The organism is Paenibacillus graminis (assembly GCF_000758705.1).
Lineage (GTDB): Bacteria > Bacillota > Bacilli > Paenibacillales > Paenibacillaceae > Paenibacillus_AQ > Paenibacillus_AQ graminis.
On sequence record NZ_CP009287.1, the window covers coordinates 5,412,727 to 5,528,069 of the forward strand.

Here is a 115,343-nt window from a genome sequence, read left to right on the forward strand (position 1 = left end):
TCCCGGTTAGCTTAAGCTTGCTTAAGCCCTCTTCAATGTTATCCTCTGATATACCGAAGTGGCGGGCAACCGCCAGCGCTGCCAGAGCATTCACCACGTTATGCTGCCCGGGAAGCGGCAAGGTGAGGGCATGCTCCGCATGAAGATGGGAAGTAAAGGTCATCCCCCCCATATGCGTCATCATCCCTGTCGGGAAGTCGGCATTGTCAGGAGACAAGCCAAAGCGGAAGGTTCTCATCCCCTCCGGGGCACGGAACGCAGGCTCTGCAATAACTTCAGCAAGCAGCGGTTCGTCACCGTTATAAATCAGGAGGCCTCCCGGCTTCAGCCCTTCGGCGATTTCCAGCTTGGCCCGGGCAATTTCCTTGCGGGAACCGAGCTGCAGCAAATGGGACTCGCCTACATTGGTAATGACAGCCACATCAGGCGGCGCCAGGGAAGCCAGCAGCGCAATCTCTCCGCGCGAGCTCATCCCCATTTCCAGTACAGCGATCTGAACCTCCTCGCTCATGGAGAGAATCGTCAGCGGCAAACCGATATGGTTATTGAAATTGCCTTGGGTCTTGTGAACTTTGTATTGTCTCTCCAGCAAGGCTGTGATGATATCCTTCGTGGTTGTCTTCCCGTTGCTGCCGGTAACAGCGACCACCTGGGGAGCGATTTGGCTTAAATAAGCGGAGGACAGCTTCTGCAGGGCAGTGAGCGTGTCATCCACCAGGATCACACTGCCATTCTCAGGAGCTGCACCTTTATCCCGCTGCCATAAGGTGGCGGCGGCGCCTGCCGCCAAGGAGGCGGCACTATAGTCATGCCCGTCAAAATGATCCCCAATCAGCGGGATGAACAGACAGGCAGGCGTAATTTTGCGGGAGTCGGTAACGACTCCCGCAATTCTCTTATCCATATCATAAGCGGAGGACAGCTCTCCTCCGCACATGGCAGCGATGTTTCGCAGCGTTCTTGTAATCAATAGCTTCGGCCCCTTATAACTTCTTTGGCGACGACGCGGTCATCGAAATCATGAACCACCCCGCCGATCAGCTGATAGGTCTCGTGACCTTTCCCCGCAATCAATACTACATCGCTGGGGCTTGCCATTTCAATAGCTTTTCTAATGGCTTCCCGGCGGTCTACAATCATGTCGTAGCGGTCCTGGGCCACTCCATCTTCCTGCAGGCCTGCTTCAATATCTTTCAGGATCCGCTGCGGATCCTCGGTGCGCGGATTGTCTGAAGTCACGAAGACATGATCACTGTATTTTGCAGCAATTTTGCCCATCAGCGGACGTTTGGTCGTATCTCTGTCCCCGCCGCAGCCGAAGACGGTAAGCACCTTGCCGGCGGCAAACTCGCAAACCGCCCGCAGCACATTTTCCAGTCCATCCGGGGTATGGGCATAGTCTACAATCACTGCGAAGTCCTGGCCTTCGTCCACTGACTCCACACGTCCGGCCACTCCGGCTACCGACTCAAGGCTGGCCTTGATCTCCAATAGCGGCACATCCTCCAGCAAAGCGGCGGTAATTGCCGCCAGTGCATTATACACATTGAATTTGCCGACCATCCGCAGTGAAATGTCAGCCTCTCCCTTAAACGTATCCACGTGGAAATAAGTTCCTTTGGAGGTGATGGAAATTTGCGAAGCCCGGACATTCGCCGGACTGTCGATGCCGTATGTAATGATCTCTGCGGCAGTTTGTGCGGCAAAATAGGCGCTTGCCTCGTCGTCCGCGTTCAGCACGGCATATTTGCGCTCCTCTTTCCAGGGAGAAATTATGTTCCCGAGCCGGGAAAAAAACAGCCCTTTGGCCGCGCAGTACTCCTCCATCGTATGATGGTAATCCAGATGGTCCTGGGTCAAATTGGTAAATATAGCGGTGCGGTAATCTGTCCCCTTCACCCGCCCCTGCTGGAGCGCATGAGAGGAGACCTCCATCACACAGCACTGTACGCCTTTTTGGACCATATCGCTTAGCGTACGCTGCAGCTCAAGTGATTCCTGTGTGGTTCCTGAGGCAGGAAAGGTCTGTCCGTCATAGCGCATCTGTATCGTTCCAATCAGACCCGTCTTGATGTTCTGATCCTGCATAATGCGCTCAATCAGATAGGTAGTTGTCGTCTTGCCGTTCGTGCCGGTTACGCCGATCATTCTCATCCGGCTGCTCGGTGAGCCAAAAAAAGCATTCGACAATACAGCCATCGCAAACCGGCAGTCATCCACCACAATCTGCGGCAGATCGATTTCAAGCCTGCGCTCACAGACAAGGGCAGAAGCGCCATTCGCGGCAGCCTGCGGGGCAAAATCATGCCCATCCACCGTAAAGCCCGGCAGGCAAATAAACAAATCACCGGGCTTGACCCGGCGTGAATCCGCCTGAAGGCCCGTAATCTCCGTTTCTCCATTCCCGTATAGACGCGAAGCCGCAAGACAAGAAGAAAATTCATTTACTTTCATAGCCATCCCTCACTCTTCAAAGAAGATATCCAACATTATTTCCCATCTTCAGCACCCATATAAATCCGGATGGTCGAACCCCGTTCGACTCTGGCACCCGCTTTTGGCGCCTGGTTGATTACTGTATTGCCTGTTCCGGATCGTGCGAGTGTAAAGTTCATATTCAAATCCTCATAAATATCCTGGACGGTGGCCCCTGTAAGATCGGGAACCGTCACAATCGGAGTTTCACCGTATTTATAGGTTTTGGGAAGCTGGTCTTTACGTTCCGGAACCTTCATGTAATGCAGGGAATCCTCTAAGATATTTTGCACGATTGGAGCTGCCACAACGCCCCCGAACTGAATCCCCTTCGGATTATCCACTGCTGTATACACTACGATCTGCGGGTCATCCGCTGGTGCAAAGCCGATAAACGATACAATATGTTCGGTAGGAGAATACCGGCCGTTAATTACCTTTTGTGCCGTCCCTGTCTTGCCCCCTACACGATAGCCGTCAATAAAAGCCGGCCGGCCTGTGCCTTTGGCAACCACGCTCTCAAGGGCAGCACGCACCTTCTTCGAGGTTTCCTCCGAGATGACCTGACGCACCATCTCCGGCTCCACCTCCGATACCGTCTCCCCGGTATCCGGATTGATCCAGGCCTTGGCGACATGCGGCGTGTAGAGCTTCCCGCCGTTAATGGCCGCTGAAACCGCGGCTATCTGCTGAATCGGTGTGACGGACACCCCCTGCCCAAATGCAGTAGTCGCCAGCTCAACCGGCCCCACCTGCGCAGGCTTGAACAGGATTCCGCTTGCTTCCCCGTTCAGATCAATGCCGGTCTTGGCGCCAAAGCCGAAATCACGGATATATTTGAACAGGCTATCTTTGCCCAGCCGTTGTCCCAGCGCCACAAAACCCGGATTGCAGGAGTTCTCCACCACTTCCAGGAAGGTCTGGCTGCCATGCCCGCCCTTTTTCCAGCAGCGCAGTTTGGCTCCGCCGACCTCAATATAGCCGGGATCAAAAAAGTGCTCATTCTGCAAATCCACCTTGCTCTCCTGGAGCGCAGCGGCCAAAGTAATAATTTTGAAGGTGGACCCTGGTTCGTAAGTCATCCAGATGGGCAGGTTGCGGTTGTAGACCCCGGCGTCATATTCCTTGTACGATCCAGGTTCATATCCCGGTCTGCTGGCCATCGCCAGAATCTCGCCATTCTTCGGATTCATCGCAATCGCCCAGCTGCCCTGAGCCTGATATTTCACCATCGCCTGATCCAGCTCGCGTTCCATAATGGACTGAATCTGCTTGTCTATCGTCAGTTGGAGATTAAGACCGTCCTGGGGAGCTGAATACTTTTCCGAGGAACCCGGCATCAGCCTGCCCCCGGCATCGGACAGATATGAGATATCGCCGGCGCTGCCTTGCAGCAGCTTGTCATATATGCTCTCTACCCCGGTAATACCCTGATTGTCGATACCGGTGAAGCCAAGAATATGCGCCGCCAGATCGCCGTAGGGATAAAACCGCTTGTTGTCCTCAGCCACAACGATGCCCGGCAGCTGCAAATCACGGATGCTCGCAGCCAGCTCCATCGTAATTTTGCGGCCCCCGGGCTGTAGCTTCACCGATGACTGGCTTTTGGACAGCAATGTCACCAGCTTCATCTCGCTCATTCCGAGAAGTGGAGCCAGAGTCTGTGCTGTCTTTTCTTTTTCCTTTACTTGTACGGGAACTGCATAAACCGTCGGGGAGCTGACATTATAAGCCAGCGCAATCCCTTCCCGGTCCAATATTTCACCGCGTTTGGCGGTAAAGGGAATATTGCGGCGCCATTGGCTTTCTGCCTTGGCACTCAGTTTTTTGCCTTCGGACAGCTGCACGTATGCCAACCGCACGGCCAGAGAGCCAAACAACACGGCCAGTCCCAGCAGCGTCCACAGCATTCTCCGGCGAGTGACGACTTTTGAAACCTTCATTCCGTTCCCCCTCTTTCGCTGCTCTAGACATGAGCTCTTATCTTCATGACTATTCAGGACAAACAGGGGTTAGAACAAGCCTATGAGGCAGGCTCTATTCTTCCGGCTTTTCTTCCTCCACAGGAGGAACAGGAATGTTCTCGCCGTATTCATTTATCGGATTGAGCTTAAGTGTAACCAGGGTCTTGCCGTTCTTGATTCCTTGGGTCTGCTCGGACACATAACCTTCGCCCTCCACGGCAATCCCCACTTTGAGCAGGCTGAGAACTTCCAGAGCGTCCCGCAGCGACTGCCCTTTCAAATCGGGGATCACGGGCTTGTCCCCCTGCTGGCTCAGCAAATAAATGCGCTGTCCTGATGCCAGGATCGTCCCTTTCTCAGGATATTGGCTCACAACCGAAGCACCCTCGCCCACCGATTCAAAGTCAAAACCCTGATCAATCAGCAGCTGTCTGGCCGCCTGCATCGTTTTGCCCGTCAGATCGGGTGCGGAACGCTGGGCGGGAGCGGCAGCAGCCTTAACTGTTTTGGACGTGCTGTCCGCAGTCCCCGTACTCGCCTTGGGCACTCCCATATAAGGCAGCGCCTGCGACACAATTTCCTGGAATACCGGAGCAGCAACCGCTCCCCCGCCTTCCCCGTCCTGCGGCTCATCGATAATAACGATCACCGCAATCTTCGGATCATTTACCGGCGCATAGCCGATAAAGGAAGACAGCACCTTGTTCCGGTCATAATCCGTACCGTTGACCTTAATCGCTGTACCGGTCTTACCCGCTACACGGTAGCCCTCAATGTAGGCATGGCGTCCGGTTCCTTTGACTTGGTCCGCAACCACCTGTTCCAGGTAGCTCCCTGTTTCCCGGGCGCTTTCCTTCGAAAGGACCTGGCGCACCACTTCAGGCTGGGTAACAGTTTTCTTCCCCGTATTTGAGTCGGTAATCTCCTTGACAACATGCGGTACCATCAGCTTGCCGCCGTTGGCGATGGCCGCCACAGCCGTGAGCTGCTGAATGGGTGTAACCAGCACCTTGCCGTGGCCGTAGGCCAAGGTTGCATTTTCGACAGATTTATTCGGGTCAGGGTTAACAATACCAATAGTTTCTCCCGGCAGGTCAATCCCGGTTTTTTCATTGAAGCCAAAATCATCGATATACTGCAGCAGCCGTTCCGGACCAAGCATCTCAAATCCGAGCTTAACGAAGGCTACGTTACTGGAGCGTTTGACACCATCAAGGAACGTAATATTACCCCAGCCTACATGGTTAATATCATGCAGTGCTTTACTGTAGCCTTTGATGCGAATTGAACCGGATTGGAACTTGGCGTTGGGGTTAAAAAGCTTCTCCTCCACCGCTCCAGCCAAGGTAACAATCTTGAAGGTGGAACCCGGTTCATACCTGGATTTGACGGCATGGTTATAGAACCCCCCCGCATCTTTGGTATCCCAGAATTCATTCGGGTTGAAGGTAGGCATATTCGCCAAACCGAGGATTTCCATCGTATTCGGATCGGCGGCTATGACACTAATCGTCTTGGGTCTATATTTGTTATACGCCTTTTGCATTGCTTCTTGAATATAGTGTTGAATCGTGCTGTCTATCGTCAGCTTGAAATTGCTCCCGTTCACCACAGGCTTGTAGGTATCCTGGGAATTGGGAAGCTTGATCCCCTTGCCGTCACTTTGATAGGAAAGACTGCCGTCATTACCTTTGAGCTGCTTGTCAAAATATTTCTCCAGCCCCATAATCGCCTTACCGTCTCTGTCTGTATAGCCCAGGATATGTGCGGCTAGCGTATCTTTGGGATAGTAGCGCTTCTGCTCCGTGACGTAACCGACTCCGGTCTCCCGGATATCATGTTTCTTGCCCAATTCCTCATAAAAGGCAACGACCTTATCCTTAAGCTCCTTGTTGATCTTCCAGCCTTCATTGCGGATCTCGCGGTTTTTGAGATATTTGCCGGTCTTCTCATCTTTGGCTTCAACTAATTTCTTGAGCTCGTCCACCGGCTTGCCCAGCAGCTCATGCAGCCCATCGATCACTTCCTGGCCGATTCCCTGCTCCGCAATAACCTCAGGGTTAACGACAACGGTATACGCCGGGACATTGCTGGCCAGCACATTACCGTTGCGGTCCTCAATCTCACCGCGAACCGCCTTGATCGTCGCGGAATGGGCCCACTGCTTGGCAGCCTTCTCCTGCCAGTACTCGCCGTTTAGCACCTGAACCCAAAACACCCGGGCAACTAAAACAAGAAAAAAGAGGGTAATACACCCTCCTATAAACAGCGTGCGAAGTTTTATTCTTTTTACCATAAACCAACCTCACAACCTCTATTATTGCGATTGCCGCCAATCGCTGATTAATGGTCTCCGTCAGTGGCTGTACTGCTCAGGGGAATATAAATGGTTGAATCCTCGGAAGGCATGGTATATCCAAGCTCTGCCGCCCTCTGGGCCACCGACTGTTCAAGTGTCTGCTTCTCCATCTGAAAGGTTGCAATTTCCTTTTTGGTTGAGGCAATCTGGGCATCCAGCTTCTGCGCCTGCAGATTCAAATCGTAAATATGCACATAACGCCAAATCAGGGTGGCAGCCACCAGTACGAACACACCCAGTGTCAGCATGTACAGCAGCTTCTCCTGCAGCGGAAGGACCATCCGTCTTGTGACTACTTTCGTCTTCTCGCGGTAAAGCCTGTCTGCCTCTTCTTTTCTTTTGGGTTGAACTGCTAAGTTGCCGCGGGTATAGGCCATCTCTGACTCTCCTTTATCGTAATTTACAATTTCTCTGCAATCCGCAGCTTGGCCGAACGGGCGCGCGGGTTCAGCTCCAGCTCTTCCTCTGAAGGCACGAGCGGCTTGCGGTTAATCAGCTTCAGGGTGCCTTCCGCACCGCATACGCAAAACGGAAAATCAGGCGGACATGTGCATCTGCTTAAATAACTGCTGAAAATCTGCTTGCAGATCCGGTCCTCCAGCGAGTGAAAGGTGATGACCGATACTCTTCCTCCGGGTGCCAGGCAGCGCACTGCTGCATGAAGCCCTTCCTCAAAAGCACCAAGCTCATCATTCACCGCAATCCGCAGACCTTGAAAGCTCCGTTTGGCAGGATGTCCTCCCGTTCTGCGCGCAGCTGCCGGAATGCCTTCCTTGATCAGCTCCGCCAATTCTCCCGTGCTCTCCACGGGGTGTTCTTCTCTCCGCTCTACAATCTTGCGGGCAATCCGCCGGGAGAACTTCTCTTCCCCATACTGGAACAGCACACGGGCAATCTCCTGTTCAGGCCAGGTATTGACTATTTCGGCTGCAGTCAGCTGAGCGGACTGATCCATCCGCATATCAAGCGGAGCATCGTGATTATAGCTGAATCCCCGTTCCCCTTCGTCAAACTGGGGCGAGGATACACCAAGATCGTACAGAATGCCATCTACCTGGGGAACACCGTCCTTTTGGGGAACAAAAGGGAGTTCCTTCAGCACTTGCTCCAGATCGCGGAAGTTGGTTTTCACCAAAACCACCTTCTCCCCGTATCCGGCGAGCCGCTCCCTGGCATTCTCCAGCGCCCAGTCATCCTGATCCAGACAGATCAGCCGGCCCTCGCCGCTGAGCCTCCCGGCAATCAGAGAGCTGTGACCGGCTCCGCCGAGCGTACAGTCTACGTAAATGCCATCCTTCTTGATGTGCAGCCCTTCTGTCGCTTCTTCCTTAAGCACCGTGATGTGGTGAAACAAGCTGCATCCCTCCAGGGCAGTATTCGAATATTGTATGTGTTATAGATCGAAGTTGAAATCCACCAGTTTCTCGGCAATTTCGTTGAACGTTTCCTCTGACTGTTCGAAGTACTGCTCCCATAGCTCCTTGTTCCAGATCTCCACCCGGTTCGAAACGCCCAGAATTACACAGTCCTTGTCCAGCTTGGCATATTGCCGCAAATTCACCGGCAGATTAACTCTGCCTTGCTTGTCCCATACACATTCGGTCGCTCCCGAGAAAAAAAAGCGGCTGAAGGCACGGGCATCCGATTTCATCAGTGAGAGGCTTTTGAGCTTTTGCTCCATGATTCCCCATTCTTCCATGGGATAAACAAAAAGACAAGTGTCGAGGCCGCGGGTCGCTACGAAGGAGGTCCCGAGCATGTCACGGAACTTGGCCGGAATAATGATGCGGCCTTTGTCATCAATGCTATGCTGGTATTCCCCCATAAACATGATTATTCCCCACCCCTAATTACCGATTCCCCACTTTGCCCCACTTTACACCACCTAAGCATAATAGATTCGCCATTAAAAATCAAAAACCTTTTTCCGGGCAGAGGTAATTTTTTCTTGTTTGTCAAGTCGGCCAAAAAATATACTCTCTGAAATGGCAAAAAAGATGCCCGAACCATTCACATGGCCCGGGCACCTTGCTGTAAGTTCAATAAGTTACGCGTTAAGGTTCCAGCTGTCGAGATACTCGACCTGTGCGGGAGTCAGGCTGTCAATGGAAATCCCCAGGCTCTCCAGCTTGTAGCGGGCAACCTGCTCATCCAGATCATAAGGCACATTTTCCACCTTGACGCCGATGGTCTTGTAATTGTCATTCACATATTTAAGCGAAAGGGCCTGCAGCGCAAAGGTCGTATCCATAATTTCAGCCGGATGGCCGTCAGCAGCCCCCAGGTTCACAAGACGGCCTTCCGCGAGCAGATACAGCTTGCGTCCGTCCTTCAACTGGTATTCTTCGATGTTCTTGCGCACGGTACGCTGGGATACCGATCTGTCGGACAGTTCAGGTTTATTCACTTCAACGTCAAAATGGCCGGCGTTGCACATAATTGCGCCATCCTTCATCACATCATAATGCTCCCCGCGGATGACGTAACGGTTGCCTGTCACCGTTACGAAGAAATCGCCGCGTTTTGCAGCCTCCAGCATCGGCATCACATGGAAACCATCCATATGGGCTTCCACTGCTTTAATCGCGTCCACTTCGGTGACGATCACATTGGCGCCAAGACCTTTGGCCCGCATCGCTACACCTTTGCCGCACCAGCCGTAACCAACCACAACGACTGTTTTACCCGCCACAATCAGGTTAGTGGTACGGACAATACCGTCCCATGCGGACTGGCCTGTTCCGTAACGGTTGTCGAACAGATACTTGCAGTAGGCATCATTGACGGCTACCATCGGGAACTTCAGGATGCCCTGCTTCTGCAATGCCTTCAGCCGGATAATTCCGGTAGTGGTCTCTTCCGCCCCGCCGCGGATATTCTCCATCAGGTCCGGACGCTCGGAATGCAGCAGCGTCGCGAAATCACCGCCATCATCAATAATCAGGTCCGGTTTACTTTCCAGAGCCTTGATATTCAGTGCCTTGAACTCTTCCGGTGACGGATTGTATTTGGCGAACACTGTAATGCCGTCTTCAACCAGCGCTGCACATACATCATCCTGGGTGGACAATGGATTGGAGCCGGTAATCGTAACCTCGGCACCACCTGCCTGAACAACCTTTGCCAGATAAGCTGTTTTCGCTTCCAGATGAAGGGTGATCGACACTTTCAAGCCTTTGAACGGCTGCTCCGCTTCGAACTGTTCACGGATGCGGTTCAGCACCGGCATATGCTGGCGAACCCAGTCGATTTTCAGATGCCCTTCCGGGGCCAGCGACATATCCGCTACAATACTGTTTTCCTTCGACAATGAACTCATGATGATACCTCCTGAATGTTTTATGAGCCTAAGCTTTAATTATTACATATAGATCATGCGGTGGGTTCCGCTGTAATCCGCAGGGATCGACAGCAACTCATCCAGCCAAGCAGGGCCGTAACGGTTCAGATAGTACATTACATTGTACACTCTTTCCTGCAGCTTACCCAGCGGCATCAGCGACAGCTCAATCCGCTCCCACTGCCGGAGCGCAGCTTCATTCTGCTTCTCCATCGCATCCCGGGCTTTGGCTTGAAGGAATGAGATCTGGTCCAGAATCTTGTCTTTGTTGTTTGCTCCCAGTTTAAGCAGTCCAGCCTGAATGGAACCCAGCTGTTCAATCAAAGGTTCATACATGGCTGAGAACGCAGCTTTTGTGTCTTCAAAACGCCGTTCAAGCCCCAGCTCATCCTGGGCGGCCAGCCATTCTTTTCTTTTGCCGTCCAAGCCCTGAAGAACATCGCCAAAGCCAAGCTGATACTTGTCCATATGCTTATGCAGTGTGCCTTCCACGACAGTGAAAGACATACGAGGTATAATCAGCGGCATCTGCTCCCCCACCACTTTGAACGCCAGCCGCGGAATAGCCCAATAGGCGAGTTCACCTTGTCCAAGCACCGTTGCCAGTACCGGCAGCACATAATCCTGCATGAGCGGTCTGGTCAGCACATTGTTGCTGAACTGTTCAGGACGGGCTTCAAGCTGCTCCAGCAGTTCCTCCCGGGAGAAGGATACCGTACCCTTGCGGTCTGTGAAACGCCCCTCCTCTTTATGAAGCAGAAGGCGTGTTCCTTCATGGATATAAAATAGATTGGCCCCCCCGGCAACAACCGCAGCCTGAAGCTCATAACCGCTGTCTGTAATCTCCCCTGCCGCAGTTTGATAGGCCGCTTCCAACTCATCGTTCTGTTCAATCAACGCTTGGAACATGGGGACTTCCAGCCTGCGCAGCGCAGGATCTGCCGAATCCAGCAGAATAAGCCCAAATCTGCCGAACAGCGAGCCCATCAATTTGGCAAAAGCTTCGCTCAAGCTGCCTGCAGCCGCTGAAGATTCGCGGATAACTTCCATAATTTGCGGTTTGAATTCACTGTCCTGCAGTAATTCATCCAACTGCCCAATGATTTGCTGCCAGCTCTCTTCTCCCACCTTAATGCTGCTGACGGATGAACGGATGTCCTCAGCTTTGTCCAGCTTAAGCTTCATAACCTCTCCTGCGCGGTTCAGGACAAAGGTATGGTTGACCTCATCCCAGTCATGATCCTCCCCGGCAATCCAGAAGAGGGGAACGACAGGCCGTCCGAGCTGCGCAGCCGCTTCCTTTGCTGCCTGAATGGTTGTGATAGCCTTGTATATGACAAAAAGCGGACCCGTGAACAAACCGCTCTGCTGGCCGCCGGTAACAACCAGCGTTCCCCGCTGCTCCAGAAGGGCCAGAGAATCCATCACTGCCGGATGGGGATTCCACTTCAAATTATATTGCCGTAAACAATCAGCAATCCCGGCACGGTCAGCCCGCAGCTCTTCCGTGCTGTCCAGCCATGCCGCACGTTCCGCTCTGCTCTCCGCACTGCGGAAGTCCCCGCCGTACAAATGTCCTACCTTTTCATAATGATGTATATAGTCGCGGGCGAGTGCTGATCCGCCCGGGAGAGGTTCGGGTATTACATTCATGTGCAATTGCCTCCTGTTCTATGTACTGCTCTATGTAATCATTAAGCCGGATAAACTCCTTATGATTGTATCCAAAGTTAGGGGCGGCGTCAAAGAGTGCCTCAATATCCCAAAGTGCATTCATCCTTATATTTAAAGGCGAGAGCTGAACGCTCCCGCCTTAGATGATGCTTGCGCTAAAATATATTCCCGCAGACCTGAACGGTCTGCTTATGCATATTGCTTGGCAACGAAGTGGCCTTTCGAAACTTCGACCAATTCAAACTCGCTGTCATTGGTTTTTTCGCCTGCAGCATAAATGGGAGTACCCAGTTCATCATGCAGATGAATGCGTTTTTTGTTCGCTTCAACTTCCGGATCCGGAACCGGAATCGCCGACAACAGCGACTTCGTATACGGATGAATCGGGTTGGCGTACAATTCTTCGCTCTCGGCAAGCTCAACCATTTTACCAAGGTACATTACGGCCACACGGTCACTGATATGCTTAACCATGGACAGGTCATGTGCAATAAAAAGATATGTCAGTCCAAGACGGTCCTGCAACTCCTTCAGCAGATTGACCACCTGCGCCTGAATCGATACGTCCAGTGCGGAGATCGGCTCATCGCAGACGATGAATTTGGGATTCACCGCAAGCGAACGGGCAATCCCGATACGCTGGCGTTGTCCGCCCGAGAATTCATGCGGATAACGAGTGGCATGGTCATGGTTGAGCCCTACCATATCCAGCAGCTCTTCAATCCGTTTTTTGCGTTCTGCACGGCTTCCGGCCATTCCGTGAATGTCCAGCGCCTCGCCAATGATATCCGAAACCGTAAACCGCGGATTCAGCGATGCGTACGGGTCCTGGAAAATCATTTGCATATCGCGGCGCATAGCCTTCATTTTGCCAGAAGACAATTTGTAAATATCCGTACCATTATATTTCACGCTTCCGGCAGTAGGTTCGTAAAGACGAAGCACTGTCCGGCCGGCAGTGGTTTTACCGCAACCGGACTCCCCTACCATCCCGAGGGTTTCGCCTTCGCGAATCGTGAAATTAATATTATCAACAGCCTTAAGAACTTTTCCCTTGCCGACATTAAAATACTTCTTAAGGCCTTCAACTTCAATCAGGTTCTTACTCAAACGAACTGCACCTCCTTGGCCATCGAATGCAGATTCCAGCAGCGCGCCATATGCGTTTCGCTGAATTCTGTTGCACCGGGATCGATTTGTTCGCACACATGCATCGCTTCACTGCAGCGAGCCGTGAACGGACAGCCGACCGGCGGTTTGATCAGATCCGGGGGAGTACCGATGATCGGGATCAGCGGCTCGCCCTTCTTTTGGTCCAGACGCGGCATCGACCGCAGCAATCCTTTGGTATACGGATGCTGCGGATTCTTAAAGATTTCCCATCTGGTACCCGTTTCCACCACTTCACCAGCATACATGACGATGACCCGGTCACACATTCCGGCAACGACGCCGAGATCATGTGTAATCAGAATGATGGAGGTCCCCAGCTTTTGCTGCATATCTTGCATAACTTCCATGATCTGCGCCTGAATCGTTACGTCAAGCGCTGTTGTCGGCTCATCTGCGATCAGCAGTGCCGGGCGGCAGGCCAGGGCAATGGCGATCATTACACGCTGGCGCATCCCGCCGGAGAATTCGTGGGGATATTGGTTAAAGCGAGCCTCCGCATTTTTGATGCCAACTAGCTTAAGCATCTCAACACCACGCTCTTTCGCTTCGGCCGCTGACATTTTCTGATGTTTGATCAAAACTTCGGTTATCTGTTTGCCCACCTTGATCGTTGGGTTCAAAGAAGTCATCGGGTCTTGAAAGATCATGCCAATATCTTTGCCGCGAATACTTTCCATTTGCTTCATGCTTTTGTCCAGCAGATTCTGTCCCTGAAAAATAATCTCGCCTTTTTTCACTTTGGAAGGAGGCGTAGGAATTAGCCGCATAATTGATTGTGCGGTCACACTTTTGCCGCTGCCGGATTCCCCGACGATGGCTACTGTTTCACCTTTGCCTACTTCAAAATTCATGCCACGGACAGCTTGTACTTCTCCGCCTTTTACAAAAAAGGAAACATGCAGATCCTTGACTTGCAGAATGGGTTCCATCATTATTCACCTCCTATTTCTTCAGCTTAGGATCCAGTGCATCACGTAGACCGTCACCAAAAATATTAAAGGAAAGCATGGTCAAGCTTATCAGGATAGCCGGGAACAGGAAGCGCCACGGATAATAAAGCCAGCCAGTCAGTGAATCATTGATCATCGAACCCAGTGAAGCGATTGGAGCCTGTACCCCAAGACCAAGGAAGCTCAGGAACGCTTCGGCAAAAATGGCATTTGGTACGGACAGAGTAATGGTAACGATAATAGGTCCTACCGCATTTGGCAGCAGGTGGCGGAACAAGAGTCTTTTGGAGCCTGCACCCATGGAACGCGAGGCCAGAACAAACTCACGGTTCTTGAGCTGCATAATCTCACCGCGGACAATCCAGGACATGGTAATCCAGCCTGTAATGGTCAGCGCCAGAATGATCGTCCCTAAACTTGGTTCCATAACAACCAGCAGCAGGATAACCACCAGCAGATAAGGAATGGAATACAAAATTTCCGATATTTTATTCATAACATTATCTACACGGCCGCCAAAGAAGCCCATAATACCGCCATAGATAACGCCAATGAACAAGTCGATGGCCGCTGCCGCCAAACCAACAATCAGCGAGATGCGTGCTCCATACCATGTACGGACAAAGATATCACGTCCCAGATCATCGGTGCCAAACCAATGGTCGGATGAAGGCGGTTTATTGGTGCTGAGCAAATCGTTAGAGTAGTAATTATATTTTGAGAACAACGGACCAATCAGCGAAGCCAGAACGATCAATCCAAGAACAATCAGTGCGGTCATTGCCATTTTATTTTGGCGCAGGCGCTCCCAGGAATCCCTCCAAGCTGAAAGACTTTCCCGCTGAATAACCTCTGCCTGCTTCTCATCAATACCGATTTTCTGAAAATCTTCCGGTTTCAGGTTCGCATCCAGCGAACCCATATTTTTGTCAGATGCCAATCTTTAGCCCTCCTTTCCTCCAGTTAGTTTGATCCGCGGATCTATAAGTACATAAGCTATGTCAGTAATAAAACGGGCCAACATGAGCAGAATACCATAGAAAATAGTAATCCCCATTATCACGGTATAATCACGGACACCGATGGCTTCCACAAACTGCTTACCGATACCACCGATACCAAAAATCTGCTCAATAACTACAGAACCGGTTACAATGTTAGCAGTCATAGGTCCCATGTAAGTAACAATCGGCAAAATCCCATTACGCAGAACATGACGGCTCAAAATGGCAAACCAGCTTAGACCTTTGGCCTTAGCCGTCTTAATATAATCTGCGTGCAGCACCTCAAGCATGCTGGAGCGGGTCAGACGCGCAATAAAGGCTATCGGCTGTGCCGAGAGTGCTGCTACCGGAAGGAAATAATACATGGGGCCCTTAAACCCTGAAACCGGAAACATATGAAACTTATAAGCGAATACATACTGCAGCAATGACGCGACAACAAAGCTCGGAACCGCAATCCCCAACACCGCAAGCACCATCGCAGCGCTATCAATAAATTTGCGGTGATAAAGTGCCGCCAGCATGCCGAGAATAACACCGACAATAACCGACACGATAATTGCGACAACTCCCAGCTTCAAGGACGCTGAAAAAGTCTGTCCGATCAAATGGGTTACATCCTGATTCAGCCGTTTCATGGATACACCCAGATCTCCTTGGGCAATCTCACCTAAATACTTAAAATACTGATGATAGAGCGGCTTGTCCAAACCATATTGCTCGTATAAACGCGCTTTAATTTCCGGCGGAACTTTTTTCTCGGAAGTAAACGGGTCCCCTGGAATAGCTTTCATCAGAAAAAAAGTCGCTGAAACAAGCACAAACAGCGATACAAGCATATAGAAAAACTTATTGGCAACATAACGAACCATCCCCATCAACACCTCCCCTGACAATTTTTTGTAGACACATAATAGAATTTTATTCAAAAAACGACGATTTGTCTATTTTCTAATTTTGTAAACTTGTGAAAACATTAACAAAAAGCCGCAAATACAAAAAAAAGGGATATATATGGAATTCCACATATATATCCCGAAGTGTACAGCTACCTTCAGATGACTAACTATTTAATTTGGATGCTTAAGTCTGATTCTTAGTGCTCGAGCAGATAGCCGCGAGTGAAGTCAACAGCACCACTGAAGTCAAGAGTTACACCTTTGAGGTATTCTTTAGTCAGGGAGTTGTTAGTGTAGTAGTAAATCGGCATGATAACCATATCATCCTGAATCAGCATTTTTTCAGCTGCTGCAAAGTCTTCTTGGCGTTTCGCCAGGTCAGAGTTTGTTTTCGCATCAGTGATCAGTTTGTCATACTCAGGGTTGGCGTAGCCGGCATCATTGTTACCGCCGCCTGTTACAAACATATCCAGGAAGGTCATTGGATCATTGTAATCCGCTGTCCAGCCGGCACGAGCGATCTGGTAGTTCTGGCTTTGACGGTTATCGATAAATACAGCCCACTCTTGGTTCACAGTGTTTACAGTAATGCCAAGATTATTTTTCCACATATCAGCAATTGCCAGAGCAATTTTCTTATGGTTTTCACTTGTGTTGTAAGACAGATCAACTGGAGGCAGTGCAGTCAGACCTTCTTCTTTCAGGCCTTCGGCAAGCAAGGTTTTAGCTTGTTCCACATCTTCAGTGAAGTAGCTGTCTTTAACAGTATTGCGGTATTCACCGTCAACACCAGCAATCCCCGGTGGCACTAAACCAAAGGCAGGAAGCTGTCCGCCCAAAGTAATGTTATCGATCAGGGCCTGACGGTTGATTGCCATAGTTAGTGCTTTACGAATCTTAACGTTGCTGAAAGGTTTTTCGGTAGTGTTGAAATAGTAGTAATAAGTCGCTGCAATACCTTTGGAAACAAACTCATTAGGGAGCTCTTTTTTGACAATAGGAAGTTGCTCTGATGGAATTTCACCATTAGGGTTACCGGCACGGTCAAGCTCGCCGTTTTTATAGCTCAGCAATTCAGTTGCGCCACTGTTAACAATGGAGAAGTCAATTTTGCTAAGTTTAATGGAAGCTGCGTCCCAATATTTTTCGTTTTTAGTCACTTGAATGGCTTGACCAGTAGTCCATTCAGTCAGTGTGAATGCACCGTTGGTGATCATTGTGTCTTTGTTGGTTGCCCACTTCGGATTACCCTCAACGGATTTGTGCACAGGGTAATAAGTGTAGAAAGACAGCAATCCAAGGAAGTAAGGTGTTGGAGATTTCAGCGTAACTTCAAGAGTTTTCGCATCAACGGCTTTTACGCCCACTTGGCTAAAATCTGTAACTTTTTTAGTGTAGTATTCTTCAGCATTTTTCAGGTAGTACAACTGATAAGCGTAAGGTGCAGTAGGATTTGTGTTAGGGTCGAGTACGATTTTCCATCCGCGAACGAAGTCTGCTGCTTCTACAGGATCGCCATTGCTCCATTGAGCATCACGGAGGTGAAAGGTATATACCAGACCGTCAGCGGAAATGTCCCACTTCTCAGCAATGCCCGGCTCAGCTTGACCAGTTTCGTCATTCATGCGGGTCAAACCTTCATACATCGTTTTCAAAACAGTATTTGCTTGGCTGTCTTGAGCTTGCGCCGGATCAAATGTAGGTGGTTCTGAAGTCAGGTTGACTCTAAGTGTTTGGTCAGCAGCCAATTTCTCGTCACCGGTTGCGGTGCCTGTGTTCGTGCTGCCTTCATTGCCTGGCGCGTTAGTCGCCGCAGCGTTGCCGTTGTTTGCCTTGTTTCCGCCGCAGCCAGCAAGCACTGTGCCGATCACGAGAACCAATGCAATCATGAGCAATAGACTTTTACTCTTCTTCATCTAGCAGTTCCCCCTAAATAGAATGTGGTATATGGTTTATGATTATACAACCAGTGGTCAAAAAAATCTAGAGCAATATTTTCTGAAAACACTTTTTTTTAAAAAGTTAAAAATTTTGTGACATTGACGCTTCACCGGAGCAATGGAACATTACATGGCTTGTGATATGTAATGGACAAGGCCTACGACCATAAACAGCACGTACATCGTTCCCATAAAAAAGAATGACAGCCTCCACACAGCCCGGAATAACCGTTTTCCGTCCACATTGCCTTTGAGGCGATTCTGGGCGCCTCCAATCAGTCCAGCGGATATTAATACAATAAGTAGTATAAGATAAAACCCGAAATGCGATTCAAAAATGGTATTAAACAAAGCCGACACAGAAAAAAATAAAAATAAAGTCGTAATATCCATAGCGAGTAAAAAGGTATTTCTCTTTTCTTTTCGGAGACCTACCCCTATGAAATATACAATTAAAAAAGGAACAACCGGAATAACGCTTAATGAAATGAACGAATTCCGCAGCAATTCCAAACAGCCTCACCTCTCCTTCACATTCATGCCTTCTACCAACCGGCAAATCCAGCGGTGTAAAGGGACCGCGATACCAGCTCTATCCGCCATCTCTACAATACTCCCGTTAATCCAGCGAATTTCCGTTGCTCTTGAAGCCAGAACATCGGCCAGCATCGATGAAGTGTTGCCAGAGGTCGCCCGGCAAACCTCCAGTATGCCTTCCCACGCATGAACGTCATAAGTGATGCCGCAGGCATCATATACGCTTGCAGCCTCGCGGTACAGTTCTTTCATTAACTGTACACGTTCTGCGGAGGCCGTCAGCTCACCGTTCTGGATACGCCAGATTGCTGTAAGCGGGTTAATCACAGCATTGAACAGCAGCTTCCGGTAAATCATGGTATCCACTTCTTTCGACATCCAGGCGCGGAATCCTGCTGCAACAAGCGCCTTAGTTAAACTAATTGCCGCTGAATCCTCCTCCGATCCTCCTTTTTCCACATTTATGTTTATGTTTCTTCTTTTCCCTATAATTGTTTCCCCGGTCCCCGCATGAATAATCTCTGTTAATGTTTTCCTCTTGGCCGCTTCCGTGGTCACTGCTGCCCAGACTGAAGCCTGAGGCAAGAGCTCCTGAAGCAGCTCCAGGTGGCCATTGCCATTCTGAAAACAAACCGCATGGAGTCTGGTATCCCGAAGAGGGGCAAGAATCTCAGGCAATGTATCGTGAAAAACATTCTGTTTAAGCATAATCGCCGTCCAGTCCCCCGGCACCCGGCTTACTGTTTCTGCAAATTTGTCTATAACCCCTGCCCGCAAGCTGCTGCCCGCAAGATGAAGAGGAAGACTTCCGTCCTCATAGCTTATGGTAATGCCATGCCGGGATAATTCCCCCGCCTGTTCATCACTCCGGCACCACAGTCTGACCTCTGCTCCAGCGTGAATAAGCTTCCCGGCCAGCAGAAGCCCAAGTGAGCCTGCGCCAATAATATCGATTTTCATGCTGACACCTGCCGTCTTTAAGCAATTTTCCTAATTATATCCTTCGTTCTCCCGTAAAAGCAAAACTGGTCTTGTAAGTACAAAAAACCCGCAAACGCGGGCCGTAAGCCACTGCATGCGGGTTTTGACGGGACATGTGAGTTTATTCAATCCGTTCCAGATTGCCGTTTGCATCCATTTTGAAGCGGGTCTTCATTTCCTCTTCTTCTTCATTAAGAAAAGCGAGCCTCCGCGCCCGGTCCATGATTTGGATAAGCGCCTTGTAATCATCGTTGACTACACGGTAATCACTTTGGGCCAGATTAACCTCTTTGGATAACCTTTCATTTTCCAGCCTAAGCTCAGTTAATTCATCTTCCTTCTCCCGCAAATCCCTTTCGAGCATTTTGAGCTGGCGGCCTGCTTCCTGAAAGCTGCCCTTCCACTGTCTCAGGAACCGGATTACGGCATCAATGGACAATGAATTTTCACCCAGCTCCTCGCTGCGGCTGTATTCCTCTTCAATGTCTCCGAGAATGAGACCTGCAACCTGTGCGCCTCTGGCGGAAGGCTGCTTTTTCAAGTAACTCCGCTTCTGGCGTTGGCTTTTGGCAATACCAATTGCATCTTCATAGCTTTTGCGAACACAGCTGTTCCAGCGAAATCCGCATGCCGCCGAGGTTCTGCCGATTTTTTCACCCACCTCTTCAAAAGCAGCAAGCTGTGTGCTGCCTTCCCGGATATGACGCAGCGTTATTTCGGCCAATATCAAATCATCTTCTGCGCTCCAAGCGTCCTGTCTAACGGCTGTCATAAAGCCTAACCCTCCTAACAACATCATGAAATAACCATCTTCATAACCGGCAGCTCCGCCGGATAGTGAATAGGATAAAAGCTGCTTACTCCATTTCTATGCCTCTATTAGAGTTCATAGAATCTATTTGATACTAAATTGTATTTCCATTTTGGCGGAACATCATACTTGTTATGCTATAAATTCTCTATTTTAATTCCCGAGCATGAAGTCTATAACAAAAGTCATATTTATCCTGTTATCACAACTTTTTTTCAATGAATTCGTTTACACCGTTTGTTTAAGCAGTTATAATAAGCTCAAATAAGGATTGCCGGATACTACAGGAGGGGGATGTTCTCTTGGACCGCATGTTTCGTGTCTTGGGTTTTTTCACGCTCGTTATTGGACTCATGGCTTTTGCCGGGGATTTGAAGGAAATGGCCCTGCTTTTCTTTTTGCAAACCGCTTTTTTCGTCATCCTGGGATATATGAAATTTACGGAGAAGACCTACATCCTGCTTTTCTGGGGATATATGATTTTGACATTCACCGGCTTCAGCTACTGGACCATTTTTGAAATGGGCCTGCCGTTGTAAGCTCTTTTAATGCAAAACAGGAAACGGAGGCTGTTCCTTACATAAGGAACGCTTCCGTTTTTTTGTGCGAATACACTAGGACCCGGATAGAAAAGAGGGTATGATATTTTAACAGGGCTAATCATATAATTAGTAACATGCATATTTTGATCCCTATAAGGTGGTGGAGTGGTGCTATCCCGCAATATTCGAAGCCGTTATACTGTTATGCTGCTGATCCTGCTCTGCTTCACAGTGCTGCCGCTGACGCCTCCTGCCTTTTTGTCCGCTGATCCCGGTACGGGCCTGACGGCTGCGCCTCCTGTCGTGCCTGATAATCAAGAAACCCGCAGGCTGCTGGAACAAACCTTATCCTCCGCAGAAATTGAACAGGAGATTACCCGGATCAACGCTGAGCAAAGTGCCCTAGAACAACAAGCAGGTCTGCTGGAAAAAAAGGCCTCTGCTCAAAAAAATGCAATTACAGACCAGCAGGAACGGGCCGGTGCCATCATACGGTCTTATTATATGGGGGAAAGAGATGGACTCCTGGCAGCCGTGCTCTCGGCCAAAAGCATTAGCAGACTGCTGGCCTTGTATGATTATTATGAGATCGTGATCGGACGGGACCAAGATATTCTGTCTCAATATGAAAAAGAGTACAAAAAGCTGAAAGCGACCCTTGCTGCAGCACAGCGCAGCTCCCAAGAGCTTGCAGAGCTTAAAACCCTGTTGGAGGAGCAGAAGGCCCGTGTGGCCATTCTGAATGAAAATATTGAAAGCGGCATTCAATCCAGCAGTGATCCGGCAAGAATGAGCGCCTTATTAGAGGAGTTCACGAAGTATTGGGAAAATATCGGGATTCACGAAGTCAAAACTTATTTCAAAGCCCTGTCGTCCGCCATGAAGCACCTGCCGCAGTTCGTGCAAAGCCGTGACGGTCTCCTGACCCGTAAAGGCATGACCTTTAATCTGGCCTTAAAGGAAGAGGATTTGAACGGGTTCCTGGTGTCGCAAAACCCTTTGTTTCAGGATTTCGCCTTTCACTTCAACAACAATGAAGTCACTGCCTCCGGCAAAAGCGGAGGATTATCGATGACGCTGACCGGACATTATACAATCCAGGAGGAGCCGGTCAACGGGCTGATGTTCCATGTAGATCATGTGTTGTTCAACGGTCTGGAGCTCCCGGATACTACCCGCAAAGCGCTGGAGGAAGAATTCGACCTTGGTTTTTACCCGGAAAAAATCGTCTCCTTCCTTCGTGCTACCGAGGTAAGCAGTGCGGATGGCGTGCTGCATGTAAAGCTCTCACTTTCATTCTAAGGCTTCAGCCACCGCAGCGGTGTAACCTGCCGGGTCAAGCTTGCCTGTCAGCAGCTGTGTCACTGCCGCCGAGAGTTCCGTCCAGCCGCCTGCCGATTCATGCTCAAGGTCAGCTTCGTCAGTAAAGAGCAGCGCGGTGTCAAAAGGCAGCTTCACATTCTCCGGCAGCCCGGAACGGTACAGCTCGTCCAGCGCGGGAAGCCGCCCCGTATTCTTCAGCCATTCCAGCTGCGCAGAGCTTGAAGTGACATAAGCAAGCCATTGGACAGCGGCCTCCGGATTGCCGGACTGGGCCGGAAGAGCAAAGAAACGGCTGTGAATGGCCTCATACCTTAGCCCGCTGCTGTCAGTAAGCGGTGCTTCGGCAGCGAGTGATGAATTCCCGTGCAGCTGCCATTCGGACAATGGAAGAGCAGCAACTGCTATTTTGCCATCCTGCAGCATATCCCAGATATCTGAATTCGTATTGCTGGTGAGATAGAAATAGCTGCCCGCGTACTGCGTCCATTCCAGCAGAGCCGGATTAACAGACTGCAGGCTGCCGCCCATGCTCTCCAGAACAGCGGAATATCCATATGGATTGCGGGAATCCATCGCCAATAAATATTGCCGCTTATCGGGATGCTCCCGAATAACCTTAAGCAGCGCATTCCACTGCTCCAGGCTTCTGGGCAAGCCTGAGATTCCCAGTTCGGAGAGACGTTGTGGCGAATATACTAGCACATAGGGATCAATATCAAGAGGAACTCCCCAATCATAACCATTCCACTGCATTTGCGGGATCAGTGTGGTTAGCGGAGCACTTCCAGGAACACTCTGGTAAATATCAACCGGAAGCAAGTAACCTTGCGTAGCCAAATCCGTGATGCTCCGGCCATCCGTCATTACAATATCCGGACTTTGGCCAATCGTCAGATCTTGTTTCAGAACCCCATCTGCCTCACCATTGCCCACATTACTTAGGATGACTTGGATTCCGCTGGACAAGCTGTAATTGTTACTGATCCGCTGCAGTTCATTAAATTCTTCATCGCTTAGGGACACCCGGATATTCAGACTTTGAATCCTGGCTTTATCACCGGAAGCGGGACGCTCCGATTGATTCAGCTGCTGCTTCAGCGGATGGGTATCTTCCCCGGTATCCAGCTCCATGCTGGGGGACAGGCTTGTCAGCGACAGCAATAGAATAGCAAACAGCAGCCAGTAGTTTCTCCTTCTCAGCACGTTCCTTCTCCTCCCGCCTCTGACTCGTCTTCCCCATTTTACCAGAAGCCTGACTGCTTGTCTGCCAGTCTGAAAACGTTCTCTTCTATTATATAGGTGTGAACGGCGATGGCTTCAAAGTTTACGGCATTGGGCCATTCCAAGAAAGCTTTGGACTTCGCTGTTATCCTCAGATTTCCTGATATGAATTACCGCCGCCGCGGTAGAAATCCGAGGATAGCATATGCTTTCGAGGCGAGCTTTCCTACGGAAAGCTTTCAGGCGAACGCTGCGCTTCTCCAGTTCCAAACTTTCTTTCCATTCTTTTGCCGCAAAAAAATCCATCCCTCCCCGTTCCTTGGGGGCGGCAAAAGAAACAGCCGGGAATGAGATCTCCCGGCTGTTTTCTGTTTGCGGTAAACCAGATCGCTTGTAAGCTCGCGTTAACCCCTAAGCTTACAACAGCCTCCCAACCAGCATCACTTAGATACTGGCATACGCTATTAACACTCTATTGCACTTCTTACACTTTCTTAAAATCAATTGTATAAAATACAACCGGCCACTACAGCAGATCGGCGGCCAGCTGGGCCAGGTGCGAACGCTCGCCCTTTTCAAGGGTGATATGGCCGCTGATGCCCTGCTGCTTGAACTTCTCCACGATGTAGCTGAGCCCATTGCTTGCAGCATCGAGATAAGGATGGTCAATTTGCTCCGGGTCGCCCATGAGGATTACTTTACTGCCTTCCCCGGCCCGGGAGACAATGGTCTTTACCTCATGGCGGGAAAGGTTCTGCGCCTCATCGATGATGATGAATTGAGACGGGATCGAACGTCCGCGGATATAGGTGAGGGCCTCCACTTGGATGCTGCCCAGCCCCATCAAGATTTTATCAATATCGCCGGACTTTTTCGTATCGAACAGAAATTCAAGATTATCATAAATCGGCTGCATCCAGGGACGAAGCTTCTCGTCCTTCTCGCCCGGCAGGTACCCAATATCCTTCCCCATCGGAACGACCGGACGGGCGATCAGCAGCTTCTTGTACTTATGCTCGTCTTCCACTTTGAACAGTCCGGCAGCCAGGGCCAGCAAAGTTTTGCCAGTTCCCGCTTTACCGGTTATGGTCACAAGCGGAATATCATCATTCAGCAGCAGTTCCAGCGCCATCCGCTGCTGGGCGTTGCGGGCACTGATTCCCCATACCGCATCATTCCCGAGGTATAGCGGCTCCAGGCGGGATGCGTCGCTGTTGACTTTGAGCAGAGCCGACTTGCCGGTGCCAATCTCATCCTTCATGATAACGAACTCATGCGGATACAGCGGGTAAGATAGGGCCAACTGTTTGACGGATAAAGAACGGTGGCTGTAATATTCATCAATCAGCGAAGGATGAACCATCAAAGACTGATAACCTGCGTAGAGCTCATTTAGGTCACCGGTTCGGTCGGACAGATAATCCTCCGGTGTAATGCCAAGCACATCCGCCTTGATGCGGACGAGCACATCTTTACTCACGAGTACCACAGGACTCGGTTCAGCCTTTTCATTCTCCTCATGGAGATAATTGAGCGCGACAGCCAATATCCGGTTGTCATTGGACACTTCACCGAACATTTCCTGTACCTTAACGAAGCTGCGGTGGTTAAGCTCTACCTTCAGCGTGCCTCCATGCTCGAGTACCACACCGCTGTGCAGGTGGCCCAGTTCACGAAGTCCGTCTAATAAGCGCGACACGGTGCGGGCGTTGCGGCCGATTTCATCGGCATTACGCTTCTTGGAGTCGATTTCTTCCAGGACTACAGCCGGAATAACAACTTCATGCTCCTTGAAAGCAAAAATCGAATTGGGGTCGTGCAGAAGCACGTTGGTGTCTAGTACAAATATCTTTTTCATGTTATCCCCTCCACAGCGCCTGGTTTGATTGATCATACATAACTCCATTCAGTAAGGGCAAGCTAAGATAAAAACCTGATCTTTTGGCTGAAAGGAGTACGCACATATGAGAAAATCAATGTGTCTGTTGCTGGTACTGCTGCTGCTGACAAGCTGCGGTATCGCTAATAAAGAGTCATCACCCTCTCCTCAGAATAAACAATCGGCAAAAGCTTTGAACAGCCAGGGGAACCGCGAAGTGCGGAATTTGGCTGGAAGTGATGCAGGCCTTATGCCTCAATCACAGCCCGGACAACCTTCTGGCGCTGGAGATGAAAGCGATGTTGCACTCAAAGACCATTTTGAGCAGTTGGCCAGTAGAGTTCCTGGTGTAAAAGGCGCCCACTGTGTGGTCATGAACAACGTCGCCGTAGTAGGTATTGATGTTGACGGAACACTTACCCGGTCACGGGTAGGAAACATCAAATATTCCGTGGCTGAAGCCATCCGCAAGGACCCGAGAAGTGTAAAAGCACTTGTCACTGCCGATATGGATGTCTCCAGCAGAATTGCTGAAATGGGACGGCATATCAGCAAAGGACACCCGGTATCGGGATTCGCCTCCGAGATGGCTGACATTATCGGCCGCATTATGCCGCAGCTTCCGGAAGATACCAAACCTCGCGGCAACCAGTAGCCGACTCGAACCTTTGGGTATACAGAAACGGCTAGGCCCTTCTATAAGGACATCTGTTATTGCGCATAAGGATGATTAATGGAGGAACGCACCTCCGTATAGTTCAAAAAAAGCCTAGTGAGATCATCACTGGGCTTTTTGCATGGCAGCAAACACCTGTCCGTCCAGCTTCTCAGCCGCACGTGCATCGTATACCTTGGCATATTTTGGGGCGGTCTCCAACTGAGCGCCATAAAACAGCGCATTGCGGACCGCTTCAATTTCAACATCAAAACAGCACATTTTGAATGGAACACCGGGCAGCGGGTCCTGCCTCACCAAAGCGCGCCCGTTAATTGCGTGCACGGTTCCCTCGCCGAAAACCGTTATGGTCACGAGCGGATTAACCTTCATATTGTTCACAAGTCTGGAGCGGTGGTCTACTGCGAGACGCACTATAGAAGGGCTCACTGCATAGATCCAGGAAATAGCGGTAGACGTAGGCCCGCCGGATTCCGCATCCACAGTATTCAGCAGAACAAAAGTCTCTGACTGCAGCATGGTTAGCAGGGTTTCATTGAGCTGTGCAACGGCTTCGGACATAAGTATAGGCCCCCCTGTAATGCTTGAATGCATTCAATTTATTATATTATAGCACATGCCCGAACTTGCATTCAATTTTGGGAAGCAGCCGTACCGCCGGGTGCAGCACCCGCAATCCGGTCCTGAAGGCTTTGCTTCGCAGCCTCAAGCTCTTTATCGTTAATATATACATATGGACTGCGCCAGGTTCCGGTCACCGGTTTGAATTCAATATTCTCTTTCGATATTTTCCAATAGGCAGAAATTATATTTTTGATCTGCGCATTTTCGATATCCGTCTTCATGTTGTCATCCACCGCATCCAGCACTTTGCCGATCTTCAGAACGCCGCCCAGGGACTGCATCTGTCCGACTAATGAATTCAGCACTTCATTCTGGCGTTTGTTGCGGTCAAAGTCATCGGATGCCTTCGTCTTAGGCTTGCAGTTCGACTTGCGGTAGCGCACATAATCGAGTGCATCATCGCCATTCAGCCGGGCCGGACCCTTGGTCAGGTTGATATCCGTACCATCCACACTATCGGTATAGCACATATTCTCACTGATATTAACATCTACACCGCCCAGTTCATCCACAACATCACGGAAGCCCTGAAAATCAAGCACTGTCGCATAATCTACGTCGATATCCAGATACTTGCCCATCATCGTCTTCATTTCGTCTTCAGCAAGAATGCCTGAAGTCTTCTCCTTGCTCTTGAAGCGGGCGTAAAATTCATTGATTTTGGTCCGCTTATATCCGCTAAGCTCAACATAAGTGTCACGGGGAAGAGAAACCACTGTAGCAGACTGGGTTTTGGGATTAAGGGCCACAACCATAATGACATCCGTCAGATTGGAAGGATGTTTGGGCCGGTTGTCCGTCCCCAGCAGCAGCATGGTGATGGGCTTCTCTGAAGCGGAATGGCCCACCTGAACCGGCTTATCCACGCCAAAGCTTCCATGATCAAACTTCCAATACAGATACCCTGCATATCCCAGCACGGCGAGAATGACGATAATCAGAAGGGTTAATACCATTTTCCCCATTCTCGCCAATGCTCCGCGTTTCTTAACTTTTTTCTTCTTCTGCACGGTTTTGGCCGTGCTGTTTGGCTGCGGTCTGCCATTTCTCTGGTTCCCGCCGGATCTTGGAGGCAAACTGCCTTTACTTGTACTCATAATGGAATAAGGTCCTTTTCATTTTAACTGGTATTAAATGGCTTGCTCTCTCTATTAGACGAAACCAAGCTGCAAAAGTTGCGTTTACTGCCGTTTGCCCGCTGCCGCCGCTTTGCGTTTCTGCCGGGCTTTCACCATATAGCGGACTCTTACCAGCAGCATTAGTCCTACAGCCACCAGCAGGCACTGAATGATCGGCAGCTTGTCATGCTGGAAGATGAGCAGCATTCCAGAGCCGAGCGCCATCATTACATAGAGAACAATCTCCTTGCCGATCGGCAGCTTCTGATTCACACGGAAAACACGGTTGTACACATAAGTCAGTAAAATAAAAATGACAATATAAGCCACAATAGGATGCGCTGCGAACCAGCTCTGCAAAGCTCGTCACTCCCTCCGGGAATAAGTTCGCTTACATTATATCATCCGCCGGGACATTATACCGCAATTAATCCTAAGAATTTGATATATCCATCCCAGGCAAAAAGAACAGCCGCCGGATATCATCCGGCGGCTTATACGAGCAAAGAATCGGATTATGTTCCAAAAGGAACCATCCCTACTCCCCAAAACTTAGGCTTGGCTGGCTTGTGCCGCTTTGCGCTGCTTTTCTACACGTTCGCGTTCGCCCTTATTCAGGATTTTTTTACGCAAGCGGACAGATTTAGGCGTGATTTCGCAATATTCATCATCGTTCAGGTACTCAAGCGCACCTTCCAGTGAGAACAGACGAGGCGTCTTCATCTTTACGGTTTCATCCTTCGTCGCCGAACGGACGTTAGTCAGCTGTTTTTCTTTGCAGATATTTACAATGATGTCATTATCCCGGGTATGTTCACCCACGATCATGCCTTCATAAATTTCAGTTCCCGGCTCCAGGAAGAGGATACCACGGTCCTCTACGCCCATCATGCCATATAGAGTCGTATTTCCGGTTTCGCTGGATACGAGTACGCCTTGGTGACGTCCGCCAACCTGTCCGCCGATCAGTGGAGCATAGCTGTCAAACGCATGGTTCATCACACCATAACCGCGGGTCAGGGTCAGGAAGTATGTGTTGTAACCGATCAGACCACGTGCAGGAATCAGGAATTCCAGACGAACCTGGCCAGTACCATGATTGATCATGTTGACCATCTCTGCTTTGCGTGTTCCCAGACTTTCCATTACGGCGCCCATGCTTTCTTCGGGAATATCAATCATCAGACGCTCAAGCGGCTCCATTTTGGCTCCGTCGATTTCCTTAACGATAACCTCAGGCTTGGATACCTGCATTTCGTAGCCTTCACGGCGCATATTCTCAATCAGAATCCCCAAGTGAAGCTCACCGCGTCCGGACACGATGAAGGCGTCAGGGCTGTCAGTTTCCTGCACACGCAGGCTGACATCGGTTTCCAGCTCTTTGAAGAGACGTTCACGCAGCTTACGGGAAGTTACCCATTTACCTTCTCTGCCGGCAAAAGGACTGTTGTTCACGAGGAACGTCATTTGCATCGTCGGCTCATCAATCTTCAGAACAGGCAGCGCTTCAGGATTCTGCGGATCAGCAATCGTTTCGCCGATGTTGATATCCTTGATCCCGGCGATCGCCACGATGTCCCCTGCGCCCGCTTCATCGGTTTCCACCCGCTTCAGGCCCTGGAAGCCAAAGAGCTTCTCAATGCGGGCTGTTTTGCTTTTGCCGTCACGCATGATGACTGTAACGGATTGGCCTTGCTTGATTACGCCGCGGTTCACGCGTCCGATCGCGATACGTCCCAGATATTCGTTGTAGTCCATCAAAGTAACAAGGAACTGCAAAGGCTCTTCAACCTTTTCGGTTGGAGCCGGGATATGTTCAACGATTGTTTCGTACAGGGCAAGCATCGTGTCATCCTGTTTCTCAGCGTCCATACTCGATGTGCCGTTAAGCGCGGAAGCATAAACAACCGGGAATTCCAATTGGTCATCACTGGCTTCCAGTTCAATGAACAAGTCAAGTACTTCATCGATAACTTCCTTCGGACGGGCCGCAGGACGGTCAATCTTATTCACCACAACGATAGGTGTCAGGTGCTGCTCCAGCGCTTTGCGCAAAACGAACTTCGTTTGCGGCATGCAGCCTTCATAAGCATCTACAACCAGCAGTACACCGTCAACCATCTTCATGATACGTTCCACTTCACCGCCGAAGTCGGCGTGTCCCGGGGTATCTACAATGTTAATCAGGAACTCTTTATAGGTAATTGCTGTATTTTTGGCTAGGATGGTAATTCCGCGTTCCCGCTCCAGATCATTCGAGTCCATGGCCCGTTCTTGAAGGTGCTCGTGCGCACTGAAAATCCCGGACTGCTGCAGAAGCTGATCGACGAGTGTTGTCTTGCCATGGTCAACGTGGGCAATGATCGCAATATTGCGAATATCTTTTCTTGAATGCATGATTTGTATCCAAATCCTCTCATTTATCAAATTAAATGTTTAAATTTATAGCTTGTCGCGGCAGTCTCACAAAAGAAGCGCCAGGCAGAAAGCCGACGCTTCAACATATCCTTAATATTATAGTGAAAGCACTATGAAAAGCAAGTCTTTTTATGAAAAAACGCTTTCCAGCTCCGTTTAATTTTGCTAAAGTTGCATTCGGGCAAATTTCCGTCCTGTCCTTTTGTTAAGTTGCATACGAATGGCCGGCTCACCAGCCTCCGTTCCACTTTTTGCGGCCTCCCGGTTTGCCGCGTCCGAAGATCAGCCAAGCTCCTGCTGCAATCAGTATGGCCCCCAGTAAATAGAGCGCCCCCGTTCCAAGCATGCTGAAGACCAGCAGCACAACGCTAAGCAGGCCCAGAATGACGGCTGTAGTGGTAAGTCCGCCGTTTCGCCCGGGGGAATAAAGTGAATATTCGTATAGTCCGACGGCGATGCCGAGCAGCAGCAGCGGCCACAGATGAGACATCAGTGCCCAGCCCCAGGTATTGCACAAGCCCAGAAGCAGTCCGTATACGGTCAGAATCCCAGCGGGCAGCAGCACCGATGCCGGAGCCCGGCGGCTGAAGAAAAGCACATGCAGGAACAGGCCGGGTACCAGAATCACAAGCGGCCACAGCGCCCGCCCGAGAAATCCGAACACCCCCAGCTTTCCGAACAGAATCACTATGCCGGCAGCGAGGATAAATATACCCAGTTTCGCATCGTTTTTGGAAGACATATTTCACTCATCCCTTCAGAAATTCGCGTCTTTTCTCTCAGCCCGCCCCTAAAGCACATAAGTAAGTGACAGGATTCTCCTTATATTTTATCTGAAAAATAAATAAAACACCATCATTCTTCTTTATTTTGGGCAACCATGCCAAAGAGGCTGGGCCAAAGCTGTTGCAGCTCTGGTTCAGCCTCCATTTTTTTCCGGATTTTACTTTGCCGATAAAGGCCTGCGCTTGAATACCCCCGACAGAACCACAATGATTCCAAGCAGCAGCGGCAGCAGCGAATGAAGGGACGGCAGCAGGAAGGAAATCACCGCACCCAACTTGGCATCCTGAAGCAGCATATCTCCCGCCGTGTAGGCGAGGATATAGGCGCCAATGTAAGTCAGGACGGGAAGCCGGTGCAGCCAGCTCACAATGATTCCGCTGCCCCACACCACAATCGGAATGCTTAGAGCAATACCGATGACAACCAGAGCGAGATCCCCCTTAGCGACACCTGCGATGGCCAACACATTATCCAGGCTCATAATAAAGTCCGCCAGCAGAATGGTGCGCACGGATTTCCACACAGTGGAGCTCTCTTCCACCCGGATGTCCTCTTCTTCCTCCAGCAGCAGCTTGAACGCGATCCATAGCAGCAGTATTCCCCCGCCGGCTTCAATATAAGGGACCTTAAGCAGCAGCACTGCGGCAAAGGTCAGCAGGCAGCGCAGACCGACAGCACCGGCGGCTCCCCACCAGACCGCCAATTTACGGTGGTGCTCCGGCAAATTTTTACTGGCCATTGCGATGACCATTGCGTTATCTCCGCTCAGCACAAGATTGATCATCAGGATCTCACCAAGCAGCAATAAAGAATCCATTGAATTCAGCCTCCCCGAACTGCATGTATTTACATGTATGTCCAAGCAGGGCAAGCTATGCTACAGTCTGAGGTTTTTTCCAAGGGGGGAATGTCCGGCGCTTTTTTAGCGTATACAACACTATACAGTTCAGAAAACTCTAATAGGAGTGACCCGCTCTTGAATACATCCGTTCTGGATTTCATATTGCCGCTGCTGAATATTATCTTTCTGGATCTGATTCTGGCTGGTGACAATGCCATTGTCATCGGCCTGGCTGCGCGGAATTTACAAGGCCGGACACAGAAAAAAGCAATCCTGCTGGGCACAGGCGGAGCTGTGGTCCTGCGGATTATTGCCACTATTCTGGTAGTTTGGCTGTTGAAGATTCCCTGGCTGCTGCTGTTCGGCGGCCTGCTGCTTATTCTAATCGCCTACAAACTGCTGGCCGGAGACAACGGAGGGCCCGATGTCCAGGCAGGCGGGACGCTTTGGTCGGCGGTGCGGACAATTATCATCGCTGACGCAGCCATGGGGCTGGATAATGTGATCGCGATTGCCGGGGCTGCCAACCACAATATTGTACTGGTTGTGCTGGGACTGCTGATCAGCGTGCCGATCGTAGTCTGGGGCAGCACCCTGTTCATCAAGCTGATGGGCCGGTATCCCTGGATCATCTATATCGGCTCCGCTGTGCTTGGGCTGACCGCTTCCAGTATGATTACAGAAGAAAAGCGGATTGCCCCTTTTGTGGAGGAGCATCCGCTGCTGCGCATTCTTTTTATTCTTCTGGTGATTGGCGGAATCCTGGCGTCAGGCCACTGGAAGCGAGTCCTGGACCACCGCAAAGCGGTACCTAGCGGCGGAGCGTCGGACGATTGAAAAAAGGTCCCGCATGGGGATTGCATTTGGTGCAAGAGATTAGTTCCTTTGCAGTTTGCAGCCACTCCTGCCGATCCGATCGGCCTCATTATGTGATTGCACTTTGTACAACAGATTAGTTCCACTAACTCCGATAAAAGGTATTCTGTTGTATTTCATATTTCATACAATTTAATTTCAAGAATTGAGATCCTAAGGGCCAATTTTCAGAAATCTGCTGCACAGAATACAATAGACCTTGTTAAAAGCCTATCCAAAGAGTAATTCGCTGTAAAAAGTGAAATAGATTGGTTTTAATTCCGCGTTCACCAGTTGTTTGGTTCCCCAGAACAGACCACCCTTCGGCTTCTCAACAACGGCATTTCTGCCGTTGTTCACGGCAAACCAGCCTTCGCTGCTTCAACAACGGCATTTTTGCCGTTGTTTTCGGGCAAACCCGCCTTCGCTGCTTCAACAACGGCATTTCTGCCGTTGTTTCCGGGCAGACCCGCCTTCGGCTCCTCAACAACGGCATTTCTGCCGTTGTTTCCGGGCAAACCAGCCTTCGCTGCTTCAACAACGGCATTTCTGCCGTTGTTTCCGGGCAGACCCGCCTTCGGCTTCTCAACAACGGCATTTCTGCCGTTGTTTCCGGGCAGACTCGCCTTCGGCTCTTTCAATAACGGCACTTCTGCCGTTGTTTCCTGTCCATATTCGTAATTTAGACGCATCAAACAAAAAAACCATAATTTACCAAACTATAAAACAAGGGGTGCTCCAATGACCGCCACGGTCTGGAGCATCCTTCTGCTTCAAGTTAGAACCATTCTTCCTGCAGCCCGGCTTGCGCCTGAACCACATCGCTGGGCTTTTCATCCCCGTATGGGGTTATAGTGACCGTCTCCGTACCGGCGACCGCCGCATCCAGCAGAGCACCGTAACCGGGAAGGGTCGCTTCAATCTTGTCCACGATCCGCAGGTTAGGATTCGTTGTTGGTGATTTCGGGACAAACAGCGTACAGCAATCCTCGTAAGGGAGGATGGAAAGGTTGTAGGTGCCGACCGTTTTGGAGAGTTCCACGATTTCGCTCTTGTCCATCATCACGAGAGGCCGCAGCAGCGGAAGCGGGGTCGCACGGCCTATAACGTTCATGCTGGACAGCGTCTGGCTGGCAACCTGCCCCAGACTTTCACCCGTAACGAGGGCCAGTGCCCCTTCCCGCTCAGCCAGGCGCGTGGCAATCTTCAGCATGGCCCGGCGCATCAGGGTAATAATCAGGTTATCCTGCCCAATGCCTGTGAAGGAGGTCTGCACCTCAGTAAACGGAACAAGATGCAGTTTGATGACGCCAGCATATTGGGACAATACCCGGGTCAGATCGACGACTTTTTGCCTGGCCAGCTCGCTGGTATAGGGAAAGCTGTAGAAGTGGACACATTCCACCTCAAGTCCCCGGCGCATGGACGACCAGCCTGCGACCGGGCTGTCAATGCCTCCGGACAGCAGCAGCATGGCTTTGCCGTTGGTGCCCAGTGGAAAACCTCCGACACCGGCAATATTTTCACAGAAGATGTACGTATGCCCCTCACGGATTTCAATCCTAAGTTCCATCTGCGGCGACTTCACATCCACAAGCAGCCCCGGATAGCTCTGAAGCAGCGGTGTAGAGATCAGCTTGTTCATTTCAATCGAGCCAAAAGAAAAACCCTTCCACACGCGGCGGACATTCACCTTGAAGGTCGTACCGGCCGGCGGAGCAGCAATCCGGAGAACATTCTGGCTGACAGATAAAATGTCATCAAAGTCCGAAAGCGAAACCTTAACGGGACTTATCGAAGCAATGCCGAAAACATTGCGCAGCACATCGATCAGTTCTACTGCAGGCTCACCGTTCAATTGCACGTAAATGCGGCCGAATTCCTTGCTTAAAGTCACCTTGGGAAAAGGCTTAATCATTTCTTTCACATGGCGCAGCACTGTTTTCTCAAACCGGGAACGGTTTTTCCCCTTTAAAGTAAACTCTCCGAACCGCAGCAGCAGCATGTCTGCATATTCGATACTTCTTGTGATGCCTGGCCCAGATTCGGCCACGAACCCGTTCTCTATGTCTTTCATTCGTTATTTCAGGCCTCCTTCAGCTTTCTTCAATGACTGTACAGCAGCCAGCAGGGCTTGTTCAAGCAGAGCTACATCAGCTTCTGTATGAATGTCCCCCAGGCTGATCCGGATACCTCCCAGAGCCGCAGGGACGTCTCTGCCGATCGACAGCAGGATCCGGCTCGGTTCAGCAAGCCGCGAAGAACACGCGGAACGGGTCGAAACCGTCATCCCCAGCTCCTCCAGCTTGCGCGCAAGCACTTCCCCTTTCATGCCCGGGTAGGAGAAATGGACAATATGAGGTGCGCCGTCCTCCCCGCTGTTCAGGATAAGCTCAGGCATGCCCGCAATAAAATGCAGCAGCCGGTTGCGGAGCGGAATCAGCCGTCTCCCCAGTTCTTCCCGCCGCTCACCGCTCATCCGCACGGCCTTGGCGGAAGCGACAATTCCCGCTACATTTTCGGTTCCGGCACGGTTTCCATTTTCATGGGAGCCTCCCGTCAGCAGCGGGAACAATGCAGTTCCTTCCCGGACCACCAGTATCCCTGTGCCGCGCGGACCACGGATTTTGTGCGGCGACAGGCTGTACAGCTCGGCCTGCCACTCCTTCAGCCGTGTCTCCAGTTTGCCATAACCCTGCACTCCATCGACATGAAACAGCGTCCGGCGGTTCACCGCTTTGATTGCTTGGCCGATCTCCCGCAGGGGCTGTACTGTTCCAATCTCATTGTTGACATGCATGACACTCACAAGTACTGTATCCGGCCGGATGGCAGCAGCTATATCCGCCGGGTCCACTATCCCTGTGCTTGCAGGCGCGACAAAAGTTACCTCCCAGCCCAGCTCCCGCAGCTGCCGGCAGCTCTCATACACTGAAGGATGCTCCAACTGTGTTGTCACGATATGCCTTCCTCTTGCCTTATACTGCAGGGCAGCGCCTTTGATAGCCAGGTTGTTGCTCTCGGTGGCTCCCGAGGTAAACAAAATTTCGTGAGGCTGTACAGCAAGTGCGGCTGCGCATACTTCCCGCGCACGCGTGATAAGCCGTTCCGCTTCCACCCCGGCGCGGTGCAGGGAGGAAGGGTTGGCATAATGCAGCCTCATAATTTGTTCCACTGTCTGCACGACCTCATCATACGGCGGGGCAGCAGCAGCGTAATCCCAGTAAAGCATATATCGGAAGTCTCCTTTGCGTCTTCTGCTTGTTCATTTCTGCGGTATCTCCCGCTTCATCCCAAATGGCGAAAAAGGATCAAACGGTCCTTGACCACTTCTGTGGCTTAAGGTTCTACCGTTTGATCCTTTTTATTATACCGCGTATTTGGCGCGGGCGCGTTCTATTTTGCTGATGTAGGCCTGCGTTTCTTTCGGTAGCTGCGACAGATTGGCCAACAGCTCCAGATCAGTGCTTACTCCAAGCTTGTTCACCCGTCCCGGTCCGGCATTGTATGCGGCAAGCGCCATGTTCTCCTGCCCATTATACCGTTTCAGTTGGTAGGACAGATAACGCACTCCGCCGTCGATACTCTGTGCCGGGTCAAAGGGGTCGGATACGCCCAGCCCATTCGCTGTGCCATCCATCAGCTGCATGAGCCCTTTGGCTCCGGCTGAAGAAACAACATTAGGATTGAAGGACGATTCCGTGTCGATAACGGCTTTGATCAAGTCAACGGGAACTCCGTATTTCACGCTGGCACTTTGAATCAGATCTTCATAATCCGTAGGTTTAGTATCCGTTATTTCCCCGGAAATGGCGTTGTAGGCTTCATCCATCCCTCCAAGCTGCTGCCACAGCATTCCGCTTAAGGCAGAGCTGTCAAGCGAAGCTCCCGGGCTGCCCGAGTTTCCGCCGGCATTCTGGAGCGCCAGCTCCTGCAGGAGTGCGGCAAATTCTGCCGATGAGCTTCCTGTTACTTCCGGTTTTGCGTTATCCGTCCCGTTGTTAACCCGGGAGGAACTTCGCAGATTGATCCATTTCAGCTGCCCGGTTCCGGTTCCAGCTGCAGGGTTGATCGCCATGCTGAGCATTCCTTCTTTCAGGGGTTGTTTTTGTATGATTATAGTGAACTGAACTTGATATATGATATTGGAGTCTAATCGTGAAAAATTTAAAATGCGCCTTTATTTTACAATTTTTTCAGAGCAATTGCTATACACGGACAGGCAAAAACAGACTTCAGACCTGCATAGATAGGTCTGAAAGCCTGTTTTGAATCTGGATTTACAGCTGCCTTAGGCGTCTAACGGGCAAAAGGAATCATGACAAAGTAGCTGAGTGTGGATACAATCCCCAGTCCCATGGCCCAGGCGCCGGCTGTCTTTTGCCCTCTGGCATATGCATAATAGCCAAGGACTGCAGCAATGGGTCCCAAAATAATCGACCATATAAACAAAGAAACTACTCCAAAGCCTAAGCCTATATAACCGATAGAGCGGCTTTCACTGCTGGACCCTGTTTCCGTTTTGGCTTCTGTCCCATTGATTTGTCCTCTGTGCACATGGTTTGGCAGCGGGGTAATTTCAGCGGCGTATTCCTCATTATGCGCTTTGTCACGCCGGGGGTAATCTACACGACGCGGACGCAGGACAATTTTTCTGCGCTGATAGCGGTCCAGATTGGAGTCATCACTTTGCTTGTCCATGGCGCGTCCTCCTAAGCGTTAGGCTTGAACGTCAGACAACAGGTAGCAGAAGAATTACCGGCATAATCGTGATGGCCCTGCTCCGTCATTTCCTCGGCATATTCTTCCTTGAAGGCGTTGCCTGCATGCTTGTCGATTTCGATGAGTATTTCGTCTGCACGGCACAAGTTTTGTTCTCCCCAATAATGACAGTTGCTCACACTGCATTTTACAAGCGTTTTTGCGTTTGCCATAGTTATCACCTCGGCTTCATTATGTCCGCAGTAAGCCTCCCCTATGCTGTACAAGGGTTTCCAATTCGCCACAGCTCCCTTAGCGGAGAAAAGCACAAAAAACCGCATCCGCCATATCGCAATGGCAAATGCGGTCTTCTGGAACCAGAGCAGCTTAACTACAGGCTATACCTGGTTCTGCATGCGTTTTTCGGTCAGATAATCATTTTCATAATAACTGAGGTCATCCCGCAGTTCTTCATAGACCTTGGTAATATCCATAATAATGTCCCGTGCCGGGCGGACCGGCTTTTTGCGGAAACGGATCGCATCCTGGCCCGTGTAGGCATAACGCCCGTCTTCGGAATAACTTTCATTTTTGGGATAAAAGAAGTTGTTTACACCAAAGTGGTATACATTATAAAGGGCTTTTTGTGCAAACGCATCATCAAAAGTGGCACGGCGCAGGGCAACCCCAAGTTTCTCATATGACATTTCCGAGAACACCAGCAAATGGCGGAGATCGGACAAAAAGCCCTGATAAAAGAGCAGCGTTTCCTCATCATCCTCCGTGACCAGTTGCGGCAGCGCATGCTGATTCAGGAATATTTCCATTTTTCCGATTACGGATTTAAGCTTTTCTCTCGTCGTTTCACACAATTTCTGCACATTGGCTGCTGACATGGCGATTGCTCCCCCTTATTAGTCCTAGCTCTTGTAGTTGTAATCCATACAATCACAGCGAGGCATTTCCAAGTGCTTTTACATCTTAAGCACTTACTTTCTGATATTAACATAAAACCTTGGACGACGGTATCCTTTTCTGTAATGCATAAAACCTGCGTGCTCTCCTAAACCTACAGCTATACAATGCCATGAAGGAGCGGAAAATATGTCACGCAAAAACGCAATGATAGCCGGTTTGGTCACCGCTGCTTTTACTATAGCCGTGTTCACGTACACCCTTCGGCCGGATGGGGGCTCTACGCTGAGGAAAACCTCCGTACCGAACCCGCCACAGGAAAAAACAATTAAAAAAACAGCCCTTACCCAGGATGTCAGCTCCACCGACCGTCTGAACAGAACAGATGTCAGCAAGCATTTGCGGACCATGTTATCCGAGACGGATGGCAAAACGCCCGAGGATATTTCAGCATATGCCAAACAGCTGCAGCAGGGACACGGACATATTGCCATGCTGATGTGGATTGATTTCCGCACGAAGCAGTCCAGCACGTTCAAATCCGCTCTTCCCGAAGGAAGCGACCAGGAAAATAAACAGCTGCTGAAGTATCTGAACACCGCAAAAACGGCAATCCAGAGGCATCAAAGCTATGAATCCCCTTCCTTTATCATCGGCAATAAAAAATATTATTTCACAGCCCAGCGCGACCGGGAGGGACATTATGGTGTCATCGCCCTGATTAATCAGAAAATTCTCGACCGTGTGGCTGAGCATCAGCTCAAAAATCTGCGGCTGATCCCCTACCCAAAGGAAGGAAAATACCGGGTGGAATCCGTTCATGCCGATACCCTGAAGGAGCTCACCGTCAAGACCGGCCACGATAATGAAAATGCCAGCCATTATTACGAAAATGAGATTGTCGTCCGCTTCAAAAACGGCCACCCCACCACAGGACAGCTGCAGACCATTGCCGCCGATATCCGCTCCAAGGAGCCGCGCAAGCTGGGCTATGCCTACATTTTCCGCTCCGGGAAGATGAATTACAGTCAGCTAAAGGCTTATTTTGACCATAAGTGGCATCCGCAATATACAGAACCCCACTATATGTATTTAACCAATGATACCGTGGGCGAAAATACCGGAGCTGCAGTCATTACGCCAAATGATCTGCTGTTCTCCACTTACCAGTGGAATTTGCCGGCTATCGAAACCGAACAGGGCTGGAATCTCTCCAAAGGCAGCAAAGAGGTCATTGTAGCGGTGGTGGATACCGGTGTGCAGGCCAACCATCCTGACCTCAAAGGCCAGCTGCTTGCCGGATATAATGCCATCACGAACACCTCGCCGCCTGATGATGACGTGGGCCATGGCACTCATGTTGCCGGAATTATCGGTGCACTGACCAATAATGAAGAAGGTGTGGCGGGTATCAGCTGGTATAACAAGATCCTTCCGGTAAAAGCGCTCGACAACTCTGGGGCGGGAACCACTTATTCCGTTGCCGAAGGGATTATCTGGGCGGCCGACAAAGGCGCCAAGGTCATTAACCTCAGTCTGGGCAATTATGCCGATTCCCAGTTCCTTCATGATGCGATTAAATACGCCTACGACCGCGATGTTGTGGTTGTATCCGCTGCCGGGAATGATAACACCGAGCGTCCGGGGTACCCTGCCGCCTATCCGGAGGTGCTTGCAGTCGCAGCGACCAGCGCCAATGGCGAAAAAGCCTCCTTTTCCAATTACGGCGATTATATTGATGTCGCCGCTCCCGGAGAGAGCATTGCCAGTACCTACCCTGATAACCAGTATGCCGCGCTGTCCGGCACCTCTATGGCCAGTCCGCATGTAGCGGCACTGGCGGGATTGGTGCGTTCCCTGAACCCTGCTCTGACGAATAAAGAAGTCATGGCGCTGATGACTTCCAATGCCGTGGACCTCGGGGAGCCCGGCCAGGATAAATATTACGGCTGGGGCCAGGTGGATATTTACAAAACGCTGCAGGCTGCAGGCGGAGGCGGGGTGCCGCTTCAGCTGTACCCGCAGCATGTCGGCCGCCAGCTCAAAACCCTCCGGCAGAGCCTGGAGCACGGTTATTGATTCAATGAGCGGAGATGCTTGTCCAGGAGGATCAGGAACAGCTTCAGTCCCCGCTCCATGTCGGCTTCCGTCATCTGCGAATAGCACAGGCGGATAAACCTGGAGGGAAGATCCCCGGCGTAGCACACATCGCCGGGCAGAAAAGAAATGCCCTCCTCCTCGGCCAGCTCTCGCAGTCTTTCAATCCCGGAGGCGGAAGGAAGCTGCAGCCAAAGGTTCAGTCCCCCTTCGGGCAGAACCCATGTCACGCCCGGCGGGGCGTACTGCTTCAGGAGCCTGGCCGCCTTTTCCATTCGCCTCCGCAGCGCAGCCCGGAGCGTACGGGCATAGTCCTCGTACCTGCGGGCAATGAACGGAAGCACCGCACCTTGCGTCAGCAGCGGACTGCCCAGATCACTGGCCGACTTGGCGGCAATCAGTCTGGACAGGATATTGCCCTCGGCTGCAACACAGGCAATCCGGCAGCCCGGGGCGATAACTTTGCTGAAGCTTTTCATATATACCACATGCCCGTCCTCATCCATCGATTTGATCGGAGAAGGTGGGGGCGTGCGGAAATACAGGTCACTGAACGGATCATCCTCTACAATGAGACAGCGGTAGCTGCGGGCAAGCTCCAGCAGCCGCTGTCTTCTTGCCATGCTCATCGTGACGCCGCTCGGATTCTGAAACGTTGGGTTCGTATAGATCAGTTTGGGCGGCCTGGCATCACATTGCCTGGTCAGCACATCCACACGCATGCCTTCATGATCCATCGGCACGAAAATCATCTCCGCCCCTCTTCCAGCAAATACGTCAATCGCGCCGGTATAGCTCGGAGCTTCCAGGTAGACAGTATCTCCAGGCCCCACAAACGTCCGGGCCACCAGATCGATCCCCTGTTGTGTTCCGCTGGTAATCATCAGATCAGAAGTAGCGAGGTGGATTCCGCGCAGCTGCAAATGCCTGCGCATGATCTCCCGCAGCTCCGGATCGCCCTGGAAATTGCCGTAGGAGGCCATCAGTTCAGGCTGGCCGGTTACGAGGGCCGCCATGGTTGTACTGATCGGCCCCAGCGGCAGCAGTTCTTCATGGATTGCTGCAAGATGGAACGGGTACTTCACCTCGGAGTAGCCGAAATTGCGCCAGAGCTGGGCGCGCGGTAAATAATCATCGTAACCGTCCCGCCAGTCTGCGCCGTTCCCGGGCCCGCTCTGCTCATGCTCCGCTACAAAGCAGCCTTTGCCCTGGCTGCATATAAGATGTCCCTTCTTCTCCAGGTCGGCGTAGGCCTTGCTCACGGTGACCTGGCTTACCTTCAGCGTAGCTGCCAGACCTCTGACAGAAGGCAGGCGGAAACCCGGCTGCAGCAGCCCGGAAGTAATCCGCTGGGCCAGCGTGTCGCTGATCTGCTGCGGCAGAGGTTTGCTGCCGCTGCGAAGCAAATCGATATGCATTTTTCCGTCCTCCCAACTGTTATATTCACCGCTTTACTGTTATACCGCTATGCCGTTATGATACAACAAAAACCAAGGCGGGGAGTACTTTTTATGAAGATAAGTTTTTCTACAGCAGCGGATCATCTGGGATCTTCGGCAGTCCGTGAAATTCTGAAGGTTACCCAGGGCAAAGACATCATCTCTCTGGCCGGCGGGCTTCCCGGTGAAGACCTGTTTCCAATGCAGGCTGTCCGCGATGCCTATAACAAGGCACTCTCCGCTGACACTTCGGCCCTTCAATACGGCTTGACTGAAGGCTACCTGCCGCTGCGGGAACAGCTCGCCGCCAGGCTGACCGGGCAGGGAATTTCAGTATCCGCTTCCGATATGATTCTGACAACGGGCTCCCAGCAGGCGCTGGACCTGCTGTGCAGAATTCTGCTCAACCCCGGCGATGCCGTGCTTGTTGAAGCCCCTACCTATCTGGCCGCGCTTCAAGTGCTCGGCTCTTACCGCGCAGATATTCACACGGTCCGGAGCGATGAGCACGGCATGCTGCCGGATCATTTAGAAGTGCAGCTGCGCATACGGCGCCCCAAGCTGCTGTATGCTGTACCTACCTTCAACAATCCATCCGGAGCCACCTGGAGCAGAGAACGCCGTGAACAGATTGTAGATTTATGCCGGCGCTATGGTGTGCTCATTCTCGAAGATAATCCGTATGGCGAGATTACCTTCGATGATTCCCCAGGCGCTTATCCCCCTACACTGGCAGCTATTGACCGAAGCGGCGAAGGCGAATCCTGTGTTATCTACACAGGAACCTTCTCCAAGATCGTTGCTCCGGGAGTGCGCACAGGCTGGATCATCGGGCCCCCTGAATTGATCCGGGTAATCACCAAAGCGAAGCAGGCTGCTGATTTGCATTCCAGCACCATCGACCAGCGTGCACTCTCAGAACTCCTGCAGACCTTTGACCTTGAGGGGCATATCCGCCTGATCTCCTACGAATACCACTCGCGGATGAAACTGCTCTCCGGCGAGCTGGCGTACTGCAACTGGGAAGGCACACATTTTCTTGAGCCGCGCGGCGGCATGTTCCTGTGGCTGACACTGGCAGAACCTGTTAACACCGCACAGCTGCTTCCTTATGCTGTAGAGCAAGGGGTAGCCTTTGTACCTGGCGGGGTATTCTATTCCGAGCAGCCGCGGAAAAATACGATGCGGCTTAATTTCACGCATACTCCTCCTGAGCTGATGCAGACTGCCGTGCAGCGGCTGGACAAAGCCCTGAAGATTTACTCGCAGAGCGAAGAGATTCCGCAGCAGATTCAAGCAAATTAAAGAATTCAAAAAGCGGCCCTCCGAGGAGGGCCGCTGTCTTATGATTACATCAGTTGAAATTACCATGAACAAGTTGTCAGTTAGGAAAGTTTGCCGTAAGCCGGGTTCTGTGCTCGTCGTGGTTCGAACGGGAACTACCCTCCCACCATAAGCGACAATCATCTATCTAGGCCGTACATTACTGCACAGCTCCAGCGACCAACCTAGACGCGCCTCAGGCGAAGGCTGCTTCTTCCGGTTAAGGAGAAGCTGCGTCTCATTAGGTCTTGCTCCAGATGGGGTTTACCAGGAACGAAGTCACCAGCGTTCCTCGGGGTCTCTTACACCTCGGTTCCATCCTTGCCTGTGCCGCCCGAAAGCGGCCATCGGCGGTCCATTTCTGTGGCACTATCCTTCGGCTCGCGCCGACTGGACGTTATCCAGCACCCTGCCTTGTGGAGCCCGGACTTTCCTCCCGCGGCGTCTTCACGCGCGCCGGCGATTGTCTGTCAAACTTTCCGATCAACATTGTATATTATACAGACTTGCATCCTGCGGTACAAGTGGTAAATAAGAGGAAATTAAAGAAAAGCAAACGGCTCCGTGTTCACCTTCGAAGCATGCACAGCGGTACCGTACTTATGCTCAGCCAGCTTGCCCGCGATCCACTCGGCTACTTTCACCTTCATAATCTTCTCTGCATTGTGTCCCGGATCAATCAGCGTAATGCCCGCTAGAAATGCATCCTGTGCCGTGTGATAGTCAATGTCCCCGGTCACGAGCACGTCCGCTCCTTTGAAGATGGCGCTGTTGTAATACTTAGCCCCGGAACCTCCCATTACAGCTGCTTTGCGGATAGGTCGGTTCAAATCCCCAACGACACGAACCTGGTCAACCTGAAGCCCGCTTTTAACCGTCTCAACGAATTGCCCCAAAGTCACCGGCTCCTTAAGCTTCCCTACCCGGCCCAGCCCGAAACTGCGGCCCTTCAAGTCCATAGAATAGAGATCATAAGCCACTTCTTCGTAAGGATGGGCCTTCAGCATGGCCTGCACGACTTTATTCCGGATCGGCTGAGGCACAATCGTTTCAATGCGGATTTCCTCAGCACGCTCCAGCTTGCCCTTCTCACCAAGGTAAGGGTCCGATCCCTCTCTCGGGATGAAGGTTCCATAGCCTTCAATATTGAAGCTGCAGTGGCTGTAATTGCCGATCCAGCCCGCACCCGCGTTCAGGATGGCATCCAGCACCTTCTGGTGATGGTCCTTCGGCACAAATACCACCAGCTTGGAGAGCTGCTCGGTATGGATGTCCTTAATCGGCGCCCCCTCCAGGATGCCCAGAGCTTCCGCCATCCAATCGTTCATGCCGCCTTCGGCCACATCCAGATTCGTATGGCTGATATAGACGGCAATATCATTTTTAATCAGCTTCTCATAGAGCTTGCCCATAGGCGTATCGGTCTGGATTCCCTTGATCGGCCGAAAAATAATCGCATGATGGGCGATAATCAGATTGCAGCCTTGTGCTATGGCTTCATCCACGACCGCGTCATTGACATCGAGCGCTACAAGAACACCGGTGATCTCTTTCTGCAGAGAACCAAGCTGCAGTCCGACGTTGTCCCATTCCTCCGCCAAATGTTTGGGAGCAAGCTGCTCCATATAACCGATTACAGTTTGTCCTTTGGCAAACATGCCAGCACCTCCACAATCTGGTTGATCTGCGCCGCAATCTGATTGCGTCTCTCCTCAGCCGAGACCTGTTCGGAGCGAGTCAGCGAAGTCAGAATCCCCTGCAGTTTGGCAATCTCTCCTTGCCATTTGGCGAAGAACGCAGCATTAGGCGCTTGCAGCAGCCATGGTCCCATCTCCAGCAGCAGCTCACGGTCACACACCGTTCCTCCGGCCAGCTGAAAATCACGGTACAACTGCTCATTTGTGATTCCTTCAGCGTCTTCTTCCCTGACTGCGGTCAGAATTTCATAGATCTTGCCGTCTTCCTCCAGAATATGCTCGGCGGTAAGCACCCAGCCATGGTTCAACAGCCAGCGGCGCAGAATATCCTCACCTACATTCGGCTGGAGCGCCAGTGTCTTCACGCCTTCAAGCTTGCCGAGGCTTAAGCCCCGGTCCAGAATCGAGGCAATCAGCGCGCCTCCCATCCCGGCGATGGTAATGCAATCGGCTTCTCCGGGCTCCAGGACTTCCAGCCCGTCTCCGCGGCGGACGGCAATCACCTTCCCCAGTCCAGCCTCTGCTACCCCCCTGCGGGCGGCTTCGAACGGCCCCGGGTTTACTTCTCCGGCAACGGCAGAAGGCACCCGTCCGCTTGCTACAGCAGCTACAGGCAGCAGGGCATGGTCTGAGCCGATATCAGCGACAGTGCTCCCCTGCGGAATCTGCTCCAGCACAAGCTGAAGCCGGTTTGATAATTTATTGTTATTCATGAGGTCACCCACGTTATCCATTTTTTGCGGAAAATAAACAGCAGGGCAAGACCTGCCGCAATCTTCAATATCAGTATTAACGAAACCCACTGGGGAAAATCCTGTCTCAGCAGCAAAGCGTCAATTTCAGGCATTATCCAGAGTGCGGTACCTACTCCCAGGTAGACTCCGGAAACGCTATTCACCCGGTGATGCAGCAGCCAGCTCAGCCATACCATCAGCACGCAGAGCGGCAGATACAGCAGCTCCAATTCAAGAATCGAGGCATCCGGCCGCTGCTGCCCGAAGAACCCTGCATACAGCAATGCCCAAAAGGCAAAACCGCAGAAATGCAATAGGCTGATCCGCAGCAAAAATCCGAGAATGACCCACAGCAATCCGCAGCCTGCTATCAGCAGAGGCCGCCAGAAACCGGGATCAAGATCATGCAGTGCAATAAGCCATAATCCGAACCCCAGTGTCAGCACGCTTCCGGCCCCTGCCAGCACGAGGCTGATCATGTTGTTCCGGTCCCGGTAAACGGCGGAGTAGCCATAACAAACAATTAGGACACAGAGTGCGGTAGCAAGTTGCAATGGCCAGGGAAAAACGCTAAAATAAAGACTAATCAAGAAAATCAAGGAAATAATTCCAAAACCAAACAGCCATATTTTGATGCTTCCCTGCTGAAGATTACGGAGTGAAATCGGATTGCTGTCCTTCACCTCAGTCTCATCATTATAGAGGTTGGTCAGGAAATCGCAATATTGCTCCGGTAAAACCTTGCTTCTTCTCCAGTACTGAATTTCTCTTAAAATAATTTCACGTTTTTCCAAATTCAACGGCTCATCCCTCTTTCGGACCTTGACTCCGGCCTAAGCTAAAAGGACCTCCTGCCACCGTGCAGCAGAAGGTCCGGTTTATGACACTATTCGAGGAAATCCTTAAGACGTTTGCTGCGGCTTGGATGCCGAAGCTTGCGCAACGCCTTGGCTTCAATCTGGCGGATCCGCTCACGGGTAACACCGAACACTTTGCCGACTTCCTCAAGCGTTCTCGTCCGTCCGTCATCCAGACCGAAGCGCAGGCGAAGCACATTCTCCTCACGCTCTGTGAGCGTGTCCAGCACATCCTCCAGCTGTTCCTTCAGCAGCTCATAAGCAGCTGCGTCTGCAGGCGCAAGCGCCTCCTGATCCTCAATGAAATCACCCAAATGCGAATCATCTTCTTCACCGATCGGTGTTTCCAGCGATACCGGCTCCTGGGCAATCTTCATAATTTCTCTGACCTTCTCAACCGTCAGCTCCATCTCGGCGGCAATTTCCTCCGGCGAAGGCTCACGTCCAAGCTCCTGCAGCAGCTGGCGGGATACCCGGATCAGCTTGTTGATGGTTTCCACCATGTGTACCGGAATCCGGATCGTCCGGGCCTGGTCCGCAATCGCCCGTGTGATGGCCTGGCGAATCCACCAAGTCGCATACGTACTGAATTTGAAACCTTTGTTGTGGTCAAACTTCTCAACCGCTTTGATCAGACCCATGTTGCCTTCCTGAATCAGGTCGAGGAACAGCATGCCGCGCCCAACATAACGTTTGGCGATACTTACGACGAGCCGCAGGTTTGCTTCAGCAAGCCGGCGTTTTGCTTCCTCATCGCCGTTCTTGATTCTCATCGCCAGTTCTACCTCGTCATCAGCCGACAGCAGCGGCACGCGACCGATCTCCTTCAGATACATCCGGACAGGGTCATTGATCTTGATTCCGGGCGGGAGTGACAAATCATCGTCAAAGCTGAAGTCATCATTGTCGCTGCCTTCATTATCCTCGCTTGGCCGAAGGGTATTGACCTCTTCGTCATTCTCATTCACAACCTCAATACCCAAATCGCTCAGCTGCTCGTAGAATTCCTCCATTTGCTCGGGGTCCTGATCAAACGGCGACAATTTCTCCATAATATCTTTGTAGTTCAATGATGATCTTTTCTTGCCCTGCTCAATAAGCTGATCCTTAACCTGATCCAGAGTAAATTCCGCTTCCAGTTCAGTGTGCTGATCGTTCGCCATAATTCGACTCCCTCCTCCCTAGGTACATCCTGTCAACAGCTCATTGTCTCTCTAGGGCTATAATCTCACTTGCTATTTGTGCCGCACGCAAAAAGTCACCCGACTTCTCAGCCTGAATCATCTCTTCGCGTTTTTGTTCCATCCCGCGTTGCACGGGGTATTTCCGCACTTCACGGATACAATCATCCAGAACCTGTGTACTCCAGTCCGGAGGAGTGTCCATCATGGAAATCGCGGTTGCTGTTTTTTCCAGACGGTCATCCTGAAGCGATGATAGAAACCGGCTGATGCCGGGGGGTTTGCCTTGCGCGTAATAGGCATATAGATAAGCGGCAATTGCCGCATGATCATCGATGTTGAACTCTTCTCCGAGGCGTTCGCCAACATATGCGGCGGCATCCGGGTCCTGTATCATCCAGGACAGCAGCCGCCGTTCGGCTACATGATAAGCCGGCAGCAAAGTCGGCGTCTGCACCTGCCCTTTTTTATGCCTACCATTATTCCACCTTTTGTCGTTATTATCCCCTTCGGGAAGGTTTTTTTGCATCGACGCCCGAAGTAAATTGCAGTCCTGCTTCAAGCTATCATATGACAGCTCCAGCTCGGAGGCGATTTCGCGCAGGTAGACCTCGCGCTCTGTAGAGGAATGCAGGGAGGCAATAATCTCCAGGGCCTCCTTGACATAGGCTATTTTGCCGTCTTCCTCTAGGAGTATATGGTTTTTTTTCAGATATATAAGCTTAAATTTAATGGATGAAACTGCTGAATCAATGACTTGCTCTTTGAACCGCTCCCCCCCATGGCGGGAGATGAATTCATCGGGATCGAGTCCGCTGGGAAGCACAGCCACCTTAACCCGCAGGCCATTGTCCTCCAGCATCGGGATCGCCTTCATTGCAGCGGCTTGTCCGGCCTTGTCGCCGTCATAAGCCAGAACGATCTCATCACCCAAACTCTTCATTAGAGCCACATGCCCCTCAGTCAGTGAGGTTCCCATGGTAGCCACTCCGTTATGCACACCTGCTTCCCAAGCCGAAATGACATCACCGTAGCCTTCAAAAAGGACGATTTGCCGCGTTTTGCGGATGGATGCTTTGGATTGGTGCAAATTGTACAGAATCCGGCTTTTGTTAAACAGTCTGCTCTCCGGGGAATTCAAGTATTTCGGCTGACCGTCTCCAAGAATTCTTCCGGCAAAAGCAATCACCTTCCCTGTGCGGTTCGCAATCGGAAAAATGACACGTCCGCGAAAGCGGTCAATATACCCTTTGCCCTCGCCTCTGGCCGACAGCAGTCCGCCCTTCTCCATCTCGGCGAGATTGAAGTTCCTTTTGTCCAGGAACTGGAGCAGGGTATCCCAGCGGTCCGGCGCGTAGCCGATCTGGAACTGGTCGATCATCTTGCCGCTGAAGCCCCGGGATCTCAAATAATCCATCGCGGCAGTGCCGTATTCCGTATTCTTCAGCAGAAAATGATAAAATTTAGCCGACAGCTCATACGCTTGAATTAACCGGTCACGCTCAGGATCAGGAGGGGAGAGGATGCCTCCGTTTCCCTCGGGAACAGGGATATCACTTTCTTCCGCCATTATTCTGACTGCTTCGGGGAAGGATAACCCTTCGATTTCCATCCTGAATTTGATGGCATTGCCCCCCATGCCGCAGCCAAAGCAATGAAAGACGCCCCGTTCGGGGGTTACAGTGAAGGAAGGGGTTTTCTCCGAATGAAACGGGCAGAGGCCCCATAAATATTTCCCCTGCTTGGACAGATGGACAACCTTACCGACAGTATCGACAATGTCATGCCGTGCGAGGACACTCTCGATGACTTCTTCCGGAATATTACCTTGTCCGCTAGCCACTTCAACCACCTTCATCTCTTAACAAATAAATATAATTCGCTATAGCTGGACATTCTCCTGCAAAATCGTTAAAAGTTTTGTCAGTTTATGTTGAAAATAAATTTTTTCTTCCGCGGTGATCGCTTTCGGCCCCTTGGAATAATGGCCGCGTCTGCGCTCCACGGCTCTGGCATGCCTGCTTTCCAGCATAAAGTCCATGCCCAAATCATCATATTCCTGTCCGCGGTTAGACAAAACCCTGCAGCGTTTGCCCAGCGCCAGCGCAGCCAGGCCGTAATCCTGCGTGACGACAATATCACCTGCAGTAATGTGATTGGCAATGTACAGGTCGGCACTGTCAGCCCCACGATCCACTTGAACGATCGAGACGCCTTCCTCACCCCTCAACACATGATCGTATGAAGAGACCATAATTACCGGGATGCCGAAGCTCCGGGCCGCAGCAATAATTTCTTGCTTCACCGGACAAGCATCCCCGTCGACCACGATCTTCCTTGCCTGCGGCCTTTCCATGCTCATCACCAAATTCCCGTGTAATATATATACGCTTTGCCAAACTGAAATCCTTCTTTACAAAGCATAAATACGGAACGAATGTCAACATACGCATTGGCACCGTTCCGTATATTTATACCCTAAACCATCGATCTATACCATAAACTTCACAAAGTCTTGCACCTTTAGGGGATACAGATATCAGGATCTCCTAAAGAGACTACCACACCAGCTTGCCAAAATCGGCAAACGCTTTGGAATCAGCATCGATCCCGGCCAGCAGCGCCAGGCGGTTCGCACGGATCTGCTCATCATCGGCCATAACCATTACGGAATCGAAAAATCCGGTAACCGCATCCTTCAGACCGGACAGGATCCGCAGAGCTTCCTCTGCATTTCTGGAACGGAGTGCTTCCTGGTACGGTGTGTGTATAGCCTGCCAAGTCTCATATAGCTTGCGCTCCGCTTCTTCCTTCAGCAAAGAAGGCGCTACAGCCGATCCTTCTGCGGCTTTGGCCGCCAAATTGCTGACCCGTGTCAGTGAATCCACGGTGATCTTGAAATCAGTCTGACCGTTCACAGTGTCCATAAGCGCACGGCTTCTGCCCACTACTGCCACGATGTCATCGAACCCTGCAGCAATTACCGCATCCACAACATCATAACGGACATTGTCGGATAACAGGCGTTTTACGCGCAGACCGAAGAACTCGTACAGATTTATACGCAGATCAGGAGCAAAAGGTTTCTCTGTGCGTAAATTTTCATGCACCTCCAGGGCAGCATCAAAAATTTCCTGCAAAGAGATCGTCAGCTTATGCTCAAGGACCATCTGCACAATGCCTGCCGCCTGCCGGCGGAGGGCGTAAGGGTCCTGCGAACCGGTCGGGATAATGCCAATGGAAAAACATCCGACAATCGTGTCGATTTTATCCGCTAGGCTGACTACAAGGCCCACTTCCGAGGCAGGAACAGCGTCTCCGGCGAACCGTGGCTGATAGTGCTCGAAAATTCCTCTTGCAACTGCTTCGGATTCACCGGCTTTGCGGGCATAATCCTCGCCCATGGTACCCTGCAGCTCGGAAAATTCATTTACCATTTGCGTCACCAGATCGAATTTGCAGATATCAGCCGTCCGGCTGACTTCAGCAACTGCCTTTGCGGACAGTCCCAGCTTCGCCGCCAGCCGGTCAGCTACCGCACGAATCCTGCGGACCTTGTCCCCGACGCTGCCCAGTTCCTCGTGATATACAATGTTCTCTAGCTTGGCCAGCGCATCGCTGATCTGCAGTTTCTGATCCTCTTCATAAAAGAACTTCGCGTCCGACAAGCGGGCACGCAGCACCTTCTCATTCCCCTTGGCGATGACATCCAGCGACTCCGCATTGCCGTTGCGGACGGTGACGAAGAAAGGCAGCAGCGCACCCGCTGCGTCAAAGACCGGGAAGTAGCGCTGATGCTCGCGCATCGAGGTAATCAGCACATCCTGCGGAATGTTGAGAAACGATGCATCAAACGTACCGAACAGCACCGTCGGCGTTTCTACGAGGAACAAGACTTCCTCCAGCAAATCCTCTTTGATGGCAATGGTCCAGCCTTTCTCTTCGGCCAGCTTATTGATCTGGTTAAGAATCAGCTCTTCGCGTTCCTTCACATCGACCAGCACATGCTGGCTGCGCATCGTTTCCACGTATTGTGCAGGCTCGGCAATTACCGCTTCAGTTCCCAGAAAACGATGACCCCGGCTTACATTTCCGGCCTTAACGCCGGTGATTTCCAGATCAATAACCTCCTGCCCGAACAGGGCCACTAGCCAGCGGATCGGGCGGACGAATTTGAAATCATAGGCTCCCCAACGCATGTTCTTGGGGAAGGTCATTGCGCTGACAATGCCGCTCAGTCCTTCGGACAACAGCGAAGAGGTGTTTACACCGTCGCTGTTTTTGGTGGCATAGATATACTCCACACCTGCCAGCTCTTTAAAGGTAAACTGCTCCGGCGATACCCCCTGGCTGCGGGCAAATCCAAGAGCAGCCTTGCTCCATTCGCCGCTGGCATCCAGTGCGATTTTGCGTGAAGGGCCCTTCACTTCTTCGCTGATGTCTTCTTGTTTTTCGGCGGCATCCTTCACCAGAACGGTAAGGCGGCGCGGTGTGGCATAGGCGCTGACTCCGCTATGGGAAATGCGGGATGCTTCCAGCCATTTGACGGTTCTGTCCTTAAGCTGCTCCATCGCAGCCCGGATGAAGCGGGCCGGAACCTCTTCGAGACCGATCTCAAACAATATATCTTTAGACAAGGTCAGCACCTTCTTTCTTCAGCAGCGGGAAGCCGAGCTTCTCGCGTTCCTCTAGGTATGTCGCCGCTACGGTGCGGGCTAGGTTGCGGACTCGGGTAATAAAGCCCGTTCGTTCGGTCACACTAATGGCTCCGCGCGCGTCCAGGAGGTTGAAGGTGTGTGAACATTTCAGCACATAATCGTAAGCCGGGAACACCAGATGCTGCTCCATCGCTCTGCGTGCCTCTTCTTCATAGGTGTTGAAGAGGGTGAACAGCATTTTGACATCGGAGACTTCGAATGTATAGGTGGAGTGCTCTACTTCCGGCTGATGGAACACGTCCCCGTAGGTCATGCCCTCCACCCATTCCAGGTCGAACACATTTTCCTTCTCCTGAATGTAGGAGGCCAGACGCTCCATCCCGTAAGTGATTTCGACAGCCACCGGACTGGTCTCAATGCCGCCGACCTGCTGGAAATACGTAAATTGTGTGATTTCCATTCCATCCAGCCATACTTCCCAACCTAGGCCCGCGCAGCCCAGCGAAGGGTTCTCCCAGTTGTCTTCAACAAAACGGATGTCATGCAAGAGCGGATCTACGCCAAGCGCCTTCAGACTATCCAGATACAGCTCCTGAATGTTGTCCGGCGACGGCTTAATAATCACCTGGAACTGGTGATGCTGATACAGACGGTTCGGGTTCTCTCCGTAACGGCCGTCTGACGGGCGGCGTGAAGGCTCCACATAAGCCACCTTCCACGGCTCCGGGCCGAGCGAACGCAGGAAGGTCATGGGGTTCATGGTTCCTGCACCTTTTTCCGTGTCATACGGCTGGACTAAAATACAGTTCTGGGCAGACCAGAACTGCTGCAGCGTCAAAATCATCTGCTGAAAATTCATACTACCGACTCCTTCGCTTCACAAGTTTAACTGCGCCTCTTGCCATGGTTCATCTTGCCTGTTGTGCGATGGAGGCAGCACTCTTCTATCCTTGCGGTATCACAAGGCAAAAAAGCTCCCGCCCCCATGCCTGATGTACAGACATAGGGACGAGAGCCTGAAATATACTCCCGCGGTTCCACCCTACTTGATCTCATCGATAAATGACGAAATCCACTTTCATTCACCGCTTTCGCACTCCCGGGTGCCATGTTCATGAACGTTGTCCTGCCAGGCTTCCACTCTCCCCGGCTCGCTTAAACGACAATGTTGTTCATTACTTTCCCGATCACTGCACGTTTCTCCATCACAGGAGCTATAACGGCATAATTATAAAAAGAAACTGAACCTATAGTAACGGATTTTTTGCTTTTCGTCAAATATTGTATTTATCAAGCTGGTCGAGGAAATTCTGCGACTTCAGCTTCAGCCCCAGCTGATGGTCCATAAAGGCCCGCATGATCTTTTTAAGTTCAGCACGGGTGCCCTCCTTCACATCCACATTGCCTAGCCTTGTGAGATCAAGCGCAGCGAACAAGCGCAGCAGCTTAAGCGCGCGAGGAGAGATCTCCATGGCAGGAGGATCATTATGCCTGCAGCTGCGGCAGAGCACGCCCCCAAGGCGGGGACTTACCCGCAGTTCCTCATCCGGCTTGTCCAGACCGCAAACTATACAGTTGTCCAGCTGCGGCCCGTACCCTGCCGCCTGAAGAATTTTCATCTCAAAGACATTTATAATGATGCCGGGCTCCTTATCTTCCTCTAGCGCATTTAGACAGGCTGTGAGCTGGCGGAACCAAAAACTGCCGGTCTCCTCATCATGAAGTACACGGTCAAGCAGCTCGCAGGCATATGAAGCATAAGCGGCCTTGACCAGATCCTCCCGCAGCGGATGATGGGACTTCGTAATTTCACCGGCATTCAGTGTTCCGAGTCCCCCATTGTTGCGGAAAAAAACAAATTCCCCGGTAGTGAACAGCTGGATCAGGGCAGCATGGCGGCTTTTAACTTTTTTGGCCCCGCGTACGAGGACGCCTACTTTGCCGGCGTTCTCGGTGCAAAGCGTAATAATCGCGTTCCCCTCGCCGTAGTCCATGCTGCGGATGACGATCCCTTCCACCCTGTATAGCATGCCTCTTCCCCCAACCACTCGGCAAGCAACCAGTCCTTATTGCGCTTCTTCATCCAGGACCTTCTCTTCCTCCGCAGGCAGCTCCAGGCTGCCTTCCAGCGGATCTGCAGCTTGTTTGTACAGCAGATATGCATCGACATCCCCAGTTATTGCAAAATACTTCCACGAAAAGTCTCGCATTCGTATTCATCCTTTCTTCGGAAACACGATGTCTCTTCAGAGATAGGATGTGCGATAGGCCAGGATCTATCCTTGCAATTCCTGCCAGCATAGCCGCAGATCGGATCTTAGAGGTCTTTGTGGAAGCCCAAATCACGCAGGACGCGTTCCTGGTTGCGCCAGTCTTTTTTCACTTTTACCCACAGCTCCAGAAAAATCTTCGAACCCAGCAGGTTCTCGATATCGGTACGGGCCCGTCTCCCGACTTCCTTCAGCATTGCCCCCTGCTTGCCGATAATAATCCCCTTCTGGGAATCGCGTTCGACAAAAATAACGGCCGACACATGCACAACTCCGTTGGATTCAACGCGCATGTCCTCGATGGCTACCGCAATGGAATGCGGTACCTCCTCGCGGGTCAAATGCAGGATTTTCTCACGGATCAGCTCCGCACAGACGAACTGCTCCGGATGGTCGGTAATCTGATCCTCAGGATAATACTGCGGGCCTTCGGGCAGGTATTTCACTACCTGATCCAGCAGTGTATTTACGTTGCTGCCGAGCTTGGCGGAAATCGGTACGATTTCGGCGAACTCATGCAGCTTATTGTATTCGGTAATCAGCGGAAGCAGCGCTTCCGGCTCGATTTTGTCAATCTTGTTCATTACGAGGATGACCGGCGTTTTGACGTCCTTGAGCTGCTCGGCAATATAGCGGTCACCTCCGCCCATGCCTTCAGAAGCGTCCACCAGAAACAGTACAGCTTCCACCTCATGCAATGTGCTCATCGCCGTCTGGTTCATATAATCGCCCAGCTTGGACTGTCTTTTATGGATACCAGGCGTATCCAGGAATACAATCTGCGAATTATTCGCGGTGTATACCCCGTGGATTTTATTTCTGGTGGTCTGCGGCTTATCCGACATGATGGCGATCTTCTGTCCGATCACCTGGTTCATGAGTGTCGATTTGCCTACGTTCGGTCTGCCGATAATGGCGACAAACCCTGATTTGAATTTCATATGATCTTCCTTCCCGCTTCCTTCTTGGAACTTTTTAATTGTATTTTGTACAGTTATTTCAGCGTAAATCTACATTTTTGCTGTTTCAGCTGTATTTCGCGCAATTACTTTTTGGCAAAACGGGCTGGATTTCCTACATTTAGCGAATTTAACTGCACTAACTGCAATAAATAAAGCGATCACTGGTCTACCTCACAGCACTACTCGGGAGCTTGTCCCTGCTCCAGATCTGAAGGCCCAAACGCCCCCGGCAAAAGATCACGCACCGTAGTTTCCTGAATATCGCCCTTCAGGTTGCCGAGCACCACCTTCATATCCGGTGCACACAGCTCCACCATCACTTGGCGGCACACTCCGCAAGGGGACACCGGCCCGTCCGTATCGGCAATGACCGCAATTGCCTTGAACGTTCCAGCCTTATGGCCGTCTGCGATGGCGCGGAACAGTGCGGTCCGCTCTGCACAGTTTGTCGGGCCAAAGGCGGCATTTTCAATATTGCAGCCGTGATGAACATGACCATCCTGGTCCAGCAGTGCTGCGCCGACACCGAAACGGGAATATGGGATATAGGCATTCGCCCGTGCTTTGATCGCTTCCTGTAAAAGAAGAGCAGATTCCATTGTTGTCCTCCTAAGAGTTTGGTGAGCCTATACATCATCCGAATCGCTTCTTACAAAACTCATTTCGGAAGCATAGGCTTAAGTTTTATGAAGCTATGCTTCATGTTCTTACTACGCAATAAAACTCGCTTTGGAAGCATAAGCTTTCCGCAATTGAAGACAATGAAAGACGGAGCGCAAAACGCGGGTCCGCCTCTCCCATAAGCTGAAGTTGTAAACTGATTATGACATAAGTCCGGTGATCCAGTCCATCACAGGATGATAAAATACGTAGATTCCCACGATGACGGCAAAGACCGCCGTGAGCAGCACAGCCCCTGCGGCGGTGTCTTTCGCTTTTTTGGCCAAGGGATGAATCTCCGGAGAGACCAGATCGATCGTCGCTTCAATAGCTGTGTTCAGCAGCTCGGCGGCCAGAACGAGCGTAATTGCGAGCAGCAGCAGCATCCAGCTTGACGGAGGGAGTCTGAGGATGACGGCGGCGGCAAGCACAAGTATAGCCAAAGTGCTGTGCACCTTCATATTCAGCTCGGACTTGAACGCAGAGGCAATGCCGTGCGCCGCAAACCGAAAAGAGTGCCAGAATTTTTTATGGCCTACCGCCGTATTCTTGGCCATTAGCGTGTCAACCCAACCTGAGCCAGCACCTTTTCCTGTTTGGACATCATTTCGGCTTCCGAAACCGCATCCTGATGATCATATCCCAGCAGATGCAGGAAGCCGTGGACGAACAGGAAACCCAGTTCACGTTCCAGTGAATGGCCATATTCCAGCGCCTGCTCCTGCGCCCGGGTTACGGAGATGATGATGTCGCCCAAGACATTTGGAACATCCTCTCCTTCTTCACCTTCCTCATGGGCATATACAATTTCAAGCTCGTCTTCTCCGGTTTCGTTCATGGCAAAAGAAAGCACATCCGTTGGACGGTCAATTCCACGGTATTCCAGATTCAATTCGTGAATGCGTTCGTTATTGACAAAAGTAAGATCCACTTCGCCTTCGTCAATCCCTTCCGCTTCTCCAGCTTTTTGCAAAATACTCTCCAGCAGGGCGATCAGCTCATCGCTTATTGGGTGTTCTTCCTGTTCGTTATTCCAGACGATTGCAAGGCTCATGTTGTTACGGCCCCTTCCTCTTTTTTCGGTTTTTTCACATCCTCGGGATATTCGATCCGTGAATGAAAAATCCCCATTACCGTTTCTTTCAGCGTCCGCGCAATGGTATCCAGCTCCTTGATCGTCAGATCGCATTCATCGAACTGATGATCATCCAGACGGCTCTTGATGATTTTCTCAATCATCGTCTCCACCTGTACGACTGTAGGCTTGCGGAGCGAACGGACGGCTGCTTCCACACTGTCGGCGATTCCGACTACGGCCGATTCCTTGGACTGCGCCTTCGGTCCCGGATATCTGAAGTCCTCTTCGGTGAAATCGGGCTCGACACCTTTTTCCTCAGCCAGCTTCAGGGCTTTATGATAAAAATAATGCAGGAATGTTGTACCGTGATGCTGTTCGGCAATATCCCGGATCGGCTTCGGCAGCTTGTACTCCTTGAGCATCTCCACCCCGTCCCGGGCATGCGCCACAATGATCGACTTACTGAGCATCGGCTCAATCGAATCATGCGGATTCTCCATGTTGTTCTGATTCTCTATGAAATAAAACGGCCGCTTGGTCTTTCCGATATCGTGATAATAAGAGCCTACCCGGCAGAGCAATCCGTCTGCGCCAATCGCCTCCGCCGCCGCCTCCGACAGGTTGCCGACCATCACGCTGTGATGATAGGTTCCCGGCGTTTCCGTAAGCAGCTTGCGCAGCAGGGGATGGTTCGGATTCGACAGTTCCACCAGCTTCAGCGCCGACAAAATACCAAAGGTGGCTTCGAAGAATGGCATCAGACCGATGACCAGCACTGCAGTCAGCAGACCGCTGGCAAAGGAGAAGCCAATCGCATATAAAGCCTGCGTCTGGTTCCAGACACCCCCGCCCAGCACATTCAGCATAAATACAGTCACGCAGCCAATCAGGGATACCATGATCCCGCCTTTCAGGAGCGTGGAGCGCTGTCCTGCACGGTGAGTGGCAAAAATGGCGACATAGCTAACAATAAGCGCAAAGAACCCGAAGGTAAAATCAAAAACGGTGTTCTGCTGCACATTCAGAATAATACTGGCAACAATGCTGAATAGAATGGAACAGAAGTAGGCCAGCGTCATATCCAGCAGCATGGTGATCAGCATCGCGCCAATCGCAACCGGGGCCAGGAAACCGACATATGCACGTACATCTGTCTGCAGAAACGCAGCGAGCTTGACCGTAATAATCGTAATTACAAATACCAGCACGAGCATAAGCAGCTGGGAGTTATTATACTTGAAGCCAGAAGCTCCACCAGAATACCGGATGAAAGTATACAGGCCAAAGGATAACAAAGCAGAGAGAATCAGCAGGCCAAATTGCGGCCAATAGTTGACTTCGTTGCTCAGCAGGCCATTGTCATCCAGAAGTGTATATAGCTCAGGAGTAATTAGCTCCCCTTTCGCTACAAGCACATCCCCCTGCTCAATGAACACATCGGGTGTATTCTCGCGGGCCTGCACTTTCGCTTCCTTGGTTGCTTCCTCGTCATAGAACTTGTTGCTCGTAATCACCAGCCGCACCAGTTCCTGCACCACCTCACGGGCCGTGCGCTGGCTCAGCGAACTGACGCTTACCTGCTCGGCCACCTTAGCGCGCGCGGACTGGGCATCGGTAATCTGGTCATTCATCAGCTTAGTGACAATATCCCGGGCCACCGGCTTCATCTCGATAATGTCCTGGGAGGTCAGCCGCGGAATTTTGATATAAGTCTCTTCCGGAATGACATAAGTCTGATCTTTGATCACGGATTGCATCTCATCCAGCAGCGTATCGGAATAGGTGCCTGCATTCCGGCTGGAGGCTACAAAATTCAGAATAAAATCACTGGCCCGCTGCGGGATCTCCTCACGGTAAATCGCCGTTTTGTCACTTTGCGAGATCAGGTCATCCTGATTAAGGCGGTCGATCCGGTCCAGCAGGGAAGTTACAAGATTGTCCGCTCTCATAGGAATAATCGCATAGCGGTTGGTCACATTCTCAGCTGCCTCTTCCTGGGCCTTAAGCTTGGCTTTGGTGTCAAGGATTTGCTTGGGTGCGGTGATCTCCTTGGCGCTGTGGGTTCCCTCTTTGATGTCATACTTCTTGGGTACCAGGTCTGAGGACAAGCTGAAGTAGAAAACAAGCCCCAATAACAGGAAAAGAGCATAGCGCGTCACCGCGCTATACTTCCATCCGTTGTTGCTGTATACAAATCCGCTTAATTTCGATGGTTGCTTTGAGGCCATGAAGACAGTCCCCTTTTTATTCGAGGTTTTCGGCAGAGCGTTCATAGGCGACGATAATCTTCTGCACCAGGGAATGCCGTACTACATCCTGTTCTGCAAAATAGACAAAGCCCAGCTCATCAATACCGGATAAAATCGTTTTGGCTTCAATCAATCCCGATTTCTTGCCACGGGGCAGGTCGATTTGGGTCACATCCCCCGTAATCACCATCTTGGAGCCGAACCCAAGACGGGTCAGAAACATTTTCATTTGTTCCGGAGTCGTATTCTGGGCCTCATCGAGAATGATAAAAGAATCATCCAGCGTGCGCCCGCGCATGTATGCAAGCGGAGCAATCTCAATCAGCCCGCGCTCCAGCGCTTTGGCGACCTGATCGGGGCCCATAACGTCGTATAAGGCGTCGTAGAGCGGACGGAGATATGGATCTACCTTTTCCTGCAAATCCCCTGGAAGGAAGCCCAGGCTCTCTCCAGCTTCCACTGCCGGACGGGTAAGCACTATTCGTTTCACAGAGCCTTCCTTCAGCGCAGTAACGGCCAGCACCACTGCAAGATAGGTTTTGCCGGTACCGGCAGGCCCGATGCCGAAGACGATGTCCCGCTTTTTGATCGTGGTCACATAATGCTTCTGGCCAATCGTTTTGACGCGGATGGGCTTGCCGCGGAAGGTTGTCGTAATTTCACCCTTGAATAAATCAAGCAGCTGGTCGGCCCGGAAATCCTTCGCCAGCTCCACCGCATACTGAATATCCCGCTCACTGAGTATGTAGCCGCTGCGGATCAGGGAGAGCAGCACACCCAGCAGCTGTCCCAGCATGTCCACTTCCCGCTCCGCACCGCGAATCGTAATTTCAGCTTCACGCGAGTCAATTACGGCAGGAATTTCACTTTCGATTATTTTTAGAAAACCATCCTGCGGGCCGAACAGGGATTGCGCTTCTCCCGCATTTTGCAAAGATATACGAATGCTTGCAGTCTGTTCTGACAAGTAGCCTCATTCTCCTCAGTTGTTTACTATTGGAAGTTCTTGCGTAATTCTCTCTTCCACTTCAAAGAGCACTTTCATATAAACTTTACCATTCTCTTTCTTCTCATGCAAAATTTTTTGACTTTTAATGGTGCTGTCTGTGCCGTAACGGGCCAAAATATCATTCTTCGCCTGCGTAACCCCTTCCTCGCGCGCAGCCTCTGGCGTCAATGTTTCGGCAGTATCCAGCACCTCCATTTCCTTCTCGGTCAGCAGCCCCAGCGGCAGCTCAAAAGAACGCCAGGTCAGCGGATCATGCTCCGCAAGTGTACGCGATTCCGCAAAGTCTGATTTGCCGTAGCCCCACAACTGGACCGCCCATTTGCCCAGCACCAGATAGGTGCGGTCCTTCCGCTCTCCTGTGTATGAGCTTCTCGTCCGCTTCAGCGGCACCTCTATATTGTATTCATGCCAGACCAGGCCTTTCACCTCGCCTTTGGCAACGACATATTCCATATTTTCTTCATCCCCAAGCGCACCGGAAATCAGGATTTGCCCTTTTTTGACCCGGGTATTGCGGCTTACCACCGGCCTGCCCTGTTCCGCGTAGATTTCGGTCACCACCGCATCAGTCCTGCTGACCAGGTGACGCTGGGTGAGCAGCGGCTTATTCTCCGGCTGGTCGGATTCAACGATCTGGATCTTAACGCTCGTCCCCGTCCGCTGCACTCCTACCCAGGAAACACCTGAAAGCGTTGAGGTCAGCTTTTTGGAGAGCTTGTCCGGATCATCCATACGCCAAATCCACTGGAAAGGATATACGCCCTCATGGCGTGCAGCTTGCAGAATATCCTCGGAGGCAATCCGGTTGTTCCCTTCAATCTTGACCGTCCATATCATCGAAGACAGAAGGACCAGTCCAATGCCGAACAACAGCAATCCCGCGGCAAAAAACTTCCGTTTCCACAGCTTGGCCGCATTGAACGGCAGGCCCTTCCTGGCCGTGACACGCGTACGGCAGCCTGTCTTCTTCAAGAGCGGCCGAAGGGCAAAAAAGTCATCCAGCAGCAGGTTCAGGGAAGCGCCGTTCCCGGCAGGCCTCACATCCCAGATGACGATGTCCGCTTCAGTAACAGCATTGATAAACTTTTCCACCTGCGGTCCCGTCACATGCAGTGTAACGAACCCCCGCAGTGATGCCAAAGGCGGCTGCTTCATGAGTTCTCCTCGCTTCCCTTATATCTGATCTCCCCGATAATCCCCTCTACGGCCAGCTCCTGGCCCAGAATATTCCGGATCACCAGCCCCTCGCCGGAGATTTCCAGCGAGCCGTTCACTAACGCAAGCCTCAGCTGCTCGGAAGAAAAATGCAGCACGCCGCGGTGGTTCTCAATATACAGCTCTTTATTGCCGATCAGGGTGATTCGGGGCAGCTCCTGCAGCACATCCTGCGGAAGATCCAGTACCCCGTTTGTCCATCCCCGCAGCCTGCGGCCAATACGGGTCATAAGTAGACTTCTCCCCCTTCCTGCCTTCTGTACACCTTATGCGGGAACGCTATTGTTTATGAATTAGACGAGAGCACTCGTGACTTTAAACGCAGTTTTGTTCAAAAAAACAAGGGTATCCCAAAGCAGCAGGCATGTAACGGCTGCTTGGGATACCCTTGTAGTAAAATCATATTCCCGGAATCAACCGGGTCTTACTGCTAAACTCTCATCAGATCGGTTCAGATCTGCCTGCGGTGAGAATGGGGCTGCCTCGAACGCGGCGGACCCAGTATTTCCGCCCATATCAGCCCTTCCCGCAGCGCCTTGCGGTCAGCGGCAAATTCACGGCTGCCGCTAGGGCCGGAATCAGGCCGGGCCCCCTTTTTTCCTGTGCCCGCACCGGCTGCAGACCCGTCAAATTGCAGCTGCAGCCGTTCCAGCTCCCGCTGCATCCGCTCGGCACGGGCCTGCACCCCATCCTCTTCCCCTGCTTGCTCCAACGAAAGACCTTCGCCGGTATCATAATCGGGAGAGGGGGACTCCGCAGACTCCGGCCAAGCCGGAGAAGCGTCATACTCCGCCCCGGCTCTGGACGCGGCTGGCTGGCCCGGATAAGCGGTACTGTCTCCGGGGACAGGGAATCCGCTGCGCTCTTTGGTGCCGTCCCCGTATGCCGGCCTGCTCTTCGCACGCCGGCCGGGGTTTAAGGGATGTCCGTCCCCTCCGCCGAAGGTTGGCATTCCGCCAAGCGGGGCAGAGCCCCTATTTTTACCCGCCTTGTTCAAGCCGGAAATGATTGCGATGATGATAATCGCGGCTACGTAGATCAAGCTGCCCATGGGAACTCACATCCCCTTATTTATTGGTCGGACGGTTACTGTCGTCACCATCATTTAATTTGCCGAGCGAACCGCGCATTTGGGTGTCGGCTTCAATATTTTTGAGGTTCATGTAATCCATGACCCCAAGCTTGCCGGAACGCAGCGCTTCCGCCATAGCCAGCGGCACCTGTGACTCGGACTCGACGACAAGCGCCTTCATCTCAACGACACGGGCTTTCATCTCCTGTTCATGCGCAACCGCCATCGCTCTGCGCTCTTCAGCTTTAGCCTGGGCAATGCGTTTGTCCGCCTCAGCCTGTTCAGTCTGCAGGTAGGCCCCGATGTTCTTGCCCACATCAACGTCAGCTATATCGATGGAGAGAATTTCAAAAGCGGTACCGGAATCAAGCCCTTTGGACAAAACAGTCCGCGAGATGGAATCGGGATTCTCCAGTACGTCTTTATGGGTGCTGCTAGAACCTACGGTTGTTACAATCCCTTCGCCGACACGGGCGATAATCGTTTCTTCACCGGCACCGCCGACGAGACGGTCTATATTGGCCCGTACAGTCACTCTGGCCTTCACCTTAACCTCGATGCCGTTCTTGGCTACAGCAGCTACTATCGGCGTCTCAATGACCCGTGGATTAACACTCATCTGCACAGCCAGCAGTACATCACGTCCGGCCAGATCAATTGCTGCAGCCCGCGTGAATTCCAGGGGAATATCGGCACGCTGCGCAGCGATCAGCGCATTGACGACCCGGTCGACATTCCCGCCCGCCAGATAATGGCTCTCTAGCTGATTGATGTTCACACCCAGCCCCGCCTTAGTAGCCTTGATCAGCGGATTGACGATCCGGCTTGGCGTAACCCGCCGCAGTCTCATCGCGACCAGGGTTATGATACTGATTCTTACACCCGCAGCCCAAGCTGAAACCCATAGCATAACCGGGAAAAAGCTGAAAAACACACTCAGCACGATGATCACAACAACTGCGATCAGCAAAATAGTAATTGTAGACGCTTCAACCATACCTCTTCCGACCCCCGTAATAAATTTGTATTCTGTTCTCCTTACTCCGCAGTTTCTTTCACGACCACACGTCCGCCTTCGACCTTGATCACTGAAATGGAAACCCCTGCGGCAATAAAAGAACCCTCAGTAACCACATCCACCCGCTCACCATTCAGGCTGGCCGTTCCGGCCGGGCGGAGCGGCGTGATGCTGATGCCTGAGGCTCCGACTAGACTTAGCTTCTCCAACACAGGAACAAATCCCTGCTCCTTGGTAAGACTGTCCTGTAAAATAAACCTGTTCCAGATCCCCCGCTCCTTAAAAGTGACCGCTACGATCGCAATAACCACTGCCGCTGCGGCAAAAGCAATGCCCAGGCTGAATAACGCATGCGTATAGCTGTAAGCAGCCCTTACCACACCTGCAACGAGGAGTACTGAACCAAGCAGTCCAAGTATGCCAAAGCTCGGGACAAACAGTTCCAGAACCAGCATGACAAGTCCCAGGATGAACAGCAGCCAGGTCTCGGAACCGGCAAATCCTGCCACATAGTTGCCGAAGAAATACAGCGCGAAAGCCAATGTGCCAATGATCCCCGGTACACCGAAGCCCGGCACCAGCATTTCGATGACAATTCCCGCTATACCTATGAAGAGCAGAATCGTCATCACAATCGGATTCGTCAGAAAATGCGACATTTTTTCCGCACCGGTGTGCTCTACTCGAAAAATGTCGTCTGTAGCATACCCCAGCGAGGCGATGGCCTCCTCAGGTGTACCGGCAATGCTGTCCGCGTAACCGGCTTTGAGCGCTTCATCGCTGCTAAGCGCGATGATCTGGCCCTGTGCCTTATTCACACCAAGTTCAGGCTTGTTCACCACAATATTTTTGTCCATCATTCCGGCGGCTATTTCCGGGTCACGCCCGTTCAGCTCAGCGGCACCGACCATTTTTGATTTCCAGTAGGATACCAGCTTGGCATCGTCCACGCTGTCGCCTTTGCCGTCCACCAGGGAAGCCGCGCCGATCATGCTGCCCGGCTTCATGATGATGCTGCCCGCATTCAGCGCAATGTAACTGCCTGCAGAAGCCGCATCGCCTTTAATGTAGGCAGCGGTCGGAATTGTACTGTCGCGCACCATCATGCCGATCTGCTCGGCGGAGCTTACAAGACCCCCTGGGGTATCAATTTCCAGCAGAATCAGAACGGCTCCGTAGTTCGCCGCCTCCTGAAACCCGCGCGTAAGAAAGCTCTGCAGCCCCCTCTCGATCTCCTGGTCAACAGGTATGATGAATACAGGACCGCTTTTAGGCACTGCCGAAGCCGTTCCCGCTGCACGCGGTGCAGTTTGGTCTGCGCTTGCCGCACCCGCGAAAGGCAGCAAAAACAGCACCAGTAAAAGTATGGAAATACCCGCTGCAGCCATTTTACGAATTTTTTTCAAGGCCTTCCCTCCCTTCCTCATCTATTTCCAGCCCGTAATGCTTAGTACGCCCTCTAGGCATATGCGTTTCATAATTTGACCAGATAGAACAGCCGAAAAAGGGACACAGTATTTAACTATCTTATACTGTATCCTCAAAATAATCCGATAAACATATCCATATTTATCTTTGGGTAAACGAGTACAATCGGTGGCGCCGTGTTCCAAAAAGGAGGTCTTTCCACCGCCATTCGCCTGCCAGCAATTCGGACAGGAGACCCCCTTATTGGGGCAGATGAAGCGATTTCGCAGGTCAAATAAGGTGTTTATACCTCTCATTTGGCCCCGCAGGCCGGTTGCCGCGAGATCAGAGGTATTTATACCTCTCTTTTGGCTCCGCAGGCTGTTCGCCGCGAGATCAGAGGTATTTATACCTCTCTTTTGGCTCCGCAGGCTGTTCGCCGCGAGATCAGAGGTATTTATACCTCTCTTTTGGCTCCGCAGGCTGTTCGCCGCGAGATCAGAGGTATTTATACCTCTCTTTTGGCCCCGCAGGCTGTTCGCCGCGAGATCAGAGGTATTTATACCTCTCTTTTGGCTCCGCAGGCCGATTGCCGTGAGATCAGAGGTATTTATACCTCTCTTTTGGCTCCGCAGGCCGATTGCCGTGAGATCAGAGGTATTTATACCTCTCTTTGGCCCCGCAGGCTGTTCGCCGCGAGATCAGAGGTATAAATACCTCTCATTCCGACTCGCTGTGTCGGGATCCTTTCGAAAAAGCATACTCTTCATAAAATAGCGTCTTCTCTGTCCGCTCCACTTTGCAGAAGAATCCTATTTGTCCCAGACCGCCTACGCTTATGGCCTGAGGCTTAGTAACAAGCCGATTGTACAATAAAACGAAAAACACCCCTTATCAAAGGGGTGCTAGCGTTATATTATTGCAGAAATTGCAGAACCGCCTGGTTCACGAGTTTACCATCGGCGCGACCTTTTACCTTAGGCATCAGTGCGCTCATCACCTTACCCATTTCACTTTTCGAAGAAGCACCGGTTTCCTGGATGGTCTGCTGTACAATTACTTTAATTTCTTCTTCGGAAAGCTGATCTGGAAGGTATTTCATGATAATCTCGATTTCTGCCTTCGTACTCGCGGCAAGCTCGTCGCGACCCGCTGATTCAAATTCTTGGAGGGCATCTTTGCGCTGTTTGATTTCACGACTAAGGATATCAAGCACTTCGTTGTCGTCTAATGTTCTCTTCAAATCTATTTCAAGATACTTTATTGTAGAACGAACCATTCGAATCGTGGAGAGTGTGAACTTGTCCTTACTCTTCATCGCTTGCTTCATATCTTCGTTTAATCGTTCGCTAAGATTCATGCGTGGGTAATCCTCCTAAAACTTTCTCTTACGAGCAGCCTCAGACTTCTTCTTGCGCTTTACGCTTGGCTTTTCATAATGCTTGCGTTTCTTCACCTCAGCCAAGACACCATCCTTAGCAATGGAACGTTTAAAGCGACGAAGTGCAGCATCAATTGTCTCGTTTTTGCGAACTTTCGTTTCAGACACCAGTTTTCCCTCCCTCCGACCAGACCGTCCAAGAGCATAACAACACGGTTCATCAAATTTCATTATAGGTCAAAGCGAAATAAGGTGTCAACCTTCGTGTTATTCTTTTTTTGGGCCGGGTGCTTCCATATTTGATTTCTGTCAGGCGTGGGATGTCGAGTTACCGACAAGTGCGCCTAATTTGGCACCGCCAAGCAAGTGATAATGGAGATGAGGCACGGCTTGTCCGCTGTCCGGTCCACAATTATTGATCAGCCGGTACCCGCTGTCCGCAATCCCGAGCTCTACGGCAATTTGCTGTGCCACAGCGTGAATCTCGCCGATCAGCGGCAGGTCCTCTGGTGCAACATCATTCATGGAAGCAATGAACTTCTTGGGAATGATCAGCACATGAACCGGGGCTGCAGGTTCTATATCATAGAAAGCCAGAATCCGTTCATTCTCGAAGACCTTCTTGGAAGGGATTGAACCCTCAATAATTTTGCTAAACACGGTTTCCATGGAAATGCTTCCTCCTATTAGTTTTGGTGAGAGTACAGCAAGTTCATTCAGCTTGTGCAAGCCATGCTTGGGAATGACTTTTCTTCGCGGCATCATAATTTATGTCTATAATCATACAGGATAATTCCGGATTGGGAAAGGCGTCAGGGAATATGCGCATTGTATAAGTCACTTTGGGACGATAATTCGTCCGGATTTTTATTGCAAGCCTCGCAAAAAACCATAATATGTTTTTTATTACATTTGTTATTTAAAAATAAAACTATTGATTTTACTTTTTATGGTAATAAAATAAAGAAGCATTCTTTTCTGTAAATACATGAAAATGAAGAAGAAATGTAAATCCCAGAAAAAGAAGGGAGTCGTTATGAAATGAGTACAAGAATAGAGGATGCTGCTGTTAAAACAATTCCTAAAGGGGCTGATGTAGTTGTCGATAGTTTAATCTCTCAGGGGGTTTCGTACGTATTCGGAATTCCTGGAGCCAAAATCGACTCCGTATTTGATGTGCTGCAGGATAGAGGCCCCAAGCTCATAGTATGCCGTCATGAGCAGAATGCCGCCTTTATGGCAGCTGCGGTAGGACGATTAACCGGCAACCCCGGTGTATGTCTGGTAACCTCGGGTCCCGGAGCCTCCAACCTGGTGACAGGACTCGCAACGGCTAACGCAGAGAGCGACCCTGTCGTGGCCCTGGCAGGGGCTGTGCCCAGAAGCGAACGGTTAAAGCATACGCATCAGTCTATGGACGCCACCAGTTTATTCGAACCCGTCACCAAATTCAGTGCAGAGGTAGAGCATCCAGACAATATAGCCGAAGTTATGGCCAATGCCTTCCGGGATGCCAGCGGCTCGCCGCCAGGGGCAGCATTCATCAGTTTGCCCATGGATGTGCTGACAGGCGCGGCGAAGAAGTATGATCTGCACGGATTCAGTACTCCGCAGCTCGGCGCTGCTCCCTCCCATCTTATCGAAAGAACTGCAGCAGCCATTTGTAAAGCCAGGCTGCCTGTCATTTTGCTGGGCATGAAGGCTAGTTCTGCGGCAGTCACACACGCAATCCGCAATATGATCCGGGAGAATGATCTCCCGGTTGTTGAGACTTTTCAAGCAGCCGGAGCCATCTCGCGCGGTTTGGAGAATCATTTCATGGGCCGTGTGGGACTGTTCTCCAACCAGCCGGGCGATCTGCTTCTTCAAGAGGCCGATCTGGTGCTCACGATTGGCTATGATCCGGTTGAATATGACCCTCGTCTGTGGAATGGAAAAGGCAGCCGGCAGATCTGTCATTTGGATGACCGCAGGGCAGAAATCGATAATGACTACCAGCCACAGATTGAATTGATCGGCAATATTGCCCTTAACGTAGAAGCTTTATCCTTATCTTTACAGGGCATAAGACTGCCGGAGGAATCAATGGCTACTCTGAGACAGTTACGGAACAAGCTTGAACAAGACGGAAACACTTTTCATTCCTCCAGTCCTCATCTCGTGCACCCTTTGAACTTCATCCGCACGCTGCGCCAATTAATCAGTGACCAGGTGACGGTAACTTGCGATGTGGGGTCGCACTATATCTGGATGGCACGTTACTTCCGTTCCTATGAGCCGCGGCGGCTGCTGTTCAGCAATGGCATGCAGACCCTTGGTGTAGCTTTGCCCTGGGCGATTGCCGCTTCACTGGTGCGTCCGAACGAGAAAGTAATCTCTATCTCAGGGGATGGGGGATTTCTCTTTTCCTCGATGGAACTGGAGACGGCTGTTCGGCTGCATCTGCCGGTTATCCATGTGGTATGGCGTGACGGCTCTTATGATATGGTCGCTTTTCAACAAAGGATGAAATACGGAAGAACCTCAGGAGTACAGTTCGGAGATGTGGATATTGTGAAATATGCGGAAAGCTTCGGAGCTGTCGGGTTAAGGGTAAACCGCCCAGAAGAACTGAAAGAGGTGCTGCAGAATGCGCTTGAACAACCGGGTCCCGTGGTAATTGATATCCCGATTGATTATTCGGATAATATCAAGCTCGGTGAAAAGCTGCTGCCTCATTCCATGAACTGATTTCATCATCCAAAAAGGAGTTCTTCACTCATGAAAAATCATGTGATTTATCAGGCTTCTACAATGATTGCCCTGCTTAGCGGCCAGTATGACGGATCAGTCAGTTTCGGCAAGCTGAAAGAATATGGAGATTTCGGCATCGGGACATTCCATCAGCTGGACGGTGAGATGATTGCCTTCGACGGAGGCTTCTATCATTTGTACCCGGACGGCAGCGCCAGACAGGTAAGTATGGAGGAGAGCACTCCCTTCTCTACCGTGACCTTCTTTGAACCGGATCAGACCCTGCGGGTGCACACTCCTTTGACCCGAAGCGAACTTGAACAGGTGATAAATACGCTGCTGCCGAGCCAAAATATATTTTATGCGGTCCGTATCGACGGGCATTTCCGCGAGGTGCACACACGCACTGTTCCGCATCAAGACAAACCTTACAAGCCCTTTGTTGAAGTGACGGAGAACCAGCCGTCGTTCCGTTTCTCTGATGAAGACGGAGTGATCGCCGGCTTCTGGATGCCAGCGTTTGTCCAGGGGATCGGAGTATCGGGATATCATCTGCATTATATTAACGATGCCCGCAGCGGAGGAGGACATGTTCTAGACTTTATAGTGGAGCACTGCACGATATCGATTTGCAGCAGTGAGGATTTCCGGTTGAAGCTTCCGCACAATGATGGTTATTTAAAAGCCGATTTATCTACTGCTTCACTCAATGAAGACATAGCAGCCGCCGAAGGTTCCTGCTAAGCGGCTAATGGCTTAACCAGAAGTTTATTTGCACAAAAAAAAGAAACACCCTGCTCAGCTTAGAAAGCTGATTCGGCGGCGGACGTATGAAAAGGAGAAAGCTCCCGGTCATACGTCCGCCGAGGTGTTTCAAATGATGTCGGCTTAGCTGTATTATAACAAGGGGATGATGCTGTATCTGTGACAGTTATCACATTAACTGCCGGGCATCACATTTTCTCCAGAATAATCCGTGAGCCCCCGCCTCCCTGCTCTGCCGGGATGACAACCAGCTTGCGGGGCAGACGTGCTCTGAGTTCGGGAACGTGGCTGATGATACCCACTGAGAGCTGATCGTTATGCAATCTTTCGAGCGAAGTGATGACTGTATCAAGCAGATCGGGGTCCAGTGTGCCGAAGCCTTCATCCAGAAAAAAGAATTGCAGCGGATACTGCCCGCGAAGCTGGATCTGCGCCGAAAGCGCCAGCGCCAGGGACAAAGAGGTCAGGAAGGTCTCCCCGCCGGACAGGGTGGATACAGGACGCCGCACACCGCCATTCCCGTCATCCCGGATCACAAACCCTCCGCCGGAATCGACCTCAAGCGCATAACGCTGCTTGCTCAGGAAACGCAGCCGCTGTGAGGCGGCCTGGCATACCTGCATCAGCTGCTCCTCGGCAATATATTCCACAAAAGCATTTCCGCGCAGCACCGTTTGCAGCTTGGACAGCCGGTCCTGAAGGGCTGCATGCTCCGAACGTTTGCCTTCCAGCTCCATCCAGCGGATATGACGGTGCTGCAGATCTTCCAGATCACGTTCAGCGCGGGCCCGGCCCTGCAGTGCAGTCTCATCGTCTTCCTTGCACTTACGCAGTGTCTCCTGACTTTCCTGCCAGTCTTCTGCGCTCAACACAGCCCCTTCCAGCTTCTCTTCAATATTCCGCAGTTGGAGCAATGCTTCAGCTTCACCGTCACGGTGGGCCCGCACACGGGCAGCAGCCTCTGCCCGTTCCTCCGGCGCAAGTGCAGCGCCTTCCACCTCCGAGGCGGAAGCAAATGCTGAGGCCTGGAGGCAATCCTCCCAAACCGAGACTGCAGCCTCAGAATGCTCACGGGCGGACTCCGCCGCCTGACGGCTGATAGCGGCTTCCTTCACCGCATGCTGTGCTTGTTCTGCTGCCGACCGGTGAACCTGTCTGCTGCTCTCCAGTCCTGTCTGCAGCTCCTGCAGGCGCTGCTCACACTCTGCCAGCAAGGCAGCGGCTGCACGGCCGCCGGTCCACTGGAGCAGGCGCTGCTCTTTCTCCCGCTCCAGCGCTTCTTTGCCTTCAAGCTGTGCGTTCCACTGGGCCAAGTCTTTGTCCAAAGCTGCAATCTCCTCCTGCAGCGCCTGCACGGAAGTGCTCTTGTCATCCAGAAACTTGACACTGATCTCCAGCCGTCCTCTGATCTCCTCAGCCTGCTCATCCTTCTTCAGCATTTCACGGTAGGCATGTTCGGCTTCGTCCGGTGCCAGCTCCGGAAATAACTGTGACCATTCCTCCCGTAGCTGTCCCATCTGCCGGTCCAGCTCTCCGGCCTTGGCTGTCAGGCCTTGCAGCCACACAGCTTCGGCTTCCACCGCCGCAGCTTCCTTGTGCCCCAGCTGCTGCTGCTCCTGCAAGGAACGCTGCCACTCTGCTGCAACCCGGCGCAATTCACCGGAACGGGCCTTAAGCGCAGAGAATTCAGCTTCCAAGCGGGACAAGGCCTGCTCCTCAGGAACTGTGGCGGAGCTTGATGGAACAGGGCCTCCCGGGGAGACGGAAGCTGCACCAGGACCTGAAGAAGCCGAACCCGGTGATGAATCAATGGAGCTCAGGGCTGCTTCAGGGCTGGAAGAGCCCAAAGGCCGCGATAGATCAAAAGAGTCCAAGCCTGCTGCAAGGCTGGAAGAGCCCGAAGGCCGTGATAGATCAAGAGAGTCCAAGCCTGCTGCAAGGCTGGAAGGTCCGGCAGAAAGCGTAGCACCGCCGCGGTGCTCCATTCCTGCAGCCGCAGGTGCTGCGAAGGATTCTGCCGCACCTTCGCCGTATACCTGCTCCAGCCAGGCTAAGTCTTGCTCCAGCAGGCTGCGGAACCAATGCCGCGTTTCAGTCGCCCGTCTGCCCAGGGTCCGGGACTGTTCGAGCCGGCGTTCCAGCTCTTCCCGCCCGCCGCTGTCCTCTGCCAGCGCGGGCGTGGGGTGGTGGAGGCTGCCGCAGACCGGGCACGGCTGCCCATCCTGCAGTTCACTGGCGAGCGAAAGAGAGAGCCGGTGCAGCTCTTGGCCCTTGAGCGCCGCCGCAAGCGTGCTTCCATGAAGCTCCAGCTGACCGGCGGCTGCCTCTGCTGCGGCCTCCCCGGCCCGCAGCTGTTCCAGGTGCAGCGCGGCGGCGGCGATTCCCCCGCCGCGCTGCGCCTCCAGCGACCGCTGCCGTTCCCCGGCAGCGGCCAGCCGCGCCTCCGCCGCTGCGAGCACCGCGGCGCGCTCGGCGCGTTCACGTTCCGCCGTCTCCCGCTGGGAGGAGGCGGAACGCAGGCCTTGCAGCCGCTGCATGGCTTCCTGCAGCGACTGCCGCTCCTGGGAGCGGACCGCTAACGGCTGCAGGCTCTGCTGCAGCTCGTGCTGGCGCTTTTGGCCCTTGGCCAAAAGCTCACGCTCCCGGGCCATGCTCTCCCGCCGGGCAGCCAGCCCGCGGGAGGCCTCGTCGCGGCGCTCCAGCACCGCTGCGCGCTCGTGCCGCAACCCGCCGAGCTCGGCTTCCAGCTCGAGCGCGCGGCGGTACGTATCCGCCCCCTGCCGGAGGGCGGGCTCCTCCGCAGCCAGCGCAGCCTGCGCAGCCGCTTCAGCTGCGGCCAGCTCCGCCGCCTTCCGCTCGGCGGCGGCAGCCTGCACCTCCTGGCCCTCCGCGCGGGCCAAGCGGCTCTTCCAAGCTTCTTCCGCACTGCGCCAGGCCTTCAGCGCAGGCAGCATCTTCCCCGCTTCATCAGACTTGCTGAGCTTCTGTTCCAGCAGGAGGATGTCCGCCTCCTGCGCAAGCAAAGCCTGAAGCTGCTCCTCGCGCCGGGCGCGCTCGTCCTGCAGCTCGCGGATGCGGGCATAACGTTCCGCCCGCTGCACCGCCTCATCCAGCCGCTTGCGGCAGTCTGCCGCCTGCCGGACCGCTTCCTGCAGCCGTTCGGCGGCGGCCTCAACATCCGCCTTGCCTGCACTGCCCAGCCCCTGCTGCTCAGCCTCCAGGGCCCGCAGGGCCGCCTCGTTCTCCTTGACCCGGCGGCTGAGCTTCAGCGCCAGCCCGTCGCCATACTGCTCCAGATGAAAAAGTCGCTGCAGCATTTGCCTGCGGTCCACGCCGCGCAGCGACAGAAATTCGGCAAATTTCCCCTGCGGCAGCACAACGGCACGGGTGAAATCATCCATTTTGAGCCCGATATGCTCTTCCACGCAGCGGGTAACATCCGCAAGCTTGTCGGCCATCACGTGGTCCCCATCTGCGGCAATTTCAATGAAACGGCTGATCGTATTGCTCACCGACTGGTCCCCGGTCCGTTTGAATTTCCGTTCCACCCTGTAACGGCGGGGACCGGAAGAGGAAGTGAGCTCAAAAGTAAAAGCAACGCTTAGCTGGTCCTCGGAGTGGTTCATGATGCCCTGGGTCCCATTGACCGCACGTTCCACCTTCCCGTACATTGCCAGCGTTATCGCGTCCAGCAAGCTGGATTTGCCGCTTCCCGTCGGTCCGAAAATACCGAACAGCCCCGTCTCCGTCAGACTTCCAAAATCAATCTCCTGCTGCTCTCTATAGCTTTGGAGTCCGGCTACTTTTAGTAGAATTGGTTTCACTTCAGTTCTCCTCCCCTTCCACAGGCTCACGCCGCTCTTCTTCCGCCAGCTCCAGGAACAGCTCGATCAGGCTGTCCTCAGGCTCTGCCCCGCCGGTCTGCCGCTGATAGAATCTGCGGAACAGCTCCTGCACCGGCATGCGCGAGCGGGCCATCTCCTCAAGCTCCTGCTCCATCTGCGGATAAACCGGGCGGATATGTATAATCCCCTCGCGGGATTTGCGCAGCCGCTGGATATCATTCAGCGACATCGCTTCCGTGAGGCGGAGCTCCAGATCAATAAAAGCTGTGGCGTCCCGGCCTTCATCCAGCCAGCCGTAGACCTCCTGCAAACCGCCGGAGGACTTCCAGTTCACCAATGGACGGCCGCAGCGGAGATATATTTCCTCGAAAGAGGGCTCGCCTCCAGGCGCAACCTCAATCATTGCCACGGACTTCGCCTGCCCGGCTTCGGAGAAGCTGTAGGCCAGCGGCGATCCGCTGTAACGGATCATGTTGCCGCCTTTTACGCGCTGGGCGCGGTGAAGATGCCCAAGCGCTGTATACTGTGCACCGCATGACAAAGCTGAAGGATCTACAGTGTACGCTCCCCCGACCTGAATAGGCCGCTCGGAGTCACTCTCCACTCCGCCCAGCACATAAATATGGCTCATCGCCAGATTGACGGTCTGCGGCGTGAATTCCCGGCCCAGCAGATTCATCAGCCTGCCAACCCGTGCACTATAGGCAAGGCGGAGTTCATCTTCCCCCGCATCCCCGGCAAGGAGCTCGCCAAGCCGTGCTTCTGAGGGATAAGGGAGCGCAGCGATTTTGGCAACCTCGCCTGTACGTACGGCATGAACCGTCACCGGTTCGGAGGTAGGCATGCCTACCAGAGTAATGCCTTGTCTGCGGACAAGCGGGGATACGGACGCGACACGCTCAGGCTGATCGTGATTGCCGGAGATGACCACAAGCGGCCTGCCATTTGCCGTTAGCCGGGCGGCTGCATCGTAGAATAACTGCTCCGCCGCTGCCGGCGGATTCACGGAATCGTAGACATCTCCCGCCATCAGTATAAGATCTGCCTGGGAAGCATCGGCAATCTCCACCAGCTCATCGATGAACTGCTCCTGCTCCTTCTGCCGGCTTCTTCCTTCCAGCATCCGCCCCAGATGCCAGTCCCCCGTATGCAATATGCGCATTTACACCCTCTTTTCCCCGCCCGTCATGCGGCTTTGATAGATAAATAAATTAATAAATTGATACATTGCTCAATTTGCTTGATTAGCAGATTAATAGTTTGATTGATCGAACGATAAATTGATAGATTGATAAATCACAATCATATCCAATGATAGATTTATAGCTTCACTGCATGTCCGCCGTCAAAAAAGTACAGCCAGATCTCACGGACCGGCTCCCCCAGAATGTCCAGCAGCGCCTTGCTGTAGAGCTCCAGCTGAAAACGGTATTTCTCCTTGAGCGATTCCAGTCCCCCCTGATGTTCCAGCACAGCATCGGTCTTATAATCCAGCAGAATCAGTTGCCCCTCTTCCCGGAATAGGCAGTCGATAACGCCTTGAATCAGGACAGATTCACCAAAGGATGCGTTTCCTGCAGGAGTTTCGAGCCCCGATGCCGCTTCATTCAGATACTCAAGGCCATGATAGGCTTTGCCCGCCGGCACCATATAGCTGAACGGCTGCTCTCTTACTTTCCATGAAGCTCCGATCAGTCTGCGGCCCATCTCTCCTGTGTAAAACGCCTCAATATCACTAATTTCAACAGCCTCAGCCTGCTCGCCGGTAAGAATGGCTAACCGCGTAAGACGCGCGATTGTAGCTTCCAGAACAGACCGGTCTACCTCACCTTCCAGCGGCACATGCTGCATAACGGTATGGTAGGCTGTCCCCCGTTCTGAAGGCGACAAGCCCCGCTTCTCCATAAACTTCGGACGCTGGAGATGCAGACTGTCCGTCCCTGCCGTCCTACTAGCCAGGCTGTGACCCGCACCAGCGGGCAGGGATTCTTCCAGCAGGTCGTATGACGGCTGCTCCTGCATGGACAGCATCGATTTCAGTTCGGTGACAGAGGTTTTAGCGGGAATCCCGGATGCGGCTGCATAAGGATACACCCACTTCAGGCGTTCGGTTACTTCGGCCTCTCTTGCAGCGCTCCTCTTGGGGACACTGCGGCCGTGCCGGAGGGATTCAAGCACGGCCTGCCGTTCCTCATTCTGGTCCCCAGTACCAGACGCAGCCAGGGCTGACCCGGAACTGAGCTCCTGTGCGTTCACCGCAGAGATGCTCCAATTGGAGGCATCGCCATGGAGCACCGCAGATACAGGTCCATTGGTTCCTGCCAGCTTGCGGAGGACAGCTGCGCTGGGATGGCGGATCAGCGCCGGTCCCACCCAATCCAAATAGCTGCGGCCCCGGGCCAGCATATGGTCCTCCAGCAGCATTTGCTCCCGGCCCTGCACACTGCTCCAGCCTGCAAGGGTACGGGGTAAATCCCGCACGGTGCCGACCAAGATCATCTTGTCGCGCGGCCGGGTTAATCCGACATAGAGCACACGCATTTCCTCGGCCAGCAGTTCCAGACGTGAACGGCGGCTAATCGCCAGATAAGGCAGTGTTGGATAACTGACCCGGGTCTCCCGCTCTACAAAACGCGGCCCGAATCCGAGCTCTTTATGCATCAGGAAGGGAGAATACAAATCCTGGCGGTTGAACGGCTTGGCCATTCCTGCCAGGAAGACCACGGGAAACTCCAGACCTTTAGACTTGTGGATGGTCATAATTCGGACCCCGCCAGCTTCCTCGCCGGTTCCTCCCGCTGCTCCCAGGTCGCCGCCGTTTTCTCTCAGCCGGCTGATGAATACCAGGAAACGGAACAAGCCGCGTGCATTGGTATCCTTCTCAAACTGAACAGCCCGGTCGTACAGCGCTGTAAGATTATTCTGGCGCTGAAAGCCTCCAGGCAGGCCGCCGACCCATTCCAGATAGCCGCTCTCTGCGTAGATACGCCAGATCAGAGTACTAAGGCTTCCCTGGCGGGCAGCAGTTCTCCAGCCTTCAAGCCGCTTCAGAAAAACTTGCAGCTTCTTTTGAAGTTTCCCGGAAATCTCCGGCATAGCCGCTTCTCCTGCCATTTTGCCTGCTAACGGACCGCCTTCTGCTGGGCTTTCTTCACTAGGTGCAGCGTGATCGGCTGCGTGGGCTGCGCCTGACTTGAACGCATGATGTTCGCCAAGCCCATTCTCTGACTCAATCCGCTCTCCGGCAGCCGCCAGCACTGCATCGAAAAAAGAACCATCGCTGCAGAGACGCACCGCTGCCAGCTCTTCCTCGCGCAGATTCACTACAGGCGAACGGAGGACGCCGGCCAGCGGAATATCCTGCCTGGGGTTGTCCACAATCTGCAGCAGCGAAAGGGCAATTTCCACTTCGGTAGCCTGAAAATATCCTTTGTTCTGATCCCCATATGCCGGAATGCCCTCCAGGCGCAGTTCTTCGACCATCAGCGGAGTCCAGATCCGCGCCGACCGCAGGAGAATGACAATGTCTCCGTAAACAACCGGCCGCATGATCTTCAAGGCTTTATCATAGATCATCAGCGGCTCACCGCCGCTCATGCCGGTCATCTGGGAGATGCGCCGGACGATGGCTCTTGCTTCAAGCTGTGCGGTTTCACTTTCCATTGCTTCATTTTCTTGCGGAGGAAGCTCTCCGTCCTCTGCAGTTTCCTCAGCACGTGAAGATAAGGATGTTCCCCGGTCAATAAGCAGCAGCTCAGGGGCAAAATAAGTATCCGGCCCATTCTCTGCCGCACCCGGAAAATGGGCGCCGTAAACCAGCTCGGCCCGCTCATCGTAGCTTATTTCAGCAACCGTACTGTCCATAATCTGCCGGAAAATCATATTCACGGCATTTACGACCTCCAGACGGCTGCGGAAATTGCGGGCCAGATCAATTACGGAGCCGCCGCCGGGCTTGCCCGGTTCAAGGGCTTCAACAGCCCCGGCAGCCTCCCGGCTGCCGGTTAAGGCATCATTGCTGCTGTCCGCGGCTGAACCAAAGCTCTTATACTTATCCAGGAACAATCCCGGCTCCGCCAGCCGGAAACGGTAAATGCTCTGCTTCATATCTCCGACCATAAAACGGTTTCCCGGCGATTCCCGGGAAATCAGCCGCACAATTTCCTCCTGCACGCTGTTCGTATCCTGATATTCATCCAGCAGTACCTCGTCGAACTGGTCCCGGTACTCCATAGCCGCATCTGAAGGCAGCGAATGTCCGGGTTCTGAATCTTCATGCCGCAGGATTTGCAGGCAATAATGCTCCAGGTCGCTGAAATCCACCAATCCCCGGCCTGCCTTCTCGATCCGGTAGCGTTCCCCGAATTCGATGACCGTCTCAGCCAGCTCGCGCATCAGCGGGGCGGCCTCATGCAGTTCACCCAAAAAGGCTTCGGCGGGGCGGCCAAAAAGCGATTTTTGCAGCTCCAGCAAGCTTTTCTTCACATTGTCGCGCAGTTCCTTAACCCGCTCCTGCAGCCCCGGGTCGGTCGAATCCTTCTTGCAGGCCTTCAGCTTCCCAAACGATATTTCGATAAAAATATCATACAGCTCAGCCCACGGACGGAATTCCAGCGCTTCCTGCAGCGACTGCACCATTTCCAGATCCGCAGCCAGATTGTCCGCGTAGGGGGCAGGGCCGCCGGGCTGCAGGGCAATTTCCCGGCCCTGGCGGAGCTGGCTCGCCGCCCCGTCCAGCGTGAGCTTCGCTTCGGCCAGGATGCTCTGCACCCATGACGTGCGGCTCAGGGCATCTGTATCCGGCAGGGAGAAATCCGCTGCGGTGTCCCGCAGCCACAGTGCCGGCCAGGGATGGCTCCGCGCAAAATCATGCAGCCGCTGAATCAGGGAGTGGACGGCATCATCGCTGCGCTCGCCGCTGAACCAGTCAGCCAGCCGCACAAATACTGTATCCTCCCCGTCTTCGGCAACCTCTCCATATTTCTCTTCCAGCAGCTCCTCCAGCAGCTCCTGGCGCATCATCTCCGCCTCATGCTCATTCAGAATCCGGAAGCCCGGATCAATGGGGATGAGCTGGTAATAACGCCGGATCACCTCCAGGCAAAAGGAATGCAACGTCGTAATCGAAGCTCTGCCAAGCAGGGCAAGCTGACGCCGCAGATGCTCATTGCCATGGTTTCCTTCTTCTTCCCCGGAGCTTTCTTCCTCCAGCTTCCGTTCCAATGCCTCGCGGATGCGCTGCCGCATTTCAGCAGCCGCTGCTTTGGTAAAGGTAGCCACCAGCAGCCTGTCCACACTGAACCCGTTCTTCTCATTGCTGATTTTACGGATAATCCGCTCCACCAGCACCGCTGTTTTGCCGGAGCCCGCTGCTGCCGCGACCAGGATATCGTCACCGCTCTCGGCAATGGCGCGCCACTGGTCATCGCTCCATAGGCTGCCTTTTGGTTTCGGTTCTATTTCCGCTCTGCGTATCATGGCTTCTCTCCTCCTTCGCGGGACAGCAGGTCCCAAATGACTTCCTTGCCCGGCTTGCCGAGATTGTTGTAGGCATTGCCTTCCACGGCCTCATCGAATTGGCATACCGGCCGGAAAGAGCAGAAGGTGCAAGCCGTTTCCTGTTGTATCCGGTAGGGCTGGATCGCTACATCCCCTTCAGTAATGCGTGTCCCGATATCAGAGATGGTGCTGCGCACGGAGGACAGCAAATGCCCCCACTGCTCGGGAGTGGCCACCGAAGCGCTGCTGTAAAAGCTCCCGTCGCTCTTCAGCGCCACCGGCACGATTGAAGAATGTCCCTTATCCAGAGCGGTATCCATCAGGGAGACCACTTCACGGTCCGCTGTAAGCAGCCCCTTCATCTTGAAGCGCTTCATCAGCTCCTGCTCTGCCTGCTCGCGGTTCATGCCGTTCGCTGAAGTCAGCAGCGGATCATGCACATGGAAATAGAGCGTTCCTGCCGGCAGAGCGGTTTGTCCAAGCCACTGCTCCGAATACGTAAGCAGAACATCCAGGTAGGTCAGCATTTGCAGGGACAGTCCGTAATAGACCTCATGCAGTTTGAGGTCTTTATGGCTTGATTTGTAGTCAATGACCCGCAGCAGGATGCCCTGTTCGCCTTCAGCCATGTCCACACGGTCGATCCGGCCTACTACCTCCATCACACAGCCGTTCGGCAGTGTAATCCTCAGCGGCGGAAGATCTTTGCCCGGGCCAAAGTCCAGCTCCAGCCCCACCGGCTCAAAACTGCCTCTTCTGGCATGTTCACCGAGGATGACAGAAGCACGGCCGACAATATTTTTGAGCTTGCGGGAGATATACCCGTAGCGTTTGCTGCTCATTAGAATTTCGCCCTGCAGGAGCGGAGAGAGCCGGTCCACGGTCTCTCCGGCTTCACGGCGGCATTCCTCCGCAGACATGCTTCCCCAGCTCCGTCCCTGCTTCTGCAGCCGCTGGGCCATATCGCTTAGAGCGGCATGGAACAGTTGTCCAATGTCCGGTGCCTTCAGCTTATAAAGCTGGCGTTCTTTCAGTCTCAGGCCGTAAGAAGCGAAATGCGAAAAGGCACAGGCCACGAACTTCTCCATGCGTGACACACTTCCGCGAAGCGTTGTTCCGCCGTACAGACGCAGACTCGTCTCCCGCTTCAACCGGATTCCTTCGTTGCGGTAGAACAGGGAGCCGAGCAGCCGTTCCAGCTTCGGTCCATGCTCCGCATCCGTGATAAACCAGTTATAGACATCCCACCAAACTGCCGGAATCTCCACCCCCTGGCGATATTGCCGAAGCTGCATAATGAGCATGCGCAGCGTCTGCTCCGGCTGGCTGACAAAGCTCATATGCAGTGCTTCCAGGTTCTCTGTATCATCTGAGCTTCCAGCTGCAGACGATGGAAAGCCGGAAACAAAATATTCTTTCAGCGCTCCAGGAAACATGCCGTGCAATTGGCGGATGATTTCCGATGGCAGCAGCGCCTTACCTTCTTCATCAGCAGTCGCATAGCTGATCCAGAGCTTGCGGCTCGCCGTAGTGAGTGTATTGTAGATCAGAAAGCGCTCATCCAGCAGCTTGCGGGAAGAACCGGGAGCAAGCTCCATGCCCGAATTCTCCAGCAGCAGGCGTTCTCCTTCCGAGAGAATGCCGTCTTCCTTGAACTGGGCAGGGACAACGCCTTCATTAAATCCCAGCAAAAAGGCATATTTGACACCCGATACCCGGGTGCGGTCCATAGTCCCTACCAGTACCTGATCCAATGCGGGGGGCACAAGCCCCATCTTCAGTTCAGCCAGACCTGTCTCCAGCACCCCGGCGAAAACATCAAACTCCATTCTTTCATTGCCCATCATCTCCGCAATCTGATCCAGAAGGTCCAGCACGGCACCCCACAGCTGCGTGTGCTCCCGGGCTGCCTCAGGCTGTCCAAGCTCCAAAGCCTGGGCGCTCATCCGCTCCAGCTTGCGCGCGGCATCCATATCCTGCAAAAGAAAGTATACCGCTTTGCACAACTCCAGACCGCTGCGGCTTTTTTTGATCCGCTGTTCAAAAGCCTGCAGCGGACCCGTAATCACCTCACGGCACGCCTCCATTCTCGCCAGCAGCTCTTCATCCACAACTCTGGCACCCTCCAGGGAAAGGCTCGGAATTCCTTTCCAGGACCGGCCATCCGTCCAGCGGTAGCCCTGGATGCCGCAAGCCAGCACGTAATTCTCCAGCGCATCCATATCCGCTCGGGTTACACTGCGGTCGAGCGGCAGCAGCAGCTCTGTCTTCACACAGCGGAACACATCCTCATACCGCCACCGGCGGCGTACCACATCAAAGGCAGAGCGGATAAACTCCACCAGCGGATGATGCAGCTCGTTCATTTTTTGGTCAAGGAAGAACGGGATTCCGTAATCCTGGAAAAGAGGGGCCACAAGCTGCTCATAATCGGCAATATTGCGCATGAATACAGCCATCTCCCCGTATTTCACCCCTTCCTCACGGGCCAGCCGGAGCATTTCCCGCAGGCTTCCTTCCACCTCGGCTCTGCGCGAAGCTGCCGCTGTAAGGGTAATGGCCTCTGCAACGGCAGAAGCTGTACCGCTCCAGCGGTTCCGGCGTCCAAACCCCCGCTCCAAGTGGGCAAGAACAGGACTCCCGGCAAACCGCGGCAGCACCGGCGGCGCCAGCAGCTCGTCCCACACGGACAGCCTCATTTCCTCAGCCATCCCGCGCAGCTTGATGTAGGAAACCGCGCTAGGATGGAACAGCTCCAATTCATGAGGCTGCAATCCCGGAGGATAACTCCGGTCCAGTGTCAATGAGATCGTAACCTTAGCGGCATACTGCATCAGCTCCCGCAGCACAGCAAACTCCTGTGTGGTGAAGCCGTGAAAGCCGTCGACCCAGATTTCCGAACCCCGAATATAGGAGGATTCCTGAATATGTTCCGCCAGCTCAGCAAGGCGGTCCTCTTCATCGATGTACAGCTGGGACATTTCCTGTTCCAGCTCGCTGAACACGATATGTAAATCTTCCAGCTTGCTGGCAAGAATTGGACTCCGCAGGGCGGAATCCGACATCCCCAGCAACTGCTCCTCCAGATCGGCTGCCCCCAGGCAGCAGCGCTTCAGCTCGGTATGAAGCTGGCTAAGCCGCTCCACAAAACCCGGCCTGTCACTTGATGCCCCGAACAGCTTCAGCTCTTCCTTGCGGCGGCTGATAATCTTGTAAATCAGCATCTTCTTGCCTTCCTCGCTGATCGGCAGGCTGGCGCTGCCCCCGGTCTCCTGCTTCACCCGGTAGGCCAGCCGCGAGAAGCTCAGGGTCTGGGCGCGGATGCTGCCCTTCGTCTTGCCCGTCTTCAGCAGCCCTTGCTCCGCACCGAAGGAGCCCTGCTCCGGAACAAGCACGATCATCGGGGCGCCCAGCGGCTCCGCCTCAAGGCGTGAAGATACCGTCTCCCATATTTTTGTTGTCTTGCCGCTGCCCGAGCGGCCAATCAAAAAGTGTACCGTCATCACAGTAGACTCCTTCCATAGCGGAGAATAGGTTCAAAAATTACGTAAAACTAAAATTATCTAATCTATTTGGTCAACCCTACTATGACAATGCATTTGTTTATGATCCATTCAACGGAATTTTTGCTTTTACTTTCACCCGTGGCAGCTGCTTGGAATGAACCCTTATAACGACATTTCTGCCGCTCATTTCACCACCGCTGTCCGCCCCTGCTAATCCTCTGCATTCAGAAAGTAGAATACATATACTATATTGACACTCCCACAGCTAAAGCAGTGGGATTCTTGGGTGATTAAGTCGAAGTGCATTTCTGCTATCGAAGTATGACCCCAAGATTGGGCTGTGCCATCAGCCCTCCTAAGACAGTGCGTTTTAACATCTTAGGCTGATTGACTATGACCACCAATCACAGGTGCGTGAATGATATTCATTGCACCGACTTTATCACGATGCGTATGAAACCCGCATGGACACGAATATTTTCTATCTATCGCTTTATTTAGCGTAGAGCAAGATGGACATTTTTGCGATGTATACGCTGGATTCACATATTCCACTTTGATCCCTGCCATCTTTGCTTTGTATTCAATGAATTGTGCCAAGCGATAGAATGACCATGTATGCACATTCTTTTCGTTTTTACGACTTGTTCTTGTCGTTTTTCTGATGTTTGTCAGCTTCTCTAAGTGAATGACTGACACTTGATTCTTAATGGCAAAATTGACAATTTGTCTACTTACTTTATGGTCCTTATCTTTCATCCATCGTTGTTCTTTATGATCCAGTTTACGAATAGCACGCAGCTTTTTCTTCTTTCCTAATCCTTTTCGTTCACTACGGAACTTTCGTTTCATATATTTGTTTTCTCTACCATTTCCAAAAAATCTCGTCTTCCCCTCGCTAGTCACAGCAACAGCAGGGACTTTTAATCCCAAATCAATGCCTATTACCTGTTCGCCTGTGGTTGTCTCTGTAGGAATTTCAAGTGAAACTTGAGCAAACCATTTTCCTGATTTCTCAACGATTCTCATCAGACCACATGTTGCATTTTGAAGAAATTGTTGATCTCTTTCTGTTAAAAGAGCAGGAAAAATCGTCTTCTTCACTTTGTTGTCCACGATGATCGGAAAAGCAATAGAGGCATGGCCAATGGAATAGTTTTGATTGTTGATATAGTAGGTTGGTTTCCTTAGTATTGGACGCTTCTTTTCCTTCTTCGTTTTCTTAAATACGCTTTTAGCATCACGAATTGCTTGATTAAGTACAGCAGAAGGGAGTTTCGCTTCTACATCTTTCGTTGTGAGTTTGGGGAATGAACCTTCTTTTTCTGCTTGTTCTGTTAATGAATTAATCACTCGAATATATTCTCTGCTTAATAACTTTAATTCGATAAATTTAAGAAAGATTTTCTTTCGATATCGTGGACAAAAAACAAAGTGATAATGGATTAGCGATACGGTTGTGTTGGTTCTTCTATAATTTCCAACATTTATTGTATCAGTTTATGTTTAACATGATAACCAAAAAAAGTTGGAACATTAACATATCTTAGGACACGCCTCTCGCTATCATCCCACACCTAAAGGAGTGGGCCTTCTCGCTCAAAAAATTCTGTAATATATTGCGGGCTGAAATTCGAAAGTTTCAGATGAATCCGTCCCAATAGTATAGCATACCTCTCCCAGCAAGAACATATGTTTGCCATTCTTTTCATATATGCGTCAAAAAGAAGAGACCCATGATCAACACGGGCCTCCTCTGTTATTAACCTTCTCGGTCGTTATAAGGCGTTTATTTGCTGCGTACCTCAAAAATAGCAAATTTCAAATAGTGGCCTTCGTCTACACCGAGAATTTGCGGATGATCTTTGCCAGCGGCCCGCCACTCAATGAGACGGAGTACTTTGCCGGCATCCTTCGCCGCTTCGGCGATGGTATCCAGGAACAGCTGCGGCTGCATGTGGTAAGAGCAGCTTGCCGTTACGAGATAGCCACCCTCGTTGACGAGCTTCATGCCGTGCAGGTTGATGTCCTTGTAGCCGCGGCAGGCTCCAGCCACCGCACTTTTGGTCTTGGCAAAAGCAGGCGGATCAAGGATTACGACATCCCAGGTGCGCCCGCCGCCGGCAGTCATCGGCTTAGCGGTATCTGTTTTGGCGGCAGCAGGTTTGGCGCCTGGGTTAGCATCCGTTTTACCGGTAGCCCGCTCGGAGCGCTCTTCCAGACCTTTTACCTGATTGCGCAGGAAGGCAAAAGCATCGTCTACCACAAACTCCACCCGGTCGCTGAAACCGTTCAACTCAACGTTTGCTTTGGCGCTCTCGATGGCATGTGCGGAAACGTCCAGGCAGGTGACCTTCTTGGCTCCGTATTTGCAGGCATGGAGGGTGAAGCTGCCGGTATGCGCGAAGCATTCCAGCACCGTCGCACCGTCCCAATAAGGGAAGGTAACCGGCTTGCCGCTTTTATTGACCGGAAGAGTCTGAACCGTTCCGTCCTCTGCCGCAACCTCCTGCAGCGTGATCCCGCTGCGTCCGCCCCAGCCTTGGATCAGCGGAGCAATGGAAGCCCGGTTCTCGCGCTGGTCAAAAAAGTATCCTGTCTTCTGGCCCTCTTCTATATCAACGATCACCTTGAGGCCATTCTCACTCACCGTAATGTGGCGCGGACACTCCCCGTACAGCACTCCGGTTCTCTGTTCCAGCCCTTCCAGCTCACGGACGCTGACATCACTGCGCTCATATATGCCGCGCGGTACAACGACTTCCACCAGCGCCTGCACAATCTGATCGCGGCACTTGTCCATCCCCAGCGTCAACAGCTGCACTACCAGAACCTCGCCAAACCGGTCGATAATCAGGCCGGGCAGAAAATCCGCTTCACCATATACCAGGCGGTATGCATCCGCTCCCGGCAGAAACCGTTGTCTATGGCGCAGGCAGCTTGCAAACCGCTCAGCAAAAAAAGCGGTATCCATAGCCGCCAGCGGATTCCGGTCGAGAATTCTCACCCGGATCTGTGAAGCGGGATTGTAATAACCCGTCGCCAGATATCTCCCTTGATGATTAAGCACATCCACTAATCCGCCAGGCTGCGGCTCTCCGTCTACAGATGCTACCTCGCTGGCGTAGACCCAAGGATGGCCCTGCTCCAACCTTTTTTTACGGCTGCGTTCCAAGATAACTGATGCCAATACTTTCAACTCCCTGTTCTTGTTGATGAATTCTATACATGTCCACTTCGCTGCATTCATATATTGGTGTACAACCCCGTTCAAAGGAGCTTGCCCCTTATGATCCGTGATCTGCTGTTCCCTGTCATATATGGCCTTGTTATTTTCCTCGCCGGCATGAAGCTGATGGAAGCGGCGCTGGCGAAGCTCGCCGGCCCTCTGCTGACGCGAAGCCTGCATAAAGCAACCTCCACACCGTTAAAAGGCCTGATCGCCAGCAGCCTGCTGTCGGCGCTGCTTCAGAGCAGCACCGCCGTAACGGTACTGACCATCGGCATGGTTAATGCCGGATTGCTGACGTATGCCAGGACACTCGGCATCATCCTTGGCAGCAACATCGGCACCTGCCTGACCACGGAGCTGATCGGCCTGCAGATCAGCCAGATGGTCGCGCCGCTGCTGGTCGTATCGCTGTGCCTGTGGGCGGCGGCCGTCATGCTTGGCGAACTGCCGGCCCCAAGCCCAAGGGCAGCAGCAGCCTGCCGCAGGCTGTCCACACCGCTGCAGTTCACCAGCCTGGCGGCAGCCGGCTTTTCGCTTGTCCTCTGGGGCATCGCGGTCATGCAGTCAATCGGTCCTGCTCTGCAGGCCAGCGGCTTGTTCCGCTGGTTCCTGGACCATGCCGCAACCAGCGCGCTCTGGGGGCTGGCTGCCGGAGCCTGCCTGACGGCAATGCTACACAGCAGCGCGGCGGTCATTGGCATGGCGATGGGCCTCGCCAGCTCAGGCGTCATGCCGCCCGGGCTTGGCATCGCCATCGTGCTTGGCGCCAACGTTGGTACCTGCGTCACAGCCGTAATCGCCGCAATCGGCGGCTCGGCTTCCGGCAAATTTGTCGCCGGCTCGCATGTAGCGCTTAATGTCGGCGGCGCCCTGCTGTTCCTGCCTTTTATTCAGCAGCTTCAGGTCTTGTCCGCCTGGATTGGCGGCGGTCCGGCCACCCAGCTCGCCCATGCCCAGACGATCTTCAATGTCGTCTGCTCCCTTGGTGTGCTGCCGCTATGCTACCTGCCGGTATGGACCCGGTTGGAGAAACGGCTGCAATCGTAACCGCTTGTGCTTCCGGGGGAACCGGAAGCGCAAGCTTCAACAGGGACGCGCCAGCACGCCTGGCGCTGTATGATGCTGTATCATTATACTTCAATCCGCGCTGCAGTTCTAATGCTATTCAAGAACCATACGGCTGCGCCGTCCTTGACTGGATAAGGTAGCCGTTTTGGATTTCAGTTTAGCGTCGCCTGAGAACCTTTTATGAATCCATCGGCAGTTCCAAGTGGAAAAAGGGTAACTAATTTGCTCGTCCCACCATGTTCCGCGCAGGTTAAGTGGAAAAAGGTTAACTAATTCAGCTCATATCACTCCTGACGAAGGAATATGACCCAATTAAGTTTCCTTTTTCCACTTAGACCTTATATTTGTTGATTTCAGGGAGAAATAAGCTCCTTTTTTCCAACTAGCACTGCTCACTTGCTTTTTCGCAGCGTTAGTTGGAAAAAGGCTGCCGAATCCGATCGGCTCCGACTAATTTCTACTTTGGTGATTTATTGAAAAAACCCGCCACCCCCTTAAAGGCGGGTATGCGGGTTTATGAAATCTCTTATGGCAGGTTCCCCGTTTGAACGGAGAAACCAATTTATTTCACGGTAACAGATACCGTTACCGTTTTGTTATTGTATTTGCCCTTGATTGAGGTTGTGCCTTTACCAACGGCAGTGATGATCCCGGAAGCGCTGACCTTGGCTACAGAAGGCCTGGAGCTTGTCCATACCGTGCTTCCTGTGACCGTAGCTGTCTTGCCGGTATCATACAGAGCAGTTACCACTACTCCTTGCGAAGCGCCCGGCGCCAGCTTCAGTCTGGTTTCGCTGACCGTAAGCTTGGTCAGCTTAGGCACAACTGTGATCTTGACCGTTGCTGTAATTCCCTGGTAGGACCCTGTCAAAGTCGCTGTACCTTCGCCAACCGCTTTTACCGAAGTCCCTTTTACGGCAGCCACCGCTGAATTGGAGGACTCCCAGTTCATAGCGCCGGAGAAATTCGCCGTTTTACCGTTCGAGAAGGTTCCTGTCACCTTGATCGATTTGGAGGCTTTAACGTTCATTTCCAGCACGCTAGGTTCTACCAGCAGCTTCACAACCTTCTGCTCAATCGTTACCGGAATGCTGATGGTCTTGTTGGAATAGGTACCTTTCAGAGTCGCAGAGCCTTTGGCCAGCCCCTTCATCGTTTTGCCGGCAGCGGTCTGTTTGATTACCGCATTGCTGCCGCTGAACTCCCATTTAATCGTCTGGGTGACATCCAGCTCATCCCCGTTCTCCAGCACCGCCTTAACCCCAGGCAGCGGCGCCTCTTCGCCAATAACCAGACTCTGCGGATCTTCAGGCCCGATCAGCACAAGCACTTTATTCAGAACCGTCACTTTCAGTTCCACACTTTTACTGCGGATGGCCGAAGGAGATGCTGCTGCAGTGCTATTCTTGATCTTACCGGTAACAGTAACCGTGCCTGCCTTGCCGCCAACAAGCTTGCCGTCCTTGATCTGCGCGATCCCTTCATCGGCGGAGGTCCACTCGATTTGATCACTGATTTCAAGTTTGGTTCCGTCATACTTTGTCCCGCTTACTTTTGGCAGACTCTCGGAGTCCGCCGTAAAGAGCTCCTGCTCGGTTTTATCTGCAGTTAATTCAGTAAGGCTCGGCAATACAGTAAGCTTGAATGACTTGCTGACACCGAGATACTCCCCTTTGATCACTGTAGTCCCGACTGCTTTGGCCGTGACGGTAGCTGCAGCATCTTCTGAAGCCACAGAATCGGCTGTCACTGTCGCTGCCAGCTGATTGTCAGAGCTCCAGACCGTACGTGCAGATTGATTTTGGGACGAATTCACGGCATCCCGGACGAAAGACTTAACCTTAAGGCTTTCTCCAAGAAAAAGAGTCTGATCACCCTCGGGATTCAGCAGCAACGCCTCATATGGCGTACGCACATAGATATCTACTGATTTGGAAACCCCGAGATAGCTCGCTGTAATAACAGCCTTGCCTGTTCCTACTATTGTAATCTTACCGGCCTCTACCTTGGCAATGCTCTCATTCGAGGTTGTCCATTGCGCATCCGCAGCAATATCCTTTTCCGGGCTGCTTTCGGTTGCTTTGGTCACTGCGGACAATTGCACAGGTGAGTCGCCGACCAGCAGTTCCATTTCCTTGACGGCTGTGTCTTTCGCTTTATCCTTCAGCACAATGGCTGAATACGGGAGCTGCACCACAGCTTTGAAAGTGGCGGTCAACCCTTTGTATTTAGCTGTAACCGTTGACTTCCCTTCACCCACAAGGGTGATTTTGCCGTCCTCAATCGTAAGTACATTCGGATTGGAGCTGGTCCAGTCCGCATCGGCTGACACATCTTTTACAGAAGTGGCTGATTCTCCGCCAACGGCCTTGGCTTTGACCCGCAGTGTCTCTTCACTGTCGCCGAGTTTATAGTTGCCATCGGAGCTGCGCTCCAATGTTAATTCCTTGAAGGGATGGGTTACGGATACCTCAAGCGTAGCTATCGCATTGTTGTAGGTTGCTGTAATCATCGCAGTACCAGTGCTTACCGCGGTTAGCAATCCGTTGGCTACTTTGACAACATTCGTATTAGAAGAAGTCCAGATAGCCGCAGCCGTAATATCTCTTTTGGAAGAAGATCCCTCCAAGCTGGCATATACCTTAAGCTGCTTGGGTGTCTGTCCAACGGTAAGTTCTACTTTTGCGGAGCTGTCGAATTCAATGGAATTGAGGTCGCCAGTAGCTGCAAAGACGTTTACCGGAAAAACTGCAAAAGTCAGCAATATCATAATGAGGATCATTTTCGTCATTTTCCTGTACACAGTCATTGTTTCTCTCCTTAGGCATTAAAATTGTCGGTGCTCATTTTCCACACTCTTCCACTATATCGACAATTACGGCCTAAGTGTTTACCCTATTATCAGATTATTTTCAGTAGCAGCCAAATTCGGGACTTTCTAACTAGACGGTTTCACACCCAGCAGAGATAAAGCTTTTCGCAGAACCTGGATATTATTCGAGTACGAATGGGCTGTTCCCCGTATCCAGGCAGCCGCCGGATCATGCCATTCCACAGCGTTAATCTCCTCGGTCTGCGCCTTGGTCTCACCGCCTACAGACTCCACCAGAAAGTAATGAACCTCCTTATTCACTAAGCCGTGAACCGGATGCTGAAACGTATATTTAATCACATCAATGGGCGCTTTGATCACCCCGATTGTCCCTGTCTCCTCGCGGATTTCGCGCAATGCGGTCTCCTCCACAGTTTCCCCCTGCTCCATCTTGCCTTTGGGCAGCGAAATTTTGCCGTACCGGTCTACAATGAGCTGAACCTCCAGACCGTCCGCCCCTTTCCGGTAGACTACTCCGCCCGCTGAAATCTGTTTGTATGCCATATTCATCCTCCTAAAAGTTTTGCGGGCATCTTCTCCTCATTCCACTCTGCGCAAAACTTGTTTCGCAAGCGTATGCTCCTCTGATTATATTACCCTAATAGCAAAACAGCCCCACTGTGTGGGGCGTTTCGTTAAACACGCTGTGAAGTGAAAAAAACATGCTCATGTCCCCGTTCTATCCGTCAGACGAAGCCGGTTCAACGTTCACTTTCCGTCATTATGCCAAAATAGTCCTACTGCACAATCCGGCGGAGCCCGCTCCGGCTCACGCTGACCAGCTCACCACGGCATTCGTTCACTCCTGCCTCGGTAATCTTCACCTGGCAGAGCTCTCCCTGCAGCGAGTCATCGCCGCCGAAGAAGACCTGCAGATAGTTGTCGCTGAAGCCATGCTGTGTGCTGCGCCCGGGAGCATTCTTGGCCGATCTCTCGGCAATGACAGATACCGTCTTGCCGACAAACTTGCGGGCATAAGCCAGCTGCATTTCTTCTGAGAGGTCGATCAGCTGCTGAACGCGGGCGTTCTTGATGTCCTCATCCACCTGGTTCAGCATCCGTGCTGCCGGAGTCCCTGTCCGCTTGGAATAAGGGAATACATGCATCTCCGAGTAATTGACCGCCTTCATGAAATCGTAGCCGGCGCGGAACATTTCCTCAGTTTCACCCGGGAAGCCGACGATCACATCAGTGGTGATACCTACATCCGGCATCGCCTGCCGGATCAGCTCCATTTTGGCGTAATACTCTTCTGTCGTATATTTGCGCCGCATCGCCTTCAGCACTTCGTTATGTCCCGCCTGCAGCGGAATATGCAGATGACGGCACATTTTGGAGCTGCGGTTCAGCACCTCCAGCAGCTTCCCGTCAATCTGGCTGGCTTCAATCGAGCTGATGCGCACCCGCTCCAGACCATCCACCTGGTCCAGCTCCCACAGCAGATCGGCAAGCCGGTAGTTCTCCAGATCATCCCCATAACCTCCGGTATGAATTCCGGTCAGGACAAATTCCTTATATCCGGCTTCCACCAGCTGATGCGCCTGGGCCACAATCGACTTCGGATCACGGCTGCGCGACAAGCCGCGCGACCAGGGAATAATGCAGAAGGTGCAGAAGTTGTTGCAGCCATCCTGGATTTTCATAAAAGCCCGCGTCCGGTCGGCAAAGCCCGGCACATCCAGCTCCTCGAATTCCCGTGTCTTCATAATGTTGCGGACAGCGTTCACCGGCTGGCGGGATTCCCGGATGTTCTTCACATGGGTCATGATGTGCTCGCGGTCCTGGTTCCCGATCACGAGATCGACTCCTGGAATATCAAGAATCTCACCGGGCGAGGTCTGCGCATAGCAGCCCGTTACAGCCACAATCGCTTCCGGATTGCGGCGTACGGCGCGGCGGATCATTTGGCGGCTTTTTTTATCGCCTGTGTTGGTTACTGTACATGTATTGATCAAATAGACATCGGCGGGCCCTTCGAAATCAACCTGCTCGTAACCTTCATTTTTGAAAAGCTGCCAGATGGCTTCAGTGTCATAGAAATTCACTTTACAACCTAAAGTATAAAATGCTACGGATGGCATTGTTCAAGCTCCCCCCATTTCTCCGGATTCATATAAAATACAGGCTGCGGCTACCATGCCTGCCGTCTCGCAGCGCAGAATGCGCGGCCCGAGCCCGACAGACACGGCCCCGGCCTCTTCAGCCGCACGGCATTCCTCCGGACTGAAGCCGCCTTCAGGACCGACAACGACCATAACCTTACCTGGAGACTGCGGCGGCAAGGCGGACAGCCAGGGAGCGGCCGCGCTGCGGAGCTGCAGGCCTTCTTCTTTTTCATAACAGAAATACACAGCGTCATACTCCCCGAAGCTCTTCAGCAGCAGCTTCCAGCTAAGCGGTGAATGCACTTCCGGAACGATGTTCCGGTGTGCCTGTTCAGCGGCCTCTTTACAGATTTTGCGCCAGCGCTCCAGCCGTTTGCTCTCCTTGCGCTCGTCATACTGCACGATCGTGCGCTCCGAAAGGAAGGGGATAAAGCCCACCGCGCCGATTTCGGTGCATTTCTGGATTACCGTCTCCAGCTTGTCTCCTTTGGGCAGACTTTGGGCTACTGTGATTTTGATCCGCGGCTCATGCGTCATATCCAGCAGTTCCAGGATACTAACGGTCACTTCACCCATCTCAATCCCGGCAATCTCCACCAGCGCCTCCCGGGAGACTCCGTCGCTGACGATCAGCTTGTCCCCGGCCTTGCCGCGCATGACCTTAGCGATATGGCGGGCATCCTCTCCGCTGATGACTACCGTGTCCGGCTGAAACTGCTCCGGTGTTACAAAATAACGCTGCATATTCTCATCATCCTGTCCCTTATTCAGCATTAAAGCGGCAGCGTTCCTGCTTCCCCAGGTTCCCTGCCGCCGCTCTGCATACATCTATGTCCTCTAAAAATACCACGTTACATCATACAACGTTTGCCTGGCTGTGAACAGTCCCAGTTACAGCTTTCCATATCCAAACAGGCTAAGAAACATATTAATGAAATTATTTGCGATTTGCAGGGACCAGTCATTCAATGGCCCGATCGTATACGCGCTTAATCCGGGAATAAAGATAATAAGCAAAAAGATAAAGACCGTCCACTGCTCATACTGCTGCAGCTTGCCGCGGATCGGCCGCGGTGCGATATCCTCTATAATCCGGTAGCCGTCCAGAGGCGGCAGGGGAATCAGATTAAACAAGAACAAGAAGAAATTGAACGGAATGAACATGCCGAAGAACCAGTAAACGGCTCTTAACAATTGTTCATTTGCAATGGAATCCATTACGCCCGTTGCATAAAGTGCAGCATAGATCAGCGCACCGATAATACCGAGCAAAAAATTGCTGAGCGGTCCAGCTGCGGACACAATAACCCCCATCAACCGGGGCCGTCTGAAGTTGTCGCGGTTCACCGGAACCGGACGGGCCCAGCCGAATCCGGCAAGGAGCAGCAGGATAATACCGAACAGATCAAAGTGAACGGCCGGGTTCAGCGTCATGCGGCCAAGCAGTCTGGCTGTCGGATCGCCGAACTTATTGGCAAAGTATGCATGGGCGAACTCATGCACAGTAAATGCGATTACAATCGTAATCAGAAAAAACGGAAGCTGCTGCAGGGGATATACTAGAATTCGATCAAGTGAATCCATTTTTACCTCTTTCCGGCTGTAAACGCCACCCAATCTTCTTCACGGGATACTTCCATAATCTCAAAACCGGAAGACACCAGCGCTTTCGCCACGAGCTCTTCCTTATCCTTATAAATACCGGAGGTGATATAGATTCCGCCCGGCTGCAGGGCACGGTAGACATCATCCGTGAACAGGACAATAATCTCCGCCAAAATATTGGCGACCACAATCTTCACCGGGAGGGTAACGCCATATCCCGATTCGCTTCCCGGACCGGCAGAAACTGCCCCGGGTTCCAGCGGATGGCTAGGCCTTGCCGAAGGCCACATCTCTCCGGCTGCCGTATCCAGCGCCCGTTCGCCGCCGCCCAGCAGCGACAGAAGATCGCTTTCCTTTACTGCAATTCTATCCTGCAGACGGTTTAGCGCCACATTCTCGCGCGCACTGTTCACTGCCACCGGGTCCAGATCCAGCGCAAGCACCGACTTGGCGCCCAGCAGAATTGCACCTACGGCAAGAATGCCGGAACCCGTACCAACGTCGATCACCTCTTCGCCGCCTTGGATATGCTGTTCCAGTGCACGCAGGCACAGCGCCGTCGTTGGATGGGTTCCGGTTCCGAAGGCCATTCCGGGATCAAGCTCAATAATCTTTTCAGCGGAGTCTGCGGGGGTGTATTCTTCCCAGGTCGGCTTAATCGTCAGCCTGTCCGATACACGCAGTGGCTTGAAATACTGCTTCCAGGCATGTGCCCAATCATCCTCATCCACTGTTTTCCAGGAAATCAGCGCCTGGCCGGGGTCGATCCCGAACCCGCGCAACTCGGCAACTCTTGGAGCAAGTTCTTCTATAATATCGTCCATGGAGACAGTTTCGGCATAATAGCCTTTAATCACTGCTTCCCCTTCAGGGATATCATTGAGCGGTTCATCGTATAATTCACCGTAACGGGTGTCCCGTGTTTTGTTCAGCGTTCCCGATTCCTCAATGGAAACACCGCCTGCTCCGGCTTCATACAGCAGATTGGATATCATCTCCTGCGCTTCTTCTGTTGTATGTACCGTCAGTTCGTGCCATAACATGTGTGTGGGTCCTCCTAAAAGTTTTGTAACCATTGAACATTTAACAGTATACCATTTCTTCCCCGGGTAGCGCCAAAACTGCCCTTCAGATGTCCGAACCCCGCTTGCTGCTGTGGCAAAAGCAATCCGTCGTATGGTCATCCACCATGCCGGAGGCCTGCATAAACGCATAGCAAATGGTGGAGCCGACAAACTTCATCCCTTTTTTCTTCAGCGCCTTGCTCATCTGGTCGGACTGAGGACTGGTAGCCGGAACCTCAGACCGTGCTGCCCATTTGTTAATCACCGGCTTTCCACCCGTAAAACTCCAGAGAACTTTTGCAAAGCCGCCCGCTTCCCGGCTAATCTCCTGAAACACCGCAGCATTTTGAATGACCGCTTGAATCTTCAGCCGGTTGCGGATAATTCCCGTGTCCTGCATTAAAGCTTCGATCTTCGCTTCGTCATACAGCACGATCTTTTCCGGATCAAATCCGTCGAATACTTCACGGAAGTGCTCCCGTTTTTTCAATACCGTATACCAGCTCAGCCCGGCCTGCATGCCCTCCAGCATCATCAGCTCGAACAGCTTCCGGTCATCATACAGGGGTTTTCCCCATTCCTCATCATGATAAGCTATATACAGCGGGTCTTCATTGACCCAGCCACAGCGTGTGATCTGCAAAATTAAGTTCTCTCCTTTTTCAGCTATATGCCTCAGAATCAAATTAATCATACCATTTTCCTGTTCAAAAGCCTCCCTTACCCTACGTACGCAGCAGGGTTTCGTGGCAAAATAAAGAGGCGTCCGCACCCGCCTAGGGTTCTGGACACCTCCAACCTGCTAAAAAACAGTTTCTTCTTTATCCTAATCATCACTTAGAATTTAAGGCTGCAGCTGCACCCGCGTCTCTTTGCCGGGGTCGTCGGTCGTGTAAAAGTACATATATATCGATGCTTCTGTGTCTGAGAAGTCCTTATAGACATCAATGGCTTTATTGTTCCCGTCCCCGCTGAAATTGGAGGTTACGGGTTTACCAGGCAGATTTTTATAATTTTCGCCCAAATGAGTCTGGTTGATCCCCCCGAAATGAGGATCATCACTGCCCGTTTCGATGTACAGATCTTTTCCCTGCATGTAATACGTCCATTTCACAGGATAACCGCCAACATCGCGGATCAAGGTCTGCTTCTCGGTAGAGATATTCGTTAAAAGTGTCGGAGTTTTATCTTCGGTATGAATGGTGACTTTATATTTTCCGACAAAAGTAATCGGTGTGCTCTCATCGATCACCAATCCCGCAGGACGCTCAAAACGGAGATTAAGCAGCCCGGAGTCCTCCTTGGAATACCCAAAGTATCTCCCCTCAAGGGTCTTGCCGCTCACCTCTAAAGAATATTTTTCATATGGCAGCTGCCGTCTGAAGCTTTTGCCCTCAGTTCTTATGGAGAGACGGACTTGCGTGGGAGTAACCGACAATTTCTCAATGGTGTTATCGGTGTCGCCCGTCTCCAGCGGAAGCTGCAGTGCCTGGATATGCGTTCCGCTCTCCATCTGCTTTTTGCTTAATTTCAGTTCAAAAGACCAGGGTCCGGCAATGTTCCGCTCCTGCTTAGTGTACTCCAGCTTGAAGGTGGTCTGCCCTGCAGTGATATCGCCTGTTTTAAAATACTGCTTCATCTTGTATTCCCCATGGTCTCCCGGTTCGCCGAAGGTGCCGCCAGACAGATCCGCCACACGGGTTGTGCCGTTGTAGGCGACAAGCTGCGGGAATATCCCTTCCTTGTTCCTAGGATCGTCGAACGTGACGGCTGAAGAGAGCAGCAGCTTATCTTTGCTTTGGGCGAAGGGCTGGATTTCTATCTTGTGCATCCCCTCTCTGCCTATCGGAAAGCTCTGCGACTTCATGGATTCAACGTCCAACGGAATCTCCAGATCCTGCACGCTTACGGCCTTTACTGCATCTGCAGCCAAGGTTATCTGCTCTGTGTCCTGCCCGGGCACCCAATCACTCTCAAAATAGCCGTTATACCGTTTATTCTCCTCATCCCACTGCTCGTAATTATACTCCCCTTCCTTAGAACGCTCCTTCGCCCCCTGTAAGGTCATCCCCTTTACACTCCAAAAATCAGTGTCCGTATGTGCTCCGACATCCAGACTGTAGAGAATAACTGTGCGGTTCTCATCCACAATCGCTGTACGGAGAGTGAGCGTCACCCCGTCCCTGGTGATGGATTGACCCAGCTGCTGGCCAAGGTTCTGGTCCAATGCCGTCTGTATTCCCTCGTTGCTGCTTAGAAGATTGCCCCAGTTATAATGAACCGCCGCATATACAGGAACCGCAGCCACTAACACACTAAGCGAAGCCGCTGCAGCAATTTTACTCCAGTTCCTTGTCCGGCGGGAGCCCGCAGGTGCGCTGCTGCCCCGGAGCCCGGAAGAGTTGCGCTCTGCTTGTTCAATCCGTGTCCACATTTCCTCGAAATCGGGATATTTGACAGCCTGATCTTCATTTAATTGATGCTTGAGTGCATGCTCCAGCTTGTTCATAGTGTTCTCCTTTCCATTCCTGTTCCGGGATTCCAGTTTCCAACAGCACTTTCTTCATCAGCTTCAGACCCTTATGCAGCCTTGATTTGGTCGTTCCGAGCGGAATGGACAGGGCCTCAGACACTTCATTCAGACTGAAGTCGTGCAGGTATCTTAAGGTCAGCACCGCCCGGATCTTCACAGGGAGCAATTCCCGGTTGCTCTCCAATTTATACGCTCTCCTTTCCTGTCTTATCTGCCTATGTATTCAACAAACAAGCTTGGAAAAAGGTTCATTTCCTGCTTAAAAAAAAAGCAGCACAGCCTCCTCTATAATAAAAGGGCCTGCGCTGCGTATGTACGATCGTTAGCTGCTTGAAGGCAAAATCAGATGATGCTCAACACTTCGCGCGCCTGGTTGTCCAGCTCCTGCGCAGAGGTCGAGATCCCGGTAAACTCCTGCAGGGCGACTTCAATCTGCCGCTGGCCTTCCTCCACCGTGTCCTGAACCTGATCCATTCCTGTGGACATTCTGCCAATTTCCTCAGTGATCCCCTTGACACTCTCCCGGACCTCAGCGATGGAATCCTGCACCATGGCCGACAGCTTTCGGACCTCCTTGGCTACCACATCAAATCCCCGGCCGAATTCTCCGGCGTGAGCCGCTTCAATTGCCGCATTCAGCGCCAGGAGATGAGTCTGTGAGGCAATATCGCGTATCGTTTGCACCACGCCTTGAATATCCCCGGCTTTCGTCTGCAGATTGGACAGTGTCAGGATGTTCTCACTGGAGACGCCGGCAATTTTGTCAATGCTCAGCAGCAGCTCCCGGCTCCGCTCAATGCCCTGTTCCGCGCGCTGACTGAGACTGTCGGCCATCTCCTGCATCCGTTCCACCAGATTGCTCATATTGGTTTGTCTATTGGTAATATTGGTAGCGACCTTCGTCACACCAATGATCTGCTTGTCCGCCTCATCATAAATAGGCATATAAGTAGCTTCCAGCCAAACCGAACCGCCCTCCGAGTCCATCCGCTCAATTTTATCCTGAAAGCTCTTGCCGGTAAGCAGATCCTGCCAGAAGATTTCATAGTCCGGACTGTTCACAAATGCGGGGAAACAGAAATCCCGATGCTGCATCCCGTACATATCCTCCGATCTGTATTTCATGGTACTGGCGAACACCTCATTGACATAAGCCACTCTGCGGTCAAGTGTGAAGCGGATCAGGGCGATATTTTTCTCCAAGGCTTTAACAACGAGGGCATCTGTAACTTCCTGGGCTAATCCATTGTCCATCTGTGATTTCTCCCCGTAAACTCAATTTTAAATAGCTGCGGTTCGCCTGTTATCATTATCAGGCTATATTCCATATTAACGGTAAATTCGACCGATTGGATTACAAAAGTGACGAATATTCCCGAACCAAGCTCCTGGATGCATGTATTAAGAAAGTCTATTGCCAAGATGATACGGCCAGGATGAGCCTTAGTGGCGCGATCAGCCGTAAATTTTGTCTTGTAATGTCGAAATTTGTTTAGAGTTTGTTTAGAGCCATCTGATAAGGTAATTAAACTTACAATTTAATTTATTTCTACTACTGAGGAGGAAGCTTTTTGAACAAACAACAGATCGTAAGTTCTTTGCTGGCCATCACGCTTTTGGCGGCCCCTCTGGCATCGCCAAAGGCGAATGCCGCAGCCCTGTTCTCTGATATTAACAACTCCTATGCAAAGGAAGCCATATTGGAGTTGCTCGATAAAGGCATCATCAGCGGAATAGGGGACAACAGGTTTGATCCCTCAGGCCAGCTTAAACGGCAGGATTTTGCAATTATTCTCGCAAAAACGCTGAGTCTCGATACCACAACTATACCTTCCGTTCCCACATTCAGCGATGTGCCTAAGAGCAGTTATGCCTATAATGCTGTAGAGGCTGTCTATCAGGCCGGATGGATTAATGGTTTGGGAAATGGCCGGTTCGCCGCCGGCAGCCCACTGTCCAGACAAGATATGATCGTAATTTTTGTAAGGGCTCTGGGTATTGAAGCTTCCGACAAAAGCTCCTTCCTGCCGTTTGCCGACAGCGCAAAAATCGCCGATTATGCCAAGGCTTCGGTTGCAGCCGCACTAGAATATGGCCTCATCCAGGGAGAGGGCGGCAATTTATTCAACCCGGCCTCAAATGCGGACCGCCAGAGTGTAGCCTTGGTTGCCTCCAAGTTCATCAAGGTCAAAGAGGCTGCCGCAGCACCTGCTTCCCAGGCTACGCCTACTGTGACTGCAACACCAGCTGTTACATCGTCACCACAGCCAACCGCCACTCCTTTGACGGTCTACACGTCTGTTTATTATCCGGAGCAGACCGCCGCTCCTTCGCCGGAGCCAACGGCTGCCCCTACACCGGAGCCGACGCCTGTTCCTACACCGGAGCCGACACCTGTTCCTACACCGGAGCCGACGCCTGTCCCTACACCGGAGCCGACGCCTGTTCCTACACCGGAGCCGACACCTGTTCCTACACCGGAGCCGACGCCTGTCCCTACACCGGAGCCGACGCCTGTTCCTACACCGGAGCCGACACCTGTTCCTACACCGGAGCCGACACCGGATACAACAGCGCCTGATGTCGATGCAGCAAAATTCGCGGCTGTTGACAACTACAACGGAACCTTGGATCAGCTATATGGAGTTGAATCTGCCGTGAGTGAAGAAGGAGCGGTGGTCCAAGCCTATCCATGGAAAGATATTAACGAGAATGGATGGGCCGACAAAGATGAACTTAGTACAGCCATTCCACTGGGCGCTAGCCTTGCTGACGGTTCTGTGACCGCTGCGGACATCGGTGATTTTTCAGCCGGAAACTATACTGTCGTAATTACCGCTACTGATTCAGCGGGGAATGAATCTCCCAAGGATGCGGCACATGCTTTCAGCTTTTCATTGACCAAAAATGAAGTGCCTGACGTAACCGCTCCTGAAGTGGATGTGCTCAAGTTTACGGCTGTCGATAATTATAACGGGACGCAGGACCAGCTTACCGGTGCCGCTTCCGCAATTAGTGAACAAGACGCAGCCGTTCAAGTCTACAGATGGAATGACATGAATGAGAACAGCCAGGTTGATGAGGGTGAATTGGGTGCTGCCCTTTCTGTGGGCACAAGCGCTGAAGACGGTTCCGTGGCCGCTGGGAACATCGGTGACCTTCCGGCCGGCAATTATCATTTTGTGATTACTGCCACGGATGCATCCGGGAACGAATCAGCGAAGGATGTTGAACATGCCGTCAGCTTTTCATTTATCAAAAATGAAGCTCCTGACTTAACCGCCCCTGAAGTGGATGTGCTCAAGTTTACGGCCGTTGATAATTATAACGGGACGCAGGACCAGCTTACCGGTGCCGCTTCCGCAATTAGTGAACAAGACGCAGCCGTTCAAGTCTACAGATGGAATGACGTGAATGAAAACAGCCAGGTTGATGAGGGTGAATTGGGGGATGCCCTTTCTGTGGGCACAAGCGCTGAAGACGGTTCCGTGGCCGCTGGGAACATCGGTGACCTTCCGGCCGGCAATTATCATTTTGTGATTACTGCCACGGATGCATCCGGGAACGAATCAGCGAAGGATGTTGAACATGCCATAGAAATCATACTGCAAAAATCGACAGCTCCAACCCTGCCTTCCCTCTTATACGGATTTGACGGGGCTGGCAGCAAAACGAAGTATTTTACACCCGGAAGCACAGCACCTACGGTCCGTTTCGATTTTTTCAGCAGTGAAAAATTCACCAATGCGATTATAGAAGTTACCTTGGAGGGGCTGACCTTCAGCACCAATGACTACTATAGCATCAGCGGCTGGGTTCATCCGACTGCAGGTCAGATCAGCAATGGCGGGCACACACTCACTTTCACGGGTAACGCATCGGCGACGTCGGATATTGCCTTCCAGCTTCAAAACAAGAACATTCCCGCTGCTGGAACTTACAAGATTAAATACAGAGCGGATGCTGACGGGACAGGAACTGCCAGAGTATTCTCGGAAGAGCAGTACATTACCCTGATTTCTGGTTATCCGAATTGATTACAGCTCCAAGGCTCCAATCGTAAAGAAAAACAAAAAGCCGGGGGATGTTCCGCAGACCTGTACATAGGGTCTGGGATTCCCCCGTTCACCCCAAAAACCGCCAGTGCATCACCGGCGGTTTTTGGGCTTTTCGCCTGGAGTTTCTATTCTAATAAAGGATTTCGCGCTTGTTCACTTTTACGCCGGATAAGGATTGGTCGAACATATCGAGGATGAAGAGAAACCGCTCAGCTTCACGGAATACATGGTCCGCAAGCAAAGGATGGATAATGCTTTTTATCCGGCATTCTTCGATTAAGTCCCGTGCGGTTTTCTTGAAATCACGCAATGATTTTACAGACACCCGGTTTTCGTCTACGAATTGGCTGAGGAGCGGAACTGTCTGGGATTGAGGGCGCATGTGGCTCAAATCCACCGCCTGGAACACCAGCTTATCAAAATCATTGCTGAATTCCCGCGCTTGATCGACTAATTTCCGTTCCGACGGGTCAAGCAAATGACCTATAAATTTGGCATGATCGGCCATGATCTTCAGGAAAAATACATTCTCGTCAATAATGGCATCAGGCAGCGGTTCGAGTGTTCCTGAGTTGAGTTCCTCCAAGCGGTTACGGAAATAATTAGCCTCCCGGCTCACATGGTCTACCAGCAAAGGGAAGTTGGTTTGTCCCGGAAGCTTGCATTGCAATATAAGGCCGAGCACCTTTCTTTTGAATGCCCAAATATTAGTAGCCGCAATCCGAACCTCTGTGTTAAAAGCCTGAATGATGTGAGGGTCAGTTTCGGGCTGAAATTCATAGGCTCTTCTCTCGATTTCCTCAAAAACAGCGTAAAACTGGTTAGCTTCATTCTTCAGCTGCGTATCCTCAGCTCTAAACCCCAGACCCAAAAATAATGAATGTTCCTTCATGATCCTGGACCAAAAGCGTATTTCATCTAGCGACCGGGCAACAAATTCATCCAAGTCCAATCCCTCCCTTGCGTAAATGGAATTCATCTACAGCTAAGCATATGGAGTTTTATTGTCCCCTATGATCATTGCCCAGCAATTATTGCTGAATGGATTCCAGCACAAACAGACCGCCTTGCAGCGGCCCTAATATATTCCTCTCAATAAATTCTTCACTTATAGAACTCGCCGTTCATTACCAGCAATTCGTCATAAGTAGCGGCCTCGACGATCCAGTCTTTCTCCATCAGAACAATCGGATCGGCATTTTCCTTGTTGTCTAGTCTAGCTAGACTTGCTAAGCCGCCATCTTGCCTTCATAGCGTAAGCGCAGCAAGAGCGTTTACCCTTCCATCAATTCGGAAGGGTGTCATCACCAACCTCCGATATCAATTCACTTACTGTCGTGTCCGGATCAAGCCATAATTCGATCAATTCATGGGTATTCCGTACATCTTCTTCATCCAGAATATAATACCATTGGTCTGTCCGTTTGTCGGTTCCCTGCATCATATGGCTGGTGATTTGCGGGGTGCCGCTTTCAAAGATAACCTTTTTCGCCAGCTCCAACATAAGATCGGCTTTCATATTGGTTTTAAAATTTTCGCCAGCGAGCTCCATAATTTGTTTAATATTAGAAATATTTCTTATATTTTTCATTCTTTCCAAGGCTGCCTTAAGGAATATTCTCTGTCTCTCAGTACGCTTAAAATCCGAATCTTCCCGGTATCTTACATACATTAAGGCTTCCCTTCCTGAATAGATCGGTTTGTTCGGCTCAACACGAAGCTTTTCATGGGCCGGATTCTTGTTTTCAATAAGTTTTGTAATCGGCAGCTCCACTCCTCCGAGTGCATCCACGACTTCTACCAACCCGTTAAAATTGATAGTTGCATAATAGTTAATCGGTGCATCCAGCAAATTCCGGACCGTATCCACACTCATTTGCGCTCCACCGTAAGAGTGCGCTGCATTGATTTTCGTATTCCTTCTTGCTCCCTTAACGTTCTCTGCCCCAACAATTTTGGTATAGGAATCCCGCGGAATTGAAACGAACAGGACTTTATTATCTTTTGGCCGGACCACAGAATAAATAATTGAATCGGACAGCCCATTCTCATTTTTCCGCTGATCTGTACCAAGCAGCAATAAAGAGAATGGCGGACTTTTATCCAGCTTAGTTGAAACATCAAAAGTCTCATCGTTGTTATCTTTGAGCGGAACATATGAATTCTTAAGCGTACCCTCAACCGTCGGTGCAACAACATGGTCAAAACCGAACATCATTAATTCCTTTCGAAACACAAAGGATGAGATACCTGCGATGATAATGAAAGCTAGCATAAAGATCCATATCTTTTTTTTTCGTTTACTCTGTTTTTTCGATTTTTTCTTACCTGTCCTCTGTAATAATGATAACTGGTTTTCATTGTTCTTTTTCATTTTCTGAACGAACCTTTCCTTATAAAAATAATAAAATAGATAAGTTGAAGCCGATTGTAAATTTTATAACATAAGGATAATATTACTATACTTTTACTCTAATTTACAAACTATCTTTCTCTTGACAATCTACTTTAATTATGATCGGAATTTTCTTTACAAGATATTTATGACTTAGTTATTAAAGAACCCCCAAAAAAATTCTATTCTTTAATAAAGAACTAAAATATACATTTTTTTCGGAAAGGAGGTGTATTCATGTCTTGTCCAAGTGGCTATACCTATGTTGACAAATGTGATTCAAAGTTAACTTGCGAAGATGGTTGTGACATCTGGGGTGTAGGCTGGTGGCATCATTATGATCGTTGTAAGGATTCCTCTGGTCAAACAATTTGCAATTATGTTAACTCCACCTATTATGGATGTGATTGTAAATTTTAGCTATTGAGATCAATAAACCCAACAAAATTGATAATTAAGGGAGAGGAATCAGTATGGCTAGTTGTATTGAGGGATGGACTGAGATTACCGACTGCAAGAGCAATTTTTCATGTAATACTAGCCAGGTTTGCAGTACACTGCCTGTACTCGAATATACATGGTATGAACACAAATATGTTTGATGCAGAAATGATACAACTGGAGCGACCGACTGCTTTTGAAAGTTATTATTCCCAATGCTGTTGACGGGAAAGGTTGAATAGCAGATAGATATCAGGCTGTCCAGCTACAGAATGGACAGCCTAATATCTATACCTTTTTATTCACCCCAATCAAACCGCCGTCCGTTTTTGTTTATCCGCTATTACTATCCAAACTTGCCCTAGCATCCTCATAAACTAATTTATAGTATTCGTTACCACAGACATAACTCTTTAATACTACTCCATTACGAGCGACTCCGTATAACCATGGCGTATTATCCGTTTTTAATTTTTCTTTCATATCGTGTACTGCATATTTGGATATTGAAACATTCTCCGGAAATTCATTTCGCAAATATTCAATTTTCTCGTCAGGACCATCCGCTAGTATTAATAAGTTAACAGGTCCATGAGCTTCCAAAAAGATACTCAACTCCTCAAGTGCTGATATACACGCCTTGCAGTATACACTTAACAATATAACTAATAGATAGTCATCCACAAGTTCATTAAAATATCCTCCATTGGTCAGCTTAATATTGGGGAAAGTTTCGCCTATTTCAAGCGTTTTGGGCCTATGGTCATGAAACTTGAACAGGTTCGTCATATCATCCTCCTTCCTCCATCACACATATGTTGGCTTTTCTAGAGAATTCTCATAGTCATTCAAGCAACGTTTAACCCCCGCCGAATCAAGCTCTTCTAACACACTTACAAGCGCAGATATAAGCCTGTCCATACACTCGAGATCATAGGTTTCGTTATAGCTTACTCTTATACTGCTTCCGCTGATCGCTGTGGTTTTGCCCATTGCCGACAAAATACGGCTTGCCTTGACAGAAGTTGATGAACAAGCCGATTGTGAGGAAGCACAAATTCCTTTTCGCTCAAGCAAGTTTAGCAGCAAAGCAGAAGATACATTCGGAACAGATATATTCATAATATGCGGTGCTCCATAAGGTGCAAGAGGGCTGTTGATTACAATACCGTCAATTCCCTTTAATCTTGAAAGCAAATAGCTATAGTTTTGTTGGAGTATGTCTTTTCTTTCCTGCATTCTGAAGATGGACAACTCGATCGCTTTGGCGAGAGCCCAGATGATGGGAACATTAATTGTACCCGAACGCAGCTCCATTTCCTGCCCACCGCCGTACAGAAGAGGTTCAATGCTAATCGCTTCCTTCTTCACCAGAACACCTACTCCCTTTGGAGCACCGATCTTATGTCCGGAAATGACATATAAATCAATGTTTGCGAGAGACAGATCGACTTTCCCTAATCCCTGTACTCCATCAACATGAAAACAAATGTCAGGATAATTTGTTTTGAGCATTTCTCCAATCTCTGCTACGGGTTGAATAGCACCTGTCTCATTATTGACATGCATTATACTGACCAGAACCGTATTGGGCTGGATTAACCCCACCAAATGTTTTACATCCACCAGACCGTCGGGGTTTGTTTTTAAATAGGAGACGGATACTCCCTCAGTCTCCAGTCTTTTGTAACAATTCAAAACAGACGGATGTTCTATTTCAGTTGTAATTACATGAAGAAGGCCAATATGTTGTTTACGAAAATGGTTGATGTAACCAAATATAGCCATATTATTACTTTCTGTCGCTCCTGAGGTAAAAATTATTTCGATTGGGCTCACCTTCAGTGACTCACCGATTATTTTACGAGAAAGCTCCAGCCTTTGATTCGCCTCCATTCCAAAAAAATGCGTGGATGAAGGATTGGCGTTCATATTGAAATTTTCTGTTGCAGCCTGAAACACTTTTAAAATTTCAGGATGGATCGGTGCTGTGGCCGCGCAATCGAAATAAATTTTTTTTTTATCCATTTCTTTAATCTCCTATCTTTTTGATTAATTCATTCCAAGATTCAATTTTTATAAAATTCGGTACACTCGAATGATTTAATTTGATTACATAGGGCATTTTATATTGCGACAATTTCTGAAGCGATACTGTTTCGTAAGTTCCTGTCATCGGTCCCGAAATTCGATATAATTCTTTTATCGCGGCCATTGCACCATAATCCCCACAGTCCAGGACCAGCAATATTTTATGATCAGTAAAAAACTGTTGATTATCTTCATATGAGGAAAGAATATTCATGCAGGTCAAACAGTACATTGATAGAAACAACAATGAATCGAATTTTTTGAATAAATCCTCAGCTTGGATTAGTTTCAGAACTTCTTTGCTGTCCCAGCGCTCAGTTTGTGTCTCATGCAACTTACTGAAAATCATGGCTTCACCTCATTTATGAATTCAATACGGAGTATATCTTGCATGTGAGATAGATTTATCCATTTTCCAGAACCGATAATAATATTGTTCTGATCCACGACATAGTAGTACGGTTTGGAGTATGCCTTCAGCAATTTAAATTCGTCACTTTCCAGCCCTTGAACGGGGTAGCGATTCATGAGATATTCAGTAAGTTGTTGATTCTCAATATACGATCCATCCGTCAACAAAACAATATTTATCCTGCTTATAGGCCCACAGCTCTTCAGCTCTTCAATCATTTCCATGCACCTTAAGCAGTTAAAAGATAAACATATAAGCAGATTTCGATTAGAAGTATACCTCTGATTCAGTGGCAGCATTTCGCCCTTTGCTAGAATCTCAACATCCTCTGCCATCCTCATTTGAAATATCTCTGAGAATTTGGACATCGCTCGTCCTCTCCATTCAGATGGAAGTATTGCAGCACTTTAGCATATACCCCCCGCCTTTCCTCGTAATCAGATAGGTAGGCTGTTTAGGGTCGTCCTCAATTTTGCTGCGCAATTTTTGAATGGTCATATATACATTCGCTTCTGAACCAATGCCACTCCAAATCGATTTCAACAAGTCTTCGGAATTGACGATGCAATCACAATTTTGGGTTAAAATTTGCATAACCTCCGTTTCACGAGGACTGAGATAAATGATTTTGTTGTTTTTACGGACCGCTCTTTTTTTCAGATCAAAGAATAGATAGCTGCTGTCCAAGGCCTGTGGCAAATCAGGAATATTTCTTTTAATGATCATGTTAGTTTTCGCCAAAATCTTGAATAATCTAGGATCACAATCACTGTTCTCATAAAAAATATAGATCCGCGCCGAAATCTGCAAGTAAATTTGAACTATATGCTTTAATTCAACATCTTTCCTTATATAAGCCCAATTCATAATTACAACATCGGTATTTTCCAGAAAAACACTTTCCAATTGCCACTTCTTGTTGATTGCAATGACGGAGGCTTTCTTAAAAATGGTTTGAACATGTTTGAAAAACAACAAGTTGTCTGTCCACAATAACACTTTCATATAGGTCCTCCACGATACACTTGGCGTTAAAAATAGAACACCTGCGTTTTTTAAAACGCAGGTGTTCGCTAACGCTAGCTTCGACACTCACAGTCAAAAAAAACCGAACTACCGTAATAGCACTTCGTTTCACCGTCGCTTTGACAACGATCCCATTTTACTTGATAAGTAATTTTGTAGTTTACGTAATATGGATGATCACACGATGAACTGCTGCAAGTGTAAGAATCATTGCAACTACCGAGAGACGTCCATCCGCTCGGACATGCCATATAATCCCTCCTTTCATGTTTTGATAAATTTATGTTAACCACCAAAATTTCTGAAATCTATAAATAATTCCTAAATAATTCAATGGCATATTAACACGTACCCCTCACCTTTTTTTGTAAGCAGTAATTCAGGAGCATTCGGCTTTTTCTCTATTTTGTTTCGAAGCTTTTGCATCGTCATATATACGTTAGCTTCGGAGGTAAGCCCATCCCATAAGGAATAGATTAATTCTTCAGTCGAAATCACTCTATTGCGATTATCAAAAAGAAATTGAAATACTCTATATTCATTCTTGCTTAATTCGATTTCCTGATCCTCAAAAAAACTGACTGAACGGTTGCCTTGATTAATACGAATGGCACCGTGCGAAAGCGAATGAACATTCTTCATTCGGAATATTTGCTCCTTTTCTCTGAAAACAACGTTCCTAGCACACAACAAATGGTATATTTCCCGTGTCCAATGATAATCCACCACGAGCAATTCTTTTGTGATATGGAGTTTTTCCCTAACCATTAAACAATCCCTAACCCTAAGTTCGGGCCAATCTAATATTACGCTCTTAATCTTTTGAAGATTGATGCTAAGAAAGGCATTCAAGTCCGATATATAGATCAATTCTCCATTATGGCTAAAAAAATCAGTCTCAAAAAATGATGCGTTATCACTATTTTCATTCCAGAAGAGTATTGTCATAAAAACCTCCCATTTTATTCTTTTTTAATACAAATTATAACATCAACTTTCAAAATAACCCATATTTTATTGTTTATACTTTCTTTATGGAGTTTATTGATGAATTTTGTATGATTGTTGTTAGTCCAACTAACAAGGAGGGTTTTTCTGATGTCGAAGATAAAACCGGAGTTTCTTTCACGATTCGAGGTGAATTTGCTACAGATCGGGGACGAACTTCCCAACATGCCAATTCTTCCAGGCCTTGAGTTATATGATTTGATTACAGATCACTTGATCCTCTTCCTGGTCAGTACACACTGTGATTTATGCGAAAAAACATTGGAGTCTATTGATGAATACACCAAAAACCACCAAGGACGGAATTTTGTAGTTCTGCTAGATAGTGATGCAAACGGACAGCAGTTTTTGAGAAATATTTTCGGGAATAGAGTTAGGTTATATATAGTGCCTCCGCCAATAATGCATAAGCATCTTAAAATGCAATTTCTCCCCATCGGGTTTGGGGTCGATCAAGATAAAATGATAGTTACCACTCATTCCGTTCAGAATGCAGAAATGTTACTGGATTTGCTGAATCCGCTGTTCAACAAAATCGGTGAGAATAATGAAATTTAGCGTCTTTAACAAAAAAATATACGAAAATGCTATAGTTTGCTTTATGGTACTGATATCCATAGGTATTTTCACTTCATTGTTATCCACAGGGCAAATTCAAGTGACGAAATATTTAACAGATAGCATCGTTTCAGCTTCACCTTCAATCCATTCCGCAATCCGATGGGTTTCTATGTTATTCATACTTTTGCTGTGCGGTACATTTTTTAAAGGACTGAATCTTTTTTATCAGGAGAAGGCGCGCATCCAAATCAATTACAACCTGGATAAAATTTTCCTCGAAAAAAACAATCCAAAAAAAATAACTAAGATTGAAACACCTAAATACCAGAATGATTTAAATATTGCAAGATATGGATTCAATTCTATATCCAGTCTTTCGCTTACTTTTATCCAGTTAATTAACGCTGTCTTATCTATGATGGTCTATTCTGCAATCATTTTCAACAAGATTTGGTTCCTTCCTTTTATTGTCCTGCTGCTTAATTCGCCGAAACTTCTGTATGAATCCACCATCGCAGTCAAGGAATTTCATTATATTGAGAACACAACGGAAATATCCAGAGAGAGATCTGTTTTGCAAAATTTGCTGCTAAGTCCTTCAGCCATCAAGGAAGTATTAATTTTCACAATGAAGCCCTTCATTTTCAATCGTTGGAATGCCGTATACAAACGTGAAAATACCGAATCGTTGAAGTTTAAAAAACAAGAATCCTTAAAGAGAACCGGACTGGGCATATATTCCAATACAACGCTCGCTATAAATCAATCGATTCTAATTTACTTTGTAGTTCAAAAGATCATTACCATCGGCGATTATGTTTCTTTGCTGTCCGCGGTGACCATGATTGAAACGTCTTTCTACGGAATTTCTAGTTATTATAGACAAATAAAGCAATACAAAATAACTATGAGCAAGCTGAGCACTTTTTTCACAGAGTATTCTGTAGGAGATCAACAGGATAACGTCAGTTTTGCACAGCGCCAGATCGATGGGGCAAAAGATATTCAGATTACAGATTTAACATTTCAATATTCTGAGCATCAGGAAAAAGCCCTTCAGCATATCCATTTGAATATTAAGAGCGGAGAAAAAATCGCTGTGGTAGGAGGAAATGGATCGGGGAAATCGACTTTGGTTAAATTGCTGTGTGGATTGCACAGTGTGGATAAAAATACTATTTTTTTTAATGGCATTGATATTACAGAAATACACCCCGAGCAGTATTTCTCTTACTTTTCAATAGTTACTCAAGACTTTATCAAGTATCCGTTTAGTTTAAAAGAAAATATCGCGTTAACTGATCATGTCAATCTTGAGAAGATTGGCTCTATAAAAGAAAATTATCCGTTTCTGCTTCCAAACATTGATTTAGATACCCTTCTTGGATATGAATATACAGGCTCACGACAACTTTCAGGCGGACAGTGGCAAAAGATCGCGCTAGCGAGAGCTCTTTATAAAAATTCGGATGTGCTGATTTTGGACGAAGCAACCTCTGCCCTTGATCCTGAATCCGAGTATGGGTTGATTGACAACCTAATACAACACGAATCCGATAAAACAATTTTTTTTGTCACCCATCGCTTAAACTTATGTCCGCTTTTCGACCGGATCATTGTGATGAAGGATGGGCATATTTTGGAGAACGGTCCTCATCATCAGTTACTTCAATTGAAAGGTAACTACTATAAAATGTACAACAGCCAGCAAATAAAGGAGGAGAAGTATGAGCCTGTTCGAGCAACTGTTTAAAGATTCACATCCGACGGCTCCTGATATCCCATTTTTCAAAAAAGGAGATTTGTTTCCTGACCCAATAAAAAGTGAATTCAGACCACAAATAGTTCTTTTTTTATCCTTAATCTGTAAAGATTGCATTGATATTATTGTTTATTTGCACAACGAAGCAGTAAACCAACAGATAATTCGCAAAAATTTAGAGCTATTTGTTGTCGGAAAATCCGAAGAAGTCGTGGAGCTGAAGGAGTATTTAGGAGATAAGTATATGATAAAGTCAATTACTCCACAAGAATTAGCCCTGACCTATCGGATAATAAATACCCCCTTCCTCTATCATATTTACACCGATAATCGAATACTTAAGTCATATGAGTTTTTCACATTAGAGCATTTTATTACAGAAGCATTCGACCTTTCATACATTGAAGAGGCTGTCCCGTAAGTAGATTTTCTACAAGCAGAGACAGATCTTAGCATCCTAAAAACCGAAAAGTCAACAGAGTGGCGATTCTCCTGTTATTAGAGGATCGCCGCTCTGCGTTTCTAATCATTTGCAGTTTGCTTCAGCAGATTGTGGGCAAGTGAAAGCCAACCTACCTAAAGCGTCACTTTGTCCATACCGCAAAGCAGAAACCGTCCTTTGATTTGAACTAGTTGTGTGGTAGCTCCATTTTAACAAAAGGGCACTTTCTTTTTTTGTTTTTCAAAAGATTGTAGAAACAATTTTTGCTTAAACAACGGAGTGGACGGGCTGATTGTGAAAAGCAGCAGCAGTCTCTTTGATCTCCTGATTTTCATCGTTCAGGGGAATGGAATAATTTGGAGGGGTCTCAAGAAGCTATCTTTGGCTTATGAGGCCTCCATTTGTATTCTCTACAAATTATAAAACGCCGTTTATCCAGCAGCTCTTCATAGGTGCCTCCTTCAGCGATCTGTCCCTCCTTCATCTGACAATCCTGTCGGCATACGGACGGTGGACAGGCGGTGAGCTCCATAAAGGTTGTGCGTCTGTTCGTAAGACCGTCAATGTACCCTGCACTTGCCTCTCTGAAACATTATCCAGTACGGAACTGGCCTCATCGAGAATAATGATGCGCTGATCTCTGACCAACGCCCGGAAATCGGAATCCACTTTTGCTAGCCGCCGCACAGCCTACCGCCAGGCTCGCCAATCAAGGTGTCCAGCCACTGCGGAAGACTGTCGATCACAACCTGAAGGTTAGCCATATAGATCGCCTGCTTAGGTGATACTCCCACGGATAGTGCCGGAGAAGAGATAGTTGATTGCAGCACAATCACCAGAGATTGGCAGGTATTTTTTCATGCTCAGCTCATCCATTGGAATGCCATCAATCTGATCAGGCCGCTCTGCGGTTTATAAAAACCGATAATCAAACTTAGGAACGTTGATTTGCCTGAGCCGGATTCACCGACAAAAGCAATCCGCTCTCCCGGTTTCACATTCAATGGCGGCAAAAAGGTATACATGTTTTCGCTCATTGTATTTTTTGCAGGCTCCGTCCTCTGCTCTCTGGCGTGGAATCCTGGCAGCCTCATCGGCTTCCGGCTTCTGCAGGGAGTTGGCGCCGGAATACTGATACCGACCTTGCAAACAGTGCTTGTCCAGACCACAGGCGGCCGGAATCTCGGAAGGGTGATGTCAATTATCAGTATCCCTACCTTGCTGGGTCCCATTCTCGGTCCTGTGCTGGGCGGGATCATGACCAACGCCTTAAGCTGGCGCTGGATTTTTTACGTGAATATTCCAATCACCATTATCGCCCTGCTGCTGGCCTGGCGCGGAATACCGGCAGCTCAACCGTCTACAAGCAAGCGGTCCCTGGACATTATCGGTCCTCCGGCCTTCGCCACACTCATTTACAGCATAGCTCAAATTAGCAATTATGGCGGTTTGAACAGCAGCAGAGTCATTGTACCTCTGGTGGCAGGTCTGTCCCTCACGGCGGCGTTCATCATCTATGCGCTGCACACTAAAAAAGCACCGCTGCTTGACCTGCGCCTGTTCAAGTCACGTTTGTTTTCCGCTTCGAATGCTGCAGTGTTCCTTGCCGGAATGATTATGAACGGCACTTTGCTCCTTTTGCCATTATACTATCAGCAGGTGCGTGGCGAAAGTGTGCTGCATACCGGTATTCTGCTGATTCCGCAAGGAATTGGCATGCTGCTGACCAGAAGCTGGGTAGGGGGATTGGCCGACCGTATGGGCTCGCGGATTATTGTATTCATGAGTCTTATAGTTACAATCGCAGGAACGCTGCCCTTTGCCTTCGCCGGTCCTGCGACCAGTCCATTAGTGCTAGCAGGCGCACTGCTGGTACGGGGGGCTGCGCTGAATGGACTGTTGATTCCGGTCATGGTTTCGGCGTATGAGGGATTAAGCAAAGATCAGGTCTCCCATACCAGCATTTCAATAAGGATTTTCCAGACCATCGGGGGAGCTTTCGGGGCAGCTATATTGGCAACAGTTATCGGGCATCAGCTTTCGGGCCACACTGCACCTACTCCGGAAATCCTTGCAGGCGCGTTTCACACCGCCTTTTGGGGGTCGGTTGGTTTTGCTGTGGCCGCATTCATTCCTTCGCTGTTGTTGTCAGTCCACAAAAAAGTGACAGCTGTAACCGAAGCCCAAGCCAACAGCATATCAACACAGAAACAATAGAACAAAACCACCCTTGCAGGTGAATAAGAGTCTTGGCACAAAAAGGACCCTCCGCCCCTCCCGGCAGCCGGTCCTCTTTTGCTAAATTCCCTTTACTTTTTTGAGCCATAGTCTCCGATTTTGATGCCCCAGACAGAGTCTTTCTGGTATGACGCCGTTTCCCTAAGTTCAGGAAGCCGCGGGTCTTGCGGATAATGCTGCTCAAGATATGCGGCAAAAGTCCTCCTTATGCCAATTTCCGCTTCCAGCTTATTGAATTCATTTGGATGCTTGTTTATTTCCGCAAGCGCCTTCTCCCACCGGTTCACATCGGCTTCCTCCGACTGCCCGCTGCGGACCTTGCCTGTAAGCTCATGCAGTTCACGATACGCCCGTTTGACCCCTGAGGAGTAGACCTGTTTCTGGTTCAAAAAAGTGAGCAGGGCCACAACCAGCGCCAGTCCAACCCATAACAAAATGTTATCCATATTCATCCCCTCCACTTAACCTCTTTCTCAATTATACACACGCAAGCGTCAGGCAAGCCGAAACTTCTGCTTCTTTTCCTCCATCAAGAACAGCTCCAGCGAACTTGATAGGCAGAAATCACAGCCTCAAGCACAAAAATACCCCACAGCCGTGGGGCAGCTTTCATAATATTCTTTTACATGACCCGGGAAAATTTAATTCTTGCCTGATGCAACGACAGCCTCTTCAGGCTATTATTCCTTCTTCATAATTTCATGAAGCTGGCGTTTGTCGGCTTCCAGTGAGCGGTCCTGTGCCTCGAGATCATCCTCGTCCGCATCTGCTGCAGAATAGACTACATCCTCCGCTTTTGCTTCATAGAGCATTTTCATTTTGTCTGTCTTGGAGAAGATTTTTGAGTTTTCTCTGTCCATTTGAGTTCCAGCCTCCACTCTTTATTAATTATACGAGGTTTACTCCCAGCATCAGATCATACCGCCGGCCTCTTCAATCAGCGATAAGGCCTGATCAAAAACTCCGGAATCTAATACAACCGTCAGCAAAATGTCGCGTCCCGTGGGTCCGCCCTCACCGCCATGGCTCATACCGCTGGCACTTGTATCCGCAGCCGCTAAAATACCAGCCGAGCGGGTGTCCGGTGTTGAATTAAGCGTCATGGTTGCCAGACTGGGAATATCCCCCGTCAGCGGATTATTGCCCGAATATTGAGCATCGCCCGGATATTTGCTGAAACGGTTAATCGACATATCAATGACCCGGAGTGACTGGAGCTTACGGGATACTGCCTCCGCTTCTTCGGGACTTTTGAAATAAGCCAGTATACTTTTTTCAGACATTTCAATCCCTGCTTTCTTTCTGGAATGCCATACACAAATGTGTCTTTCTATTTTGCATTCAAGGGGAGAAAATTATGCGCATCGTCTTCATGCGCCATCGCCGAACATTATTTTTCGTGCAAAGGACTTGGCAGCAAGCTCCCGCCGCATTTCCGCCTTAATATGGTACAAAAGTAGTATATAACATTCCGCCGCTAAACTGTAAAATAAATGTAATTTTGCGCTAGTAGAGCATCAGTTCAAAATCTGTGAATTAGAACAGACCCTCTGTGGTTCGGTGAAAAGAAACAACAATATCATGCGAGTCTGCTCCTTACGGACCGGAAAGCCTTTATTTTCAAGAAAGAGCTACTTTTAGCGGTCTAACGGACCATGACGCCCTTATTATCTCTCGAATAGACGTTTACGGGTTGAATATCTGCCTATAAAGGCTCTGGTGTCCGTTAACTTGCGGAACCAATGATTCTCAATAGAAATAAGTGCACC

101 protein-coding genes, 1 other RNA gene and 1 pseudogene (1 of these 103 running past the window's edge) are annotated in these 115,343 nt (G+C 50.9%); 15 read left to right on the plus strand and 88 right to left on the minus strand.

Annotation, left to right across the window (positions count from 1 at the left end; all coding sequences use genetic code 11):
* From PGRAT_RS23420 to PGRAT_RS23500, 17 genes are all read right to left on the minus strand, one after another.
* Positions 1 to 970, minus strand: partial view of a UDP-N-acetylmuramoyl-tripeptide--D-alanyl-D-alanine ligase gene (locus PGRAT_RS23420; protein ID WP_042267289.1) — the 5' portion only. Its footprint begins 443 nt before the window's first position; the window shows 970 of its 1,413 coding nt (coding positions 1–970); its start codon is at positions 968 to 970; the stop codon falls past the left edge of the window.
* Complete coding sequence (locus tag PGRAT_RS23425) at positions 967 to 2,454, minus strand: UDP-N-acetylmuramoyl-L-alanyl-D-glutamate--2,6-diaminopimelate ligase (protein WP_025708375.1); 1,488 nt, start codon at positions 2,452 to 2,454, stop codon at positions 967 to 969. Before PGRAT_RS23425 ends, PGRAT_RS23420 begins: the two co-directional genes overlap by 4 nt.
* A 35-nt stretch (positions 2,455 to 2,489) precedes the next feature.
* Positions 2,490 to 4,418, minus strand: coding sequence for a stage V sporulation protein D (locus PGRAT_RS23430; RefSeq protein ID WP_025708374.1), 1,929 nt, complete (start codon positions 4,416 to 4,418; stop codon positions 2,490 to 2,492).
* A gap of 94 nt (positions 4,419 to 4,512) precedes the next feature.
* A complete protein-coding gene (locus tag PGRAT_RS23435) occupies positions 4,513 to 6,642 on the minus strand; it encodes a penicillin-binding transpeptidase domain-containing protein (protein WP_238326910.1) in 2,130 nt (709 codons plus the stop codon).
* Positions 6,643 to 6,782: 140 nt separating this feature from the next.
* On the minus strand, positions 6,783 to 7,175 hold the full coding sequence (locus PGRAT_RS23440; RefSeq protein ID WP_025708372.1) for a hypothetical protein: 393 nt from the start codon (positions 7,173 to 7,175) through the stop codon (positions 6,783 to 6,785).
* 23 nt (positions 7,176 to 7,198) lie between these two features.
* Positions 7,199 to 8,152, minus strand: a complete 954-nt coding sequence (gene rsmH, locus PGRAT_RS23445) for a 16S rRNA (cytosine(1402)-N(4))-methyltransferase RsmH (RefSeq protein WP_025708371.1) — start codon at positions 8,150 to 8,152, stop codon at positions 7,199 to 7,201.
* Positions 8,153 to 8,191: 39 nt separating this feature from the next.
* On the minus strand, positions 8,192 to 8,629 hold the full coding sequence (gene mraZ / locus PGRAT_RS23450) for a division/cell wall cluster transcriptional repressor MraZ (RefSeq protein WP_025708370.1): 438 nt from the start codon (positions 8,627 to 8,629) through the stop codon (positions 8,192 to 8,194).
* 216 nt (positions 8,630 to 8,845) lie between these two features.
* Complete coding sequence (locus PGRAT_RS23455; protein ID WP_025708369.1) at positions 8,846 to 10,117, minus strand: adenosylhomocysteinase; 1,272 nt, start codon at positions 10,115 to 10,117, stop codon at positions 8,846 to 8,848.
* A gap of 42 nt (positions 10,118 to 10,159) precedes the next feature.
* Positions 10,160 to 11,791: a bacillithiol biosynthesis cysteine-adding enzyme BshC gene (gene bshC / locus PGRAT_RS23460; RefSeq protein WP_025708368.1), complete on the minus strand. Its 1,632-nt coding sequence runs from the start codon at positions 11,789 to 11,791 to the stop codon at positions 10,160 to 10,162.
* Positions 11,792 to 12,001: 210 nt separating this feature from the next.
* Positions 12,002 to 12,922 (minus strand): ABC transporter ATP-binding protein, encoded by a 921-nt coding sequence (locus PGRAT_RS23465; RefSeq protein WP_025708367.1) that lies wholly within the window; start codon positions 12,920 to 12,922, stop codon positions 12,002 to 12,004.
* Positions 12,919 to 13,914 carry an ABC transporter ATP-binding protein gene (locus PGRAT_RS23470; RefSeq protein ID WP_025708366.1) on the minus strand — a complete coding sequence of 332 codons (996 nt, stop codon included), beginning with the start codon at positions 13,912 to 13,914 and terminating at the stop codon, positions 12,919 to 12,921. The genes PGRAT_RS23465 and PGRAT_RS23470 overlap by 4 nt, the downstream gene beginning before the upstream one ends.
* Positions 13,915 to 13,927: 13 nt before the next feature.
* Positions 13,928 to 14,857 (minus strand): ABC transporter permease, encoded by a 930-nt coding sequence (locus tag PGRAT_RS23475; RefSeq protein WP_036706687.1) that lies wholly within the window; start codon positions 14,855 to 14,857, stop codon positions 13,928 to 13,930.
* A gap of 21 nt (positions 14,858 to 14,878) precedes the next feature.
* Positions 14,879 to 15,811 (minus strand): ABC transporter permease, encoded by a 933-nt coding sequence (locus tag PGRAT_RS23480; protein ID WP_025708364.1) that lies wholly within the window; start codon positions 15,809 to 15,811, stop codon positions 14,879 to 14,881.
* Positions 15,812 to 16,035: 224 nt separating this feature from the next.
* Complete coding sequence (locus PGRAT_RS23485) at positions 16,036 to 17,754, minus strand: peptide ABC transporter substrate-binding protein (RefSeq protein ID WP_025708363.1); 1,719 nt, start codon at positions 17,752 to 17,754, stop codon at positions 16,036 to 16,038.
* 150 nt (positions 17,755 to 17,904) lie between these two features.
* Positions 17,905 to 18,291: a DUF3397 domain-containing protein gene (locus tag PGRAT_RS23490; protein ID WP_025708362.1), complete on the minus strand. Its 387-nt coding sequence runs from the start codon at positions 18,289 to 18,291 to the stop codon at positions 17,905 to 17,907.
* Positions 18,292 to 18,297: 6 nt separating this feature from the next.
* Complete coding sequence (locus PGRAT_RS23495) at positions 18,298 to 19,275, minus strand: ketopantoate reductase family protein (RefSeq protein ID WP_025708361.1); 978 nt, start codon at positions 19,273 to 19,275, stop codon at positions 18,298 to 18,300.
* A gap of 142 nt (positions 19,276 to 19,417) precedes the next feature.
* A complete protein-coding gene (locus tag PGRAT_RS23500; protein ID WP_020427860.1) occupies positions 19,418 to 20,068 on the minus strand; it encodes an RsfA family transcriptional regulator in 651 nt (216 codons plus the stop codon).
* A 341-nt stretch (positions 20,069 to 20,409) separates the two neighbouring features.
* Here PGRAT_RS23500 and PGRAT_RS23505 point away from each other — a divergent pair, with 341 nt between their 5' ends.
* Complete coding sequence (locus PGRAT_RS23505) at positions 20,410 to 20,646, plus strand: DUF2626 domain-containing protein (RefSeq protein WP_020427861.1); 237 nt, start codon at positions 20,410 to 20,412, stop codon at positions 20,644 to 20,646.
* Between the two features lie 171 nt (positions 20,647 to 20,817).
* Complete coding sequence (locus tag PGRAT_RS23510) at positions 20,818 to 21,951, plus strand: coiled-coil domain-containing protein (protein ID WP_025708360.1); 1,134 nt, start codon at positions 20,818 to 20,820, stop codon at positions 21,949 to 21,951.
* Here the strand turns inward: PGRAT_RS23510 and PGRAT_RS23515 are convergent.
* The 3 genes from PGRAT_RS23515 to PGRAT_RS23525 all read right to left on the minus strand — a co-directional run bounded on the left by PGRAT_RS23515 (position 21,943) and on the right by PGRAT_RS23525 (position 25,051).
* Positions 21,943 to 23,175, minus strand: a complete 1,233-nt coding sequence (locus PGRAT_RS23515) for an extracellular solute-binding protein (protein WP_025708359.1) — start codon at positions 23,173 to 23,175, stop codon at positions 21,943 to 21,945. The genes PGRAT_RS23510 and PGRAT_RS23515 overlap by 9 nt on opposite strands.
* 114 nt (positions 23,176 to 23,289) lie before the next feature.
* Entirely contained in the window at positions 23,290 to 23,499 is a 210-nt protein-coding gene (locus PGRAT_RS33480) for a hypothetical protein (RefSeq protein ID WP_155990534.1), read from the minus strand.
* Positions 23,500 to 23,719: 220 nt separating this feature from the next.
* Positions 23,720 to 25,051, minus strand: a complete 1,332-nt coding sequence (locus PGRAT_RS23525) for a PhoH family protein (protein WP_025708357.1) — start codon at positions 25,049 to 25,051, stop codon at positions 23,720 to 23,722.
* A gap of 106 nt (positions 25,052 to 25,157) precedes the next feature.
* On the opposite strand from PGRAT_RS23525, the gene PGRAT_RS23530 reads away from it, so the two are divergent.
* A complete protein-coding gene (locus PGRAT_RS23530) occupies positions 25,158 to 25,727 on the plus strand; it encodes a YhcN/YlaJ family sporulation lipoprotein (RefSeq protein ID WP_025708356.1) in 570 nt (189 codons plus the stop codon).
* 126 nt (positions 25,728 to 25,853) lie between these two features.
* Here PGRAT_RS23530 and PGRAT_RS23535 read toward each other — a convergent pair whose 3' ends face one another.
* From PGRAT_RS23535 to PGRAT_RS23560, 6 genes are all read right to left on the minus strand, one after another.
* Entirely contained in the window at positions 25,854 to 26,309 is a 456-nt protein-coding gene (locus PGRAT_RS23535; protein ID WP_025708355.1) for a PNPOx family protein, read from the minus strand.
* A gap of 71 nt (positions 26,310 to 26,380) precedes the next feature.
* Positions 26,381 to 27,469, minus strand: a complete 1,089-nt coding sequence (locus PGRAT_RS23540; RefSeq protein WP_025708354.1) for an LCP family protein — start codon at positions 27,467 to 27,469, stop codon at positions 26,381 to 26,383.
* Between the two features lie 84 nt (positions 27,470 to 27,553).
* On the minus strand, positions 27,554 to 27,850 hold the full coding sequence (locus PGRAT_RS23545) for a YlaH-like family protein (protein ID WP_025708353.1): 297 nt from the start codon (positions 27,848 to 27,850) through the stop codon (positions 27,554 to 27,556).
* Between the two features lie 192 nt (positions 27,851 to 28,042).
* Positions 28,043 to 29,887: a translational GTPase TypA gene (gene typA / locus PGRAT_RS23550; RefSeq protein WP_025708352.1), complete on the minus strand. Its 1,845-nt coding sequence runs from the start codon at positions 29,885 to 29,887 to the stop codon at positions 28,043 to 28,045.
* A 250-nt stretch (positions 29,888 to 30,137) separates the two neighbouring features.
* Positions 30,138 to 30,650 carry a hypothetical protein gene (locus PGRAT_RS23555; protein ID WP_025708351.1) on the minus strand — a complete coding sequence of 171 codons (513 nt, stop codon included), beginning with the start codon at positions 30,648 to 30,650 and terminating at the stop codon, positions 30,138 to 30,140.
* A gap of 201 nt (positions 30,651 to 30,851) precedes the next feature.
* Positions 30,852 to 31,511, minus strand: coding sequence for a TerC family protein (locus PGRAT_RS23560; protein ID WP_025708350.1), 660 nt, complete (start codon positions 31,509 to 31,511; stop codon positions 30,852 to 30,854).
* Positions 31,512 to 31,670: 159 nt separating this feature from the next.
* On the opposite strand from PGRAT_RS23560, the gene PGRAT_RS23565 reads away from it, so the two are divergent.
* Positions 31,671 to 32,372 (plus strand): TerC family protein, encoded by a 702-nt coding sequence (locus PGRAT_RS23565; RefSeq protein ID WP_025708349.1) that lies wholly within the window; start codon positions 31,671 to 31,673, stop codon positions 32,370 to 32,372.
* A gap of 374 nt (positions 32,373 to 32,746) precedes the next feature.
* Here PGRAT_RS23565 and PGRAT_RS34495 read toward each other — a convergent pair whose 3' ends face one another.
* The 7 genes from PGRAT_RS34495 to PGRAT_RS23600 form a co-directional block, all read right to left on the minus strand.
* On the minus strand, positions 32,747 to 33,085 hold the full coding sequence (locus PGRAT_RS34495; protein WP_244884036.1) for a hypothetical protein: 339 nt from the start codon (positions 33,083 to 33,085) through the stop codon (positions 32,747 to 32,749).
* 83 nt (positions 33,086 to 33,168) lie between these two features.
* On the minus strand, positions 33,169 to 34,395 hold the full coding sequence (gene thiI, locus PGRAT_RS23575) for a tRNA uracil 4-sulfurtransferase ThiI (protein WP_238326877.1): 1,227 nt from the start codon (positions 34,393 to 34,395) through the stop codon (positions 33,169 to 33,171).
* Between the two features lie 75 nt (positions 34,396 to 34,470).
* Positions 34,471 to 35,622 (minus strand): cysteine desulfurase family protein, encoded by a 1,152-nt coding sequence (locus PGRAT_RS23580; RefSeq protein ID WP_025707595.1) that lies wholly within the window; start codon positions 35,620 to 35,622, stop codon positions 34,471 to 34,473.
* A 135-nt stretch (positions 35,623 to 35,757) separates the two neighbouring features.
* Positions 35,758 to 36,468 (minus strand): lytic transglycosylase domain-containing protein, encoded by a 711-nt coding sequence (locus PGRAT_RS23585; protein ID WP_025707594.1) that lies wholly within the window; start codon positions 36,466 to 36,468, stop codon positions 35,758 to 35,760.
* 221 nt (positions 36,469 to 36,689) lie between these two features.
* A complete protein-coding gene (locus PGRAT_RS23590; protein WP_025707593.1) occupies positions 36,690 to 37,091 on the minus strand; it encodes a hypothetical protein in 402 nt (133 codons plus the stop codon).
* An 11-nt stretch (positions 37,092 to 37,102) separates the two neighbouring features.
* Positions 37,103 to 37,432: a DUF1540 domain-containing protein gene (locus PGRAT_RS23595; RefSeq protein WP_425311805.1), complete on the minus strand. Its 330-nt coding sequence runs from the start codon at positions 37,430 to 37,432 to the stop codon at positions 37,103 to 37,105.
* Positions 37,433 to 37,489: 57 nt separating this feature from the next.
* The gene (locus PGRAT_RS23600) at positions 37,490 to 37,987 is read right to left on the minus strand and encodes a YpuI family protein (RefSeq protein WP_025707591.1); all 498 of its coding nucleotides are present in this window, start codon (positions 37,985 to 37,987) and stop codon (positions 37,490 to 37,492) included.
* Positions 37,988 to 38,195: 208 nt separating this feature from the next.
* Here PGRAT_RS23600 and PGRAT_RS23605 point away from each other — a divergent pair, with 208 nt between their 5' ends.
* Complete coding sequence (locus PGRAT_RS23605) at positions 38,196 to 40,085, plus strand: S8 family peptidase (protein WP_025707590.1); 1,890 nt, start codon at positions 38,196 to 38,198, stop codon at positions 40,083 to 40,085.
* Here PGRAT_RS23605 and pdxR read toward each other — a convergent pair.
* Positions 40,079 to 41,521 carry a MocR-like pyridoxine biosynthesis transcription factor PdxR gene (gene pdxR, locus PGRAT_RS23610; protein WP_025707589.1) on the minus strand — a complete coding sequence of 481 codons (1,443 nt, stop codon included), beginning with the start codon at positions 41,519 to 41,521 and terminating at the stop codon, positions 40,079 to 40,081. The two genes, PGRAT_RS23605 and pdxR, sit on opposite strands and share 7 nt — an antisense overlap.
* A 93-nt stretch (positions 41,522 to 41,614) precedes the next feature.
* Here pdxR and PGRAT_RS23615 point away from each other — a divergent pair, with 93 nt between their 5' ends.
* On the plus strand, positions 41,615 to 42,847 hold the full coding sequence (locus tag PGRAT_RS23615; RefSeq protein ID WP_042267291.1) for an aminotransferase-like domain-containing protein: 1,233 nt from the start codon (positions 41,615 to 41,617) through the stop codon (positions 42,845 to 42,847).
* Between the two features lie 81 nt (positions 42,848 to 42,928).
* Here PGRAT_RS23615 and rnpB read toward each other — a convergent pair.
* The 22 genes from rnpB to PGRAT_RS23715 all read right to left on the minus strand — a co-directional run bounded on the left by rnpB (position 42,929) and on the right by PGRAT_RS23715 (position 64,931).
* An RNA gene (gene rnpB, locus PGRAT_RS32030) (RNase P RNA component class A) lies at positions 42,929 to 43,344 on the minus strand.
* A gap of 63 nt (positions 43,345 to 43,407) precedes the next feature.
* On the minus strand, positions 43,408 to 44,523 hold the full coding sequence (locus PGRAT_RS23620) for a Nif3-like dinuclear metal center hexameric protein (RefSeq protein WP_025706618.1): 1,116 nt from the start codon (positions 44,521 to 44,523) through the stop codon (positions 43,408 to 43,410).
* A complete protein-coding gene (locus PGRAT_RS23625; RefSeq protein WP_025706617.1) occupies positions 44,499 to 45,275 on the minus strand; it encodes a tRNA (adenine(22)-N(1))-methyltransferase in 777 nt (258 codons plus the stop codon). The genes PGRAT_RS23620 and PGRAT_RS23625 overlap by 25 nt, the downstream gene beginning before the upstream one ends.
* Positions 45,272 to 46,096: a hypothetical protein gene (locus tag PGRAT_RS23630; RefSeq protein ID WP_025706616.1), complete on the minus strand. Its 825-nt coding sequence runs from the start codon at positions 46,094 to 46,096 to the stop codon at positions 45,272 to 45,274. The genes PGRAT_RS23625 and PGRAT_RS23630 overlap by 4 nt, the downstream gene beginning before the upstream one ends.
* Positions 46,097 to 46,182: 86 nt before the next feature.
* Entirely contained in the window at positions 46,183 to 47,316 is a 1,134-nt protein-coding gene (gene rpoD / locus PGRAT_RS23635; protein ID WP_020426386.1) for an RNA polymerase sigma factor RpoD, read from the minus strand.
* A gap of 40 nt (positions 47,317 to 47,356) precedes the next feature.
* Positions 47,357 to 49,177, minus strand: a complete 1,821-nt coding sequence (gene dnaG / locus PGRAT_RS23640) for a DNA primase (RefSeq protein WP_042268303.1) — start codon at positions 49,175 to 49,177, stop codon at positions 47,357 to 47,359.
* A 39-nt stretch (positions 49,178 to 49,216) separates the two neighbouring features.
* Positions 49,217 to 49,696, minus strand: a complete 480-nt coding sequence (locus PGRAT_RS23645; protein WP_036704030.1) for a YaiI/YqxD family protein — start codon at positions 49,694 to 49,696, stop codon at positions 49,217 to 49,219.
* A 196-nt stretch (positions 49,697 to 49,892) separates the two neighbouring features.
* Positions 49,893 to 51,971 (minus strand): glycine--tRNA ligase subunit beta, encoded by a 2,079-nt coding sequence (glyS, locus tag PGRAT_RS23650; protein ID WP_025704609.1) that lies wholly within the window; start codon positions 51,969 to 51,971, stop codon positions 49,893 to 49,895.
* A complete protein-coding gene (glyQ, locus tag PGRAT_RS23655; protein WP_025704608.1) occupies positions 51,964 to 52,851 on the minus strand; it encodes a glycine--tRNA ligase subunit alpha in 888 nt (295 codons plus the stop codon). The genes glyS and glyQ overlap by 8 nt, the downstream gene beginning before the upstream one ends.
* Before the next feature lie 415 nt (positions 52,852 to 53,266).
* Positions 53,267 to 54,022: a DNA repair protein RecO gene (recO, locus tag PGRAT_RS23660; RefSeq protein ID WP_025704607.1), complete on the minus strand. Its 756-nt coding sequence runs from the start codon at positions 54,020 to 54,022 to the stop codon at positions 53,267 to 53,269.
* Between the two features lie 36 nt (positions 54,023 to 54,058).
* A complete protein-coding gene (locus PGRAT_RS32630) occupies positions 54,059 to 54,202 on the minus strand; it encodes a YqzL family protein (RefSeq protein WP_081758683.1) in 144 nt (47 codons plus the stop codon).
* 107 nt (positions 54,203 to 54,309) lie between these two features.
* A complete protein-coding gene (gene era / locus PGRAT_RS23665; RefSeq protein WP_020426379.1) occupies positions 54,310 to 55,203 on the minus strand; it encodes a GTPase Era in 894 nt (297 codons plus the stop codon).
* A gap of 200 nt (positions 55,204 to 55,403) precedes the next feature.
* A complete protein-coding gene (gene cdd / locus PGRAT_RS23670) occupies positions 55,404 to 55,823 on the minus strand; it encodes a cytidine deaminase (protein WP_025704606.1) in 420 nt (139 codons plus the stop codon).
* A gap of 222 nt (positions 55,824 to 56,045) precedes the next feature.
* Positions 56,046 to 56,441 carry a diacylglycerol kinase family protein gene (locus tag PGRAT_RS23675; protein WP_025704605.1) on the minus strand — a complete coding sequence of 132 codons (396 nt, stop codon included), beginning with the start codon at positions 56,439 to 56,441 and terminating at the stop codon, positions 56,046 to 56,048.
* A complete protein-coding gene (gene ybeY, locus PGRAT_RS23680) occupies positions 56,441 to 56,938 on the minus strand; it encodes an rRNA maturation RNase YbeY (RefSeq protein WP_025704604.1) in 498 nt (165 codons plus the stop codon). Before ybeY ends, PGRAT_RS23675 begins: the two co-directional genes overlap by 1 nt.
* The gene (locus tag PGRAT_RS23685; RefSeq protein WP_025704603.1) at positions 56,935 to 59,190 is read right to left on the minus strand and encodes an HD family phosphohydrolase; all 2,256 of its coding nucleotides are present in this window, start codon (positions 59,188 to 59,190) and stop codon (positions 56,935 to 56,937) included. Before PGRAT_RS23685 ends, ybeY begins: the two co-directional genes overlap by 4 nt.
* A 16-nt stretch (positions 59,191 to 59,206) precedes the next feature.
* Positions 59,207 to 60,178 (minus strand): PhoH family protein, encoded by a 972-nt coding sequence (locus PGRAT_RS23690; protein WP_025704602.1) that lies wholly within the window; start codon positions 60,176 to 60,178, stop codon positions 59,207 to 59,209.
* Positions 60,179 to 60,193: 15 nt separating this feature from the next.
* Positions 60,194 to 61,375: a sporulation protein YqfD gene (gene yqfD, locus PGRAT_RS23695; protein ID WP_036704024.1), complete on the minus strand. Its 1,182-nt coding sequence runs from the start codon at positions 61,373 to 61,375 to the stop codon at positions 60,194 to 60,196.
* Complete coding sequence (gene yqfC, locus PGRAT_RS23700; protein WP_020426372.1) at positions 61,372 to 61,665, minus strand: sporulation protein YqfC; 294 nt, start codon at positions 61,663 to 61,665, stop codon at positions 61,372 to 61,374. The genes yqfD and yqfC overlap by 4 nt, the downstream gene beginning before the upstream one ends.
* Positions 61,666 to 61,886: 221 nt before the next feature.
* Entirely contained in the window at positions 61,887 to 62,486 is a 600-nt protein-coding gene (locus PGRAT_RS23705) for a hypothetical protein (protein ID WP_025704601.1), read from the minus strand.
* Positions 62,487 to 62,502: 16 nt separating this feature from the next.
* Complete coding sequence (gene floA, locus PGRAT_RS23710) at positions 62,503 to 63,504, minus strand: flotillin-like protein FloA (protein ID WP_025704600.1); 1,002 nt, start codon at positions 63,502 to 63,504, stop codon at positions 62,503 to 62,505.
* A 41-nt stretch (positions 63,505 to 63,545) separates the two neighbouring features.
* Positions 63,546 to 64,931: an NfeD family protein gene (locus PGRAT_RS23715; protein ID WP_025704599.1), complete on the minus strand. Its 1,386-nt coding sequence runs from the start codon at positions 64,929 to 64,931 to the stop codon at positions 63,546 to 63,548.
* A 318-nt stretch (positions 64,932 to 65,249) separates the two neighbouring features.
* Between PGRAT_RS23715 and PGRAT_RS23720 the strand changes: the two genes are divergently transcribed.
* Entirely contained in the window at positions 65,250 to 65,645 is a 396-nt protein-coding gene (locus PGRAT_RS23720) for a hypothetical protein (protein WP_156124077.1), read from the plus strand.
* 203 nt (positions 65,646 to 65,848) lie between these two features.
* Here the strand turns inward: PGRAT_RS23720 and PGRAT_RS23725 are convergent, their stop codons facing one another.
* The 3 genes from PGRAT_RS23725 to PGRAT_RS23735 form a co-directional block, all read right to left on the minus strand.
* Positions 65,849 to 66,292: a GatB/YqeY domain-containing protein gene (locus tag PGRAT_RS23725; RefSeq protein WP_020426367.1), complete on the minus strand. Its 444-nt coding sequence runs from the start codon at positions 66,290 to 66,292 to the stop codon at positions 65,849 to 65,851.
* A 15-nt stretch (positions 66,293 to 66,307) separates the two neighbouring features.
* Entirely contained in the window at positions 66,308 to 66,481 is a 174-nt protein-coding gene (gene rpsU, locus PGRAT_RS23730; RefSeq protein ID WP_005547957.1) for a 30S ribosomal protein S21, read from the minus strand.
* 141 nt (positions 66,482 to 66,622) lie between these two features.
* Entirely contained in the window at positions 66,623 to 66,982 is a 360-nt protein-coding gene (locus tag PGRAT_RS23735) for a histidine triad nucleotide-binding protein (RefSeq protein WP_042267300.1), read from the minus strand.
* Positions 66,983 to 67,354: 372 nt separating this feature from the next.
* On the opposite strand from PGRAT_RS23735, the gene alsS reads away from it, so the two are divergent.
* Both alsS and budA read left to right on the plus strand, forming a co-directional pair.
* The gene (gene alsS / locus PGRAT_RS23740; protein WP_025705193.1) at positions 67,355 to 69,043 is read left to right on the plus strand and encodes an acetolactate synthase AlsS; all 1,689 of its coding nucleotides are present in this window, start codon (positions 67,355 to 67,357) and stop codon (positions 69,041 to 69,043) included.
* 30 nt (positions 69,044 to 69,073) lie between these two features.
* Positions 69,074 to 69,790, plus strand: a complete 717-nt coding sequence (gene budA / locus PGRAT_RS23745) for an acetolactate decarboxylase (RefSeq protein WP_025705192.1) — start codon at positions 69,074 to 69,076, stop codon at positions 69,788 to 69,790.
* A gap of 209 nt (positions 69,791 to 69,999) precedes the next feature.
* Here the strand turns inward: budA and PGRAT_RS23750 are convergent, their stop codons facing one another.
* The 7 genes and pseudogenes from PGRAT_RS23750 to PGRAT_RS23775 form a co-directional block, all read right to left on the minus strand.
* Positions 70,000 to 73,635, minus strand: coding sequence for an AAA family ATPase (locus PGRAT_RS23750; protein WP_042267302.1), 3,636 nt, complete (start codon positions 73,633 to 73,635; stop codon positions 70,000 to 70,002).
* Between the two features lies 1 nt (position 73,636).
* Complete coding sequence (locus PGRAT_RS23755) at positions 73,637 to 74,818, minus strand: exonuclease SbcCD subunit D (protein WP_025705010.1); 1,182 nt, start codon at positions 74,816 to 74,818, stop codon at positions 73,637 to 73,639.
* A 158-nt stretch (positions 74,819 to 74,976) separates the two neighbouring features.
* On the minus strand, positions 74,977 to 79,134 hold the full coding sequence (locus PGRAT_RS23760; RefSeq protein WP_042267303.1) for a UvrD-helicase domain-containing protein: 4,158 nt from the start codon (positions 79,132 to 79,134) through the stop codon (positions 74,977 to 74,979).
* The gene (gene addB / locus PGRAT_RS23765) at positions 79,131 to 82,658 is read right to left on the minus strand and encodes a helicase-exonuclease AddAB subunit AddB (protein WP_025708700.1); all 3,528 of its coding nucleotides are present in this window, start codon (positions 82,656 to 82,658) and stop codon (positions 79,131 to 79,133) included. Before addB ends, PGRAT_RS23760 begins: the two co-directional genes overlap by 4 nt.
* A gap of 381 nt (positions 82,659 to 83,039) precedes the next feature.
* Entirely contained in the window at positions 83,040 to 84,050 is a 1,011-nt protein-coding gene (locus PGRAT_RS23770) for an RNA-guided endonuclease TnpB family protein (protein WP_025708701.1), read from the minus strand.
* 6 nt (positions 84,051 to 84,056) lie between these two features.
* Positions 84,057 to 84,152, minus strand: a pseudogene (locus tag PGRAT_RS33785) (IS200/IS605 family transposase); the annotation flags it as partial.
* A gap of 298 nt (positions 84,153 to 84,450) precedes the next feature.
* Positions 84,451 to 85,851, minus strand: coding sequence for a class I SAM-dependent rRNA methyltransferase (locus tag PGRAT_RS23775; protein WP_025708702.1), 1,401 nt, complete (start codon positions 85,849 to 85,851; stop codon positions 84,451 to 84,453).
* A gap of 99 nt (positions 85,852 to 85,950) precedes the next feature.
* Between PGRAT_RS23775 and PGRAT_RS23780 the strand changes: the two genes are divergently transcribed.
* Positions 85,951 to 86,940, plus strand: a complete 990-nt coding sequence (locus PGRAT_RS23780; RefSeq protein WP_042267305.1) for a Na/Pi cotransporter family protein — start codon at positions 85,951 to 85,953, stop codon at positions 86,938 to 86,940.
* Between the two features lie 583 nt (positions 86,941 to 87,523).
* Here PGRAT_RS23780 and PGRAT_RS23785 read toward each other — a convergent pair.
* The 10 genes from PGRAT_RS23785 to PGRAT_RS34700 all read right to left on the minus strand — a co-directional run bounded on the left by PGRAT_RS23785 (position 87,524) and on the right by PGRAT_RS34700 (position 98,394).
* Positions 87,524 to 89,770: an Ig-like domain-containing protein gene (locus PGRAT_RS23785; protein WP_036705646.1), complete on the minus strand. Its 2,247-nt coding sequence runs from the start codon at positions 89,768 to 89,770 to the stop codon at positions 87,524 to 87,526.
* Between the two features lie 129 nt (positions 89,771 to 89,899).
* Positions 89,900 to 90,337: an NUDIX hydrolase gene (locus PGRAT_RS23790; protein ID WP_025706653.1), complete on the minus strand. Its 438-nt coding sequence runs from the start codon at positions 90,335 to 90,337 to the stop codon at positions 89,900 to 89,902.
* A gap of 233 nt (positions 90,338 to 90,570) precedes the next feature.
* Positions 90,571 to 91,914, minus strand: a complete 1,344-nt coding sequence (gene mtaB, locus PGRAT_RS23795) for a tRNA (N(6)-L-threonylcarbamoyladenosine(37)-C(2))-methylthiotransferase MtaB (RefSeq protein WP_025706654.1) — start codon at positions 91,912 to 91,914, stop codon at positions 90,571 to 90,573.
* Positions 91,915 to 91,917: 3 nt separating this feature from the next.
* Positions 91,918 to 92,682: an RsmE family RNA methyltransferase gene (locus PGRAT_RS23800; protein ID WP_042268307.1), complete on the minus strand. Its 765-nt coding sequence runs from the start codon at positions 92,680 to 92,682 to the stop codon at positions 91,918 to 91,920.
* A 147-nt stretch (positions 92,683 to 92,829) separates the two neighbouring features.
* A complete protein-coding gene (locus PGRAT_RS23805) occupies positions 92,830 to 93,522 on the minus strand; it encodes a site-2 protease family protein (protein ID WP_025706800.1) in 693 nt (230 codons plus the stop codon).
* Positions 93,523 to 93,524: 2 nt separating this feature from the next.
* Positions 93,525 to 94,586, minus strand: coding sequence for a 50S ribosomal protein L11 methyltransferase (prmA, locus tag PGRAT_RS23810; protein WP_025706801.1), 1,062 nt, complete (start codon positions 94,584 to 94,586; stop codon positions 93,525 to 93,527).
* Between the two features lie 85 nt (positions 94,587 to 94,671).
* Positions 94,672 to 95,250, minus strand: a complete 579-nt coding sequence (locus PGRAT_RS23815) for a DNA-3-methyladenine glycosylase I (protein WP_025706802.1) — start codon at positions 95,248 to 95,250, stop codon at positions 94,672 to 94,674.
* Positions 95,251 to 95,451: 201 nt separating this feature from the next.
* Entirely contained in the window at positions 95,452 to 97,116 is a 1,665-nt protein-coding gene (locus PGRAT_RS23820) for a DUF4179 domain-containing protein (protein WP_025706803.1), read from the minus strand.
* Positions 97,076 to 97,324 carry a sigma factor-like helix-turn-helix DNA-binding protein gene (locus tag PGRAT_RS23825; RefSeq protein WP_025706804.1) on the minus strand — a complete coding sequence of 83 codons (249 nt, stop codon included), beginning with the start codon at positions 97,322 to 97,324 and terminating at the stop codon, positions 97,076 to 97,078. Before PGRAT_RS23825 ends, PGRAT_RS23820 begins: the two co-directional genes overlap by 41 nt.
* A gap of 158 nt (positions 97,325 to 97,482) precedes the next feature.
* The gene (locus PGRAT_RS34700) at positions 97,483 to 98,394 is read right to left on the minus strand and encodes a methyl-accepting chemotaxis protein (RefSeq protein ID WP_025706805.1); all 912 of its coding nucleotides are present in this window, start codon (positions 98,392 to 98,394) and stop codon (positions 97,483 to 97,485) included.
* A 317-nt stretch (positions 98,395 to 98,711) separates the two neighbouring features.
* Here PGRAT_RS34700 and PGRAT_RS23835 point away from each other — a divergent pair, with 317 nt between their 5' ends.
* Positions 98,712 to 101,177 carry an S-layer homology domain-containing protein gene (locus PGRAT_RS23835; protein ID WP_042267307.1) on the plus strand — a complete coding sequence of 822 codons (2,466 nt, stop codon included), beginning with the start codon at positions 98,712 to 98,714 and terminating at the stop codon, positions 101,175 to 101,177.
* Positions 101,178 to 101,328: 151 nt separating this feature from the next.
* Here the strand turns inward: PGRAT_RS23835 and PGRAT_RS23840 are convergent, their stop codons facing one another.
* From PGRAT_RS23840 to PGRAT_RS33790, 8 genes are all read right to left on the minus strand, one after another.
* Positions 101,329 to 102,144 (minus strand): DUF2935 domain-containing protein, encoded by an 816-nt coding sequence (locus PGRAT_RS23840; RefSeq protein WP_025707488.1) that lies wholly within the window; start codon positions 102,142 to 102,144, stop codon positions 101,329 to 101,331.
* Between the two features lie 339 nt (positions 102,145 to 102,483).
* The gene (locus tag PGRAT_RS23845) at positions 102,484 to 103,572 is read right to left on the minus strand and encodes an LCP family protein (protein WP_025707489.1); all 1,089 of its coding nucleotides are present in this window, start codon (positions 103,570 to 103,572) and stop codon (positions 102,484 to 102,486) included.
* A 795-nt stretch (positions 103,573 to 104,367) separates the two neighbouring features.
* A complete protein-coding gene (locus tag PGRAT_RS23850; protein WP_025707490.1) occupies positions 104,368 to 104,823 on the minus strand; it encodes a hypothetical protein in 456 nt (151 codons plus the stop codon).
* Positions 104,824 to 104,841: 18 nt separating this feature from the next.
* Positions 104,842 to 106,062 carry a cysteine desulfurase family protein gene (locus PGRAT_RS23855; RefSeq protein ID WP_025707491.1) on the minus strand — a complete coding sequence of 407 codons (1,221 nt, stop codon included), beginning with the start codon at positions 106,060 to 106,062 and terminating at the stop codon, positions 104,842 to 104,844.
* Positions 106,063 to 106,066: 4 nt separating this feature from the next.
* Positions 106,067 to 106,474, minus strand: coding sequence for a hypothetical protein (locus tag PGRAT_RS23860; protein WP_025707492.1), 408 nt, complete (start codon positions 106,472 to 106,474; stop codon positions 106,067 to 106,069).
* The gene (locus tag PGRAT_RS23865; protein WP_155990494.1) at positions 106,471 to 106,755 is read right to left on the minus strand and encodes a hypothetical protein; all 285 of its coding nucleotides are present in this window, start codon (positions 106,753 to 106,755) and stop codon (positions 106,471 to 106,473) included. Before PGRAT_RS23865 ends, PGRAT_RS23860 begins: the two co-directional genes overlap by 4 nt.
* 166 nt (positions 106,756 to 106,921) lie before the next feature.
* Positions 106,922 to 107,542: a winged helix-turn-helix domain-containing protein gene (locus PGRAT_RS31835; RefSeq protein ID WP_025707494.1), complete on the minus strand. Its 621-nt coding sequence runs from the start codon at positions 107,540 to 107,542 to the stop codon at positions 106,922 to 106,924.
* Between the two features lie 351 nt (positions 107,543 to 107,893).
* Positions 107,894 to 108,205 (minus strand): winged helix-turn-helix domain-containing protein, encoded by a 312-nt coding sequence (locus PGRAT_RS33790; RefSeq protein WP_162165093.1) that lies wholly within the window; start codon positions 108,203 to 108,205, stop codon positions 107,894 to 107,896.
* Between the two features lie 456 nt (positions 108,206 to 108,661).
* Here PGRAT_RS33790 and PGRAT_RS23880 point away from each other — a divergent pair, with 456 nt between their 5' ends.
* The 3 genes from PGRAT_RS23880 to PGRAT_RS23890 are packed head-to-tail and all read left to right on the plus strand — an operon-like array spanning position 108,662 to position 111,315.
* Entirely contained in the window at positions 108,662 to 109,129 is a 468-nt protein-coding gene (locus PGRAT_RS23880) for a hypothetical protein (RefSeq protein WP_025707496.1), read from the plus strand.
* Positions 109,119 to 110,885 (plus strand): ABC transporter ATP-binding protein, encoded by a 1,767-nt coding sequence (locus PGRAT_RS23885; RefSeq protein ID WP_025707497.1) that lies wholly within the window; start codon positions 109,119 to 109,121, stop codon positions 110,883 to 110,885. The genes PGRAT_RS23880 and PGRAT_RS23885 overlap by 11 nt, the downstream gene beginning before the upstream one ends.
* A complete protein-coding gene (locus tag PGRAT_RS23890) occupies positions 110,860 to 111,315 on the plus strand; it encodes a hypothetical protein (RefSeq protein WP_025707498.1) in 456 nt (151 codons plus the stop codon). The genes PGRAT_RS23885 and PGRAT_RS23890 overlap by 26 nt, the downstream gene beginning before the upstream one ends.
* Positions 111,316 to 112,199: 884 nt before the next feature.
* Here the strand turns inward: PGRAT_RS23890 and PGRAT_RS32635 are convergent.
* Positions 112,200 to 112,373, minus strand: a complete 174-nt coding sequence (locus tag PGRAT_RS32635) for an ATP-binding cassette domain-containing protein (RefSeq protein ID WP_238326871.1) — start codon at positions 112,371 to 112,373, stop codon at positions 112,200 to 112,202.
* Between PGRAT_RS32635 and PGRAT_RS23895 the strand changes: the two genes are divergently transcribed.
* Positions 112,360 to 113,553 carry a DHA2 family efflux MFS transporter permease subunit gene (locus PGRAT_RS23895; protein WP_081758919.1) on the plus strand — a complete coding sequence of 398 codons (1,194 nt, stop codon included), beginning with the start codon at positions 112,360 to 112,362 and terminating at the stop codon, positions 113,551 to 113,553. The genes PGRAT_RS32635 and PGRAT_RS23895 overlap by 14 nt on opposite strands.
* Positions 113,554 to 113,645: 92 nt before the next feature.
* On the opposite strand, the gene PGRAT_RS23900 is transcribed toward PGRAT_RS23895, so the two are convergent.
* From PGRAT_RS23900 to PGRAT_RS23910, 3 genes are all read right to left on the minus strand, one after another.
* Positions 113,646 to 114,020, minus strand: coding sequence for a hypothetical protein (locus PGRAT_RS23900; RefSeq protein WP_025707500.1), 375 nt, complete (start codon positions 114,018 to 114,020; stop codon positions 113,646 to 113,648).
* 234 nt (positions 114,021 to 114,254) lie between these two features.
* Positions 114,255 to 114,434, minus strand: coding sequence for a YfhD family protein (locus PGRAT_RS23905; protein WP_020428128.1), 180 nt, complete (start codon positions 114,432 to 114,434; stop codon positions 114,255 to 114,257).
* Between the two features lie 51 nt (positions 114,435 to 114,485).
* The gene (locus PGRAT_RS23910) at positions 114,486 to 114,857 is read right to left on the minus strand and encodes a hypothetical protein (protein WP_025707501.1); all 372 of its coding nucleotides are present in this window, start codon (positions 114,855 to 114,857) and stop codon (positions 114,486 to 114,488) included.
* Positions 114,858 to 115,343 lie beyond the last annotated feature (486 nt).

What these genes read in the sequence shown, in the direction of transcription:
- PGRAT_RS23425 (WP_025708375.1), bottom strand. Translation starts at nt 2,454, where the DNA reads ATGAAAGTAAATGAATTTTCTTCTTGTCTTGCGGCTTCGCGTCTATAC.
- PGRAT_RS23430 (WP_025708374.1), bottom strand. Translation starts at nt 4,418, where the DNA reads ATGAAGGTTTCAAAAGTCGTCACTCGCCGGAGAATGCTGTGGACGCTG.
- PGRAT_RS23440 (WP_025708372.1), bottom strand. Translation starts at nt 7,175, where the DNA reads ATGGCCTATACCCGCGGCAACTTAGCAGTTCAACCCAAAAGAAAAGAA.
- mraZ (WP_025708370.1), bottom strand. Translation starts at nt 8,629, where the DNA reads ATGTTTATGGGGGAATACCAGCATAGCATTGATGACAAAGGCCGCATC.
- PGRAT_RS23455 (WP_025708369.1), bottom strand. Translation starts at nt 10,117, where the DNA reads ATGAGTTCATTGTCGAAGGAAAACAGTATTGTAGCGGATATGTCGCTG.
- bshC (WP_025708368.1), bottom strand. Translation starts at nt 11,791, where the DNA reads ATGAATGTAATACCCGAACCTCTCCCGGGCGGATCAGCACTCGCCCGC.
- PGRAT_RS23470 (WP_025708366.1), bottom strand. Translation starts at nt 13,914, where the DNA reads ATGGAACCCATTCTGCAAGTCAAGGATCTGCATGTTTCCTTTTTTGTA.
- PGRAT_RS23475 (WP_036706687.1), bottom strand. Translation starts at nt 14,857, where the DNA reads ATGGGTTCGCTGGATGCGAACCTGAAACCGGAAGATTTTCAGAAAATC.
- PGRAT_RS23480 (WP_025708364.1), bottom strand. Translation starts at nt 15,811, where the DNA reads ATGGTTCGTTATGTTGCCAATAAGTTTTTCTATATGCTTGTATCGCTG.
- PGRAT_RS23485 (WP_025708363.1), bottom strand. Translation starts at nt 17,754, where the DNA reads ATGAAGAAGAGTAAAAGTCTATTGCTCATGATTGCATTGGTTCTCGTG.
- PGRAT_RS23495 (WP_025708361.1), bottom strand. Translation starts at nt 19,275, where the DNA reads ATGAAAATCGATATTATTGGCGCAGGCTCACTTGGGCTTCTGCTGGCC.
- PGRAT_RS23500 (WP_020427860.1), bottom strand. Translation starts at nt 20,068, where the DNA reads ATGACAGCCGTTAGACAGGACGCTTGGAGCGCAGAAGATGATTTGATA.
- PGRAT_RS33480 (WP_155990534.1), bottom strand. Translation starts at nt 23,499, where the DNA reads ATGGATTTTTTTGCGGCAAAAGAATGGAAAGAAAGTTTGGAACTGGAG.
- PGRAT_RS23525 (WP_025708357.1), bottom strand. Translation starts at nt 25,051, where the DNA reads ATGAAAAAGATATTTGTACTAGACACCAACGTGCTTCTGCACGACCCC.
- PGRAT_RS23530 (WP_025708356.1), top strand. Translation starts at nt 25,158, where the DNA reads ATGAGAAAATCAATGTGTCTGTTGCTGGTACTGCTGCTGCTGACAAGC.
- PGRAT_RS23535 (WP_025708355.1), bottom strand. Translation starts at nt 26,309, where the DNA reads ATGTCCGAAGCCGTTGCACAGCTCAATGAAACCCTGCTAACCATGCTG.
- PGRAT_RS23540 (WP_025708354.1), bottom strand. Translation starts at nt 27,469, where the DNA reads ATGAGTACAAGTAAAGGCAGTTTGCCTCCAAGATCCGGCGGGAACCAG.
- typA (WP_025708352.1), bottom strand. Translation starts at nt 29,887, where the DNA reads ATGCATTCAAGAAAAGATATTCGCAATATTGCGATCATTGCCCACGTT.
- PGRAT_RS23555 (WP_025708351.1), bottom strand. Translation starts at nt 30,650, where the DNA reads ATGTCTTCCAAAAACGATGCGAAACTGGGTATATTTATCCTCGCTGCC.
- PGRAT_RS23560 (WP_025708350.1), bottom strand. Translation starts at nt 31,511, where the DNA reads ATGGATTCTTTATTGCTGCTTGGTGAGATCCTGATGATCAATCTTGTG.
- thiI (WP_238326877.1), bottom strand. Translation starts at nt 34,395, where the DNA reads ATGCTGCTGCTGCGGTTCGGAGAGTTTACTTTAAAGGGGAAAAACCGT.
- PGRAT_RS23580 (WP_025707595.1), bottom strand. Translation starts at nt 35,622, where the DNA reads ATGCTTTACTGGGATTACGCTGCTGCTGCCCCGCCGTATGATGAGGTC.
- PGRAT_RS23585 (WP_025707594.1), bottom strand. Translation starts at nt 36,468, where the DNA reads ATGGCGATCAACCCTGCAGCTGGAACCGGAACCGGGCAGCTGAAATGG.
- PGRAT_RS23590 (WP_025707593.1), bottom strand. Translation starts at nt 37,091, where the DNA reads ATGGACAAGCAAAGTGATGACTCCAATCTGGACCGCTATCAGCGCAGA.
- PGRAT_RS23595 (WP_425311805.1), bottom strand. Translation starts at nt 37,432, where the DNA reads ATGCGGTTTTTTGTGCTTTTCTCCGCTAAGGGAGCTGTGGCGAATTGG.
- PGRAT_RS23600 (WP_025707591.1), bottom strand. Translation starts at nt 37,987, where the DNA reads ATGTCAGCAGCCAATGTGCAGAAATTGTGTGAAACGACGAGAGAAAAG.
- PGRAT_RS23605 (WP_025707590.1), top strand. Translation starts at nt 38,196, where the DNA reads ATGTCACGCAAAAACGCAATGATAGCCGGTTTGGTCACCGCTGCTTTT.
- pdxR (WP_025707589.1), bottom strand. Translation starts at nt 41,521, where the DNA reads ATGCATATCGATTTGCTTCGCAGCGGCAGCAAACCTCTGCCGCAGCAG.
- PGRAT_RS23615 (WP_042267291.1), top strand. Translation starts at nt 41,615, where the DNA reads ATGAAGATAAGTTTTTCTACAGCAGCGGATCATCTGGGATCTTCGGCA.
- PGRAT_RS23620 (WP_025706618.1), bottom strand. Translation starts at nt 44,523, where the DNA reads ATGTTTGCCAAAGGACAAACTGTAATCGGTTATATGGAGCAGCTTGCT.
- PGRAT_RS23625 (WP_025706617.1), bottom strand. Translation starts at nt 45,275, where the DNA reads ATGAATAACAATAAATTATCAAACCGGCTTCAGCTTGTGCTGGAGCAG.
- rpoD (WP_020426386.1), bottom strand. Translation starts at nt 47,316, where the DNA reads ATGGCGAACGATCAGCACACTGAACTGGAAGCGGAATTTACTCTGGAT.
- PGRAT_RS23645 (WP_036704030.1), bottom strand. Translation starts at nt 49,696, where the DNA reads ATGAGCATGGAAAGGCCGCAGGCAAGGAAGATCGTGGTCGACGGGGAT.
- glyQ (WP_025704608.1), bottom strand. Translation starts at nt 52,851, where the DNA reads ATGAATTTTCAGCAGATGATTTTGACGCTGCAGCAGTTCTGGTCTGCC.
- recO (WP_025704607.1), bottom strand. Translation starts at nt 54,022, where the DNA reads ATGCTATACAGGGTGGAAGGGATCGTCATCCGCAGCATGGACTACGGC.
- PGRAT_RS32630 (WP_081758683.1), bottom strand. Translation starts at nt 54,202, where the DNA reads ATGCGAGACTTTTCGTGGAAGTATTTTGCAATAACTGGGGATGTCGAT.
- era (WP_020426379.1), bottom strand. Translation starts at nt 55,203, where the DNA reads ATGAAATTCAAATCAGGGTTTGTCGCCATTATCGGCAGACCGAACGTA.
- cdd (WP_025704606.1), bottom strand. Translation starts at nt 55,823, where the DNA reads ATGGAATCTGCTCTTCTTTTACAGGAAGCGATCAAAGCACGGGCGAAT.
- PGRAT_RS23675 (WP_025704605.1), bottom strand. Translation starts at nt 56,441, where the DNA reads ATGGCCAAGAATACGGCGGTAGGCCATAAAAAATTCTGGCACTCTTTT.
- ybeY (WP_025704604.1), bottom strand. Translation starts at nt 56,938, where the DNA reads ATGAGCCTTGCAATCGTCTGGAATAACGAACAGGAAGAACACCCAATA.
- PGRAT_RS23685 (WP_025704603.1), bottom strand. Translation starts at nt 59,190, where the DNA reads ATGGCCTCAAAGCAACCATCGAAATTAAGCGGATTTGTATACAGCAAC.
- yqfD (WP_036704024.1), bottom strand. Translation starts at nt 61,375, where the DNA reads ATGAAGCAGCCGCCTTTGGCATCACTGCGGGGGTTCGTTACACTGCAT.
- yqfC (WP_020426372.1), bottom strand. Translation starts at nt 61,665, where the DNA reads ATGACCCGTATTGGCCGCAGGCTGCGGGGATGGACAAACGGGGTACTG.
- PGRAT_RS23705 (WP_025704601.1), bottom strand. Translation starts at nt 62,486, where the DNA reads ATGGGCAGCTTGATCTACGTAGCCGCGATTATCATCATCGCAATCATT.
- floA (WP_025704600.1), bottom strand. Translation starts at nt 63,504, where the DNA reads ATGGTTGAAGCGTCTACAATTACTATTTTGCTGATCGCAGTTGTTGTG.
- PGRAT_RS23725 (WP_020426367.1), bottom strand. Translation starts at nt 66,292, where the DNA reads ATGAATCTTAGCGAACGATTAAACGAAGATATGAAGCAAGCGATGAAG.
- PGRAT_RS23735 (WP_042267300.1), bottom strand. Translation starts at nt 66,982, where the DNA reads ATGGAAACCGTGTTTAGCAAAATTATTGAGGGTTCAATCCCTTCCAAG.
- alsS (WP_025705193.1), top strand. Translation starts at nt 67,355, where the DNA reads ATGAGTACAAGAATAGAGGATGCTGCTGTTAAAACAATTCCTAAAGGG.
- budA (WP_025705192.1), top strand. Translation starts at nt 69,074, where the DNA reads ATGAAAAATCATGTGATTTATCAGGCTTCTACAATGATTGCCCTGCTT.
- PGRAT_RS23755 (WP_025705010.1), bottom strand. Translation starts at nt 74,818, where the DNA reads ATGCGCATATTGCATACGGGGGACTGGCATCTGGGGCGGATGCTGGAA.
- PGRAT_RS23760 (WP_042267303.1), bottom strand. Translation starts at nt 79,134, where the DNA reads ATGATACGCAGAGCGGAAATAGAACCGAAACCAAAAGGCAGCCTATGG.
- addB (WP_025708700.1), bottom strand. Translation starts at nt 82,658, where the DNA reads ATGACGGTACACTTTTTGATTGGCCGCTCGGGCAGCGGCAAGACAACA.
- PGRAT_RS23780 (WP_042267305.1), top strand. Translation starts at nt 85,951, where the DNA reads ATGATCCGTGATCTGCTGTTCCCTGTCATATATGGCCTTGTTATTTTC.
- PGRAT_RS23785 (WP_036705646.1), bottom strand. Translation starts at nt 89,770, where the DNA reads ATGACTGTGTACAGGAAAATGACGAAAATGATCCTCATTATGATATTG.
- PGRAT_RS23790 (WP_025706653.1), bottom strand. Translation starts at nt 90,337, where the DNA reads ATGGCATACAAACAGATTTCAGCGGGCGGAGTAGTCTACCGGAAAGGG.
- mtaB (WP_025706654.1), bottom strand. Translation starts at nt 91,914, where the DNA reads ATGCCATCCGTAGCATTTTATACTTTAGGTTGTAAAGTGAATTTCTAT.
- PGRAT_RS23800 (WP_042268307.1), bottom strand. Translation starts at nt 92,682, where the DNA reads ATGCAGCGTTATTTTGTAACACCGGAGCAGTTTCAGCCGGACACGGTA.
- PGRAT_RS23805 (WP_025706800.1), bottom strand. Translation starts at nt 93,522, where the DNA reads ATGGATTCACTTGATCGAATTCTAGTATATCCCCTGCAGCAGCTTCCG.
- prmA (WP_025706801.1), bottom strand. Translation starts at nt 94,586, where the DNA reads ATGTTATGGCACGAACTGACGGTACATACAACAGAAGAAGCGCAGGAG.
- PGRAT_RS23820 (WP_025706803.1), bottom strand. Translation starts at nt 97,116, where the DNA reads ATGAACAAGCTGGAGCATGCACTCAAGCATCAATTAAATGAAGATCAG.
- PGRAT_RS34700 (WP_025706805.1), bottom strand. Translation starts at nt 98,394, where the DNA reads ATGGACAATGGATTAGCCCAGGAAGTTACAGATGCCCTCGTTGTTAAA.
- PGRAT_RS23845 (WP_025707489.1), bottom strand. Translation starts at nt 103,572, where the DNA reads ATGAAAAAGAACAATGAAAACCAGTTATCATTATTACAGAGGACAGGT.
- PGRAT_RS23850 (WP_025707490.1), bottom strand. Translation starts at nt 104,823, where the DNA reads ATGACGAACCTGTTCAAGTTTCATGACCATAGGCCCAAAACGCTTGAA.
- PGRAT_RS23855 (WP_025707491.1), bottom strand. Translation starts at nt 106,062, where the DNA reads ATGGATAAAAAAAAAATTTATTTCGATTGCGCGGCCACAGCACCGATC.
- PGRAT_RS23860 (WP_025707492.1), bottom strand. Translation starts at nt 106,474, where the DNA reads ATGATTTTCAGTAAGTTGCATGAGACACAAACTGAGCGCTGGGACAGC.
- PGRAT_RS23865 (WP_155990494.1), bottom strand. Translation starts at nt 106,755, where the DNA reads ATGATTGAAGAGCTGAAGAGCTGTGGGCCTATAAGCAGGATAAATATT.
- PGRAT_RS31835 (WP_025707494.1), bottom strand. Translation starts at nt 107,542, where the DNA reads ATGAAAGTGTTATTGTGGACAGACAACTTGTTGTTTTTCAAACATGTT.
- PGRAT_RS33790 (WP_162165093.1), bottom strand. Translation starts at nt 108,205, where the DNA reads ATGAAGAATGTTCATTCGCTTTCGCACGGTGCCATTCGTATTAATCAA.
- PGRAT_RS23880 (WP_025707496.1), top strand. Translation starts at nt 108,662, where the DNA reads ATGTCGAAGATAAAACCGGAGTTTCTTTCACGATTCGAGGTGAATTTG.
- PGRAT_RS23885 (WP_025707497.1), top strand. Translation starts at nt 109,119, where the DNA reads ATGAAATTTAGCGTCTTTAACAAAAAAATATACGAAAATGCTATAGTT.
- PGRAT_RS23890 (WP_025707498.1), top strand. Translation starts at nt 110,860, where the DNA reads ATGAGCCTGTTCGAGCAACTGTTTAAAGATTCACATCCGACGGCTCCT.
- PGRAT_RS23895 (WP_081758919.1), top strand. Translation starts at nt 112,360, where the DNA reads ATGTTTTCGCTCATTGTATTTTTTGCAGGCTCCGTCCTCTGCTCTCTG.
- PGRAT_RS32635 (WP_238326871.1), bottom strand. Translation starts at nt 112,373, where the DNA reads ATGAGCGAAAACATGTATACCTTTTTGCCGCCATTGAATGTGAAACCG.
- PGRAT_RS23900 (WP_025707500.1), bottom strand. Translation starts at nt 114,020, where the DNA reads ATGGATAACATTTTGTTATGGGTTGGACTGGCGCTGGTTGTGGCCCTG.
- PGRAT_RS23905 (WP_020428128.1), bottom strand. Translation starts at nt 114,434, where the DNA reads ATGGACAGAGAAAACTCAAAAATCTTCTCCAAGACAGACAAAATGAAA.
- PGRAT_RS23910 (WP_025707501.1), bottom strand. Translation starts at nt 114,857, where the DNA reads ATGTCTGAAAAAAGTATACTGGCTTATTTCAAAAGTCCCGAAGAAGCG.